At 64.7% G+C, this 89,539-nt stretch carries 76 protein-coding genes, 1 tRNA gene, 1 rRNA gene and 1 pseudogene (1 of these 79 running past the window's edge); 42 read left to right on the top strand and 37 right to left on the bottom strand.

Annotated features, from left to right (window positions below; genetic code table 11):
- Positions 1-170: 170 nt before the first annotated feature.
- The 7 genes from rrf to yfiB all read left to right on the top strand — a co-directional run bounded on the left by rrf (position 171) and on the right by yfiB (position 12,081).
- Positions 171-286, top strand: a 5S ribosomal RNA gene (rrf, locus tag BMY03_RS04555).
- 155 nt (positions 287-441) lie between these two features.
- Positions 442-3,924: an exodeoxyribonuclease V subunit gamma gene (gene recC / locus BMY03_RS04550; RefSeq protein WP_094010348.1), complete on the top strand. Its 3,483-nt coding sequence runs from the start codon at positions 442-444 to the stop codon at positions 3,922-3,924.
- Positions 3,921-7,592: an exodeoxyribonuclease V subunit beta gene (recB, locus tag BMY03_RS04545; RefSeq protein WP_094010347.1), complete on the top strand. Its 3,672-nt coding sequence runs from the start codon at positions 3,921-3,923 to the stop codon at positions 7,590-7,592. Before recC ends, recB begins: the two co-directional genes overlap by 4 nt.
- Entirely contained in the window at positions 7,589-9,664 is a 2,076-nt protein-coding gene (recD, locus tag BMY03_RS04540; protein WP_094010346.1) for an exodeoxyribonuclease V subunit alpha, read from the top strand. Before recB ends, recD begins: the two co-directional genes overlap by 4 nt.
- Positions 9,665-9,733: 69 nt before the next feature.
- Positions 9,734-10,309 (top strand): regulatory sequestration protein YfiR, encoded by a 576-nt coding sequence (yfiR, locus tag BMY03_RS04535; RefSeq protein WP_031316726.1) that lies wholly within the window; start codon positions 9,734-9,736, stop codon positions 10,307-10,309.
- Entirely contained in the window at positions 10,306-11,577 is a 1,272-nt protein-coding gene (gene dgcN, locus BMY03_RS04530; RefSeq protein ID WP_023632751.1) for a diguanylate cyclase DgcN/YfiN, read from the top strand. The genes yfiR and dgcN overlap by 4 nt, the downstream gene beginning before the upstream one ends.
- A 3-nt stretch (positions 11,578-11,580) precedes the next feature.
- Positions 11,581-12,081, top strand: coding sequence for an outer membrane lipoprotein YfiB (yfiB, locus tag BMY03_RS04525; RefSeq protein ID WP_231867455.1), 501 nt, complete (start codon positions 11,581-11,583; stop codon positions 12,079-12,081).
- A 40-nt stretch (positions 12,082-12,121) separates the two neighbouring features.
- Here yfiB and BMY03_RS04520 read toward each other — a convergent pair whose 3' ends face one another.
- Positions 12,122-13,072, bottom strand: coding sequence for a LysR family transcriptional regulator (locus BMY03_RS04520; RefSeq protein WP_031316500.1), 951 nt, complete (start codon positions 13,070-13,072; stop codon positions 12,122-12,124).
- 133 nt (positions 13,073-13,205) lie between these two features.
- Here BMY03_RS04520 and BMY03_RS04515 point away from each other — a divergent pair, with 133 nt between their 5' ends.
- Together BMY03_RS04515 and mmsB are read left to right on the top strand one after the other, a co-directional pair.
- Complete coding sequence (locus BMY03_RS04515) at positions 13,206-14,732, top strand: CoA-acylating methylmalonate-semialdehyde dehydrogenase (RefSeq protein ID WP_038707313.1); 1,527 nt, start codon at positions 13,206-13,208, stop codon at positions 14,730-14,732.
- A 10-nt stretch (positions 14,733-14,742) separates the two neighbouring features.
- Complete coding sequence (gene mmsB, locus BMY03_RS04510; protein WP_038707314.1) at positions 14,743-15,633, top strand: 3-hydroxyisobutyrate dehydrogenase; 891 nt, start codon at positions 14,743-14,745, stop codon at positions 15,631-15,633.
- Positions 15,634-15,733: 100 nt separating this feature from the next.
- On the opposite strand, the gene BMY03_RS04505 is transcribed toward mmsB, so the two are convergent.
- The 8 genes from BMY03_RS04505 to BMY03_RS04470 all read right to left on the bottom strand — a co-directional run bounded on the left by BMY03_RS04505 (position 15,734) and on the right by BMY03_RS04470 (position 23,383).
- The gene (locus tag BMY03_RS04505) at positions 15,734-16,078 is read right to left on the bottom strand and encodes a cupin domain-containing protein (protein WP_023631693.1); all 345 of its coding nucleotides are present in this window, start codon (positions 16,076-16,078) and stop codon (positions 15,734-15,736) included.
- Between the two features lie 130 nt (positions 16,079-16,208).
- Positions 16,209-17,141, bottom strand: coding sequence for a phosphatidate cytidylyltransferase (locus BMY03_RS04500; RefSeq protein ID WP_023631694.1), 933 nt, complete (start codon positions 17,139-17,141; stop codon positions 16,209-16,211).
- A gap of 1 nt (position 17,142) precedes the next feature.
- Complete coding sequence (locus tag BMY03_RS04495) at positions 17,143-17,763, bottom strand: lysophospholipid acyltransferase family protein (protein ID WP_094010345.1); 621 nt, start codon at positions 17,761-17,763, stop codon at positions 17,143-17,145.
- Positions 17,764-17,768: 5 nt separating this feature from the next.
- Positions 17,769-18,188, bottom strand: coding sequence for a hypothetical protein (locus tag BMY03_RS04490; protein WP_094010344.1), 420 nt, complete (start codon positions 18,186-18,188; stop codon positions 17,769-17,771).
- The gene (locus BMY03_RS04485; protein ID WP_094010343.1) at positions 18,185-19,531 is read right to left on the bottom strand and encodes a phosphatase PAP2/dual specificity phosphatase family protein; all 1,347 of its coding nucleotides are present in this window, start codon (positions 19,529-19,531) and stop codon (positions 18,185-18,187) included. Before BMY03_RS04485 ends, BMY03_RS04490 begins: the two co-directional genes overlap by 4 nt.
- Positions 19,531-21,285 (bottom strand): bifunctional alpha/beta hydrolase/class I SAM-dependent methyltransferase, encoded by a 1,755-nt coding sequence (locus BMY03_RS04480; RefSeq protein WP_094010342.1) that lies wholly within the window; start codon positions 21,283-21,285, stop codon positions 19,531-19,533. Before BMY03_RS04480 ends, BMY03_RS04485 begins: the two co-directional genes overlap by 1 nt.
- A gap of 30 nt (positions 21,286-21,315) precedes the next feature.
- Positions 21,316-21,921 carry a CDP-alcohol phosphatidyltransferase family protein gene (locus BMY03_RS04475; RefSeq protein WP_094010370.1) on the bottom strand — a complete coding sequence of 202 codons (606 nt, stop codon included), beginning with the start codon at positions 21,919-21,921 and terminating at the stop codon, positions 21,316-21,318.
- Between the two features lie 124 nt (positions 21,922-22,045).
- Positions 22,046-23,383: an MATE family efflux transporter gene (locus tag BMY03_RS04470; RefSeq protein ID WP_038707318.1), complete on the bottom strand. Its 1,338-nt coding sequence runs from the start codon at positions 23,381-23,383 to the stop codon at positions 22,046-22,048.
- Positions 23,384-23,538: 155 nt separating this feature from the next.
- Between BMY03_RS04470 and BMY03_RS04465 the strand changes: the two genes are divergently transcribed.
- On the top strand, positions 23,539-28,443 hold the full coding sequence (locus BMY03_RS04465) for an alpha-2-macroglobulin (protein WP_094010341.1): 4,905 nt from the start codon (positions 23,539-23,541) through the stop codon (positions 28,441-28,443).
- A 92-nt stretch (positions 28,444-28,535) separates the two neighbouring features.
- Here the strand turns inward: BMY03_RS04465 and BMY03_RS04460 are convergent, their stop codons facing one another.
- Complete coding sequence (locus BMY03_RS04460) at positions 28,536-28,829, bottom strand: hypothetical protein (protein WP_023631497.1); 294 nt, start codon at positions 28,827-28,829, stop codon at positions 28,536-28,538.
- A 68-nt stretch (positions 28,830-28,897) separates the two neighbouring features.
- Between BMY03_RS04460 and pbpC the strand changes: the two genes are divergently transcribed.
- Positions 28,898-31,246: a peptidoglycan glycosyltransferase PbpC gene (gene pbpC, locus BMY03_RS04455; RefSeq protein WP_038707652.1), complete on the top strand. Its 2,349-nt coding sequence runs from the start codon at positions 28,898-28,900 to the stop codon at positions 31,244-31,246.
- A 15-nt stretch (positions 31,247-31,261) separates the two neighbouring features.
- Here pbpC and BMY03_RS04450 read toward each other — a convergent pair whose 3' ends face one another.
- From BMY03_RS04450 to BMY03_RS04430, 5 genes are all read right to left on the bottom strand, one after another.
- A complete protein-coding gene (locus BMY03_RS04450) occupies positions 31,262-31,699 on the bottom strand; it encodes a cupin domain-containing protein (RefSeq protein WP_094010340.1) in 438 nt (145 codons plus the stop codon).
- A gap of 101 nt (positions 31,700-31,800) precedes the next feature.
- Positions 31,801-32,706 carry a LysR family transcriptional regulator gene (locus tag BMY03_RS04445; protein WP_038707320.1) on the bottom strand — a complete coding sequence of 302 codons (906 nt, stop codon included), beginning with the start codon at positions 32,704-32,706 and terminating at the stop codon, positions 31,801-31,803.
- 58 nt (positions 32,707-32,764) lie between these two features.
- On the bottom strand, positions 32,765-33,850 hold the full coding sequence (trmA, locus tag BMY03_RS04440) for a tRNA (uridine(54)-C5)-methyltransferase TrmA (RefSeq protein WP_094010339.1): 1,086 nt from the start codon (positions 33,848-33,850) through the stop codon (positions 32,765-32,767).
- Positions 33,847-35,142, bottom strand: coding sequence for an NCS2 family permease (locus BMY03_RS04435; protein WP_038707321.1), 1,296 nt, complete (start codon positions 35,140-35,142; stop codon positions 33,847-33,849). Before BMY03_RS04435 ends, trmA begins: the two co-directional genes overlap by 4 nt.
- Before the next feature lie 205 nt (positions 35,143-35,347).
- Positions 35,348-36,568, bottom strand: a complete 1,221-nt coding sequence (locus BMY03_RS04430) for an MFS transporter (protein WP_094010338.1) — start codon at positions 36,566-36,568, stop codon at positions 35,348-35,350.
- Between the two features lie 342 nt (positions 36,569-36,910).
- Between BMY03_RS04430 and BMY03_RS04425 the strand changes: the two genes are divergently transcribed.
- The 3 genes from BMY03_RS04425 to BMY03_RS04415 are packed head-to-tail and all read left to right on the top strand — an operon-like array spanning position 36,911 to position 39,509.
- Positions 36,911-38,347: a cytochrome ubiquinol oxidase subunit I gene (locus tag BMY03_RS04425; RefSeq protein ID WP_094010337.1), complete on the top strand. Its 1,437-nt coding sequence runs from the start codon at positions 36,911-36,913 to the stop codon at positions 38,345-38,347.
- Between the two features lies 1 nt (position 38,348).
- The gene (cydB, locus tag BMY03_RS04420; RefSeq protein ID WP_023630573.1) at positions 38,349-39,356 is read left to right on the top strand and encodes a cytochrome d ubiquinol oxidase subunit II; all 1,008 of its coding nucleotides are present in this window, start codon (positions 38,349-38,351) and stop codon (positions 39,354-39,356) included.
- 12 nt (positions 39,357-39,368) lie between these two features.
- On the top strand, positions 39,369-39,509 hold the full coding sequence (locus tag BMY03_RS04415) for a DUF2474 domain-containing protein (RefSeq protein ID WP_023630574.1): 141 nt from the start codon (positions 39,369-39,371) through the stop codon (positions 39,507-39,509).
- 55 nt (positions 39,510-39,564) lie between these two features.
- On the opposite strand, the gene BMY03_RS04410 is transcribed toward BMY03_RS04415, so the two are convergent.
- On the bottom strand, positions 39,565-40,689 hold the full coding sequence (locus BMY03_RS04410; protein WP_094010336.1) for a methyltransferase: 1,125 nt from the start codon (positions 40,687-40,689) through the stop codon (positions 39,565-39,567).
- 98 nt (positions 40,690-40,787) lie between these two features.
- A complete protein-coding gene (locus tag BMY03_RS04405) occupies positions 40,788-41,492 on the bottom strand; it encodes an autoinducer binding domain-containing protein (RefSeq protein WP_094010335.1) in 705 nt (234 codons plus the stop codon).
- 213 nt (positions 41,493-41,705) lie between these two features.
- Here BMY03_RS04405 and BMY03_RS04400 point away from each other — a divergent pair, with 213 nt between their 5' ends.
- On the top strand, positions 41,706-42,482 hold the full coding sequence (locus BMY03_RS04400) for a ferredoxin--NADP reductase (protein ID WP_094010334.1): 777 nt from the start codon (positions 41,706-41,708) through the stop codon (positions 42,480-42,482).
- A 68-nt stretch (positions 42,483-42,550) separates the two neighbouring features.
- On the opposite strand, the gene mscL is transcribed toward BMY03_RS04400, so the two are convergent.
- Positions 42,551-42,964 carry a large-conductance mechanosensitive channel protein MscL gene (gene mscL, locus BMY03_RS04395; RefSeq protein ID WP_023630299.1) on the bottom strand — a complete coding sequence of 138 codons (414 nt, stop codon included), beginning with the start codon at positions 42,962-42,964 and terminating at the stop codon, positions 42,551-42,553.
- A 178-nt stretch (positions 42,965-43,142) separates the two neighbouring features.
- Here mscL and radA point away from each other — a divergent pair, with 178 nt between their 5' ends.
- The 3 genes from radA (at position 43,143) to BMY03_RS26525 (ending at position 45,086) form a co-directional block, all read left to right on the top strand.
- Complete coding sequence (gene radA / locus BMY03_RS04390; protein ID WP_094010333.1) at positions 43,143-44,510, top strand: DNA repair protein RadA; 1,368 nt, start codon at positions 43,143-43,145, stop codon at positions 44,508-44,510.
- 67 nt (positions 44,511-44,577) lie between these two features.
- Positions 44,578-44,799 (top strand): RNA polymerase sigma factor, encoded by a 222-nt coding sequence (locus BMY03_RS26530; protein ID WP_232888033.1) that lies wholly within the window; start codon positions 44,578-44,580, stop codon positions 44,797-44,799.
- Positions 44,800-44,804: 5 nt separating this feature from the next.
- Complete coding sequence (locus tag BMY03_RS26525) at positions 44,805-45,086, top strand: sigma-70 family RNA polymerase sigma factor (RefSeq protein WP_232888034.1); 282 nt, start codon at positions 44,805-44,807, stop codon at positions 45,084-45,086.
- A gap of 189 nt (positions 45,087-45,275) precedes the next feature.
- On the opposite strand, the gene BMY03_RS04380 is transcribed toward BMY03_RS26525, so the two are convergent.
- The 3 genes from BMY03_RS04380 to BMY03_RS04370 all read right to left on the bottom strand — a co-directional run bounded on the left by BMY03_RS04380 (position 45,276) and on the right by BMY03_RS04370 (position 48,307).
- Positions 45,276-46,793 carry a nucleobase:cation symporter-2 family protein gene (locus tag BMY03_RS04380; protein WP_023630301.1) on the bottom strand — a complete coding sequence of 506 codons (1,518 nt, stop codon included), beginning with the start codon at positions 46,791-46,793 and terminating at the stop codon, positions 45,276-45,278.
- Between the two features lie 261 nt (positions 46,794-47,054).
- Complete coding sequence (locus tag BMY03_RS04375; RefSeq protein ID WP_094010332.1) at positions 47,055-47,426, bottom strand: PilZ domain-containing protein; 372 nt, start codon at positions 47,424-47,426, stop codon at positions 47,055-47,057.
- A gap of 71 nt (positions 47,427-47,497) precedes the next feature.
- The gene (locus tag BMY03_RS04370; RefSeq protein WP_177182874.1) at positions 47,498-48,307 is read right to left on the bottom strand and encodes a lytic polysaccharide monooxygenase; all 810 of its coding nucleotides are present in this window, start codon (positions 48,305-48,307) and stop codon (positions 47,498-47,500) included.
- Positions 48,308-48,519: 212 nt separating this feature from the next.
- On the opposite strand from BMY03_RS04370, the gene BMY03_RS04365 reads away from it, so the two are divergent.
- The 5 genes from BMY03_RS04365 to BMY03_RS04345 all read left to right on the top strand — a co-directional run bounded on the left by BMY03_RS04365 (position 48,520) and on the right by BMY03_RS04345 (position 52,619).
- A complete protein-coding gene (locus tag BMY03_RS04365) occupies positions 48,520-50,586 on the top strand; it encodes a carbon starvation CstA family protein (RefSeq protein ID WP_038707324.1) in 2,067 nt (688 codons plus the stop codon).
- A gap of 13 nt (positions 50,587-50,599) precedes the next feature.
- Positions 50,600-50,797: a YbdD/YjiX family protein gene (locus BMY03_RS04360; RefSeq protein WP_008094130.1), complete on the top strand. Its 198-nt coding sequence runs from the start codon at positions 50,600-50,602 to the stop codon at positions 50,795-50,797.
- Positions 50,798-50,875: 78 nt separating this feature from the next.
- The gene (yjiA, locus tag BMY03_RS04355) at positions 50,876-51,853 is read left to right on the top strand and encodes a GTPase (protein ID WP_094010330.1); all 978 of its coding nucleotides are present in this window, start codon (positions 50,876-50,878) and stop codon (positions 51,851-51,853) included.
- A 113-nt stretch (positions 51,854-51,966) separates the two neighbouring features.
- Positions 51,967-52,323 carry a type II toxin-antitoxin system RelE/ParE family toxin gene (locus BMY03_RS04350; protein WP_201754950.1) on the top strand — a complete coding sequence of 119 codons (357 nt, stop codon included), beginning with the start codon at positions 51,967-51,969 and terminating at the stop codon, positions 52,321-52,323.
- Positions 52,320-52,619 carry a helix-turn-helix domain-containing protein gene (locus BMY03_RS04345; protein WP_094010329.1) on the top strand — a complete coding sequence of 100 codons (300 nt, stop codon included), beginning with the start codon at positions 52,320-52,322 and terminating at the stop codon, positions 52,617-52,619. The genes BMY03_RS04350 and BMY03_RS04345 overlap by 4 nt, the downstream gene beginning before the upstream one ends.
- A 60-nt stretch (positions 52,620-52,679) precedes the next feature.
- On the opposite strand, the gene glyA is transcribed toward BMY03_RS04345, so the two are convergent.
- Positions 52,680-53,933 carry a serine hydroxymethyltransferase gene (glyA, locus tag BMY03_RS04340; RefSeq protein WP_094010328.1) on the bottom strand — a complete coding sequence of 418 codons (1,254 nt, stop codon included), beginning with the start codon at positions 53,931-53,933 and terminating at the stop codon, positions 52,680-52,682.
- 199 nt (positions 53,934-54,132) lie between these two features.
- A pseudogene (locus BMY03_RS04335) lies at positions 54,133-57,117 on the bottom strand (sensor domain-containing protein); the annotation flags it as partial.
- Between the two features lie 1,097 nt (positions 57,118-58,214).
- Here BMY03_RS04335 and BMY03_RS04330 point away from each other — a divergent pair.
- From BMY03_RS04330 to gdhA, 3 genes are all read left to right on the top strand, one after another.
- Positions 58,215-58,607, top strand: a complete 393-nt coding sequence (locus BMY03_RS04330) for a hypothetical protein (RefSeq protein WP_094010326.1) — start codon at positions 58,215-58,217, stop codon at positions 58,605-58,607.
- 203 nt (positions 58,608-58,810) lie between these two features.
- Entirely contained in the window at positions 58,811-60,478 is a 1,668-nt protein-coding gene (gene ettA / locus BMY03_RS04325; RefSeq protein ID WP_038707327.1) for an energy-dependent translational throttle protein EttA, read from the top strand.
- A gap of 289 nt (positions 60,479-60,767) precedes the next feature.
- The gene (gene gdhA, locus BMY03_RS04320; RefSeq protein WP_046857193.1) at positions 60,768-62,108 is read left to right on the top strand and encodes an NADP-specific glutamate dehydrogenase; all 1,341 of its coding nucleotides are present in this window, start codon (positions 60,768-60,770) and stop codon (positions 62,106-62,108) included.
- Positions 62,109-62,164: 56 nt separating this feature from the next.
- On the opposite strand, the gene BMY03_RS04315 is transcribed toward gdhA, so the two are convergent.
- The 4 genes from BMY03_RS04315 to BMY03_RS04300 form a co-directional block, all read right to left on the bottom strand.
- On the bottom strand, positions 62,165-62,659 hold the full coding sequence (locus tag BMY03_RS04315) for a GreA/GreB family elongation factor (RefSeq protein ID WP_094010325.1): 495 nt from the start codon (positions 62,657-62,659) through the stop codon (positions 62,165-62,167).
- Positions 62,660-62,727: 68 nt separating this feature from the next.
- On the bottom strand, positions 62,728-63,081 hold the full coding sequence (locus BMY03_RS04310) for a hypothetical protein (protein WP_023631415.1): 354 nt from the start codon (positions 63,079-63,081) through the stop codon (positions 62,728-62,730).
- 115 nt (positions 63,082-63,196) lie between these two features.
- The gene (locus BMY03_RS04305) at positions 63,197-65,050 is read right to left on the bottom strand and encodes an Lnb N-terminal periplasmic domain-containing protein (RefSeq protein WP_094010324.1); all 1,854 of its coding nucleotides are present in this window, start codon (positions 65,048-65,050) and stop codon (positions 63,197-63,199) included.
- 78 nt (positions 65,051-65,128) lie between these two features.
- Positions 65,129-65,617, bottom strand: a complete 489-nt coding sequence (locus tag BMY03_RS04300) for a DUF3015 domain-containing protein (protein WP_023630569.1) — start codon at positions 65,615-65,617, stop codon at positions 65,129-65,131.
- A 254-nt stretch (positions 65,618-65,871) separates the two neighbouring features.
- Here BMY03_RS04300 and BMY03_RS04295 point away from each other — a divergent pair, with 254 nt between their 5' ends.
- The 5 genes from BMY03_RS04295 (at position 65,872) to bamJ (ending at position 70,617) form a co-directional block, all read left to right on the top strand.
- Positions 65,872-68,310 carry a Lon protease family protein gene (locus BMY03_RS04295; protein WP_094010323.1) on the top strand — a complete coding sequence of 813 codons (2,439 nt, stop codon included), beginning with the start codon at positions 65,872-65,874 and terminating at the stop codon, positions 68,308-68,310.
- Between the two features lie 163 nt (positions 68,311-68,473).
- A complete protein-coding gene (locus BMY03_RS04290) occupies positions 68,474-68,812 on the top strand; it encodes a PA4575 family protein (RefSeq protein WP_023631147.1) in 339 nt (112 codons plus the stop codon).
- Positions 68,813-68,991: 179 nt separating this feature from the next.
- Positions 68,992-69,480, top strand: coding sequence for a TIGR00645 family protein (locus BMY03_RS04285; RefSeq protein WP_023631146.1), 489 nt, complete (start codon positions 68,992-68,994; stop codon positions 69,478-69,480).
- Positions 69,481-69,608: 128 nt separating this feature from the next.
- Positions 69,609-69,914 (top strand): DUF6482 family protein, encoded by a 306-nt coding sequence (locus tag BMY03_RS04280; RefSeq protein ID WP_023631145.1) that lies wholly within the window; start codon positions 69,609-69,611, stop codon positions 69,912-69,914.
- Positions 69,915-69,999: 85 nt separating this feature from the next.
- Positions 70,000-70,617: a BamJ family beta-barrel-assembly machinery protein gene (gene bamJ / locus BMY03_RS04275; RefSeq protein ID WP_023631144.1), complete on the top strand. Its 618-nt coding sequence runs from the start codon at positions 70,000-70,002 to the stop codon at positions 70,615-70,617.
- 127 nt (positions 70,618-70,744) lie between these two features.
- On the opposite strand, the gene BMY03_RS04270 is transcribed toward bamJ, so the two are convergent.
- From BMY03_RS04270 to BMY03_RS04260, 3 genes are all read right to left on the bottom strand, one after another.
- The gene (locus BMY03_RS04270) at positions 70,745-70,990 is read right to left on the bottom strand and encodes a PA4570 family protein (protein WP_038707330.1); all 246 of its coding nucleotides are present in this window, start codon (positions 70,988-70,990) and stop codon (positions 70,745-70,747) included.
- Positions 70,991-71,141: 151 nt separating this feature from the next.
- On the bottom strand, positions 71,142-71,483 hold the full coding sequence (locus BMY03_RS04265) for a zinc ribbon domain-containing protein YjdM (RefSeq protein ID WP_046857186.1): 342 nt from the start codon (positions 71,481-71,483) through the stop codon (positions 71,142-71,144).
- Between the two features lie 153 nt (positions 71,484-71,636).
- Positions 71,637-72,605 carry a polyprenyl synthetase family protein gene (locus BMY03_RS04260; protein ID WP_094010322.1) on the bottom strand — a complete coding sequence of 323 codons (969 nt, stop codon included), beginning with the start codon at positions 72,603-72,605 and terminating at the stop codon, positions 71,637-71,639.
- 244 nt (positions 72,606-72,849) lie between these two features.
- Here BMY03_RS04260 and rplU point away from each other — a divergent pair, with 244 nt between their 5' ends.
- From rplU to BMY03_RS04235, 5 genes are all read left to right on the top strand, one after another.
- On the top strand, positions 72,850-73,164 hold the full coding sequence (gene rplU / locus BMY03_RS04255; RefSeq protein ID WP_003247466.1) for a 50S ribosomal protein L21: 315 nt from the start codon (positions 72,850-72,852) through the stop codon (positions 73,162-73,164).
- Between the two features lie 37 nt (positions 73,165-73,201).
- Positions 73,202-73,459, top strand: a complete 258-nt coding sequence (gene rpmA, locus BMY03_RS04250; RefSeq protein ID WP_003247464.1) for a 50S ribosomal protein L27 — start codon at positions 73,202-73,204, stop codon at positions 73,457-73,459.
- A gap of 188 nt (positions 73,460-73,647) precedes the next feature.
- A complete protein-coding gene (cgtA, locus tag BMY03_RS04245; RefSeq protein WP_023631407.1) occupies positions 73,648-74,871 on the top strand; it encodes an Obg family GTPase CgtA in 1,224 nt (407 codons plus the stop codon).
- Between the two features lie 87 nt (positions 74,872-74,958).
- Positions 74,959-76,077: a glutamate 5-kinase gene (gene proB / locus BMY03_RS04240; RefSeq protein ID WP_094010321.1), complete on the top strand. Its 1,119-nt coding sequence runs from the start codon at positions 74,959-74,961 to the stop codon at positions 76,075-76,077.
- Positions 76,078-76,082: 5 nt separating this feature from the next.
- Positions 76,083-76,547 carry a CreA family protein gene (locus tag BMY03_RS04235; protein ID WP_094010320.1) on the top strand — a complete coding sequence of 155 codons (465 nt, stop codon included), beginning with the start codon at positions 76,083-76,085 and terminating at the stop codon, positions 76,545-76,547.
- Between the two features lie 101 nt (positions 76,548-76,648).
- Here BMY03_RS04235 and mksF read toward each other — a convergent pair whose 3' ends face one another.
- Genes mksF through mksB form a run of 3 tightly spaced genes read right to left on the bottom strand, consistent with a single transcriptional unit; the run spans position 76,649 to position 81,460 of the window.
- Positions 76,649-79,480, bottom strand: a complete 2,832-nt coding sequence (mksF, locus tag BMY03_RS04230; protein ID WP_094010319.1) for an Mks condensin complex protein MksF — start codon at positions 79,478-79,480, stop codon at positions 76,649-76,651.
- The gene (gene mksE / locus BMY03_RS04225; RefSeq protein ID WP_046857180.1) at positions 79,477-80,184 is read right to left on the bottom strand and encodes an Mks condensin complex protein MksE; all 708 of its coding nucleotides are present in this window, start codon (positions 80,182-80,184) and stop codon (positions 79,477-79,479) included. Before mksE ends, mksF begins: the two co-directional genes overlap by 4 nt.
- On the bottom strand, positions 80,174-81,460 hold the full coding sequence (gene mksB / locus BMY03_RS04220; protein ID WP_094010318.1) for an Mks condensin complex protein MksB: 1,287 nt from the start codon (positions 81,458-81,460) through the stop codon (positions 80,174-80,176). Before mksB ends, mksE begins: the two co-directional genes overlap by 11 nt.
- 222 nt (positions 81,461-81,682) lie before the next feature.
- Between mksB and BMY03_RS04215 the strand changes: the two genes are divergently transcribed.
- Together BMY03_RS04215 and rimI are read left to right on the top strand one after the other, a co-directional pair.
- The gene (locus tag BMY03_RS04215; protein ID WP_094010368.1) at positions 81,683-82,468 is read left to right on the top strand and encodes an energy transducer TonB; all 786 of its coding nucleotides are present in this window, start codon (positions 81,683-81,685) and stop codon (positions 82,466-82,468) included.
- Positions 82,465-82,920, top strand: coding sequence for a ribosomal protein S18-alanine N-acetyltransferase (gene rimI, locus BMY03_RS04210; RefSeq protein WP_094010317.1), 456 nt, complete (start codon positions 82,465-82,467; stop codon positions 82,918-82,920). Before BMY03_RS04215 ends, rimI begins: the two co-directional genes overlap by 4 nt.
- A 153-nt stretch (positions 82,921-83,073) precedes the next feature.
- Here the strand turns inward: rimI and BMY03_RS04205 are convergent, their stop codons facing one another.
- Complete coding sequence (locus BMY03_RS04205) at positions 83,074-84,237, bottom strand: hypothetical protein (protein ID WP_094010316.1); 1,164 nt, start codon at positions 84,235-84,237, stop codon at positions 83,074-83,076.
- A gap of 65 nt (positions 84,238-84,302) precedes the next feature.
- Here BMY03_RS04205 and BMY03_RS04200 point away from each other — a divergent pair, with 65 nt between their 5' ends.
- A complete protein-coding gene (locus BMY03_RS04200; protein WP_177182873.1) occupies positions 84,303-84,887 on the top strand; it encodes a D-Ala-D-Ala carboxypeptidase family metallohydrolase in 585 nt (194 codons plus the stop codon).
- Here BMY03_RS04200 and BMY03_RS04195 read toward each other — a convergent pair.
- Positions 84,827-85,732 carry a LysR substrate-binding domain-containing protein gene (locus BMY03_RS04195; RefSeq protein WP_038707336.1) on the bottom strand — a complete coding sequence of 302 codons (906 nt, stop codon included), beginning with the start codon at positions 85,730-85,732 and terminating at the stop codon, positions 84,827-84,829. The two genes, BMY03_RS04200 and BMY03_RS04195, sit on opposite strands and share 61 nt — an antisense overlap.
- A gap of 217 nt (positions 85,733-85,949) precedes the next feature.
- On the opposite strand from BMY03_RS04195, the gene BMY03_RS04190 reads away from it, so the two are divergent.
- Positions 85,950-86,564 carry a LysE family translocator gene (locus BMY03_RS04190; protein ID WP_094010315.1) on the top strand — a complete coding sequence of 205 codons (615 nt, stop codon included), beginning with the start codon at positions 85,950-85,952 and terminating at the stop codon, positions 86,562-86,564.
- A gap of 54 nt (positions 86,565-86,618) precedes the next feature.
- Here BMY03_RS04190 and BMY03_RS04185 read toward each other — a convergent pair.
- Positions 86,619-86,695: transfer RNA gene (locus BMY03_RS04185), tRNA-Met, on the bottom strand.
- 96 nt (positions 86,696-86,791) lie between these two features.
- Positions 86,792-87,715, bottom strand: coding sequence for a FecR family protein (locus tag BMY03_RS04180; protein WP_094010314.1), 924 nt, complete (start codon positions 87,713-87,715; stop codon positions 86,792-86,794).
- 201 nt (positions 87,716-87,916) lie between these two features.
- Here BMY03_RS04180 and BMY03_RS04175 point away from each other — a divergent pair, with 201 nt between their 5' ends.
- Together BMY03_RS04175 and BMY03_RS04170 are read left to right on the top strand one after the other, a co-directional pair.
- Entirely contained in the window at positions 87,917-89,131 is a 1,215-nt protein-coding gene (locus tag BMY03_RS04175; RefSeq protein ID WP_094010313.1) for an MFS transporter, read from the top strand.
- 390 nt (positions 89,132-89,521) lie between these two features.
- On the top strand, positions 89,522-89,539 hold the start of the coding sequence (locus BMY03_RS04170) for an MFS transporter (RefSeq protein WP_038707339.1). The gene runs 1,140 nt beyond the window's last position; only the first 18 of its 1,158 coding nucleotides appear in the window; it begins with the start codon at positions 89,522-89,524; its stop codon lies off the right edge, out of view.

Here is an 89,539-nt window from a genome sequence, read left to right as displayed (position 1 = left end):
GCTAACCAATACTAATTGCCCGTGAGGCTTGACCATATAACACCCAAGCAATTTGCTCACGCAGATTGCGGTGGTGAAGACGAAACGAACCGAAAGTTCGCGACGAACCACAAAGATCACATATCCGAATTGGCTGGCATGTCTGAAAGGACGTACTGGCAACCGAATTTCTTGACGACCATAGAGCATTGGAACCACCTGATCCCATCCCGAACTCAGCAGTGAAACGATGCATCGCCGATGGTAGTGTGGGGTTTCCCCATGTGAGAGTAGGTCATCGTCAAGATTCATTTCGCAAAACCCCTATCTGCGCGAGCAGGTAGGGGTTTTGTCTTTGTGCCCGGAAAACTCATGGCCTGACCGGGCAGCATCGCGAGCCCCCGCCTGCTGTCTCCGTGATAAGGTTTCCCGTCAGCATCAACCGCATTCCCGAGAGCTCCTATGCCGCAGACCACCTCACTCCACCCAGGTTTCATGATCGTCCAGGGCAATCGCCTGGACGAGCTGCGCAATCTGGTGGTGAGCGTGATGCGCCGCTACCCCCTGGCGCCGCTGGAGAACGAGATTGCGCTGGTACAGAGCAACGGTATCGCCCAATGGCTGAAACTGGCCCTGGCCGAAGACCCGCAAGACGACGATCAGGGCGGTTGCGGCATCGCCGCTGCCATTGATGTGCAGCTCCCGGGCAGCTTCATGTGGCAGCTGTACCGCCGAGTGTTGGGCCGTGATGAAATCCCCGAGGTTTCGCTGCTCGACAAGGCCCCCCTGACCTGGCGCCTGATGCGCCTGCTCCCGGAAGTGATCGAACGCCCGCACTTCGAACCACTGCGCCGCTTCCTCACCGACGACAGCGACCTGCGCAAGCGCTACCAGCTGGCCGAACGGCTCGCCGACCTGTTCGACCAGTACCAGGTCTACCGCGCCGACTGGTTGAAGGACTGGGCAGATGGTGCCCACGTACTCAATACCGCCCGTGGCGAGCGCAAGCCGTTGGCTGCTGGCAATCGCTGGCAGGCCGAGCTGTGGCGGCTCCTGCTCGAGGACGTGGGCGCGGAGGGCATGGCCCAGAGCCGAGCTGGTGTGCACCAGCGCTTCATCGAGCGGATCAACAGCCTGGAGCAGGCGCCCCCAGGGCTGCCCGCGCGGTTGATCGTGTTTGGCATTTCCTCGCTGCCGGCACAGATCCTGGAAGCCTTGGCAGGCCTTGCCCGTTTCAGCCAGGTGCTGCTGTGCGTGCACAACCCCTGTCGTCACCACTGGGGCGATATCGTCGCCGACAAAGACCTGCTGCGGCACCAGTACAAACGCCAGCAACGCAAGCAGGGCATGCCTTTGCAGCTGGACGACGAGCTGCTGCATCAGCATGCCCATCCGCTGTTGGCGGCCTGGGGCAAGCAGGGGCGCGACTATATCAACCTGCTCGACAGCTATGACGACCCTGGCAGCTACCAGAATGTCTTCAGCGAAGGCCGTATCGACCTGTTCAGTGACGCCCAACCCGAGACCCTGCTCAACCAGCTGCAGGACGATATCCTCGAGCTGCGGCCTTTGGCCGAGACGCGTACGCAATGGCCAGCAGTCGATCCGGCCAAGGACCGCTCCGTGCGCTTCCACCTGGCCCATAGCCCGCAGCGCGAAGTCGAGATCCTCCACGACCAGTTACTCGCCCGCTTCAGCGCCGACCCGACGCTGCGCCCCCGCGACGTCATCGTCATGCTGCCGGCCATCGACACCTACGCGCCGCACATCCGTGCAGTGTTCGGCCAGCTCGATCGCAACGACCCGCGCTTTATCCCCTTCACCCTGACCGACCAGGGCCAGCGTGGTCGCGACCCACTGCTCATTGCCCTGGAGCATCTGCTCAAGCTGCCTGACAGCCGCTTTGCCGTCAGTGAAGTGCTCGACCTGCTGGACGTACCGGCCGTGCGCGCCCGTTTCGCCATTCAGGAAGGCGACCTGCCGACGCTGCATCGCTGGATCGAAGGGGCGGGCATCCGCTGGGGGCTAAGTGCCGAACAGCGCGCCAGCCTGGGGCTGCCGGAAGGGCTGGAGCAGAACAGCTGGCGGTTCGGCCTGCGCCGGATGTTGCTGGGGTACGCGGTCGGGGTGGGCGAAGGCTGTGATGGCATCGAGCCTTATGATGAAATTGGCGGCCTCGATGCCGCTTTGATCGGGCCGCTGGTGGCCTTGCTCGATGCCCTGGAGGTCGCTTGCCAGGCCCTGACCCAGCCGGCCTCGGCGCCAGACTGGGGCGCACGGCTGCACGCCCTGCTGCAGATCTTCTTCCTGGCCGAGAACGAACACGACGAGCTGCTCCTGGTGCAACTGCAGGACCTGCGCGACGCCTGGCTGGAGACTTGCGAGGCGGTTGGCCTCCAGGACCTGCTGCCGCTAACGGTGGTGCGCGAGGCCTGGCTGTCGGGGTTGGACCAGGGCAAGTTGTCGCAACGCTTCCTTGCCGGTTCCGTGAACTTCTGCACCCTGATGCCCATGCGCGCCATCCCGTTCCGCGTTGTCTGCCTGCTGGGCATGAACGATGGTGACTATCCTCGCGCCCAGCCGCCCCTGGACTTCGACCTGATGGCCAGCGACTATCGCCCGGGCGACCGCTCCCGACGGGAGGATGACCGTTACCTGTTGCTCGAAGCCCTGCTGTCGGCACGTGACCAGCTCTATGTCAGCTGGGTCGGGCGCAGTATCCGCGACAACAGCGAGCGTCCGGCCTCGGTGCTGATCGGACAACTGCGCGATCACCTGGCTGCCGGCTGGCAGCTCGCCGGGGCCAAGGCCGGGTTGCGCGATGACGCTGGACAGCAGTTGCTGCATGCGTTGACCCAGGAGCATCCGCTGCAGCCGTTCAGCCAGCGCTATTTCCAGAAAGGCAGCCCGCTGTTCAGCTTTGCCCATGAGTGGCTGGCCTTGCATCAGGCCGAGGACGGCGCAGCGACCGCCGCTATCGGGCTGTCGCCCTACGTCAGCGATGAACCGCTGAACCTGGTGCAGCTTCAGGATTTCCTGCGCCACCCGGTACGGCATTTTTTCAGCCAGCGCCTGAAAGTGTTCTTCGAAACGTTGGAAGCGCCGACGCCGGACGAAGAACCCTTTGTCCTCGATGCCCTGCAGCGCTATGGCCTGAGTGAAAGCCTGCTTGGCGCCGCGCTGGCCGACCCCGACAACGCCGAGCGAGCCCTGCAAGCCCAGGCCCGGAGGCTGCAGGCCTGTGGGCTGCTACCGTTGGCCGGGTTCGGTGAGGCCTTGCAGGCGGAACTGATCCAGCCGCTGCCGGACTTGCTGCAACGCCATCGACAATTGCTGCAGCGCTGGCCGACGCTGGTCGAGGGTGCCCTGCCGATTCACTTCGAACAGGGCGCGCAGCGCCTGGAAGGCTGGCTCGGCCGTGTGTACCAGGGCGAAGACCAAAGCCTGCTGAGCATCGCCACTGTGCCCAATACCCTCAGTGCCGGGCGTAACAGCCTGAAATGGCATCGCCTGATTCCGGCCTGGGTCATGCACCTTGCCGCCTGCGCCTCGGGCTATCCGCTGCACAGCGCGTTGGTGGCCAGCGACCTGACCTTGCTGTTGGCACCGCTGCCGCAAGCCGATGCGACGCAGCGCCTGGGCGAGTTGCTGGTGGCACGCCAGGCGGGAATGAACGCGCCCTTGCCCGTCGCGGCCAAGACTGCCTTCGCCTGGCTGGCCCAGGAGGATCCGGACAAGGCGCTGGCTGCAGCAGCCCGGGCCTACGAAGGTGACGGCCAGAACAGCTTTGGCGAGCGCAGCGAGAGCCTGGCCCTGGCCCGTCAATACCGTGACTTCGCCGCACTGGCCCTCGAGGAAACCTTCGAGGGTTGGTGCGAAACCCTGTATCGCCCCTTGTTCGCGGCGCCCTGGCAAACCCTGGGCAACCCGGAGAGCGCCCAATGACCCAAGCCCGCCCCCTGGCGCTGAGCTTTCCTTTGCACGGCAGCCAACTGATCGAGGCCAGCGCCGGCACCGGCAAGACCTTCACTATCTCGGCCCTGTACCTGCGCCTGATCCTTGGGCATGGCGGCGAGCAGGGCTTTGCCCGCGAGCTGCTGCCGCCGCAGATCCTGGTGGTGACCTTCACCGATGCGGCAACCAAGGAACTGCGTGAGCGTATCCGTGCGCGCCTGGCTGAAGCGGCGCGCTTTTTCCGCGGCGAACTCGAGGATGCCGACCCCTTGCTGCACCTGTTGCGCGAGGATTATCCACAGGCGCACTGGCCACGCTGTGCCAACCGCCTGGAAATCGCCGTGCAATGGATGGACGAAGCGGCGGTATCGACCATCCACGGCTGGTGCCAGCGCATGTTGCGTGAGCATGCGTTCGACAGTGGCAGCCTGTTCACCCAGAGCCTGGAAACCGATCACAGCGAGTTGCTGGGCCAGGTCATGCGCGACTACTGGCGGCGCTTCTGCTACGGCATGCGTGGCGAGTCGCTGGCCTGGGTGCGCGGCAACTGGGGCAGCCCCGATGCTTTGTTGCCAAGGATCAGGCCATTGTTCGGCCGCGTCCGAGGCCAGACGGACGATCAGGAGCCGCAAGCCTTGATCGAGGCGACCCTGCGCCAGCGCACCGAGCAACTGGCCCAGCTCAAGGCCCCTTGGGCCGCCTGGGCCGACGAGCTGCAGCAGATCTGCCGCGATGCCGTGGCGGCCAAGCAGGCGGATGGGCGCAAGTTGCAGGCACGCTACTTCGAGCCCTGGTTCGACAAGCTGCGCGCCTGGGCCGGTGATGAGCAGGCCATGGAGCTGGACCTGGGGACCGGTTTTACCCGGCTGACCCCGGCGGGCATGGCCGAGGCGTGGAAGGCCGGCGAGCCACCGCAGCACCCGGCGCTGCACGCCATGGCGGCCCTGCGTGAACAGTTGCAGGGGCTGGCCAGCCCCGATGCGCGCCTGCTGGAGCATGCCGCCGCCTGGGTTTCGGCGCGCTTCGAGGTGGAGAAGCGTCGACGCGCCGAAATGGGCTTCGACGACATGCTGCTGCGCCTTGAGCATGCTCTGGGCAGCGATGCCGGCGAGCGCCTGGCCGCGTTGATCCGCGAGCAGTTCCCGGTCGCGTTGATCGACGAGTTCCAGGACACCGACCCCGTCCAGTACGGCATCTTTGAACGTATCTACCGTATCAGCGAGAACAATCCGGACACCGGCCTGTTCATGATCGGCGACCCCAAGCAGGCGATCTACGCCTTCCGCGGCGCCGACATCTTCACTTACCTGGCCGCGCGCCGCGCCACCGCCGGGCGCCTGCACAGCCTGGACACCAACTACCGCTCAAGCCAAGCCATGGTCGCGGCGGTGAACCGGGTATTCCTCCAGGCCGAGGAGCGTGCCGAGGGCCGTGGGGCATTCCTGTTCCGGGCCCATGGCGACAACCCGCTGCCCTTCGTCGAAGTACGCGCCAAGGGCCGTGGCGAGCAATTGCTGGTGGCCGGGCAGCCGAGCGCGGCCCTCTGTTGCTGGCAGCTGGATAGCGATGAGCCGGTATCCAGTACCTTGTATCGCCAGCAGCTGGCGGCCAGTTGCGCGAGCCATATCGTCGAGCTGCTCAATGGCGGGCAGCAAGGCATCAGTGGTTTCGCCGACGCCGCTGGCAAGCTGCGCCCCTGCCTGCCCTCCGATATCGCCATCCTGGTGCGCGACGGCCGCGAGGCCCAGCTGATCCGCGCCGAGCTGGCCGCCCGCGATGTGCGCAGCGTGTACCTGTCGGACAAGGACTCGGTGTTCGCCGCCCAGGAAGCCCACGACCTGCTGGCCTGGCTCAAGGCCTGCGCCGAACCGGACTCGGAGCGCCTGCTCAAGGCCGCCCTGGCCAGCCTGACCCTCGACCTGCCGCTGGTCGAACTGGAGCGCCTGAACCAGGACGAACGGGTCTGGGAGGGCTGGGTGATGCGTTTTCGCCGCTACCGCGACATCTGGCAACGCCAGGGCGTGCTGCCGATGCTGCGCCGCCTGCTGCATGACTTCCAGCTGCCCCGCGCGTTGATGGGCCGCAGTGACGGCGAACGCGTGCTGACCAACCTGCTGCACCTGGCCGAGCTGTTGCAGCAGGCGGCGGGCGAACTGGATGGCGAGCAAGCGCTGATCCGCCACCTCACCGAGCACCTGGCCAACGCCGGGCAAGCGGGCGAGGAGCAGATCCTGCGCCTGGAAAGCGACGAACAACTGGTCAAGGTGGTGACCATCCACAAGTCCAAGGGCCTGGAATACCCGCTGGTGTACCTGCCGTTCATCTGCACCAGCAAACCGGTGGATGGCCAGCGTCTGCCCCTGGGCTGGCACGATGAGCAAGGCGTGGCGCACCTGACTCTGACGCCGAATGCCGAGCAGATCGAGCGCGCCGACGACGAGCGCCTGGCCGAGGACCTGCGCCTGCTCTACGTCGCCCTGACCCGCGCCCAATACGCCTGCTGGCTGGGCGTCGCCGACCTCAAGCGCGGCACCCAGCGCAGCTCGCAACTGCACCGTTCGGCACTGGGTTACCTGCTCGGCGGCGGGCTGCCATTGCCTGCCTCCAGCCAGCTGGGCGAGTGGCTCCAGGCACTGGCAGCGAGCAACCCGGCCATCAGCCGGGGGGCGCTGCCCGAAGTACAGACACAGAGCTATCGCACGCCGGACAGCCAGCGCGAACTCCTGCCGCCGCGCAAGCCACGGCGCGCCGCCGCGGAACACTGGTGGATTGCCTCCTACAGTGCCCTGCGGGTGGGCGACCAGACGCTGATCGCCGACAGCTCCCAGGCCCAGCAACTGCTGGACGACGAGGTGCTGGACAGCCAGCTGCTGCGCGAGGTCCCGGCCGAGGCGGGCGATATCCACCGCTTCCCCCGTGGGCCGAACCCGGGGACCTTCCTCCATGGCCTGCTCGAATGGGCGGGTCGCGAAGGTTTCGCCGAGATCAGCAGCCAGGCCGAGGTGATCGAGCGCACCGTGGGGCGGCGCTGCAATCGACGCGACTGGACCGGCTGGATCCCCACGCTGACGCAGTGGCTGCAGCAATTGCTGCTGCAACCCATGCCGCTGCAGGGGGCCACCCTTACCCTGGCGCAACTGAACCACTACCAGATCGAAATGGAGTTCTGGTTCGCCAGCCACCAGGTCGACGCCCTGCGCCTCGACTACCAGGTGGCGCGCCATACCCATGCCGGCGCGGCGCGCCCGGCCGCGCAGCCGACCTTGCTCAATGGCATGTTCAAGGGCTTCATCGACCTGGCGTTCGAGCTCGATGGGCGCTACTACGTGGCCGACTACAAGTCCAACTGGCTTGGCCCCGATGCCGAAGCCTATGGCGCCCTGGCAATGGAGCAGGCGATCCTCGAACATCGCTACGACCTGCAGTACGTGCTCTACCTGCTGGCCCTGCATCGCCAGTTGCGCGCCCGCCTGCCTGACTACGACTACGATCGGCATGTCGGTGGCGCGGTGTTCATCTTCCTGCGCGGCGTCACGTCGGCAGGCCACGGGCTGTATCATGCGCGGCCACCCCGGGCGCTGATCGAGCAGCTCGACGCGATGTTCCGGGGTGAGCAAGAACCTGAACAACAGGACCTGTTTGCCGGAGCCGCGCCATGAGCCGCAACCTCGATGACCTGCTGCCCACGCCATTGCAGGCGGAGCATCTGAGCGCCCTGGCGCCGCTGAGCGCCAGCCACGACCTGCTGGCGTTGCTCGATCGCTGGGTCGAGCGCGGGTGGTTGCGTGCCCTGGATCGGGCCTTCGTGAGTTTTCTCGAGGAACGGGCGCCAGGCAGTGACCCGTTGGTGCTGCTGGCCGCGGCGCTGGCCAGCCACCAGCTGGGGCATGGGCATGTCTGTCTGGACCTGCGCCAGACTCTCGCGGAACCAGACTTCGCCCTGTCGCTGCCTCCGGAAGGCGATGCCCTGGCCGGGCCGCTGCTGCTGCCTTCGCAACTGCTGGCCAGCCTTGACCTGGGTACTTGGCTGCAACGGATCGCCGAGAGCTCGCTGGTCGCGGCGGGCGATAGCGTCGAACAGCGCGCCCGGCCACTGGTGCTCAGCGCCGAGCGTTTGTACCTGCGCCGCTACTGGGCTTACGAGCGGCGGATCGACGGCGCCCTGCATGAGCGCCTGGCACGCCGTCAGCCTCAGCCCGCCGATCTGGCCCAGCGCCTGGCGCAGCTGTTCGACGGCGGCTCGGCGGCCGGCGAGGTGGACTGGCAGAAGCTGGCATGCGCCCTGGCCACCCGAGCGGGTTTCAGTGTGATCACCGGCGGCCCCGGCACCGGCAAGACCACCACCGTGGTGCGCCTGCTGGCGTTGTTGCAGGGGCCGGCGGTCGAGCAAGGCCGACCGCTGCGTATCCGCCTGGCGGCACCGACCGGCAAGGCCGCGGCGCGCCTGACCGAGTCCATCGGCCAGCAGGTCGAGCGCCTGCAGGTGGACGTTGAGGTACGGGCGCAGATCCCCACCGAGGTCAGCACCGTGCACCGCCTGCTGGGCAGCCGCCCAGGCTCTCGGCATTTCCGCCATCATGCCGGCAACCCGTTGCCGCTGGACGTGCTGGTGATCGATGAAGCCTCGATGATCGACCTGGAGATGATGGCCAACCTGCTCGATGCCCTGCCGTCCACCGCCCGGCTGGTGCTGCTGGGCGACAAGGACCAACTGGCCTCGGTGGAAGCCGGGGCGGTGCTGGGCGACCTGTGTCGCGACGCCGAGGAAGGCTGCTACTGGCCCCAGACCCTGGCCTGGCTTGAGCAGGTGGGCGGGCAGTCGCTGGCGGGCATTGGCCTGAAACCGGGCGATGGGCAGCGCAATCCGCTGGCCCAGCAGATCGTGATGCTGCGTCATTCGCGGCGTTTCGGCGAAGGCAGCGGCATCGGCCAATTGGCGCGCCTGGTCAATCGCCAGCAGGCGCTGGAGGCGCGGGCGCTGCTGGCGACCCGACCTGCGGACGTTCATTGCCTGACCCTGGGCGGCGAACACGACAAGCGCTTCGATCGCCTGTTGCTCGACGGCCTTGGCCAGGGCGGCGAAGGGCCGCAGGGTTACCGTGGCTACCTGCGCACCATCGGCCGCTTGCGCCCGCCGCCTGGCACGCCGGGCGACGATCCGCGCTGGGAGCGTTGGGCCGCCGAGGTACTGCAGAGCTTCGAAGCCTTCCAGCTGCTTTGCGCCGTGCGCAGGGGCGCCTGGGGTGTCGAAGGCCTGAACGAACGCGTGGCCCGGGTGCTGCACAATGCCGGACTGATCGATAGCCAGCAACCCTGGTACGAGGGCCGCCCGGTACTGGTCACCCGCAATGACTACGGCCTCGGCCTGATGAACGGTGATATCGGCATTGCCCTGCGCCTGCCGGACGAGCAGGGCGAGGCGTTGCTGCGCGTGGCCTTCCCGCGCAACGATGGCAGCGGCGGGGTGCGCTTCGTCCTGCCCAGCCGGCTCAGCGAAGTGGAAACCGTGTTCGCCATGACCGTGCACAAGTCCCAGGGCTCGGAATTCAGCCATACCGCGCTGGTGCTGCCCGATGCCTTGAACCCGGTGCTGACCAAGGAGCTGGTGTACACCGGCATCACCCGCGCCAAGCATTGCTTCAGCCTGATCGAGCCGCGCGCCGGGGTGTTCGAGGAAGCGGTGGAGCGCAAGGTCAGGCGAGTCTCGGGGCTGATGCTGGAGCAAGTCTGACTCTGGAGTTCGCCGCCGATATGCTATCGTTGCGGCATTATCCGCAAACATTTTGTGAGATTTTCCCCCATGACTGTGGCTGTCTCGGTCTTGAGACGAGTGACGGGTTGTGCGCTCTCGCTGCTGATGGCCACGCTGTTGTCGACCGGCGCTCCCGCCTGGGCGGGCACTGCCGCGTCGGATGCGCAGGCGCAGCAACGGGCCAAGGCCGTGACCCAGGTGGTACTGGGGATCCTCAGCTACGCACGCTGGCCTGCCGACCCCAACCCCTTGCGCCTGTGCCTGGTCGGCCCTACCGAGTACGCCGACGACCTGATCAAGGGCAATGTGCAGAACTCCGGGCAACCCCTGCAGGTGCGCCGTCTGCTGGCCGACGACCCGAGCGTGGCCAATGCCTGTGATGCCATCTATATCGGCAAGCTCGACAAGCTGGAACGTGAGCGGTTGTTCCAGCGGGTCAATGGCCACCCATTGCTGAGCATCAGCGAGGCCGATGACCCGTGCACCGTGGGTAGCCTGTTCTGCCTGCGGGTCAGCGACCAGCAGGTGGCGTTCGACGTCAACCTCGACTCGGTGGCGCGCAGCGGTGTGCGCATCCACCCCAGCGTGCTGCAGCTGTCGCGACGGCGGGCAGGGCAGCCATGAAGCGTTCAGCCAAGCGCTTCAGCCGGCCGACCCTGCGTGCTGTGCTCGGCCGTCGTCACCTGAGCGTGGCGCTGCTCGCCGCGGGCCTGGCCGGTGTGCTGGTGACCCTGCTCGGCGTGGCGGCGTTGCGCGTCTATGCCAATCACAACCTGCACCTGATCGCCCGCTCCATCAACTACACCGTCGAGGCGGCCGTGGTGTTCGACGACAGTGCCGCGGCCAACGAAGCGCTGGCATTGATCGCCTCCACCGAGGAGGTCGCCGACGCCAAGGTCTATGACAACGACGGCGAACTGCTCGCCCATTGGCAGCGTGATACGCCCGGCGTGATGGCGCAGTTGCAGACCCAGGTGGCGCGCGGACTGCTGGAAGAGCCGATCAATATGCCGGTGCAACACATGGGCCAGCGCGTCGGGCATATCGAGTTGACCGGGCAGGGTGGCAGCCTGGTGCGCTTCCTGCTCAGCGGCCTGGCCGGGATCCTGGTGTGCACGGTGCTCAGCGCGGTGCTGGCGCTGTATCTTTCACGGCGCCTGTTCAGCGACATCATCCGGCCCCTGCGCAACCTGGCCAGCGTCGCCCATGCGGCGCGGCGCGAGCGCAGTTTCGACCGCCGCGTGCCGGAAACCCAGATCGCCGAGCTCAACGAGCTGGGCAACGACTTCAATGCCCTGCTCGATGAGCTGGAGGTGTGGCAGAGCCACCTGCAAAGCGAGAACGAAACCCTCGCCCACCAGGCCAGCCATGACAGCCTGACCGGCCTGCCCAACCGCGCCTTCTTCGAAGGGCGGCTGAGTCGCAGCCTGCGCAACGCAGCGCGCACGCAAGATCATCTGGCCCTGTTGTTCCTGGACAGCGACCATTTCAAGCAGATCAACGACAGCCTCGGCCATGCGGTGGGGGACGAAGTGCTGATCAGCGTGGCTAGTCGGGTGCGTGCGCAACTGCGCGAGCATGACCTGGTGGCGCGCCTGGGCGGTGACGAGTTCGCCGTGCTGCTGACGCCGCTGCACTCGCGAGAGGATGCCAAGCGCATCGCCGAGAAAATCGTCGACAGCATGAAGCTGCCGGTGCAACTGGAGGATGGTACCAGTCTGACCACCTCGCTGAGTGTCGGTATCGCCTATTACCCGGACGACGGCCGCGACCCGGCCAGTCTGCTCAATGCCGCCGATGCGGCGATGTACCAGGCCAAGCGCAATCGCCGCGGCCATTGGCAAGTGGCACAGACGGAACGCTGTGCCAACGATGCAAAGAACAGGAGCTGAACCGTGACCAAGCGTTTTTCCGTACTGCGTTTCCCGTTATTCACCCTGCTGCTGGCGCTGTTCGCCCTCACCGGCTGCCAGAGCGTGCCGCCCAAGGGGCTGACACCCGAGCAGGTCGCCGTGCTCAAGCGCGAGGGCTTCGCCCCGACCGATGACGGCTGGGCGTTCGACCTGTCCGGCAAGGTGCTGTTTGGCAGCGACCTGGATAGCCTCAACAGCCAGAGCGAATCGATCGTCGAGCGCATCGGCAAGGCGTTGCTGTCGGTGGATATCCAACGCGTGCGCATCGACGGTCACGCCGACGCCTCGGGCAAGGCCGCCTACAACCAGCAGTTGTCCGAGCGCCGCGCGCAGAGCGTGGCCAAGGCCTTGGCCGGCATCGGCATGCAGCCGCAGAACATCCAGACCCGCGGCATGGGCAGCAGCCAGCCGGTGGCGGACAACCGCACCGCCGCAGGGCGCATGGAGAACCGCCGGGTGTCGATCGTGGTGGGGTCGGAGTGATACCGACATCGCGGGGCTTGCCCCGCGATGATGCCTTCCCTCAATCCCGAGCGAACTTCATCTCCCGCGTCTCCCCCATCAACAACGGCGCATTGGCCTCGGTCACCTCACGGATGTAATCCCACAGCAGGGTGATCCGCTTCAACTTGCGCAGGTCCTCCCGGCAGTACATCCAGAACTGCCGCGTCACCTCGATCTGCTCCGGCAGCACCGTCACCAGCCGTGGGTCCTGCGCCGCCAGGAAGCACGGCAGGATCGCCAGCCCACGCCCCTGCAATGCCGCCGTGTACTGGGCGATCACGCTGGTGCTGCGCAGGTGCGCGTTGGCGTTGGGGATCAGGTTGGCCAGATACAGTAGCTCCGAGCTGAAGGCCAGGTCGTCCACGTAGCTGATGAACGGGTGGCGCCCCAGGTCGGCAATCTCGCGGATGGGTTCATGGCTGTCCAGGTAATCCTGGGTGGCATACAGGCGCAGGCGGTAGTCGCACAGCTTGCAGCACACGTAAGGGCCATGTTCCGGACGCTCCAGGGCGATGACGATATCGGCTTCGCGCTTGGACAGGCTGATGAAGTGCGGCAGCGGCAGGATGTCCACAGAGATCGCCGGCCAGGCATCGACGAAGTGGCTCAGCTGCGGGGTGACGAAGAAGCTGCCGAAGCCTTCGGTGCAGCCCATGCGCACATGCCCCGACAATGCCACGCCCGAGCCCGAGACTTGCTCGCAAGCCATGTGCAAGGTGCTCTCGATCGACTCGGCATAGCCCAGCAGACGCTGGCCCTCGGCGGTGAGGACGAAGCCGTTGGTCCGCGATTTTTCGAACAGCAAAGTGCCCAGCGCCCCTTCCAGTGAACCGATGCGCCGCGACACCGTGGTGTAGTCCACGGCCAGGCGCTTGGCCGCACTGCTGGCCTTGCGGGTGCGCGCTACCTCAAGAAAGAACTTGAGGTCGTCCCAGTTCAGCGCGCTCAGGGAGGTGAGGTCTTTTTGCATGATGATCCGGTTTTTTTGTGCATTCTTGTTGGATGTTTGCACATCTATACTCGATCTCAGCCCCTGTACGCCACCCCGTGTCCATGCCGGCGTAGGCGTCTTCGTTCCGACAATAATTCCAAGGAGAGCGCAGATGAACGCACCCCAGACGCCCGACCAGACCAAGGTCGAGCAGGTCAAGCTGCTGATCGACGGCCAATGGGTCGAGTCGAAAACCACCGAGTGGCGCGACATCGTCAACCCGGCCACCCAGCAGGTGCTGGCGCGTGTGCCGTTCGCCACCGTCGAGGAAGTGAACGCCGCGGTGGCCGCCGCCGAGCGCGCCTTCAAGACCTGGCGCGACACTCCCATCGGCGCGCGCATGCGCATCATGCTCAAGCTGCAGGCGCTGATCCGCGAACACAGCAAGCGCATCGCCGTGACCCTCAGCGCCGAGCAGGGCAAGACCATTGCCGATGCCGAGGGCGATATATTCCGTGGCCTGGAAGTGGTCGAGCACGCCGCCTCCATTGGCACCCTGCAGATGGGCGAGTTCGCCGAGAACGTCGCCGGCGGCGTCGACACCTACACCCTGCGCCAGCCGATCGGCGTGTGCGCCGGCATCACCCCGTTCAACTTCCCGGCGATGATCCCGCTGTGGATGTTCCCGATGGCCATCGTCTGCGGCAACACCTTCGTGCTCAAGCCGTCCGAGCAGGACCCGCTGTCGACCATGATGCTGGTCGAGCTGGCGCTGGAGGCTGGCGTGCCGGCCGGCGTGCTCAACGTGGTGCATGGCGGCAAGCAAGTGGTCGATGGCATCTGCACCCACCCGGACATCAAGGCGATCTCGTTCGTCGGCTCGACCGAAGTCGGCACCCACGTCTACAACCTGGGCAGCCAGCACGGCAAGCGCGTGCAGTCGATGATGGGTGCCAAGAACCACGCCGTGGTGCTGCCCGACGCCAACCGCACCCAGACCATCAACGCCCTGGTCGGCGCCGCCTTCGGCGCGGCCGGCCAGCGCTGCATGGCCACCTCGGTGGCGGTGCTGGTGGGCAAGGCCCGCGAATGGCTGCCGGATATCAAGGACGCGGCGAGCAAGCTCAAGGTCAATGCCGGCAACGAGCCGGGCACCGATGTCGGCCCGGTGGTCTCCAAGCGCGCCAAGGAGCGTGTGCTGGGCCTGATCGAAAGCGGTATCAAGGAGGGCGCCAAGCTCGAACTGGACGGCCGCGACGTGAAGGTGCCGGGCTACGAGCAAGGCAACTTCGTCGGTCCGACCCTGTTCTCCGGGGTGAAGACCGACATGCAGGTCTACACCCAGGAAATCTTCGGCCCGGTGCTGGTGACTTTGGAGGTGGATACCCTCGACGAGGCCATCGCCCTGGTCAACGCCAACCCGTTCGGCAACGGCACCGGCCTGTTCACCCAGAGCGGCGCGGCGGCGCGCAAGTTCCAGAGCGAGATCGACATCGGCCAGGTCGGCATCAACATCCCGATTCCGGTACCGGTGCCGTTCTTCAGCTTCACAGGTTCGCGCGGTTCCAAGCTTGGCGACCTCGGCCCGTACGGCAAGCAGGTGGTGCAGTTCTACACTCAGACCAAGACCGTCACCGCCCGCTGGTTCGACGATGACAGCGTCAATGACGGTGTGAACACCACCATCAGCCTGCGCTAAGGAGCTCGTCATGCGTATCGCATTCATCGGCCTGGGCAACATGGGCGCGCCCATGGCCCGCAACCTGATCAAGGCCGGGCACCAGCTCAACCTGTTCGACCTGAACAAGACCGTGCTGGCCGAACTCGCCGAGCTGGGCGGGCAGGTCAGCACCTCACCGAAGGACGCCGCCGTCAACAGCGAGCTGGTGATCACCATGCTGCCGGCCGCCGCTCATGTGCGTGGCGTGTACCTGGATGAAGAAACCGGCGTGCTGGCCGGCATTCGCCCCGGCACTCCGACCGTGGACTGCAGCACCATCGATCCGCAGACCGCCCGTGAGGTCTCCAAGGCCGCCGCGGCCAAGGGCATCGACATGGGTGATGCGCCGGTCTCTGGCGGCACCGGTGGCGCGGCGGCCGGCACCCTGACCTTCATGGTCGGCGCCAGCGCCGAGCTGTTCGCCACGCTCAAGCCGGTGCTGGAGCAGATGGGCCGCAATATCGTGCATTGCGGCGAAGTCGGCACCGGGCAGATCGCCAAGATCTGCAACAACCTGCTGCTGGGTATCTCGATGATCGGCGTGTCCGAGGCCATGGCCCTGGGCAATGCGTTGGGCATCGACACCAAGGTGCTGGCCGGGATCATCAACAGCTCGACCGGACGTTGCTGGAGTTCGGACACCTACAACCCGTGGCCAGGCATCATCGAGACTGCCCCAGCTTCACGGGGGTATACCGGCGGCTTCGGCGCCGAACTGATGCTCAAGGACCTGGGGCTGGCCACCGAGGCCGCGCGCCAGGCGCACCAGCCGGTGATCCTGGGTGCCGTGGCCCAGCAACTTTACCAGGCCATGAGCCTGCGCGGCGAAGGTGGCAAGGATTTCTCGGCGATCGTCGAGGGGTACCGCAAGAAGGATTGACCCGCGAGTGGACTTGATCGCGGATCGTATGGTCCTCCCCCTTGTAACTGCGCACCTTGGGGGAGGGGCATGTGCTCCGCGATTTTTTTGCTTCGAGCTTTCAGGCAAACACGAAGTATTTGCGCACCGTCTCGACCACTTCCCAGGTCCCTTTCATCCCCGGCTCGATCACGAACACATCCCCCGCCTTCAGATGCTTCGGCTCCTCGCCTTCCGGGGTGACGATGCAGTAGCCATCGAGGAAATGGCAGTACTCCCACTTCTCGTAGTTGACCTCGAACTTGCCCGGCGTGCAGATCCAGGTGCCCATGATCTTGCTGCCGTCGGCGGACAGGTAGGCGTTCAGGTTGACGGTGTGCGGGTCGCCGCCGATGCGCTTCCATTTGGTCGCGTCGACCACCGGGGTCGGACAGGTTTCGCGCAGGACGGTGATGAAGTCGGACATGGCATGGCTCCAGGTAACAGGTGAGATGACGCGTCACCATAGGGCCATCGAAGTACGGGCAGTTGCCTGGGCTCGACGTCCAGCTGTCAGAGCGCGCTATCTCAACCCAAGCCTGCCGATCGGCCAGGCTTCACGCCCACCAGTAACGCACGAAGTGGAAGAACACGGGCGCTGCGAAGCACACCGAGTCCATGCGGTCGAGCATGCCGCCGTGGCCTTCGATCATGTGGCCCCAGTCCTTCACTCCGCGGTCGCGCTTGATCGCCGACATCACCAGCCCTCCAAAGAAGCCCATGGCATTGACCGTCAGCGCCATCAGCGCCGCCTGCCAGAAGGTGAACGGGGTGATCCAGCACAGCAGGGCGCCGACCAGGGTCGCCAAGGCCACGCCGCCGGCCAGGCCTTCGACGGTCTTCGACGGCGACAGGTTGGGCGCCACCTTGCGCTTGCCGAACAGCTTGCCGCAGACGTACTGCAGCACGTCGCTGATCTGCACCACCAGGATCAGCCAGGCGATCAGCAGCAGGTTGCGGCCTTCGTAGCCGGGGATGTCCAGGGTCATCAGCGCCGGCACCGAAGACACGCAGTACACCGCGATCATCAGGCCCCACTGCACCTTCGAGGCGCGCTCGAGGAAGCGCGTGGTGTCGCCGCCGAAGCTGGCGAGGATCGGCAGCAGCAGGAACAGGTACACCGGGATGAAGATGCTGAACAGGCCGTACCAGTCCATGGCGATCAGCAGGTACTGCACCGGCAACGCCACGTAGAACGCCGCCACCAGGGCGGGGTAGTCGCTGCGTCGGGTCGGGGTGAGGGTCATGAACTCGCGCAGGGCGTAGAACGAGACGCCGTAGAACAGCACGATGACGCCGTACTTGCCGAACAGGAAGGCGATGCCGATCACCAGCACCATCACCCACCAGGCATTGATGCGCGCGTTGAGGTTGTCGATCACCGCATGTGGCGCGGGGCCGGCACGCCACTTGAGCAGGCGGCCGACGAGGCTGGCGAGCAGCAGCAGGGCGCCGATACCGGCGAATAGCGACAGGGTGTTGTGATCCATCTCAGGCTTCCTTCGGGGCCAGGTTCAGCAGGGCCTGGCGGGCCCGCTCGAGAAAGGCATGCTTGGCTTCGTCCTGCTGCAGGTGCAGCGGCTCGCCGAAACTCAGGGTGCACAACAGCGGCAGCGGCAGGGCGCGTCCTTTGGGCATGACCCGGTTGAGGTTGGCGATCCACACCGGCACCAGCTCTACCTGCGGGTTGGCCGAGGCCAGGTGGAACAGGCCGCTCTTGAACGGCAGCAGCGGGTCATCGGTGAGGTTGCGCGTGCCTTCCGGGAAGAAGATCAGCGAGTCACCCTGGGCAAAGGCGTCGAGCACCGGTTGCAGTGGGTTGCCCTCGCAGGCCAGCTGGCGATCGATCAGCACGCCGTTGAACACCTGGCGGATCAGGAAGTCGCGGATGCCCGGCTTGCACCAGTAGTCGGCGCCGGCCACTGGCCGGGTGCGGCGGCGCAGCGGCTCGGGCAGCGCGGCCCAGAGCAGCACGAAGTCACCGTGGCTGCTGTGGTTGGCGAAGTACAGGCGCTGCACCGGTTGCGGCGTGCAGCCCAGCCACAGGGCGCGGGCACCGGTGATCAGGCGGGCGGCGGAGGTGATGACGAAGGCAGTCAGGCTGGCGAGCATCGGGGTTATCCGGTGAAGGGAAGGGTGACGGCGAGCAGCACCTGCGCGGCCAGGCACAAGGCCTGACGGCGCAGCAGGGCCAGGGCAGCCTCGCTGCGTGCAGGCCAGCCGCGTGGATCGTCGGCGGTCGGTTTCAGGCGCAGTTCGAACAGGGCACGGTCCAGGGCCTGGGTATCAGCGGGCAGGCTGTCGCGGCTGGCGAGCCGGGCGAACAGCTCGGCATCCAGGGCAACGCGTATGGCCCAGTACTTGTGCGCCAGGCCAAGCGCCAGCAACGTTGCGCAGAACACCCGGGGCAGCGCTGGCAGCGGCACGCCCAGCATGGGCGCCAGGCTGCAGGCCAGGGCCAGCAAGGTGATGCCGTCCGACCAGCGCTCCAGTTGGCGGCCACGGGCGAGCAGGCTGGCGACGACGAGCAGGTTCATGGCTGTGTCTCCAGCGGCTGCAGGGCCTGGCGGTGGGCTGGATGCAATACCACGCCGGGGCGCGCCTGGCGGATCAGTGTTTCGGCATGCGCGATTGCCTTGCAGCGACCGCTGACAACCAGCCAGGCGGCGACTGCGCTGGCGCTGCGTGAGTAGCCCAGTGCGCAGCAGACCAGTACCGGGCCGTGCCGGCGCAGGTGTTCGATAGCCTCGGCAGCTTGCTGCAAGGTCTGCGTGTCAGGGGCGACCAGGTCCAGTGACGGCAGGTTCAGGTAGGACTGCGAAGCCTGTGGCGTCTGCTCGTGGCAGCGCGCTTGCCCCGCGATGCGGACCCGGCAGGCGAGCTCCGCGCTGAGGTCGATCACCGCCGGGAACTGCACCGTATCACCCGCGCCCGGCACACGCCCGAGGTACACCCCCTCGCACACCTCATCCGCCTGCGGATGGCGCCAGGTCCACAGCCTTGAATTGATCCAGGCAGCAATCAGGTAAGGCGCCAGCAATGCCGTCGCCGCGACCGACAGCCGGCCATCGCTGCTTTTCTGGAAACCTTGCGCTCCGAACAGTGCGTAGTTCAACGCTACCAGCAGCAGTGAAAACGCAGGCCAGAGCAGCCACAAGGCGGAGTGCCCCAGCTTGAACCCGAGCACGGCCAGCAGCAGCGCGCCCAGTCCATAACGCAACGCCAGCCGCCAGCGTTTGGGATCGCGTGCCAGGCGTGCCTGCTGCCAGGGCAACGGCCCTTGTTGCGGCCACAGCCACAGGCAGACGAACCCGGCCAACGCCCCGGTCGGCACATCGATGAAGTGATGCTGCCAGGTGCTCAGGACCGACAGCCCGATCAGCCCCATCCAGCCGTGCACCAGCCAGCGCCAGGCGGGATGCCGCGCATGGCGGGCGAACATCGTCCAGATGATCACCAACAGCGCGATATGCAGCGAAGGCGCCTGGTTGTAGGGCTTGTCGAAGCCCATCAGCACATCGAACAGCCAGCCGAACAGCCCTGACAGCTCGGGACGCTCGAAGGTGAAGCGCAGCGGCCAGAGCAGGAAGCAGGCCACGCAGATCATCTGTGCCGTGAGCAATGCCAAGGCATGTCGGTCCATCTCGCGACGTGTACGTGGCAGCAGGAACGACAACCCGTACAGCAGGTCGATCGACCAGTACGGGATGATAGTCCACGGCCACAGCGGCATGTGCCGTTCCCAGGCGAACACCAGGCTGCCGATATCGTCGCGTCCGGCCGTGTAGGAGTTGGCCAGGCCGTAGCTGAGGAAAAACAACGGTCCGAGCAGCAACAGCCAGAGCACGCCGCGGCGGATCAGCCCGGTTTCACGGGCCATCAGCGCACCCGCTGCGCTAGGCTGACGCTGAAGATGCCCCATTCATCGATGCGCTGGGTGATCTTGCGGAACCCTGCGGCCTCGACCAACTGATCCATCTCTGCCTGGCTGCGTCGGCGCATAACCCAGGCCTGGCCGCCGCGGTGGCTGGTCAGGGCGCGGGCGATCATCTCCAGCTGCGGATGCCAGGGCTGGCCGGTGTAGACCAGGTAGCCGCCGTCCTCGACGGCATCGGCCAAGCCCGCCAGTGAATTGCCGACCAGCTCGTTGCTGGCGAACAGCTCGTAGAGCCCCGAGACCACCGCGAGGGTGGGGCGTGGGGTGAGGCTGGCCAGGCTTTGCCGATCGAAGGCATCACCCTGGACGAAGCGGGCGATCTCGCCGAGGTCTTTTTCGCTGATCAGTGCGTTGCCCTGTTGCACGTTCAGCTCGCTGTAGTCGCGCAGCAGGATCGAGTCGGGCAGTTGCTGCAGGCCTTGCAAGGCCTCGAGGATATAGCGGCCATGGCCGGCGGCGATATCGACGATATGGACCGGGCGCTGCTGCTCGCGCAACTGGGCGATGGCCAGGCGCAACAGCTCCTCGACGTTCAGCTTGCGCTGGCGGATACCGCGCCAGCCGATGGCGTCCAGGTAGTTCCGGTCGACCAGCTCGCCCAACCGGCCTTTGCCGGTCGGCGTATTGCGGTAGACGTAGTCGAGGGTCGAGCCGGAGTCGAAGCCGGTGTCGAAGCCCAGTTTCACCCCCTCGGAAAGGCCCTTGCCCAACTGCAGGCCGGCGCGGGTGGCGCGCCAGTAGAGGTCGCGTGGCGAATGGCGTGGCAACGGCGCAGCCAGGCTCTCGGCCTCGGCGCAGCTGGCGCCGCTCCTGTCGGCGTCCAACAAGGAAGGGCGCGCTGGCGGCGCGTCGAAGCAGTGCTCGACGAAGCGTTCGATCCGCGCCAGGGCGTGGGCGCGGTCGCGCTCGCCAAGGGTGTCATGGAAGAAGCCTGGCAGGATGTGCTTTTCCTTGCGTGCGCTGCCCAGGCGATCGAAGAACTGCTCCTGCGGCTTGCGCTCGACCACCAGGTCCGCGCCGGAGATCAGCAGTTGCGTCGGCACCTGGATTGCCTGGGCGTCGGCCACCACGCGGTCGGCGGCGTCATACAGGCCCAGCAGCATGCTGACCGAAATGGGCCGGCTGATCAGCGGGTCGGCGACATAGGACATGACCCGCTCCGGGTCATGGGTCAACAGGCGCGGCTTGACGTAGCTGTTGACGAAGAAGTTGCCGCGCAGGGCCTTCATCAGCTTCAGCCCGGGGCGGGCGAAGGGCACATAGAGTTTGACCTTGAACGCCGGCGAAGCGAGCACCAGGCAGCGCACCCTGGGCGCATAGTCGTGGGCCCAGGTGGCGATCAGTACCGCGCCGACGCTTTGCGCCAGCACCACCATATCGGGTTCGGCGATGCCATGGCTGGCCTGGAGGTGCTCGATGAAGGTCTGCACGTCGCGCACGCTGGTGGCGAAGCCCGGGCTGTCGCCGCGTGCTCCTGGCGATTGGCCATGGCCACGGGCGTCCCAGGCGAAGAAATCATAACCGGGCATGTTCAGTTCGTCGGCCAGGTGGGCCATGCGCCCGCCGTGCTCGTGGCCGCGGTGGAACATCACCACGGCGCGGCGTGGTTGATGCTCGTTGCGCGTGGCGGGCCAGTGGCGATAGTGCAGCTCGACGCCGTCATGGGTGCAGAAATGCAGCGATTGCGCTTGGCGCATGGCGAATATCCTTGTCCGGCAGCGAGGGGCTCAGCGGGTTTCGGCCAGGCCGTGGCGAACCCGGTTGTACAGGGTATAGAGCGAGAGCAGCAGGATCACCAGCAGCAGGCCATTGATCCAGCTCGCGGCCAGCAGCCCGAACGCCACGCCAGTGCCCAGCACGCCGAAGGCGAAGGCCCGGTCGCTCTTGCCCATTGGCCCGTCGTAGCGGCGTGACGCGCCGGCCAGCGGGCCCATTACCCCGGCGTATTCGCTGATCACGGCGAACACCACCACCAGCACCACCAGTGCCGGCGAAACGCCGGGCAGCAGGGCGAACGGCAGGTACAGCGCGGTGTCGGCGATCACGTCGCACAGTTCATTGAGGTAGGCGCCGAGCCTGGACTGCTGGCCGAACTCGCGGGCGAGCATGCCGTCGACCGCGTTCAGCGCCATGCGCAGCAGCATCCACAGCGGTATCAGGATGAACAGCCAGGTGGCCTGGTGCTGCCAGGCGAGCAGCAGGCCAAGGACGATGGAGACCGCCGCGGCGGCGACGGTGACCTGGTTGGCGGTGACGCCACGCTCGTACAGGCGTTGCACCGAAGGGCGCAGCAGCGCCTGGAAGCGGGGTTTGAGCTGGTAGATGGATGGCACGGCGAATTCCCTGTCATGGTGCGGCATGGCCGCGATTGTGGGGAATCAGGCCGGGGGCAGGCAAGGGGGCAGGTGAGGGCTTTCGCCTGGTTTCGTGACGCAGCGCTGCAAAGCGGCGCCGCTCTCAGCGAATCCAGCGGTCGCGCTGCTGCAAACGCCACCCCAGCCACCCCAGCGTCACCGCCCGCAGCACCATGAAGCCGAGGAACGCCCACCACAGCCCATGGTTGCCGAACCCGCGCATGGCAAGCGCCAGGGGCAGCGCGACCGCCACCGACAGCAGCATCGCATTGCGCATCTCGCGTGCCCGCGTCGCGCCGATGAACAAGCCATCGAGCAGGTAGCTCCACACGGCTACCAATGGCAGCACCGCCAGATAGGGCAGATAGGGATACGCGGCTTCGCGCACACTGGCAATGTCGGTCTGCAGGTCGATGAACAGGTGCCCGCCCAGCAAGAACAGCACGGCGAACACCAGGCTGACGATCAGCGACCAGCCGCAGGCCACCACCAGTGCCTGCTTCAGGGCACTGCGGTCACGGGCGCCGATGGCATGGCCGCACAGGGCCTCGACCGCATGGGCCAGGCCATCGAGGGCATAGGCGGTGAGCATCAGCCCATTGAGCAGCAGGGCATTGGCTGCCACCGTAGCCTCGCCCAGGCGCGCACCCTGCACGGTGAGCAGCAGGAACACCAGTTGCAGGGCCAGGCTGCGCAGGAAGATGTCGCGGTTGACCGCCAGCAGCGGCCGCCAGCTCTGCCAGCGTTTCAACGCGGCCCAGGCGACCTGCCCGGGGTAGGCGCGCAAGGCCGGGCGGGTGAGGGCCAGGCCGAGCAGGGCGGCGCTCCATTCGGCGATCACCGAGGCCCGCGCCGAGCCGACCACCCCCCAGTCCAGGCCAAGTACGAACCACAGGTTCAGGGCGATGTTGAGCAGGTTGGTCGTCAGCAGGATCGCCAGCGGCGCCCTGGCGTTCTGGGTGCCGAGGAACCAGCCGACCAGGGCATAGCTGGCCAGTGCTGCCGGCAGGCCGAGCAGGCGGGTGTGGAAGAAGGCTTCGGTCGAGGCATGCAGCGCCTCGCTGGGCTGCATCGCCTGCAGTGCCAGTTGGCTGAAGGGTAGGGCCAGCAGGCCGATCAGCACGGCGAAAGCCAGCGCCAGCAGCAGCCCCTGCACAAGTACCTGGCGCAGCGCGGCGCCGTCGGCGCGGCCGGCGGCCTGGGCGGCGAAGCCGGTGGAGCCCATGCGCAGGAAGCCCAGCAGGCCGACCATGAAGGTGAACAGCGTGGCACCGACGGCCACCGCGCCCAACTGATGGGCATGGGGCAGGTGGCCGATCACCGTGCTGTCGACCAGCGCCACCAGCGGCACCGAGATGTTGGACAGGATCATCGGCGCGGCCAGGGCCCAGACCTTGTGGTGGGTGGGGCGGTTGCGCCAGGCGGTGGACAGTGAAGACATGCGGGCTCCTGCGTGATTGCGCAACGGATTGTACCGGCCCGGCAACCTATTGGCGCGAACACGGTCTCACTTACCGCGCATCGCCAGGAAAGCCTCGAGCCGTTGCGCTATAGTTGCCCCCCTCACGTACACGCTGCCGAAGAGTTCTCTCTCAAATGCTCAACAAAGGATTGTTGCTGGCCTGCGCGCTGGCCCTGCTCAGTGCCTGTGATTCTTCCACCCCGGACAAGCCATCGGCGCCTGCTGCTGACGCCGCTGCCGTCGCGCCTGTCGAAACCCGGACGGCCAAGCGCGAAGATCCGGCAGTGCTCGCCAAACGCTATGCCGGCCGTGAACTGACCGTGCTGGACGTCTCGGAAGTGCAGCTCGACGGCGCCAGCACCCTGTCGGTCAGCGTCTCCGCGCCGCTGGACGCCAATCAGGACTTCGCCGGCAAGTTGCACCTGGTCGACACCGTCAAGGGCAAGGTCGACGGCGCCTGGGAACTCTCCGACAACCAGATGGAACTGCGCCTGCGCCACCTGGAGCCCCAGCGCAAGATGGTCCTGACCATCGACAAGGGCCTGCTCTCGGTCAACGGCAACCAGCTGCAGGCCGAATCGGTCAGCCGCTTCGAGACCCGCGATATGCAGGCCACGGTGGGCTTCGCCAGCCGCGGTTCGCTGCTGCCCACGCGCCTGGCCGAAGGCCTGCCGGTGATTGCCCTGAACGTCGACAAGGTCGATGTCGAGTTCTTCCGCATCAAGCCGGACATGCTCTCGAGTTTCCTGGTCAACTGGGGGCGCAACAGCAGCCTGTACTACTACCAGTCCAAGGAAACCCTGGAGATGGCCGAGCTGGTCTACAGCGGCCGTTTCGACCTCAACCCGGCGCGCAATACCCGCGAAACCGTGCTGTTGCCGATCGCCGGGATCAAGCCGCTGCAGGAGCCAGGCGTATACCTGGCGGTGATGCGTGCCTCGGGCACCTATGACTACTCGCAGCCGGCGACCCTGTTCACCCTGAGTGACATCGGTGTCTCGGCGCACCGCTATCGCGATCGCCTGGACGTGTTCACCCAGGCTCTTGAGGGCGGCAAGGCGCTCAAGGACGTCACCCTCGAGTTGCACGACGACAAGGGCAAGTTGCTGGCCCAGGCCAAAACAGACGGCGACGGTCATGCGCAGCTGCCGATCACCGCCAAGGCCGATACGCTGATCGCCACTCAGGGCGTGCACACCACCCTGCTGCGTCTGAACACCGCGGCGCTGGACCTGGCCGAGTTCGACATCACCGGGCCCCAGGCCAACCCGCTGCAGTTCTTCATCTTTGGCCCCCGTGACCTCTATCGCCCAGGCGAGACCGTGCTGCTCAACGGCCTGCTGCGCGACCAGGATGGCAAGCCGGTCAAGGCCCAGCCGGTGAACGTGGAAGTACGCCGCCCCGATGAGCAGGTCAGCCGCAAGTTCGTCTGGGAGGCCGACCAGAACGGCCTGTTCCAGTACCAGCTGCAACTGGCCAGCGAAGCGCCGACCGGCCGTTGGCAGTTGCTGCTCGACATGGGCGGTGGCCGCAAGCAGGTTTACGAATTCCTAGTCGAGGACTTCCTCCCCGAGCGCCTGGCGCTGGAGCTCAAAGGCAGTGCCGCGCCGCTGGCGCCGGAGCAAACCGCCACGATCCAGGTCAATGGTCGTTACCTCTATGGAGCTCCCGCCGCCGGCAACCGCCTCAGTGGCCAGGCCTACGTGCGTCCGTTGCGTGAAGCGGTGAAGGCGCTGCCGGGCTATCAGTTCGGCGCGGTCACCGAGACCGAGCTGAACCAGGACCTGGAACTGGACGAAGTCACCCTCGACCAGAACGGCAAGGCCCGCATCGACATCGAAAGTCGCTGGGCTGAAGCCCGCTCGCCGCTGCAACTGACCGTGCAGGCCAGCCTGCAGGAGTCCGGTGGTCGGCCGATCACCCGGCGCCTGGAGCAGCCGATCTGGCCTGCCGAGCGTATGCCGGGCCTGCGCGGCCTGTTCGACGGCGAAGAAACCGATGGCGACGGCCCGGTGGAGTTCGAGTTCCTGGTGGCTGATCGCGACGGCAAGAAACTGGCCGCCGACAACCTGAAGGTACGGCTGATCCGCGAGCGCCGCGACTACTATTGGAACTACTCGCAGAGCGATGGCTGGAGCTACAACTACAACGAGAAGTTCCTTACCCAGGCTGAAGAAACCGTCAGCGTGAAGGCAGGTTCCACCGCCAAGCTGAACTTCCAGGTGGAGTGGGGTCCGTACCGTGTCGAGGTGGAAGACCCGCAGACCGGCCTGGTCTCCAGTGCCCGCTTCTGGGCCGGCTACCGCGCCCAGGACAACGCCGAGGGTGGCGCCGTGCGCCCTGACCAGGTGAAGATCGCCCTGGACAAGCCAGCCTACAAGGAAGGCGGCACCGCCAAGGTCACCGTCACCCCGCCGGCCGCCGGCAGCGGCTACCTGATGATCGAGTCCGCCGACGGCCCGCTGTGGTGGCAGGAAATCGAGGTGCCGGCCGAGGGCAAGACCTTCGATGTCGAACTGGACAAGAAGTGGGCGCGCCACGACCTGTACATCAGCGCCCTGGTGATCCGCCCGGGTGAGCGCAAGGCCAACGCCACGCCGAAACGCGCCGTGGGCGTGCTGCACCTGCCGCTGGACCGCGCCGAGCGCAAGCTGGCCGTGTCGCTGCAGGCGCCGGAAAAAATGCGGCCCAAGCAACCGCTGACCGTCAAGGTCAAGGCGGTCAACGCCGATGGCAGCGTGCCCAAGCAGGTGCATGTGCTGTTGTCGGCGGTGGACGTGGGCATCCTCAACATCACCGACTTCAAGACCCCCGATCCGTTCGCCAGCCTGTTCGGCCGCAAGGCCTATGGCGCCGACCAGCTGGACATCTATGGCCAGTTGATCGAAGCCGGCCAGGGCCGCCTGGCCAGCCTGGCCTTCGGCGGTGACGCCGCCATGGCCAAGGGCGGCAAGCGCCCGAACACCACGGTGACCATCGTCGCCCAGCAGAGCCTGCCGGTGACCCTCGATGAAAAAGGCGAGGGCCAGGCCAGCGTCGATATTCCCGATTTCAACGGTGAACTGCGCCTGATGGCCCAGGCCTGGACCGAAGAACACTTCGGCATGGCCGAGGGCAAGACCGTGGTCGCCGCGCCGCTGATCGCCGAGCTGTCCGCGCCGCGCTTCCTCGCCGGTGGCGATCAGACCCGCCTGGCGCTGGACCTGGCCAACCTGTCCGGCCGCGCCCAGCAACTGAGCGTGCAGGTGTCCAGCGAAGGTCAACTGAGCCTGGTCGGTGGCGCTCAGCAGAACTTCACCCTCGCCGAAGGCCAGCGCACCACCCTGATGATCCCGGTGCAGGCCCAGGGGGGCCTGGGCCAGGGCAAGGTTCGCGTGCAGGTCAACGGCCTGCAGCTGCCGGGTGAGCCGGCTAGTACCTTCGAGCGTGAATGGACCCTGGGTATTCGCCCGGCTTACCCGGCGATGCTCAAGCACTACCGCGTGGCCCTCAAGGACCAGCCCTGGAGCCTGCCCGACAGCGACCTGGCCGAGTTCGAGCCTGCGGGCCTGGAGGCCAGCCTGGCGTTATCGAGCCGCCCACCGCTGAACCTTGCCGAGCAGATCCGCGCCCTGGAAGCCTACCCCTACGGCTGCCTGGAGCAGACCACCAGTGGCCTGTACCCGTCGCTGTACGCCGATGCCGACAGCCTCAAGCGCCTGGGCATCAAGGGTGAGCCGGCCGATGTGCGCAAACGCAAGATCGAGATGGGCATCGAGCATCTGCTGGGCATGCAGCGCTACAACGGCAGCTTCGGCCTGTGGAGTTCGGACAGCGAGGAGGAATACTGGCTGACTGCCTACGTGACCGATTTCCTGCTGCGCGCCCGCGAGCAAGGCTACGGTGTACCGGCCGAGGCGCTGAAGAAGGCCAGCGAGCGCCTGCTGCGCTATGTGCAGGAGCGCAACCTGATCGAAGTCGACTACAGCCAGAACGCCGACCACACCCGCTTCGCCGTGCAGGCCTACGCCGGCCTGGTGCTGGCGCGCAGCCAACAGGCGCCGCTGGGCGCCTTGCGCAGCCTGTTCGAGCGTCGTGCTGACGCCCGCTCCGGTTTGCCGCTGGTGCAACTGGCGGTGGCGCTGGACAAGATGGGCGACAAGCAACGTTCGCAGCAGGCGCTGCAGGCGGGCCTGGCGGTCACCCGCGGCAAAGGCTGGCTGGCCGACTACGGCAGCGCCCTGCGTGACCAGGCGTTGATCCTGTCCCTGCTGCAGGAGAACAACCTGGCCGCCAATCAGGTCGACCAGCGCCTGTTCGGCCTGTCCGACGAGTTGGCCGCCAACCGTTGGCTGTCTACCCAGGAGCGCAACGCGCTGTTCCTTGCCGGCCGTGGCCTGCTGGGCAAGCCGGAGGGTACTTGGAAGGCTCGCCTGGACAGCGCCGGTGAAGTCCGTGAGTTCGACAACAATGATTCGGGCATGAAGCTCGAGGGCCCGCTGCTGGCCTCGCCATTGACCGTGCAGAACCAGGGTGGCGACACCCTGTACCAGCAGCTGACCTTGTCCGGCTACCCGCGCCAGGCTCCGGCCGCCAGCGGCAATGGCATGGAAATCCGCCGCGAGTACCTGGGCATGAATGGCCAGGCGCTGGATGTGCGCAACCTGCGCAGCGGTGACCTGGTGCTGGTGCACCTGGCGCTCAAGGCCCAGGACCAGGTGCCCGACGCCCTGGTAGTGGACCTGCTGCCGGCAGGCCTGGAGCTGGAGAACCAGAACCTGGCGCAGAGCGCTGCCAGCCTGGACAATGCCAGCAGCGCGGTGAAGCAGTGGCGCGAGTCGATGCAGAACGCCAGCGTGGTGCACCAGGAGTATCGCGACGACCGCTACGTGGCCGCGCTCAAGCTCGACAGCTACGGCACCACCCACCTGCTGTACCTGGCCCGTGCGGTGACGCCGGGCAGCTACCGCGTTCCGCCTCCGCAGGTGGAGTCGATGTACCGGCCCAACCTGCAGGCGATTGGTGATAGCCAGGGCGAGATGATTGTAAGAGCTCGCTGACCCTCAAGCTGTGAGCTGCAAGCTACAAGAGAAAGCAGTCGATGCAGGCTGCTTTCAACTTGCCGCTTGTAGCTCCAAGCTTGCAGCTGCTTTCAATGCACTACCCAGCTCAACACCCACAACCCCAGCAACGCCCAGATGATCCCGAGGATGATCGATGCGCGCATGAAAGCGCGGACCGCCGAGTACAGCAACATCAGGCCGACGATAAGCGCCAGGATGCTCACCAGCGAGGTGTCCATCCCCAGCGTGCGCGCCAGGCCATCGATGAAATTGCCACCGGCGTTGGCCAGCAGGTTGAACAACCCGCTCAAGCCATCGACGATGAACCGGATCACCGAACCCAGTGCCTGGCCCAGCCATTCGAAAAAACCTTCTACATGCATAGTCGCTTCCTGATCAACGAATCGGCGATTCCCAGCCTTTGGCCATCACCTGGCCCGGTCGGTTCCCGATGCCAAGCTTAGCGCGCCCGCGCCTGACCAGGCTGCTGCGGCGTGTCGCCGTCAGCGTGCTGCTGGGCATGGCCCTGCTGTGGCTGGCTGACCGTATCTGGCCATTGCCCATGCCGGGCGACGACCTGGCGCGGGTGGTGCTGGCCGAGGACGGCACACCGTTGTGGCGCTTCGCCGACGCCGACGGCGTGTGGCGCTATCCGGTCAGCCCGCAGGAAGTCTCGCCGTTGTACCTTGAAGCCCTGCTCGCCTACGAGGACCGCTGGTTCTATCGCCACCCCGGGGTGAACCCCATGGCCCTGGCCCGGGCTGCATGGCTCAACCTGCGTGGCGGGCGGGTGGTGTCTGGTGGCAGCACGCTGTCGATGCAGGTGGCGCGCCTGCTCGACCCGCACGACCGCACCTTGCCCGGCAAGCTGCGCCAGCTGTGGCGCACGGTGCAGCTGGAGTGGCACCTGTCCAAGGACGAAATCTTGCAGCTGTACCTCAACCGGGCGCCGTTCGGCGGCACCTTGCAGGGCGTAGCGGCAGCCAGTTGGGCGTACCTGGGCAAGTCGCCGAAACACCTGACTCCGGCCGAAGCCGCGTTGCTCGCGGTGCTGCCTCAGGCGCCGAGCCGGCTGCGTCCGGACCGCCACCCTGAACGCGCCCAGCGTGCCCGGGACAAGGTGCTGCAGCGCCTGGCCGAGTACCAGGTGTGGCCAGCCCAGCGCATCGACGAGGCGCGTGAGGAGCCGCTGTTGCTGGCGCCACGCCAGGAGCCGGCGCTGGCGCCGCTGCTGGCCCGGCGCCTGAATACGCCGAACAGCCCGCCACTGATCCGTACCACCCTGGACGCCGCCTTGCAGCGGCGCCTCGAAGACCTGCTGCTGGGCTGGCGCGCTCGCCTGCCCGAGCGCACTTCGGCGGCGTTGCTGGTGGTCGAGACGCAGAGCATGGCCGTGCGCGCGTATCTCGGCTCCATCGACTTGAGCGATGAGCGCCGCTTCGGTCACGTGGACATGATCCACGCCCTGCGTTCGCCCGGTTCGACCCTCAAGCCGTTCCTCTACGCCATGGCCATGGACGACGGCCTGATTCACTCCGAATCGCTGTTGCAGGATGTGCCACGACGCTACGGCGACTACCGCCCCGGCAACTTCTCCATGGGCTTCAGCGGCCCGGTGTCGGCCAGCTCGGCGCTGGCGCTGTCGCTCAACTTGCCGGCGGTGCAACTGCTCGAAGCCTACGGCCCGAAACGCTTCGCCGCGCAGATGCGCATGGGCGGGATGCCGCTGGTGCTGCCGCCGCTGGCCGAGCCGAACCTGTCGCTGATTCTTGGTGGCGCAGGCAGCCGCCTGGAGGACCTGGTCGGTGGCTATGCCGCGCTGGCTCGTGGTGGGCTGAGCGCGCAGGTGCGCCTGCAACCTCAGGACCCGCTGGTGGAACGCCGCTTGCTGTCGCCGGGTTCGGCCTGGATCACCCGGCGCATTCTCAGCGGCCTGGCGCGGCCGGACCGTGACCCCCACGCCGAGCTGGTGCAGCGTCCGCAATTGGCCTGGAAGACCGGCACCAGCTACGGCTTTCGCGATGCCTGGTCGGTGGGCGTCGGCCCGCGCTACCTGATCGGCGTATGGATCGGCCGCCCCGACGGCACCCCGGTGCCGGGCCAGTTCGGCCTGGCCTCGGCGGCGCCATTGATGCTGCAGGTGCATGACCTGCTGAGTAACCGCGACAGCCAACGCGGCATCGAAGTGCCGGTCGAACCGGTGCCCGATTCGGTCGGTGTGGCGGCGATCTGTTGGCCGCTGGGCCAGCCAATGAACCGTCAGGACCCGAACTGCCGTCGGCAACGTTTCGCCTGGACCCTCGACGCTACCACGCCACCGACCTTGCAGGCTGCCGACCAGCCGCTGGGGCTGGGTTTGCGCGAAACGGTGTGGCTCAACGAGCGCGGCTTGCGTGTCGATGCCTCTTGTCCCGGTGCCAGGGCGCATGATGTCGCGCTATGGCCGGCCCCGCTCGAGCCGTGGTTGCCCAGCGCCGAACGCCGGGCAGCGCGGCTGCCGACTGTCGACCCCGCCTGCCCACCGCGGATGGCGGCCAGTGCGCCACCGCTGTCGATCGTCGGGGTGCGGGCCGGCGACAGCCTGCGTCGCCCGGCCACCAGCCATGAGCCGCTGCAGGTGCGGGTGTCGGCATTGGGTGGGGCGGGGCGACGCTGGTGGTTCCTCAATGGCCTGCCCTTGGGCGAGACCCAAGGGCAGGACAGCCTGCAGGTAAGTTTCGAGCAGGCCGGGCGCATCGAGTTGAGTGCTTTGGATGAAAGCGGCGAGACGGCGCGGGTGGAGTTCCAGGTCAGCGAGTAAGCACGTTGCCCAGGCTCAGCCTTTGACCGGGTTCAGATCGAAGGCACCAGCCTGGTACTGGAACAGCAGGCAATCGGCCGCCGCGGTGCAGCCGCTTTCATGCACCAGGTTGGCGGGCAGTTTGTAGTAGGCGCCTGTCGGGTACTCCACCCGCTTGCCATCGATCACCGCGTAGAAGGTTCCGCTCAACACCATGGTCGGCAGGGTCTGGCTATGGGTGTGCAGGCCATTGTCGGTGCCTTTGCGGAATTTTACGTAGGCCGAGTACGGCCCCTTGCCGAACAGGTCGCCTTCGACATTGGCGTAGCTCACCGCGCCGTGGGTGCCGGGCACCTGCTGCCATTTCAGCGAAGCGCTGTCAGGGACCGAACTCAGGGTGTCGCCAGCGGCGCTGGCGGTGGCGGTAATAGTGGCCAGGGTGAGGCCGGCGAAAATCGTGTGCAGTGCTTTCATGGGAGGCTCCTTCGCCAAGTGACAATGGGCGAAGGTTAAACAATCAAGTTATGCACAAATACTTCTTCAGAGTGCCATAACCTGTGCGTTTTAAGCACAAATCAATGTTGCCATCGCTGCTCTGCGTAGTACGCCTGCACGTAGTCGAGGAGTGCCCGTACCTTGGGCGCCACATAGCGGCTCTGCGGGTAGACCGCGTACACAGTGCGTGAGGGCAGCGACCAGTCCGCCAGCACCGGCACCAGGCGCCCGTCGCGCAAGGCATCGTGGGCGATGAAGCGGTCGAAGCTGGCGATCCCCAACCCGCCGATCGCTGCCGCGCGCAGGGCCATCGGCGAATTGGCGCTCAGGCGCTGGGGCATCAGCAACTCGCGGCGCTCGCCGGCGGGGCCGGTCAGTTGCAGGCGCTGTGGATGCGGCAAGCGGCTGTAGCCGAGCAATGGGTGGGCAGCCAGGGCGTCGGGGGTGGTCGGCGTGCCGTGACGCTCCAGGTAGCCGGGAGCGGCCACCAGCAGCACCTCGCTGTCTGCCAGCCTACGGGCCACGAGGCTGGAGTCGGGCAGGTGGTCGGTGACCCTCAGGCAGACATCGATGTCTTCTTCCAGCAGGTCGATGAAGCGGTCGCTGCAATGCAGTTCGACCTGCAATCGCTCGTGACGTCCGACGAAGTCGGGTAGCCAGTGTCCGAGTTCCAGCTCGCCAAAGGCAGTGGCCACACCCAGGCGCAGCGTGCCGCTGGGCTGTTGTTGATGCTCGGACAGTTCAAGGTTCATGGCCTGCATCTGCTCGAGAATCCGGGTGCAGTGGCGATAGAACAGCGCCCCGGCTTCGGTCATTTGCAGGCGACGGGTGGTGCGGTTGAGCAGTTGTGTGCCGAGATGGCGTTCGAGGTGCTTCACCTGGCGCGACAGCACGGTGTGGGAAACGCCCGCCTGGTGGGCGGCGGCGCTGAAGCTGCCGAGGTCGACGACTCGGCGGAAGGTCTGCATGGCGCTCAACTGGTCCAATGGCACATCACTCCTTGCAGCGAACGGCGGGGCCCTGGCGGCCCCGCGTCGTCGCGGGTCAGCGCCGAACCAGCAGCACCCCGCTTTCCATATGGTGGGTGTAGGGGAACTGGTCGAACAGCGCGCAGCGTTCGATACGGTGGGTATCGTGCAGCTGGGCGATGTTCTGCGCCAGGGTTTCCGGGTTGCAGGAGATGTACAGGATGCGCTCGAAGCGACGGGTCAGCTCGCAGGTGTCCGGGTCCATGCCGGCGCGCGGCGGGTCGACGAACACCGTGCCGAAGTCGTAGCTCTTCAGGTCGATGCCTTCCAGGCGGCGGAACGGGCGGACCTCGTTCAGGGCCTGGGTCAGCTCTTCGGCCGACAGGCGCACCAGGCGCACGTTGTCCACGCCGTTCTCGTCGAGGTTGTGCAGGGCGGCGTTGACCGAGGTCTTGCTGATCTCGGTGGCCAGTACCTGGCGGGCGCGGGTGGCCAACGGCAAGGTGAAGTTGCCGTTGCCGCAATACAGCTCGAGCAGATCGTCCTGGCGCTCGCCCATGGCCTCGAAGGCCCAGCCGAGCATCTTCTGGTTCACCGCGCCGTTCGGCTGGGTGAAGGCGCCTTCGGGCTGGCGATAGCTGAAGGTGCGCCCGGCGATGTCGAGCTTCTCCACCGCGTAGTCGCGGCCGATCACCACACGCTTGCCTTTCGAGCGGCCGACCACGCTGACACCGAGGTCGGCGGCCAACTGCTGCGCGGCGGCCTCCCAGGCCTGGTCCAGCGGGCGGTGGTAGCACAGGGTGATCATTGCGTCACCGGCCAGGGTGGTGAGGAACTCCACCTGGAACAGCCGGTTGTCGAGGTCTTCATTGGTCTGCCAGGCGGCTTTCAGGCGCGGCATCAATGCATTGATGCGCTCGCTGGCGATCGGGAAGTCGTCGATCAGGATGGCCTTGTGCTTCTCGCCCGGGGCGAACATCGCATAGTGGCGCTGGCCGCCTTCGCGCCACAGGCGGAACTCGGCGCGCAGGCGGTAGTGCCCGCGCGGCGAGTCGAACACGGCCGGCTCCGGCGCGTCGAACGGGGCCAGCAGGTCGCGCAGGCGGGCGGCCTTGGCCGCCAGTTGCACGTCGTATTGCGCGGGATCGTAGGCAGCACTCATGCGGGGAACCAACCCAGCTTGATGACGAACAGGATGGACAGGATCACCAGCGCCGGGTTCAGGTCATGGCGACGGCCGGAGATCAGCTTGATGGCGGTCCAGGCGATGAAGCCGAAGGCGATGCCGTTGGCGATCGAGTAGGTCAGCGGCATGGCCAGGGCGGTCACCACCACTGGCGCGGCTTCGGTGACGTCGTCCCAGTTGATCTCGGCCAGGCCCGAAGCCATCAGCACGGCGACGAACAGCAGCGCCGGAGCGGTGGCGAAGGCCGGCACGCTGCCGGCCAGCGGGGCGAAGAACAGCGCCAGCAGGAACAGGATGGCGACCACGATGGCGGTCAGGCCGGTGCGCCCGCCGGCACTCACGCCCGCCGCCGACTCGATGTAGCTGGTGGTGGTCGAGGTGCCCAGCAGCGAACCGGCCATGGCGGCGGTGCTGTCGGCGATCAGGGCGCGGCCCATCTTCGGCATGTGGCCGTCCTTGCCCATCAGACCGGCGCGTTTGGCCACGCCGATCAGGGTGCCGGAGTTGTCGAACAGGTCGACGAACAGGAAGGCGAAGATCACGCTGATCAACCCGACATCCAGGGCGCCGGCGATGTCCAACTGCAGGAAGGTCGGGGCCAGCGACGGTGGCATCGAGACCACCCCGCCGAACGGCGTGACGCCCAGCGCGATCGCGGCCACGGTCACCGCCAGGATACCGATCAGCACGGCGCCGCGAACCTTCAGCGACTCGAGGGCGACGATCAGGAAGAAGCCCAGGGTGGCGAGGATCGGCGCGGGTTTGCTGAGGTCGCCCAGACCCACCAGGGTGGCTGGGTTATCGACGACGATGCCGGCGTTATGCAGGGCAATCAGCGCCAGGAACAGGCCGATGCCGGCAGCAATGGCCGAGCGCAGCGGCAGCGGGATGCTGTTCACGATCCATTCGCGGATGCGGAAGATCGACAGCAGGAAGAACAGCACCGCGGAGAGGAACACCGCGCCCAGCGCCACCTGCCAGGTGTGGCCCATGTGCAGGACCACGGTGTAGGTGAAGAAGGCGTTCAGGCCCATGCCCGGCGCCAGGGCGATCGGGTAGTTGGCGATGATGCCCATGGTCACCGAGCCGATGGCCGCGGCCAGGCAGGTGGCGACGAAGAGCGCGCCCTTGTCCATGCCGGTCTCGCCGAGGATGCTCGGGTTGACGAACAGGATGTAGGCCATGGCCAGGAAGGTGGTGACGCCCGCGAGAATCTCGGTGCGCACGTTGGTGTTGTGTGCTTTTAGTTGAAACAGCCTTTCCAGCATGCCTGCTCCCCGGGCGCGCTCGCGCCGTGAATGTATCGACCCCAACAGCAAAGCACAGACCGTACCGGGTGCCGTGGTTTTGTGTGGGGTGGAAAAAAGCCGCGCATCATACCAGCAAGGATGGCGGGGGCCTATGGCCATTGGGGAGAGAGGCCATTCGGGCCCTCTCGCGGTTTTTCGCCTCGCGAGGGGGCGAACACGGTTTTCAGCCGTTATGCATACGGTCGCGATGGGTCAACGTCGGGAACAGCTTCATCCATACCCCGGTCACCAGCAGCGTGCCCACGCCGCCGAGCACCACCGCCGGCACTGTGCCAAACCAGTGCGCGGTCAGCCCCGACTCGAACTCGCCGAGCTGGTTCGAGGCACCGATGAACAGCCCGTTCACCGCGCTTACCCGGCCGCGCATCTCGTCCGGCGTCTCCAGCTGCACGAAGGCGCCGCGGATGACCATGCTGATCATGTCCGCCGCGCCGAGCACCACCAGCACCGCCAGGGAGAACCAGAACGAGGTCGAGAGGCCGAAGGTGATGGTCGCCACCCCGAACACGCCGACCGAGGCGAACATGATCAGGCCTACCTTGCGCTCCACCGGGAAGCGCGCCAGCCACAGCGACATCAGCAGCGCGCCCACCGCCGGCGCCGAGCGCAGCAGGCCCAGGCCCCAGGCGCCGGTGAGCAGGATGTCCTTGGCGAACACTGGCAGCAGCGCGGTAGCGCCGCCCAGCAGCACGGCGAACAGGTCTAGGGAGATGGCACCGAAGATGTCCGGACGGCTGCGGATGAAGCGTACCCCGGCCAGCAGCGATTCCAGGTTGGCCCGACCGCGCTGGGGCAGTTGCTGGCGCGCGTCGAGGCTCAGGGTCAACAGGCAGGCGATGAGGTAGAGGGCCACGGTCGGGCCGTACACCCAGGTACTGCCGAAGGCGTAGAGAAAGCCGCCGACCGCCGGGGCGACGATGGTCGCCGACTGGGTGGCCGACGCCGACGCCGCCACGGCCCGTGGGAACAGCCCTGGCGGCACCACGTTGGGTAACAGCGCCTGGGTCGCCGGCATCTCGAACGAACGGGTGGCGCCGAGCAGGAAGGCGAGGATGAAGATCAGCTCGCGGCTGACGTTGTCGGTGACGCTGCCCAGTGCCAGCGCCAGGGCGATCAGCGCCTGCAGGGTCTGGCACAGGGCGGCCACCTTGCGTCGGTCGTAGCGGTCGGCGACATGGCCTGTGTGCAGCATGAACAGCATCCGGGGCGCGAACTCGACCAGCCCGACCAGGCCCAGGTCGAGGACATTCCCGGTCAGTTGGTAGAGGTGCCAGCCAATGGCCACCGTCAGCATCTGGAAGCCGCTGGCGGTGAACACGCGGGCCAGCCAGAAGGCCAGGAAAGGGCGGTGATGACGCAGCAATTGCGGGGCGGAATCGGACATCGGGGGGCTGCAGCCTCGGAGATAGAGGGGCCTGCAGAGTAACATCTGTTTGTAACAAATAGTTGCTGAAAGTCGTGTGGATCAACTGCCGCGAATTCGCAAAAGAGGGTGAGGCAACCGGTCACGCGGCAATCAACCACACATCCGGATGGAGCATTCAGGACTATGCTTCCATTCAGTCGTTGATCTGGATCAATCGTTCCAGATGCAACGATCTTGGCCTTCGGGCCGGAATCCCCGCGATCGAACAGAACAATTCTAACGCGCCGCACTCGATACCCGTGGGGGCAGTGGGCGACAGGCCATGAGCCCGGTCGCCGGATTACCTGAAGAGGAAGCACCATGTTCGGATTGGAAGCTCTAGAGCTCGCCCGAATCCAGTTTGCCTTTACCGTGTCCTTTCACATCCTGTTCCCGGCCATCACCATTGGCCTGGCGAGCTACCTGGCGGTCCTAGAAGGCCTTTTGCTGAAGACCGGCGACAACACGTACCGTGACCTCTACCACTTCTGGTCGAAGATCTTCGCCGTGAACTTCGGCATGGGCGTGGTCTCGGGCCTGGTCATGGCCTATCAGTTCGGCACCAACTGGAGCCAGTTCTCCGATTTTGCCGGATCCATCACTGGTCCCTTGCTCACTTACGAGGTCTTGACCGCCTTCTTCCTCGAGGCCGGTTTCCTTGGTGTCATGCTGTTCGGCTGGAACCGTGTAGGCCGTGGCCTGCACTTCTTCGCCACCTGCATGGTGGCGCTCGGCACGCTGGTGTCGACCTTCTGGATCCTCGCTTCCAACAGCTGGATGCAGACCCCCCAGGGCTACGAGATCGTCAATGGCCAGGTGATTCCGGTGGACTGGTTCGCGGTGATCTTCAACCCGTCCTTCCCCTATCGCCTGATGCACATGGCCACCGCGGCCTTCGTCGCCACCGCGTTCTTTGTCGGCGCCTCGGCGGCCTGGCACCTGTTGCGCGGGAGGGACAACCCGGCAGTGCGTAAGATGCTGTCGATGGCCATGTGGATGGCCCTGGTGGTGGCGCCTATCCAGGCCGTGATCGGCGACTTCCATGGCTTGAACACGCTCAAGCATCAACCGGTGAAGATCGCCGCCATCGAAGGCCACTGGGAGAACAAGCCCGGCGAGCCGACGCCGCTGATCCTGTTCGGCATTCCCGACATGCAGGCAGAAACCACGCGCTTCAAGATCGAGATTCCAGCCTTGGGCAGCCTGATCCTGACCCATAGCCTGGACAAGCAAGTGCCGGCGATGAAGGACTTCCCGCCCGAGGACCGACCCAACTCGACCATCGTGTTCTGGTCGTTCCGGGTCATGGTTGGCCTGGGCATGCTGATGATCTTCGTCGGCCTGTGGAGCCTGTGGCTGCGCAAGCGCGGCACCCTGTACAGCTCGCGGCCGTTCCTCTACCTGACCCTGTGGATGGGCCCGTCGGGGTTGATCGCGATCCTCGCCGGCTGGTTCACCACCGAGATCGGCCGCCAGCCGTGGGTGGTCTACGGGCTGATGCGCACCGCCGATGGGGTGTCCAACCATAGCTACGCGCAGTTGGGGTTCACCCTGGTGATGTTCGTGGTGGTCTACTTCGCGCTGTTCGGCACCGGCCTGGGCTACATGATGCGCCTGGTGCGCAAAGGGCCGAAGACCGGTGAAGGCGATGAGCACACCCCGGGTGGCCCTGGCCAGAAACGTACGCCGGCGCGGCCGCTGTCCGCCGCCGATGAAGGCCATGAGGCCGACTCCAGCAGCCTGAGCAAGGGGAACTGAGATGGGTATCGATCTTCCGCTGATCTGGGCCGTGATCATCATCTTCGGCGTCATGATGTACGTGGTGATGGATGGTTTCGACCTGGGCATCGGCATGCTCTTCCCCTTCGTCCAGGACGAGCGTGACCGCGATGTAATGATGAACACGGTTGCTCCGGTATGGGACGGCAACGAGACCTGGCTGGTACTGGGCGGGGCGGCGCTGTTCGGGGCTTTCCCACTGGCCTACTCGGTGGTGTTGGAGGCGCTGTACCTGCCACTGATCCTGATGCTGGTGGGCCTGATCTTCCGGGGCGTGGCCTTCGAATTCCGCTTCAAGGCCCGGGCCAACAGGCGCCATATCTGGGACAAGGCCTTCATCTGGGGCTCGCTGGTGGCGACCTTCTTCCAGGGCGTGGCCCTGGGCGCCTTCATCGAGGGCTTCAAGGTGGTCGACCGCAAGTTCGTCGGTGGCACCCTCGATTGGCTGACGCCGTTCACGGTGTTCTCGGGCCTAGGCCTGATCGTCGCCTACACGCTGCTGGGCTGCACCTGGTTGATCATGAAGACCGAAGGGCCGCTGCAGCAGAAGATGCATGACATGGCTCGGCCACTGGCGCTGGTGCTGCTGGTGGTGATCGGCATCGTCAGCCTGTGGACGCCGATCGCCTATCCGCAGATCGCCGAGCGTTGGTTCAGCATGCCCAACCTGATCTGGTTCATGCCGGTGCCGATCCTGGTGCTGGTGACCTTCTACGGGTTGCTGCGGGCGGTGGCGCGCAATGCCCACTACACCCCGTTCCTGCTGACCCTGGTGCTGATCTTCCTCGGTTACAGCGGGTTGGGCATCAGCCTGTGGCCGAACATCATCCCGCCGTCGATCAGCATCTGGGATGCTGCGGCGCCGCCGCAGAGCCAGGGCTTCATGCTGGTGGGCACGCTGTTCATCCTGCCGTTCATCCTTGGTTACACCTACTGGAGCTACTACGTGTTCCGCGGCAAGGTGACCCATGAAGACGGCTATCACTAGGAGCGCCGGGCGATGAATGTCGAAGAGAAGAAACCGCTGTGGCAACGCCTGGGTTGGCTGGTGCTGATCTGGGGGCTGAGCGTGGCAGCGCTTGGCGTGGTGGCTTATGGCATGCGCATGTTCATGAACGCGGCAGGCCTGAGTACTCACTAAGCCATTGAGTCATCGCGGGGCAAGTCGCACCGATGCGACTTGCCCCGCGATGCTTTTATTTCCGGGCCTTGAGCACCACGAACTTCGGCGTTGCCGCCACCTGCTCGACGCCCCGGAACAAGCGCGCCAGCTTGCTGTGATAGCCCAGGTGGCGGTTGCCGACGATGTACAGCGCGCCACCGACTTCCAGCGCCTCGCGGGCCTGCTGGAACATGCGCCAGGCGAGGAAGTCGCCGACCACCTGCTGCTGGTGGAACGGTGGATTGCACAGCACCACGTCCAGCGATTGTTTCTCCTGGCCGGCCAGGCCGTCCGCGGCCCTGATCGTCACTTCGCGTTCGCCCAGTGCCGCCTGCCAGTTCTCCCGCGCCGACTGCACCGCCATGTACGACTCGTCGACCAGGGTGAACTGCGCATCCGGGTTGGCCAGGGCGCAGGCAATCGCCAGCACGCCATTGCCACAGCCGAGATCGGCTACGCGGGCGCGGCCCAAATCACGTGGCAGATGCGGCAGGAAGGCGCGAGTGCCGATGTCCAGGCCTTCGCGGCAGAACACGTTGGCGTGGTTGACCAGCTCCAGGGCCGGCGTGTCCAGGCGGTAGCGGCTGGGGTAGGGGGAGCGCGCGACGGGCCGTTGCGCGACAGTGGCACTCAGCAGGCGCGCTTTCTTCTGCGCCAGCGAAGCCTGCACCGGGCCGATGTACTTCTCCATGAGGTCGCCGGCGGCTCGTGGCAGGTGCTTGATCATCGCCCCGGCGATCACCTGGGCTCCAGGCGCCAATTGGCCCTGCAGGCGGATCAGTTGCTCCTCGAGCAGGGCCAGGGTCTTGGGCACGCGCACCAGCACGCGGTCGAACGGGCCCTGGAAGGGCTCGTTGGCCGGGATGAAGGGCACGCTGTCGAACGGCTTGCCGTTCCCCGCGAGGTTCTTCTCCAGGGCCAGGTGCGCCAGGTGCGAGTCGCCGCTGCTGGTCACGTCCAGGTGTCCGGCCAGGCTGGCGGCCAGGGCGCCGAAGCTGTCGTTGAGCACCAGCACCTTGCACCCTGCGCCCGGTGCCTGGGCGGCCAGGTGTTCCAGCAGGTACTGGTCGGCGGCATCGAACGCCAGCAGCGGGTCGTTGGCTTGCTCCGGCTGGCGGATCAGGTCGAGGTCGGCGAAGGGGCTGTTGAACAGGGGCATGACGTGGGGCTCTGCTGCGTATCTGCCCGGCGCGCGGGTGCGGCGGGCTTGCGGCGGGGAATTCTACAGGGCTTTGCGCCTGGGTGGGGGACGCGCTGTCAGAGCAGGCCGCGCAGGGCGGCAATGGCGATGGCGCCAGCTTTGTTGGAGGCGTTGGTCTTGCTGATCACACTGCGAATATGGAAATTCACGGTGCTGGTCGACAGCGAGAGGATCATCGCCACGTCGGCGGCAGTCTTGCCGGCGGCGGACCACTTGAGCACTTCAAGCTCGCGTTCGCTCAATTGCGGCAGTGGGCTGTACTTCGCCAGGTGGTGCGTGCTGAGGGCGGCGTGCAAGGTGTTGCACAGCCACATGACCTGGGCACTCTTCTCGAACAGTTCGTCGCGGGAGACGGCGCCTTCGGCCCTGGAGACGCTCAACTGACTTTCGTTGTGCTGCTGGTCGTGCACCGACTGACTCCAGCCATGGATCATGCCGTAGGCGCTGGCGGCCTCACGCAGCTGTGGCACCTCATGAAACAGATCGTCGTTCCAGACCAGTGGCAACGTCGTGTGGTGGCATTTTGATACTGTCGGGTCTATGTTGATGAAGTCTTCAGCCTGATAGAGGGTGTTCCAGGCGCTTGGGTAATTGTTGTAGAGGACGATTTGGGGGCCACGGGCAGCGATATGCAGGTGCAAGGTCAGGCCGATGAACTCCATGTCCAGTGCTTGGGCCAGTTTCACAGCCTGGCCGAACACCTGCTGCGGCTCTTTCTCCTCCAGCAGTTGCTGGAGCTGCTCGCTCTTCCAATGTGGCATCTGAGGCTCCCTTTACGTCTTCGTGGATCCAAAGTGAGGACTACACGGACCGTAGTGTAGGAAAGCTCCTACTGGTGTGCTGGGTTTTTTTGCTATAGCTGTGTCGCTTTTTTAGGTAGTTCTGCTCGGTGTCGTGTCATGCCCTACAAATCGACGGTGTTTATCTGCGCTGCTTTGCGCGACACTGTGCGCTCTTGATTCGTGGAGCCCGTCATGACCGCCAGCGCCGACAAATTCACCCGCCAGACCCTGCTCGGCGTCCAGCCTCTGACTCCCAACCTGTTTTCCCTGCGTGTCACCCGCGATGCAGGCTTTCGCTTTCGTGCCGGTCAGTTCGCCCGGCTGGGCGTGAACAAGGCCGATGGCAGCGTTGTCTGGCGTGCCTATTCCATGGTCAGCGCGCCCCATGACGAGTTTCTCGACTTCTTCTCCATCGTGGTGCCCGGGGGCGAGTTCACCAGTGAGCTCAGCCGGCTTGGCGAAGGCGACACCCTGCTGATCGACCGCCAGGCCTTCGGCTACCTGACCCTTGACCGCTTCGTCGGCGGCCGTGACTTGTGGCTGCTGGCCACCGGCACCGGCATCGCACCGTTCATGTCGATCCTGCAGGACTTCGAGGCCTGGGAGCGCTTCGACAATATCAAGCTGGTGTACTCGGTGCGCGAGGCGAAGGAGCTGGCGTATGTCGATGAAATCGCCGCGTTGGAACAGCGCGACTACCTGGCGGAGTACGCGGGCAAGCTGCAGTTCATTCCGGTGGTTACCCGAGAGCAGCATCCGGGTGCGTTGAATGCGCGGATTACCACGTTGATCGAGAACGGTGAACTGGAAAAGGCGGCGGGGCTGGCGCTGTCGCCGGAGCATTCACGGATCATGCTGTGCGGCAACCCGGAGATGATCGACGAGACGCGCAAGGTGCTCAAGGCGCGGGACTTGCAACTGAGCCTGAGCAAGCGGCCGGGGCAGGTGGCGGTGGAGAATTACTGGTAAGGAACAATGGCGCTTTTTGGATCGCCGTCACTGGGGCCGCTGCAAAGCGGCCCCAGTCGTTTTGTGCTTCAGGGCTGGCGATTCTGCGCCTTGAGCAAGTCGCGAATCTCGGTCAGCAGGGCTTCCTCGGCGCTGGGCACCGGCGGCGCGGTCGGTGCCACGGCCTCTTCGCGCTTGAGGCGGTTGATCACCTTCACGCCCATGAAGATGGCAAAGGCGACGATGATGAAGTCGAGCACGGTCTGGATGAACTTGCCGTAGGCCAGCATCACGGCCGGCACATCGCCTTCGGCAGCCTTGAGCGTGATGGCCAGGTCGCTGAAGTCGACACCGCCGATCAGCAGGCCGATGGGGGGCATGATCACGTCACCGACAAAGGAAGAGACGATCTTGCCGAACGCCGCGCCGATGATGATACCCACCGCCATGTCGACGACATTTCCCTTGACCGCGAAGGCCTTGAATTCACTGAGCATGCCCATGCTGTATTCCTTTGTTACGAATGGAGAGGTAAACGCAGTGTAAGCCACTAAAACGCTTCATGCGTGACGTTCGCAGCTACAGACTGTTTATAGAGCGAATAGTTTTGTCGTCCGCCGAGGCCTCCGGGGCACGTCCGTGTTCGGCTATCATGGCGGTTTTTTCCAGGAGACCCAGCCCATGGCCAAGGCCAAGCGTTTGTATGGCTGCACCGAGTGCGGCGCGACCTTTCCCAAGTGGGCCGGGCAGTGTGGCGAGTGCGGGGCCTGGAACACCCTGGTCGAGAGCATGATCGAAAGCGGCGGCGCCGCGGCACCGAGCGGGCGCGCCGGCTGGACCGGGCAGCAGGCGCAGATCAAGACCCTGGCCGAAGTGAGCGTCGAGGAGATCCCGCGCTTCACCACCAGCAGCACCGAACTCGACCGTGTACTCGGCGGCGGCCTGGTGGATGGTTCGGTGGTACTGATCGGGGGCGATCCGGGTATCGGCAAATCGACCATCCTTCTGCAGACCCTGTGCAACATCGCCGTGCAGATGCCGGCGCTGTATGTCACCGGCGAGGAATCGCAGCAGCAGGTAGCCATGCGCTCCCGGCGCCTGGGCCTGCCCCAGGACCAGCTCAAGGTCATGACTGAAACCTGCATCGAGACCATCATTGCCACCGCGCGCCAGGAAAAGCCGCGGGTGATGGTGATCGACTCGATACAGACCATCTTCACCGAACAACTGCAGTCGGCGCCGGGCGGCGTCGCCCAGGTGCGCGAGAGCACGGCATTGCTGGTGCGCTATGCCAAGCAGAGCGGCACGGCGATCTTCCTGGTCGGTCACGTCACCAAGGAGGGCTCGTTGGCAGGTCCTCGGGTGCTCGAGCACATGGTCGACACGGTGTTGTATTTCGAGGGTGAGTCCGATGGCCGCCTGCGCCTGCTGCGCGCAGTGAAGAACCGCTTTGGCGCGGTCAACGAGCTGGGTGTGTTCGGCATGACCGACCGCGGCCTCAAGGAAGTCTCCAATCCGTCGGCGATCTTCCTCAATCGCACCCAGGAAGAGGTGCCCGGCAGCGTGGTCATGGCCACCTGGGAGGGCACCCGGCCGATGCTGGTGGAGGTCCAGGCGTTGGTTGACGACAGCCACCTGGCCAATCCGCGACGGGTGACGTTAGGCCTGGACCAGAACCGCCTGGCCATGCTGTTGGCGGTGTTGCATCGACACGGCGGCATCCCCACCCATGATCAGGACGTGTTCCTCAACGTCGTCGGTGGTGTGAAGGTGCTTGAGACTGCCTCCGACCTGGCGTTGCTGGCTGCGGTGATGTCGAGCCTGCGCAATCGTCCGCTGGCCCATGGCCTGCTGGTGTTCGGCGAAATCGGCCTGTCGGGCGAGGTACGCCCGGTACCCAGTGGCCAGGAGCGTTTGAAGGAAGCGGCAAAACATGGCTTCAAGCGTGCCATCGTGCCTAAGGGCAACGCGCCGAAAGAGGCGCCCGCCGGGTTGCAGGTGATTGCCGTGACCCGTCTGGAACAGGCACTGGACGCATTGTTCGAGTAGGTCAATTTTTTTATAAGTGATTCTCAATAGCGAGTAGCATGCCGCCACCCTGCGAGCACCTCATGGAGTGCGTCTGGCGGAGTCAGACCTCAAGCGGCTGTTTCTCAAGCACGCGAAAAACCTTCAAGGCCTGCTCTCGCGCAAGGTGCGCGACTCACTGCTGGCCGCTGACCTGGTGCAGGACAGTTTCCTGCGCATGGCCGAGCAGCAGTGTACCGAGACGATCGACAACGCCCAGGCGTACCTCTATCGCACCGTGCACAACCCGAAGATCGATCACGTGCGTTAGCAGCAATGGCGCAAGACCGACACGATGCCCCACGAGGCTTTCGAGGCGCTCGTCGAGGATGGCCCCGGGCTCGAGAGCGAGCCGTGCGCGAGCAGCACCTGCGTCGGTTGCAGGCGATCCTCGGCGAGTTGCCCGAGCGCACCCGGGAGATCTTCCGCCTCAACCGCCTGGAAGGCATGACCCACGCCGAGGTCGCCAGGGATCTGGGGATCTCCGACAGTTCGGTGCAAAAGCATCTGGCCAACGCCCTGGCCTATGTGATGCCGTGCCTGCAGGAAACCGAATGACCAACGGTTTACGGTCCTGGTTGCAGCTGCGCTATATGGCGGGGGGCTGGAGGCCGGTGATCTGAATGTGTTGAATCGGTACTTTGTGGCTCACGGCTAAAGCGATCATAGGATTCCACGCATCTTCCCATACAAAAAAAGAGCCGACGATGCGCGTCGGCTCCCCTCGGTGACCGTCCTGGTCAGCGATCAGTGTTCGGCAACCGCTTTGCGCCTGGGCGTCTCGTTGCCGTGCTCGTCCAGTTCCAGCACCGGTACCTCGTTGCCCTCGGCGTCGAACAGCTTGCCGTCCTTGAAGTAGTCGCCATCACGCAGGGCCGAAATATCGGAGTACTGGATGGTGCGCTCGTAGGCCGCGGCGAACACCGACTGGTTTTCCGAGTTGCCGGTGGTGAAGTGGTTGAACATCAGGTTCAGCAGAATTGCCATGATCGCCGCCGAGCTGATGCCGGAGTGGAAGATGGTTTCGAACCAGCTGGGGAAGCTGTGGTAGAAGTTCGGCGCCGCGATCGGGATCATGCCGAAGCCAAGCGAGGCGGCGACGATGATCAGGTTGACGTTGTTCTTGTAGCTGACTTTCGACAGGGTACGGATTCCGCTGGCGGCCACGGTGCCAAACAGCACGATACCGGCGCCACCGAGTACCGGGGTAGGCACTGCCGCAATCACCCGGCCCATGATCGGCAGCAGGCCGAGCACCACCAGGATCACGCCGCCGGTGGCCACCACATAGCGGCTCTTCACGCCGGTGACTGCCACCAGGCCCACGTTCTGGGCGAAGGCGCTCTGGGTGAACGAGCCGAAGATCGGCGCCAGGATGCTCGATGCCATGTCGGCGCGCAGGCCGTTGCCCAGGCGCTTGGAGTCGACCTTGGTGTCGATGATTTCACCGACCGCCAGGATGTCCGCCGAGGTTTCCACCAGGGTCACCATGATCACGATGCACATCGACAGGATCGCGGCGATGTGGAAGGTCGGCATGCCGAAGTGGAACGGGGTGGGGAAGGCGAAGATCGGGCCTTCGGTGACCTTGCTGAAATCGGCCATGCCCAGCGACCAGGCGATCAATGTGCCGGCGACCATCGCCAGCAAGATCGACAGGCGCGAAATGCTCGCGCTGCCGAGCTTGCTCAGCAGCAGGACGATGGCGAAGGTCAGCGCCGCCAGGCCGATGTTGGCCATGCTGCCGAACTCTGGCGAGGCGCTGTTGCCGCCCATCACCCAGCGGGCCGCGACGGGCATCAGGGTCAGGCCGATGGTGGTGATGACGATGCCGGTCACCAGGGGCGGGAAGAACTTGGTGATGCGCGAGAACACCGGGGTAATCAGGAAACCGATCAACGAAGCTGCCATTACCGCGCCCAGCACCGCCGGCAGGCCACCGCCGCCCTGGCTGCCAAGAATCGCGCCCATGGTCGCCACGCCCGCGAACGACACGCCCTGGACCAATGGCAGCTGGCAGCCGAAGAACGGCAGCCCAAGGGTCTGCAGCAATGTCGCCAGGCCACCGGCGAACAACGAGGCAGCAATTAGCAGCCCGATCTCCGCCGGCGCCAGGCCGGCGGCCTGGCCGAGGATCAGGGGTACGGCGACGATCCCTCCATACATGGTCAGGACATGCTGCAGCCCGTAGGCCAGGTTGGCGCCGAGGCCGAGGTTTTCGTCCTCGGGGCGCGGGGCGGGAGACGTGCTGGGGGACGTGGTCATTGGAGCAGGCTCTCTGTTTATTGTTGTGCCGCTACTGTAGACAACTAGCGCAAATAATTGCCACTAAAATTGTATACAAAGTTTTGATCGTAGCGTCGTAAAGGATGCATCCAGGGTGCCTGAAACCTGGATGCACGTTGCGTTCCAACCTGCGAGAGGCTGTTCCAGAGGGGTGTGTACAAAGGGGCTGGGAAAGGCAGGAAAGCTGTCTGGCTGGACAAGAAAGCGGTCACAGCCAGATTGTTAGCAGGCTAAGAGATATCATTCTTCGATGAGTTCGCGCAGCTCGCGCATCATTTCGGTGCTGTCCGCCAGGTTCAGTTCCACAAGACGGTGCAAATGGGTCATCGAGTCGATGTCGATGTGCAGGCAGATGAAGCCCAGGCGCGTGGACTCGTCGTGGCGCAGTTCGACCTGCATCCTGACCTGGGTTTTCTTGTCGTTGAGGTGGATGACTGCGTCGAAGTCCTGGGTGGGGTCCGCATCCCAGGGTTCCGGGCGCTCTACCAGCAAGCCCTTAAGCGACAGGTCGAGGAGCTTCACCGGCCAGCGACGTTCGCCCTGGCGCAGTTCGGTAGGGGCATCGAAGGCGATGCGCTGGAAACGGCGGCGTTCGTCGTGGGAGCTAGTCATGGCTGGATCCTCGTCAGATCTTCTGACTATAGCCCAGCCATGGCCGTCCCTTTCGGAGGATTAACCGGAGGCTATTTGCCGCCGACGATGTTCACATCGCTGCAGTTGTAGAAGCCTTCGCCGGCCGGGTCCTTGCGCTGCCAGCGGCTGTAGATGACACGCTTGCCGATGTGGTTCTTGAGATCGACCTCAAGCTCGTAGTACCCATTTACTGGTGGCACGTCGCCGATTTCCTGCACCAGTTCCAGATCGTCCCACTTCAGCGCGCGCTCTGCGGGGTTGTAGCCAGGCTTGGACACATAGATTTCCCAGTAACTGGGGTTATGCACGGCCTCGACCTTGTAGCGCATGTGCACTTTGTTGTCGGCCCCCTTGCGCAGTTCCTGGGTGGCCCACTCGGCAGGTTGGTCCAGGCCGCTCTTGTCGTTGACCAAGAGGTACAGCCAATTCGAATCCAATTTCAACTTGCGCAAAATTTCGAGGAGTGCGTTCCTGACCTTGCTTAGTGAATCCGCTGCCACGACATTGCCCGCCGAGCACAACTGGCCGTCGGGGATAGCCTTCTTGACTTCTTCGATTTTGTCGTACTCGGGGATGTTCTTCGACACTTCGTGCCATTGGATGAACTGATAGGTCGCCTGTTGGGCGTTGTTGTCGAACTTGCGGTAAACGTGTTGGTACGCCGCTTTGCAGCCTGGACTCTTGATACCTGAGCCATCTTCTGGCCAGTGGTAGTCTTGTGCGTTGAAGCAAGCCAGTTGGCGCGCCACGGGTACTTCCATGGCGCCATGCATTGGCTCGATGGGGGCGGCATGGGCAGGTATCGCCGCAGTGGCGAGCAGGCCGATGAAAGAGGTGTGAAGCAGGTACTTGGTCTTCATTGTGAACATCCTTGTGTATTCAAGACCTGTTCAAAATGCACTCTGGACTGTGGCCCGACAACTGGCAGAATTACCAGGTGAGTTGCGGGAACAACGCTCTAGGTCGGAGCCCCTGGGGTAGCAAGGACGCTCATCTGGATATGGTAATGGAGGCGAGCAGGCCCTAGACTCAGAGGGCTGTCTATTCCAACCACTTAAGCTGGAAGCATGCCATGAACAACAATAACAGCCTGCTACGCCATATCCCGTGGCTGGCGCTGGCAGTCATAGGGGCCTGCGCGCTGGGCGTCGTCGCCCTGCGTCGCGGTGAGGCGATCAATGCCTTGTGGATCGTCGTCGCGGCAGTGGCCATCTACCTGGTTGCCTACCGTTACTACAGCCTGTTCATCGCCACCAAGGTGATGCAGCTCGACCCACGCCGGGCCACGCCGGCGGTACTCAACAATGATGGCCTGGACTACGTCCCGACCAACAAGCACATCCTTTTCGGCCACCACTTCGCCGCCATCGCCGGCGCCGGCCCGCTCGTGGGCCCGGTGCTCGCGGCGCAGATGGGCTACCTGCCCGGCACGCTGTGGCTGATCGCTGGCGTGGTGCTGGCCGGCGCGGTACAGGACTTCATGGTCCTGTTCCTGTCCACACGGCGCAACGGCCGCTCGCTGGGCGACATGGTCCGGGAAGAGATGGGCCGCATACCGGGCACCATCGCCCTGTTCGGTTGCTTCCTGATCATGATCATCATCCTCGCGGTGCTCGCGCTGATCGTGGTCAAGGCCCTGGCCGAGAGCCCGTGGGGCATGTTCACGGTGATCGCGACCATCCCGATCGCGATGTTCATGGGCATCTACATGCGCTACATCCGCCCGGGCCGCATCGGTGAAATCTCCATTGTCGGCGTGGTCCTGCTGCTGCTGTCGATCTGGCTGGGGGGCCAGATCGCCGCGGATCCGGTGTGGGGCCCGGCGTTCACCTTCACCGGCGTGCAGATCACCTGGATGCTCGTGGGCTACGGTTTCGTCGCCGCTGTGCTGCCGGTGTGGCTGGTACTGGCGCCGCGCGACTACCTGTCGACCTTCCTCAAGATCGGCACCATCGTCGGCCTGGCCATCGGTATCCTGATCATCGCGCCCGAGCTGAAGATGCCGGCGCTGACCCAGTTCACCGACGGTACCGGCCCGGTGTGGAAGGGCACCCTGTTCCCGTTCCTGTTCATCACCATCGCCTGCGGCGCGGTGTCCGGCTTCCACGCGCTGATCTCCTCGGGGACCACGCCGAAGCTGCTGGACAACGAAACCAACGCCCGTTACATCGGCTACGGCGGCATGCTGATGGAGTCGTTCGTCGCCATCATGGCCATGGTTGCCGCCTCGGTGATCGAGCCGGGCGTGTACTTCGCCATGAACAGCCCGGCCGCAGTGGTCGGCGCCGACGTCGCTTCGGTGGCGCAGACCGTCAGCAGCTGGGGCTTCATGATTACCCCCGAGCAGTTGGAGGCCACTGCCCGCGACATCGGCGAGCACACCATCCTCGCCCGTGCCGGTGGCGCGCCGACCCTGGCGGTCGGTATCGCGCAGATCCTGCACCAGGTGCTGCCGGGCGAGAACACCATGGCGTTCTGGTACCACTTCGCCATTCTGTTCGAGGCACTGTTCATCCTCACCGCAGTGGACGCCGGTACTCGTGCCGGGCGCTTCATGCTGCAGGACCTGCTGGGCAGCTTCGTTCCGGCGCTCAAGCGCACCGAGTCGTGGGGGGCCAACCTGCTCGCGACCGCCGGTTGCGTGGCAATGTGGGGTTACCTGCTGTATCAAGGCGTGATCGATCCGCTGGGGGGTATCAACACCTTGTGGCCGCTGTTCGGTATCTCCAACCAGATGCTGGCCGGTATCGCCCTGATGCTCGGTACCGTGGTACTGATCAAGATGAAGCGTCAGCGCTATATCTGGGTCACCCTGGTACCTGCGGTATGGCTGCTGATCTGCACCACCGCCGCGGGCCTGATCAAGCTGTTCGACCCGAACCCAGCTGTGGGCTTCCTGGCCCTGGCCAAGAAGTACAGCACCGCGCTGGACGCCGGCCAGGTGCTGGCGCCTGCCAAGGATATCGGTCAGATGCAGCACGTGATCTTCAACGCCTACACCAACGCTGGCCTGACGATCCTGTTCCTGGTGGTGGTGTTCAGCATCCTGTTCTTCGCCCTCAAGGTCGGCTACGCCGCCTGGGGCCGCAAAGAGCGGACCGACAAGGAAACCCCGTTCCAGGCCCTGCCTGACGCTTGAGAGGAATGCCGCGATGTTCAACGACCTGGGTCGACTGGGCAAGTACCTGGGGCAGGCAGCACGCCTGATGGTCGGCATGCCCGATTACGACAACTATGTCGAGCACATGCAGACCAAGCACCCGGACAAGCCGGTGATGAGCTACGAGGCGTTCTTCCGCGAGCGCCAGGAAGCGCGTTATGGTGGCAAGTCCGGGCCCAAGTGCTGTTGAACCCGCGACACGCGTGAACCAGTGGGAGCCCGGGCAACCGGGCTCCCACTTTCATTTTCAGCTGCAGGAGACAACCGCGTGCAAACGCCGATTCCCGTTACCGTGCTGACCGGCTTTCTCGGTGCCGGCAAGACCACACTGCTCAAGCACATGCTCAAGGCCGAGCACGGCCTGAGGCTCGCCGTGATCGAGAACGAGTTCAGCGAGGCCGGCATCGACAGCCAACTGCTGGGCGATGAGCCAGTGCAGGTCATGACCCTGGCCAACGGCTGTGTGTGCTGCAGCATCCATGGCGACCTGACCCGTGCCCTGTACCTGCTGCTCGAACGCCTGGACGCCGGCGAGATCGCCTTTGATCGCCTGGTGATCGAGTGCACGGGCCTCGCCGACCCGGCACCCGTGGCACAGACCTTCTTCATCGACGAAGAGCTGCGCGAGCGCTATATCCTCGATGGCATCATCACCCTGGTCGACACCGCCCACGCCGAACTGCACCTGACCCAGGCCATCGCCCAGGCCCAGGTCGGCTTTGCCGACCGTCTGCTGCTGAGCAAGACCGATCTGGTCGAGCCGCAGGTGGTCGATGCCCTGCGCGAGCGCCTGGCGTGCATCAATGGCCGGGCGACGATTCGCGTGGTCGAGCACGGTCGCATCGACCTGGCCGAGCTGCTCGATGTGCGAGGGTTCAACCTCAACCCGGACCTTGGCATCAGCCCCGGGCCCAGCTTGCGCCCGGTCCTCAAGCCCGCCACCCCGGATCGCATTTCGACGCTGGTGCTGCGCACCGAAACACCGTTGGATATCGATCGGCTCAGCGACTTCATGAACGAGCTGCTGGAGGAGCACGGCAAACAGCTGTTGCGCTACAAGGGCGTGTTGAATATAGCGGGTGAAGATCGCCGTTTGGTGTTCCAGGGAGTGCTGAAGCTGTACGGCTTCGACTGGGACGCCGAGTGGAAGGAAGGCGAGCTTCGGGAAAGCGTGATGGTGTTCATCGCCGATGAGCTGCCGGAGGAAAGGATTCGGGCTGGTTTCGAAGCTTTGAGCCACGCCTGATTGGGATACAGCCGACTGTTCGATGCCGCCGTAAGGCGGCATTTTTTTGGCCTCGTTTCAGCGATCAGGCCAGTCGAGGTGGCCGCTTGCAGGAGGTACTTTTTTTGGTACACTTGGCCGCGTCGGATCTAAAAATAAATGTGCAGTTCTTCTGTAGTGCGTTGGGTAATGAGCCCGTGAGGGAGTGGCTAAAGGGCTTGGCACGTGAAGAACGCTATCTGATTGGCATGGAAATCAAGACCGTTCAGTTGGGATGGCCACTTGGCATGCCCTTGGTCAGAAAGCTGGAGCACGGGCTTTGGGAAATCCGTATCGACATGGGGCATGTCGTTGCCCGTGTACTGTTCACGATCATGGATGGCGTGATGTTCATGCTCCATGGATTCATCAAGAAAAGCCAGAAAACGCCTTCAGCAGATCTGGCCCTGGCCAGGCAACGCAAGGCCAGCTTACGGAGGTCAACTACATGAACCCGCATATCGGTTCGAACTTCGATGATTTTCTCGCCGAAGAGGGCATCCTCGAAGAGGTCACGGCGGCTGCGCTGAAACGGGTGATCGCCTGGCAACTGACGCAGGCGATGAAGCAGCAAAAGATCAGCAAGAAGGCTTTGGCCGAGCGTATGCACACCAGTCGGGCGGCGGTCGATCGAGCCTTGGATCAGACAGACGCTGGCATGACCTTGGCAACGTTGGCTAGCGCTGCCAGGGCCTTGGGGCAGCGCGTGGAAATACGTCTCGTACCGGATGTCGCGCCAGCCCGATGAAGTACAAACATGAAAAAGCCCGGCACAAGGCCGGGCTTCTTCATTTCAGGCGTCTGCCAATCAGTTGCCGTACACCGGCAGCTTCTTGCAGATGGCCTTGACCTTCTCACGTACGGCGTCGATCACCGCTTCGTTGTTCAGGTCGGCCAGGATGTCGCAGATCCAGCCGGCCAGTTCACGGCACTCGGCTTCCTTGAAGCCACGGGTGGTAACGGCTGGGGTGCCGAAACGCAGGCCCGAAGTGACGAACGGCGAACGTGGGTCGTTCGGTACCGAGTTCTTGTTGACGGTGATGAAGGCCTTGCCCAGAGCGGCGTCGGCGTCCTTACCGGAGATTTCCTGCTTGATCAGCGACAGCAGGAACAGGTGGTTCTCGGTGCCGCCGGAGACGACGTCGAAGCCACGCTCGATGAATACGCTGGCCATGGCCTGGGCGTTTTTCACGACCTGCTGCTGGTAGGCCTTGAACTCAGGCTGCAGGGCTTCCTTGAAGCAGATCGCCTTGGCAGCGATGACGTGCTCCAGCGGGCCGCCCTGGGCGCCCGGGAAGACGGCGGAGTTCAGCTTCTTCTCGATGTCGGCGTTGGCACGGGCCAGGATCAGGCCGCCACGTGGACCGCGCAGGGTCTTGTGGGTGGTGGTGGTGACCACATCGGCGAACGGCACAGGGTTCGGGTACACACCAGCGGCGACCAGGCCGGCGACGTGAGCCATGTCGACGAACAGGTAGGCACCGACCTTGTCGGCGATTTCGCGGAAGCGTGGGAAATCCAGCACTTGCGAGTAGGCGGAGAAGCCGGCAACGATCATCTTCGGCTTGTGCTCGACAGCCAGGCGCTCGACTTCGTCGTAGTCGATCAGGCCGTTGGCGTCGATGCCGTACTGGATGGCGTTGTACAGCTTGCCCGAGGAGGAAACGCTGGCACCGTGGGTCAGGTGGCCGCCGTGGGCCAGGCTCATGCCCAGGATGGTGTCACCGGCCGACAGCAGGGCCAAGTAGACAGCGGCGTTGGCCTGGGAACCGGCATGCGGCTGGACGTTGGCGTAGTCGGCGCCGAACAGCTCCTTGGCGCGGTCGATGGCCAGCTGCTCGACGACGTCGACGTACTCGCAACCACCGTAGTAGCGCTTGCCTGGGTAGCCTTCGGCGTACTTGTTGGTCAGAACCGAACCCTGGGCCTCCATGACCGCCGGGCTGGTGTAGTTTTCCGAAGCGATCAGCTCGATATGCTCTTCCTGGCGCAGGGCTTCTTGCTGCATGGCTTCGAAGAGCTCGGCGTCGTACTTGGCAATGGTCAAATCACGGCTGAACATGGCGGTCCTCAAGGATCGGGCAGAATTGGGGGAGCATTCTAACCGATTGATTCGCCGCTGGCATATGAAGTGGCATCAAGTCGCGGACCAATGGGCTTCATGTTGCAGGCCGCGTGGCGACTGGGCTGGAGTTGACTTTGAGGTCCGGTTTTTTCCAGGTTGCATGAGGTCTGGTGGGCGCGAAGACCCCGCGCAGCGCCTACTGGAACATGAACAACGTCTCGTTGCTGAACTGGGCCTCGAACTGGTTGGCGGGCATCGGTCGGCCGAACAGATAACCCTGCACCTCGTCACAGCCGTGTTCGCGCAGGAACTCAAGCTGCTCATGGGTCTCCACGCCTTCGGCGATCACCGCCAGATTGAGGCTGTGGGCCATGGCGATGATCGCCCGGGCGATCTGCGCATCCTGCTCGCCTTCGGGCAGGCCATCGACGAAGGTGCGGTCGATCTTCAGCACGTCGATGGGGAACTGCTTGAGGTAGTTGAGCGACGAGTAGCCGGTGCCGAAGTCGTCGACCGCGATGCTCAGGCCCAGGTTCTTCAGGCTGTCGAGGATCTGCATGGCCTCGTTGACCTCGCGCATCAGGATGCTTTCGGTCAGCTCCAGCTCCAGGCACGCCGGCGGCAGCCCCGTTTCGTCGAGGATAGTTGCGATGCGCGTGCCCAGCTGGCCGTCGGAGAACTGCCGGGCGGAGATGTTCACCGACACCTTGGGCACACGCACTTTCTGCTGGTGCCAGGCCTTGAGCTGACGGCAGGATTCGCGCAGTACCCAGTCGCCAACGTCGACCACCAGGCCCAGCTCCTCGATCACCGGGATGAAGTCGCCCGGCGGCACCAGGCCGCGTGTCGGGTGGCGCCAGCGCAACAGCGCCTCGGCGCCGGTCAGGCGCTTGCCGTCGCCGCTGAACTGTGGCTGGTAATAGAGGATGAACTCGTTCTGCTCTAGTGCATGGCGCAGGTCGCTTTCCAGTTCCAGACGCTCCAAGGCGCTGGCGTTCATGTCCGCTTGGTAGAACTGGAAGTTGTTCTTGCCGCGTTCCTTGGCGTGGTACATCGCCGTGTCGGCGTTCTTCATCAACTGGCTGAGCTCGCTGCCGTCCTGTGGGCTCAGGGCGATGCCGATACTGGCGGTGACGAAGAACTCGCGGTTTTCCAGCACGAACGGGGTGACCAGCCCGTCGAGGATGTGCTCGGCAACATGGATGGCGCGGTTGAGGGCCTGCTCGCGGCTGGCCTTGGGCTGCAGCAGCAGGGTGAACTCGTCGCCGCCCATGCGCGCCACGGTGTCGTCGTCGTCGACGCAGGCCAGCAGGCGCTCGGCCATGTCCTTGAGCATGCGATCGCCCGCCGCATGGCCAAGGGAGTCGTTGATCGGCTTGAAGCGGTCGAGGTCGAGGAACATCAGCACCACCCAGGCCTTCTGGCGCTCGGCCTGTTGCAGGGCGGTGTACAGGCGGTCCTGGAACAACGTGCGGTTGGGCAGGTGAGTGAGGGCATCGTAGTAGGCCAGGCGGTGGATGCGCTGCTCGCTGGCCTTGCGTTCGCTGATGTCGGTGAAGAAGCACACATAGCTGGCCAGGTCGCCTTCATCGTCGAGCACCGCGGTGATGCCTACCCACGCCGGGTAGTGCTCGCCGTTGCGCCGTTTCAGCCAGACCTCGCCTTCCCAGCTGCCGCGCTGGCTCAGTTGCTTGAGCACGTAGCCTTGCTGGGCGTTCTGTTGCTGCTCGACGGTGAGCATGCCGGGGAGCTGGTCGAGCACCTCGGCCACGGCATAGCCGCTGACGCGGGTGAATGCTTCGTTGGCCTGGACGATATAGCCGGCCGGGTCGGTAATGAGGATCGCCGAGGTGGAGTGCTCGAACACGGTCGCGGCCATGCGCAGGTCTTTTTCGGCCCGGCGTTGCTGGCTGATGTCGCGGCCCACGCCGAGCACCCCCTCGAAGCGCTCGTGTTCGTCCCACACCAGCACCAGGCGCAGCTCGATGGGGATCTTGCGGCCGTCGGCGCGCAGGCAGTCGAACAGGAACAACTGCGTAGGCAGGGTACTGCGCAACTGGGCCAGTTGCGTGCTGTCGTCCAGCACCTGGCTGACGCGCTCGAGCAGGTTGTAGACACCGCTGAGCTGGGCCGGGTTGGCAATGATCGACTGCCAGCCGTTGGCAAAGATCCAGTCGGCCTGGTAGCCCAGCACCGCCTGCACCGAGGGGCTGACATAGTTGAGCTGCAGCTGGCTGTCGGTGGAGAAGATCACGTCGCTGATGCTCTCGGCGAGCATGCGGTAGCGCTGTTCGCTGTCGCGCAGCGATTCGCTGGCTTCGATCTGCACGGTGACATCCTTGCCCACGCCGATGATACGTGTGACCAGGCCTTCGCTGTCGCGGGTCAGCACCTGCTCGCGGATGTCGTAGCACCGCCAGCCACCGTCGCGATGGCGGAAGCGCAACTGGCAGTGCAGCGACTGGCCATAGCCGGTGTCGCGCTGCTGCTGGCGCAGGGCGCGGTAGTGCTCGGCATCGCCGGGATGCAGGAGCATCTCCCAGAAGCGGTCACCCATCTGTGCCAGCTCCGCGCGGTCGTAACCGAGGGTCTGGCCGAGGTGGCGGTTGCTGAAGATCATCCGCTGGCTGTCAACGTCCTGCACGTAGAGCTGGTCGGGCACGGTACGCACCACGTCCGACCAGAAGCCCTCGCGTTCGAGCAGCGACAGCTCCACCTGCTTGCGGCTGGTGATGTCGCTGATGCTCAGGATTACCGCCTGGTAGTCACGGCGCTGCTGCGGCAGTCGGGCCATCAGCCACAGGTGCAGTTCACCACCGAGCGGGGCGGGTAGGCGGACCTCCAGTTCGAGTTGCTGGCGCTCTTCGATCAGCGCGTCGATCAACTGCATGCCGATACTGTCGCGGCTGTCCCCGCTGCCATCTATCAGGCGCTGCCAGGCGCCAGCGTGGGAGTCGACGTTGAGCAGTTGGCGGGCCACCTGGTTGATCTCGGTGATCTTCAGTTCCGCAAGCAAGGTGCGGCGCAGCTTGGTGTCCAGGGCCAGGCTTTGCTTGAGCGCGGCGCGGTTGCGCAGGTGGTAGCGGTCGAGCTGCCCCGGCAGGCTGGAGAGATCGAGCACGCACAGGGCCACGCCGGTGCCCTCGAAGATTTCCTGGTAGCGCCGACGGTCTTCCTGCAAGGCGCGTTGGCGACGGCGCATGTTGATCAGCGCCAGTACCGGCAGCAGCGCGCAGAACAGCACCAGCACGCATTTGCCGAGCAGCGCCGGCAGCAACCTGTCGCGGGCCAGGCCGGCATCGAACAGGCCACGCAGTTGCCAGGTGCTGTTGTCGATGAAGGCAAGCATCACGCTTTGCAGAGGATCTTCGCTGGTCTGCCGGTGCCCGTGGCGCTCGATGACCTCGCCGCTGCGGCTGTTTTCCAGCAGCCACAGGGGATGGGTGGGGCCGTCAAGGTGACGGGTCAGCTCCTGGTAGTAGTCGCGGCTCAGGCGCAGCAGCCAGTAGCCGCGGTCTTGCTCGGTCGGCTGGCGCAGCAGCAGGTAGAGCCGCTGATTGTCGGCATCGTTGCCATAGAAAAATGCCCTGCCCTGATTCAGTTGCAGCAGGTCGTCAATCAGCTGACGGTCGGGTGAGCCAGCGAGGGTGTCGCTGCGCACCTGCCCGGTGGCGTCAAGCCAGGCCAGGTCGCGCAGGGCCGGCAGGCGGGCCTGCAAGGTGGCGAGCAGGCTGGGCAGGGCGACAGGCGCCGGAGGTTTGACGTAGGGCTGGACCAGGTTCAGTGATTGCTGGGCCTTCAGCGCCATGTTCAGGCTCAGATGGTCGGCCAGTTCGGCACTGGTGGCCAGGCTCTGCTGGCGCAGGTCGGCCTGGGTATGGCGGAACTGGGCGAACAGTTGCCACAGCAGCAAACCCAGCAGAATCAGGGCGAGCAGGGCCAGCGCCCCCTTGAGCGAGCCACGCAGGTGCGCGCCGGCCGTGGAATCGGCAGGACGCAGGGATGACGGTTGCGTGAGATTGGTCAAGCGTTGGGTCCTGCGATTGGGCTGACGATGGCAGGGGTTGCGTTCTCGCGGCATGCACGGCCCGTGCCGTGGCTGCTGGGCGCACTATAAGGCGCACGCGGGAAGCCGACTAGCATGCCTTCAAATATGGCAAAGTGCCAGTCCGCATGTCCGATGCCGACCCGCAGTTGGTCATGCCGGTTCGGCAAGTCCCTGCAACCTGTGCGAGAATGCCGCCCGCTTCATAGTCAACGCATCGGAGATGTACGGTTTTGGTTACCCACTATTCCACCAATGGCCTCGATTCCGCCTGCGGGCGTAGCAGTCAGACGCTGGTCAGCACTGCCTTGGCCGAGGACGTATCCTGCAAGACCTGCCAGCGCTCGCTGGCCAAGCCGGACGCGGCTGCCGCCAGTGCCAACAAGACGCCGTCGCTGGCCGAGCTGCGCAAGTCGGCCAAGGCTGCCGCCGAGCCGGTCGCCCAGGTTGCCGCACAACCCACCGCCAAGCCCACTGCCGCGCCTGCCAAGACCGTGAGCAAGCCGGCTGGCAAACCTGCCCGCAGTGGCGGCTTCAGCGTCAAGTCCGCCTGGGCCGCGCGCCTGGCCGAGCAATCGGACCGTTGCCGCCTGCCGCGTGGCAAGGCCAGGCAGTCGCACGTCTGAGCCTGCGCCAAGCCCGCCCCACCCGTGCCGGCGTGGGCGCGGGCTTGCCCCGCGAAGGCCGCCGGGCGGCCCCGCCATCTACCCCATCTGTGCAACGCCGCGACTTGGCGTAGAATGGCCCACTTTATTCAATGACCCCGTAATCACATCCCCTGGCCAATGCCGGGGCGCGTGTATTTACCTATCTGATAGAGGGCTTGGTTTTGGCTCAATACGTCTACACCATGCATCGGCTGAGCAAGGTCGTGCCGCCGAAGCGGGAAATTCTCAAGAATATTTCCCTGTCGTTCTTCCCGGGAGCCAAGATCGGCGTGCTGGGCCTGAACGGCGCTGGTAAATCGACCCTGCTGCGGATCATGGCGGGCGTCGACAAGGAATTCGACGGCGAAGCCCGTCCGATGCCCGACATCAACGTCGGCTACCTGCCCCAGGAGCCGCAGTTGGACCCGAGCAAGACCGTGCGTGAAGTGGTCGAGGAAGCGGTCAGCGTGATCAAGGACGCCCAGGCCCGCCTGGACGAGGTCTACGCCGCTTACGCCGACCCGGATGCCGACTTCGACAAGCTGGCCGCCGAACAGGCCAAGCTCGAGGCCATCCTGCAGGCCGCCGACGGTCACAACCTCGAGCGCCAGCTGGACGTCGCCGCCGATGCCCTGCGCCTGCCGGCCTGGGAGGCGAAGATCGAGCACCTGTCCGGTGGCGAGAAGCGCCGCGTGGCCCTGTGCCGCCTGCTGCTGTCGGCCCCGGACATGCTGCTGCTCGACGAACCGACCAACCACCTGGACGCCGACTCGGTAGCCTGGCTGGAGCGCTTCCTGCACGACTTCCCCGGTACCGTGGTGGCAATCACCCACGACCGTTACTTCCTCGACAACGTCGCCGGCTGGATCCTCGAACTGGACCGCGGCGCCGGCATCCCGTACGAAGGCAACTATTCGGGCTGGCTGGAAGCCAAGTCGGACCGTCTGGCGCAGGAATCCAAGCAGCAGAGCGCCCACGAGAAGGCCATGAAAGAGGAACTGGAGTGGGTGCGCAAAGGCGCCAAGGCCCGCCAGTCCAAGTCCAAGGCCCGTCTGCAGCGCTTCGAAGAGATGCAGTCGCAGGAATTCCAGAAGCGCAGCGAGACCAACGAGATCTACATCCCGGCCGGTCCGCGCCTGGGCGACAAGGTCATCGAGTTCAAGAACGTCACCAAGGGCTATGGCGATCGCGTGCTGATCGACAACCTGTCGTTCGCCATGCCCAAGGGCGCCATCGTCGGCGTGATCGGTGGTAACGGTGCCGGTAAATCGACCCTGTTCCGCATGCTGATGGGCAAGGAGCAGCCGGACTCGGGCAGCATCGAGATCGGTGAAACCGTGCAGCTGGCCTGCGTCGACCAGAGCCGCGAAGACCTGGACGGCAGCAAGACCGTGTTCCAGCAGATCTCCGACGGCTCCGACCAGATCCGCATCGGCAGCTACGAGATCCCGTCGCGCACCTACGTCGGCCGCTTCAACTTCAAGGGCGGCGACCAGCAGAAGTTCGTCAAGGACCTCTCCGGTGGTGAGCGTGGCCGCCTGCACCTGGCCCTGACCCTGAAGGAGGGCGGCAACGTCCTGCTGCTCGACGAACCGTCCAACGACCTCGACGTCGAAACCCTGCGTTCGCTCGAGGAAGCTTTGCTGGACTTCCCGGGCGCCGCCATCGTGATTTCCCACGACCGTTGGTTCCTGGACCGTGTGGCCACTCACATCCTGGCGTACGAAGACGATTCCAGCGTGGTGTTCTTCGAAGGCAACTACACCGAGTACGAAGCCGATCGCAAGAAGCGCCTGGGCGACGCCGCTGCCCAGCCGCACCGCGTGCGTCACAAGAAACTGGCCCAGTAAGCCGGTTTTTGCTGCACAACGATGGGGCCCTCAGGGGCCCCATTTTTGTGCCTGGCTTTCAGGGATGAGAAGGGCTGCGTGGGAGCGGGCTTGCCCCGCGATTGCTGCGTTAAGGGAGAGCAGGGAGAAAGTGCACTCTCACGAGTACAGCGAGAAACTTGTATACAGTTATAGAAAACGCACCAATTAATTTCATAAAAACGACATTTCGCCCTGTTCCAGTGCGATTGGTTCTTGGTACATTCCCGAAAAAACCAAAAACAATCCCTCTCTTGGTGAGATGTCTACCATGATCGAATCTGTCGACGATTTCCTGGCCCGACTGCAACAACGCGATCCGGCCCAGCCCGAATTCCACCAGGCCGTGGAGGAGGTGCTGCGCAGCCTGTGGCCTTTCCTCGAAGCCAACCCTCACTACCTGCAGGCAGGCATTCTCGAACGCATGGTCGAACCCGAGCGTGCCGTGCTGTTCCGTGTGTCGTGGGTCGACGACCAGGGCAAGGTCCAGGTCAACCGCGGCTACCGCATCCAGATGAGCAGCGCCATCGGCCCGTACAAGGGCGGCCTGCGCTTCCACCCGTCGGTCAACCTGGGCGTACTCAAGTTCCTGGCCTTCGAGCAGGTGTTCAAGAACTCGCTGACCTCGCTGCCAATGGGCGGCGGCAAAGGCGGCTCGGACTTCGACCCGAAGGGCAAGAGCGACGCCGAAGTGATGCGCTTCTGCCAGGCGTTCATGAGCGAGCTGTACCGCCACATTGGCGCCGACCTCGACGTGCCTGCGGGTGACATCGGCGTCGGTGCCCGCGAGATCGGCTTCCTGTTCGGCCAGTACAAGCGCCTGGCCAACCAGTTCACTTCGGTGCTGACCGGCAAGGGCATGACCTATGGCGGCAGCCTGATCCGCCCGGAGGCCACCGGCTACGGCTGCGTGTACTTCGCCGAAGAGATGCTCAAGCGCCGCGACCAGCGCATCGACGGTCGCCGCGTGGCGATCTCCGGTTCCGGCAACGTTGCCCAGTACGCGGCGCGCAAGGTCATGGACCTGGGCGGCAAGGTGATCTCGCTGTCCGACTCCGAAGGCACCTTGTATGCCGAAGCCGGCCTTACCGATGCCCAGTGGGACGCGGTGATGGAGCTGAAGAACGTCAAGCGCGGTCGCATCAGCGAGCTGGCCGAGCAGTTCGGCCTGGAGTTCCGCAAAGGCCAGACGCCCTGGAGCCTGGCATGCGATATCGCGCTGCCGTGCGCGACGCAGAACGAACTGGGCGCCGAAGACGCCCGTACCCTGCTGCGCAATGGCTGTATCTGCGTTGCCGAAGGGGCCAACATGCCGACCACCCTGGAGGCTGTGGATATCTTCATCGAGGCCGGCATCCTCTACGCGCCTGGCAAGGCATCCAATGCCGGTGGCGTGGCCGTGTCGGGCCTGGAGATGTCGCAGAACGCCATGCGCCTGCTGTGGACGGCCGGGGAGGTGGACAGCAAGCTGCACCACATCATGCAGTCGATCCACCATGCCTGCGTGCACTACGGCGAGGAGGCCGATGGCAGCATCAACTACGTCAAGGGCGCCAATATCGCCGGCTTTGTGAAGGTGGCTGACGCGATGCTGGCCCAGGGCGTGGTCTGATTCGATAACTTGCGGCCGCTTCGCGCCGAAAGGGGCGCGAAGCGGCCGCGATGATTTCAGCACTCACCCAGAATGGCCAGTACCTCGATCATCTGGTCCCCCGCCGGCCGTCGCCACAACACTTCATCCCCAGGCCCGGCGCCCAGAAGCGCCTGCCCCAGCGGCGAGCCCCAGTTGACCAATCCTTGGGCGGCATCGGCCTGATCCTCGCCCACCAGTTGCACCTGATGCTCCTGGTCATGTTCATCGACGAACCGCACCAGGCTGCCGATCTGCACCTTCTCCGTGGACGTTACAGCAGGTACCACCTGCGCGCTCTGCACCCGAGCGGTGAAGTAGCGCAGGTCACGCTCGGTATCGGCCAGCCGCTGCTTGTCGGCATCGCCTTCGGCCTGCAGCGCGGCGCGCAATGCATTGAGCGCGGCCACTCGCTGCTGCAACTGTGCCAGGCCGTTGGCGGTGACGTAATTGGGCTGGTCGCTGACCAGGCGCTCGACCGGCTGGCTGGCCTGGGCGGCGGCCTGGTCTTCATTGACGAATGCTCGGCTCATGGTTGGCCTCCTTGTGCTGGAGACCATGGTGGCAGGCTGCGGGTTTCAACAGTTGTCCATTTACGACGTCAGTTGCGGCGGTATGCACGGGCCGCACCTTGGTCTTTCTCCTTCTGCCAGTCGCGGTCACGCTCGTCCCAATAGCGTTCGCGATACTCGCGCAGGTCTTCGTTGGACTGCATGGCGTGGCACTGGCGAAAGCCATCGTCCCAGCCGCTTTCGTACTGGCGGTTATTCAGGTAGCGCGGGACATCCTTGCGGAAGTCGCCGGCCATCAGCCCGGCGGCCTGGCGACCGCTGCTGCAGCCGTCCTGGAAGCCGTCGGCATAGGCGGGCGGGTAGCCCTGGTTGACCATTTGTTCATGGGTGGTTTCGCAACCCGCCAGCAGCAAGAGAAACAAGGCTAACCAGTACCGCGACATGACCACAGGACCCTCGGATTGATACCGCAAAGTCTAGGTCGGGAATTGTTGGCGCGATGTCAAAACGCTGTCGAAGGATTGCATCGGGACTGGGACCGCAAAGCGGCCCAGGTGCTCAGTACTGATACCACTTCAACTCCAGCATCACCTCGTTCTGCGCCGTGGCCAGGTGGCTGAATTGGCGTGAAGCACTCAATCGCAAGCCCAGGTCGCGGCTGATCTCCCATTGCTGGTTAAGGCTCACGCTACGCCGTACTTCGCCGTTGGTGAAAAAATCACCCTTTGCCTCAAGCGTCAGGTTGCCCAGCGGGTTGCGCCACAGCAGCCCGCCGTTGAACCCGGCGGCGGGCGAGATTAACTCAGCGAAATCGTTGTGATGCTCGACCCGCACCGTGCCCAGGGCAAAGCCCAGCAAGTCGTCACCCAGTTGCCAGGTACCGCCGGCGCCGCCGTTGACATGGCTGACCAGCACCTCGTCGTCATGCTTGCCCGGCACGCGCTCCAGGCCGCCCGCGACCTGCCACGACCATGGCTTGAGCAGTTCGTTGCGCGGTGTCAGCGAGCGGATGGTGGCCAGGTCCAGGCGTTGTACCTGCCAGTCGTTGCCCTCGTACTGACGCAGCTTGAGCTGCAGGATCTCGATCTGCGCGCCGAGGGGGAAACTGTCCATGTTGTCGTTGAGGTCGTGGTAAGCCATGCGCAGGCCATACTCGGCGTAGGCGCGGTCCTCACGGGTACCCACCCCCAGTTGCCAGGTTCGCGACTGGTGGCCGTCCTCCGGCAGGCCGGGCCGCTCGATCTGCAATGGCGGCGGCGGGTTGCGGTTGATCGCCCTGAGCAGTTCATAGCTGCGGCCGGCCTGGGCCGGGTCGCGTTCCTGGCCGTTGGCGCGGTAGCGCTCCAACCGGTAGGCGGCGTCCTGTACCAGCGCCTGGCGGTCGCGGGGCAGGGCGGTGAAGGAGGGGCTCTGCAGCTGCGCGGTGTCGGCGCTGATGGCCAGCACCTGCTGCTTTTCCACGTGGTCCAGCGGCTCGGCACGGGCCAGCAGTTCACGCTCGCGGGACGGGCGGTAGCGCACGTCCGCCACCAGCCCGGACTGTTTCACCGCCTTCACGGTGTCGGTCGGGATGGCGGTCAGCGGGAACTGCGAGGTCAGGTCCAGGCTGGGGCGTGCCACCTGCAACAGCTCCAGCAGGCGATAGGAGCAATTTTCGTCGAAGAAGAAATAGTCGAACTTGATCTGCTTGAGTTCCCACACGTGCTCGACCATGCGCCCGGTCTCTTCTGGGGTCAGGTCCAGTTGATACTCCCACAGGTCACGGTTTTCCAGGCTGCGGTACTCGGACAGCTTTTCCTGGTAGGGCATCATCGCGAACAACCCGGGATAGCCGCCCATCAGGCCTTTCCAGGCATAGAGGATGCTGTTGTCGCTGCCCTCGATGTAGGCGCCGAAATTGATCGCGTAGCTCAGCAGCGTGGTGTCGTCACGCCGGGTATTGGACTGGTCGATGCGCAGCAGCGTATGGCCGAACATCGACGACGGGCTGTTGAGGTAGGCAGCCGGGAAGATCAGCGCCGCGCTGTGCGGGTCGATCGACTTGTACCAGGTATCGAATTCCTGGCAGGCCGGGCTCGGCAGGTCGGTGAGGGCCAGCTGTTCGCGCAGCCAGCGGGTCCGTGCCGGGAACACGCACTGGGCATGCTTGTCACCCAGGCTGGCCGGGGCATAGAGCGCGGCGACCGTTGCCTGCAGCTCCTGGTCCGGGTGATGCGCGCCATCCTCGGCGAGAAAGAAGCGCGGGTCGTCCACATAGCTGCGCCAACCGCCAAGCTTGGCAGTCTCGTAATGGCCGAGGGCGATCCAGTAGGGCGTGGCCGCCAACTGCTGGACGCGGGCCAGGTCAAGCTGTGGGGCGGCATGAAGCGGTGCGCTGACGATCAGCGCCAGGGAAGCGAGGCGTTTGAGCATGTCGGGCAACTACATCCTGATGATGCCTAAAGGTAAAGCGCCAAACCCGCCCCGCTGCCGGGGCGGGAGGCGTGGTACTCAAGCCTCGGTGGCGTACTTGGCCAACTGCGGGTCGCTCTTGAGCACCGCCAGGGTGTTGGAATGGACAGTCTCGGCAGTCACGTCGGCGCTGCTGAAGATCTGCTGGAAGTGCTCGTGGGTGACAGCGGCGAAATGCGCGCGGTCTTCAGGGGCTACACCTAGGACCACGGCATAGGTGGTCAGGGCTTCGCCCTGGCCCTGGGCCATGTCTTCGGAGAGCTCGTTCATCATGCCGTTCATGGCGAACCAGGATTTGCCGCCATAGGTGAGTGCGGCCTTGGTCGAGCAGCCATTGGTGCCCGAGGTCATGCCGAATGTTGCGTTGCCGGAAGTGCCGTTGGTGGTGGAGGCCAGGAAGTGGGCCGGCGTGCCGCGCTGGCCCTCGAACAGCAGGTTGCCCCAGCCGCAGTTCGGGCCGCCTGGCGCTTCAGCCATGGCGTTGATCGAGACAGCGGCGAACAGAGTACCCAGAAGAATCCGTTTCATAGCGATGTTCTCTTTCTCAAGTGACGTACCAATGGTCAGGTTTCTGGCAACGCAGTTGCCAGTGCGAGAGGATTTCCATCCTCCTGCGCAGCTTGGAGTTTAGGCACGATCCAAAGGTTGCGTTGTTTATTGCGAAAAATTGCTTGCGTGATGGCCAGGCTTGGGCTGTGACATAAAGTCCCACGGAGCCTTGCCGCTACGCGCTGGCAGCGCCAGAATGCCTTTCATCCGCCCCGCCGAAGTAAGGAAACCCAATGCCCGATCCTGTCGCCTCGCGCCTGCGTCTCGCGCCAGAAGCCCTGACCCGGCGTTTCTCCGCTGAACAGTTTGCTTTTTCCAATACCGACGATCTGGAGCCATTTCGTGGTGTGCTGGGCCAGGAACGTGCTGTCGAGGCCCTGCAGTTCGGCGTGGCCATGCCGCGTCCCGGTTACAACGTGTATGTGATGGGCGAGCCCGGTACGGGCCGTTTCTCCTTCGTCAAGCGTTACCTCAAGGCCGAAGGCAAGCGCCAGCACACCCCGGCCGACTGGTTGTATGTCAACAACTTCGAGGACTCGCGCGAGCCACGCGCGCTGGAACTGCCGGCTGGCAGCGCCCATGAGTTCATCAGCGACATGAACGGCCTGATCGACAACCTGTTGGCTACGTTCCCGGCGGTGTTCGAGCACCCTTCCTACCAGCAGAAGAAAAGCGCCATCGACCGCGCCTTCAACCAGCGCTATGACCGGGCACTGGATGTGATCGAGCGCGCCTCGCTGGAGAAGGATGTGGCGCTATACCGCGACAGCAGCAATGTCGCCTTTACCCCCATGGCCGATGGCAAGGCGCTGGACGAAGCTGAATTCGCTCAACTGCCTGAGCAATTGCGCGAGCGCTTCCACGAGGACATCGCCGAGCTCGAGGAGCGTTTGAACGAGGAGCTCTCCAGCCTGCCGCAATGGAAGCGTGAATCGAACAACCAGTTGCGCCAGCTCAACGAGGAGACCATCACCCTTGCTCTACAGCCGCTGCTGGCGCCGTTATCGGAAAAGTACGCAGAAAACGCCGCAGTGTGCGCCTATCTGCAATCGGTGCAGTTGAACCTGCTGCGGACTGTCGTCGAACAATTGGTCGATGACAGCAAGACCGACGCGGTGGCGCGCAAGATGCTCGAGGAGCAATACGCCCCCAACCTGGTGGTCGGCCACCCGGGCAAAGGCGGGGCGCCGGTGGTGTTCGAGCCGCATCCGACCTACGACAATCTGTTCGGTCGCATCGAATACAGCACCGACCAGGGCGCTTTGTACACCTCCTATCGCCAGCTTCGCGCCGGTGCGTTGCACCGCGCCAATGGCGGCTTCTTGATTCTCGAAGCCGAGAAGATGCTCGGCGAGCCCTTTGTCTGGGACGCCCTGAAGCGTGCCTTGCAGTCGCGCAAGCTGAAGATGGAGTCGCCGCTGGGCGAACTGGGCCGTGTCGCCACGGTGAGCCTGACGCCACAGATGATCCCGCTCAGCGTCAAGCTGGTGATCATTGGCTCGCGCCAACTGTACTATGCGCTGCAGGACCATGACCCGGACTTCCAGGAGATGTTCCGGGTGCTCGTGGACTTCGATGAAGACATGCCCATGGTCGACGAGAACCTGGAGCAGTTCGCCCAGTTGCTGCGCACCCGCACCAACGAGGAAGGCATGGCGCCGCTGACCAGCGATGCAGTGGCGCGCCTGGCCACCTACAGCGCGCGCCTGGCCGAGAACCAGTCGCGGCTGTCGGCGCGCATCGGCGACTTGTTCCAGCTGGTCAGCGAGGCCGACTTCATCCGCCAGCTGGCCAGCGAGAGCATGACCGACGCCGGTCACATCGAGCGCGCCCTGAAGGCCAAGGCCCAGCGCACCGGGCGGGTGTCGCAGCGGGTGCTAGACGACATGCTCGCCGGGATCATCCTGATTGACACCGAAGGCGCGGCGATCGGCAAGTGCAACGGCTTGACCGTGCTCGAGGTCGGCGATTCGGCGTTCGGCATGCCGGCGCGGATTTCCGCCACCGTCTACCCGGGCGGCAGTGGCATCGTCGACATCGAGCGCGAGGTCAACCTGGGGCAGCCGATCCACTCCAAGGGGGTGATGATCCTCACCGGCTACCTGGGCAGCCGCTATGCCCAGGAGTTTCCCCTGGCGATCTCGGCGAGCATCGCGCTGGAGCAGTCCTATGGCTATGTCGACGGCGACAGCGCCTCGCTGGGCGAGGCATGCACGCTGATCTCGGCGTTGTCGCGTACGCCGCTGAAGCAGTGCTTTGCCATTACCGGCTCGATCAACCAGTTTGGCGAGGTGCAGGCGGTCGGTGGGGTCAACGAGAAGATCGAAGGCTTCTTCCGACTTTGTGAAGCCCGTGGCCTGACCGGTGAACAAGGGGTGATCATCCCGCGTGCCAACGTCGCCACGCTGATGCTCGACGAGCGGGTGGTGCAGGCGGTCGAGGCTGGTCGTTTCCATGTCTATGCCGTCAGCCAGGCCGACGAAGCCTTGAGCCTGCTGGTGGGCGAGGAGGCCGGCGAGATGGATGACAAGGGCGAATTCGCCGAGGGCAGTGTCAACGCCCGGGTGGTCGAGCGCCTGCGGGTGATCGCCGAGATGATCAGCGAGGAAGAAATCAAGGAAGCCGAGAAAGAGCGCCTGGAGGAGGTCATCACCCAGGCCAAGCCTGCGTAAGTCAATAAACTGGCGCTAGCGGCGAAGTGCTACCGTTCAGCGCCAGTTTTCCAACTTTTTCCTTAGGTCGGCTACAGTGGAACTTAAGGACGTTATCAGGGTTCAGGATGGAAACAGCCTGAAGGTTTCAGGCTGAACAGGGCTTTACAGAGGGGACGCCGCCATGCGCAACCTCAGCCTCACCCGCCAGTGCCTGGGCCTGGTGACCCGCATCGAATGCAGCATCCGTCCGCTGGCCGGCGACAATGGCATGTGGACCTTGCTGTTCGCCGCCGGCATGGCCGGTGAACAACCCTCGGCGATCAAGGCCCAGGGCCCGTTCCACGGGCCGATGGTCGCCGAATCGGTGATGAATGCCATCGTCGACAGCCTCACCCTCCATGGCTATCAGGTCGCTGAAGATCCGCAGATCTGGTGCCTGCACCTGCAGGCGCAGTTGCGTCGGATCAATGGTGAACGTTGCCGGAACCTTGGGGATTATCAGTTCCATCCCGAAACCTGACCCAATGATCTCGTCGCCAGCAAGCTGTTACACACCTGACCTGTGGGAGCCGGCTTGCCGGCGATAGGGTATCGAGGATTTATCGGGCCTGCGGCAACTGACCGCAGGCTTTTGCTGTAACAGGTGGCTGGATATACTCGCGCTCGCTTTTCCAGTCACTTCAGAGTCCCTTATTGTCCATGGAACGTATCCTCGAAAACGCGATGTATGCCTCGCGCTGGCTGCTCGCCCCGATCTACTTCGGCCTCTCGCTGGGCCTGTTGGCACTGGCCCTGAAGTTCTTCCAGGAAATCATCCATGTCCTGCCCAACGTCTTCACCCTCGCCGAAGCCGACCTGATCCTGGTGATCCTGTCGCTGATCGACATGTCGCTGGTTGGTGGCCTGCTGGTGATGGTGATGATCTCCGGCTACGAGAACTTCGTCTCGCAGCTGGACATCGACGAGAGCAAGGAAAAGCTCAACTGGCTGGGCAAGATGGATTCCTCGTCGTTGAAGATGAAGGTCGCCGCATCGATCGTCGCCATTTCCTCGATCCACCTGCTGCGGGTATTCATGGATGCGCAGAACATCTCCACCGACTACCTGATGTGGTACGTGATCATCCACATGACCTTCGTCATTTCGGCATTCGTCATGGGTTACCTGGATCGCATCACCAAGCACTGATCCGTCTGCGCTCATCGCGGGCTTGCCCCGCGATGCTTTTCAGCTCCTGACGGATGGTGGCTTGTACTTTCAGCAGGTCTGTACAAAAAATGAGCACTCATGCGCGGTTCCCGCAGCGAGGTGCGTCCATGAACCTGCATCAGCTCAATTCCGAGGCCAGGGCTGGCCATGTCGACGAACTCAACCTGATCGCCATCGAAGGCGGCGATTATCTGTTGGAGGCCCGGATCAAAGGCCGTGCCCACCCCCTTGCCGACGCCCGTGGTGAACGCCTGAGGGTGCATTCGGTGGAGGATGCAAGGCAGCTTCTGCAAGCCATTCCCCAAGTGTCGATGAATCTTACCCATTGGTCCGTGCAAGACGAGATGTGCGGCATGGGCACGCACCCGGAAGAAGACCTCAAATTACCGATCTCCCAGCGATCGGCCTGGTAGCTGCTTCGCGCGGCGCCAGTGTGCTAGGCTGCTCGCCCTTTTCATCAGGGCGCGGATGCAGTGCGCCCTCAAGCGGAGCACGCCAATGTCCGAACTCAATCTGTCCACCGACGAATCCCGCGTCAGCTACGGCATCGGCCGTCAGCTGGGTGGCCAGCTGCGCGACAACCCGCCACCGGGCGTCAACCTGACCGCCATCGTCGCCGGCCTGACCGATGCCTTCAACGGCGCCGACAGCCGCGTCAGCGAAGAAGACCTGTCGGCGGCCTTCAAGGTCATCCGCGAAGTGATGCAGGCAGAAGCTGCTGCCAAGGCCGAAGCCGCCGCTGCCGCCGGCAAGGAATTCCTGGCTGACAACGCCAAGCGTGAAGGCATCGTGACCCTGGCCTCGGGCCTGCAGTACGAAGTGCTGACCGCAGGCGAGGGCGCCAAGCCGTCCCGCGAAGACAACGTGCGTACTCATTACCACGGCACCCTGATCGACGGCACCGTGTTCGACAGCTCCTACGATCGTGGCCAGCCTGCCGAATTCCCGGTTGGCGGCGTGATCGCCGGCTGGACCGAGGCCCTGCAACTGATGAATGCTGGCAGCAAATGGCGCCTGTACGTGCCGAGCGAGCTGGCCTATGGCGCTCAAGGCGTCGGCAGCATCCCGCCGCACAGCACCCTGGTATTCGACGTCGAACTGCTCGACGTTCTGTAATACCGTCGGGGCCGCTTTGCGGCCCATTCGCGTGCAAGCCCGCTCTCACAGGAACAGCACAAGACCTTAGGTCGTTGCGATCAGTGTGGGAGCCGGCTTGCCGGCGATGAGGGCAGGCCTGCTAAATTCAGTTCCAATCCGTTCCGCCCGGGCGCAATGCCCGCGCATAGCAGAACAGGAACAGGTTCCTCACCAGCTCCTTGAGCACTCCCGGCTCACTCGAATTCAGCCCCATGAGGTCCAGGTCGCCCTGGTCGCGCAGTTCATCGAGCGCGTCTTCCTCGAGCACGGCGCAGACTTCGCCAGTCTCGCGATGCAGGATGCGCAGGTAAGGGTGGGGGCGGTCGAGCCAGGCGTCGATGAGATAGGTCATGGCTACTCTCCTTGGATAGCGGTTCCAATGAGAATAATTCTTATTATTAGAATAGCAAGAGACTATTGGAAGATTTCTTCCGAATGGTCCCGGCGATCCTGTTGCAGGATCTGTCAGGGCCGCCCGTTGGGCAGCCCCGAGGGGCAGGCGATCAGACCTTGCGCACGAACTCAGACTTGAGTTTCATCGCGCCGATGCCGTCGATCTTGCAGTCGATGTCGTGGTCGCCGTCGCACAGACGGATGTTCTTGACCTTGGTGCCGACCTTGACCACCAGGGACGAACCCTTGACCTTGAGATCCTTGATCACGGTGACGGTGTCGCCGTCCTGCAGGACGTTGCCGACCGAATCCTTTTTCACCACGTCGTCGCTGGCGGCTTCGGCTTCGCCGTTGGCCGACCACTCGTGGGCGCATTCGGGGCAGATCAGTTGGGTGCCATCCTCATAGGTGTATTCGGAGTTGCATTGGGGGCAGGGTGGCAGAGTGCTCACGGCGTTTCCTTTCAAGTACAGGCGGTTAAAGGCGCACATTGTATAGGGTTTAGTGATTTCCTGCACAAAAGCATCGCGGGGCAAGCCTGCTCCCACGCCATGATGTGCTGGCGTGGGAGCGGGCTTGCCCCGCGATAGGGGTGATGCGATGTGTCAGTGCGTACGCGCTACGGCAAACTCGCTCAGCTCTACCAGTGCATCCCGGTACTCGCTGGCCGGCAGCACTTCCAGGCAGGCAATGGCGCGAGCGACGTAGTCGCGGGCCATCTGCGCGGTGTAGTCCAGCGCGCCGGATGCCTCGACGGCGAGGCGGATCTGCTCCAGGTCCTCCAGGCCACCCTTCTGGATCGCCTGGCGTACCAGAGCGGCCTGCTCCGCGGTGCCTTCGCGCATGGTGTAGATCAGCGGCAGGGTCGGCTTGCCTTCGGCCAGGTCGTCGCCGACGTTCTTGCCCAGGGTCTCGGAGTCGCCCTTGTAGTCGAGCAGGTCGTCGACCAGCTGGAAGGCCACGCCCAGGTGGTCGCCGAAGGTACGCAGGGCCTCGCGCTGCGCGTCCGTGGCGCCGGCCAGGGCGGCGGCGCTGTGGGTCGAGGCTTCGAACAGCATCGCGGTCTTGCCGCGGATGACGTCCATGTAGATTTCCTCGGTGGTGCTGGCATCACGCACGCGCGACAGCTGCAGCACTTCACCTTCGGCGATCACCCGTGTGGCCTTGGAGAGGATCTGCATGACCGGCATCGAGCCCAGCTCGACCATCATCTCGAACGAGCGCGAATAGAGGAAGTCGCCCACCAGCACGCTCGGCGCGTTGCCCCACAGGGCGTTGGCGGTGGAGCGGCCACGGCGCATGCCGGACATGTCGACCACGTCGTCGTGCAGCAGGGTGGCGGTGTGCAGGAACTCGATGGTCGCCGCCAGCAGGCGCAGGTCGTCGCCCTCGCGGCCCAGGGCCTTGCCGCACAGCAGCACCAGCAGGGGGCGCAGGCGTTTGCCGCCGGCGGACGTGATATAGTCGCCGATCTTCGATACCAGCGGCACGCGCGAGGTCAGCTGCTTCTTGATGATCTCGTCGACGGCGCTGAAGTCATCAGCTACCGCGCGGTAGAAGGTTTGGGGTTGCATCGGCTGCTCCATTGAGGTTGCGCGGCATGCTAGGTCGCAGGTACCGGTGTGTCAAGGCGCGGTGGCCGTGGCCCCGGGCCGGTACTTGCAAGCATTTATGGGGTTGCGTACAATCGCGCACCCTAACTTCCTGGGCAGCACCTGCCTTACGCAATTGCACCGGGCCGTTCCAGCCCTGTGCAGCCATGCCAGCCAATACTCATCATATAAAGCGCTGGGTGAGCAGGATTATCGGAGAAATACCATGTCTTACGCAGTAATCGTTACCGGCGGCAAGCAGTACAAAGTCGCTGAAGGTGAATTCCTCAAGATCGAAAAACTGGAAGTCGCCACTGGCGAATCCGTGACCTTCGATCGCGTTCTGCTGGTCGCCAACGGTGAAGAAGTCACCATCGGCGCTCCAGTTGTTGCTGGTGCTAAAGTAGTGGCCGAAGTCGTTTCGCAAGGCCGTCACGACAAGGTTCGCATCATCAAGTTCCGTCGTCGTAAGCACCACATGAAGCGCATGGGCCACCGCCAGTGGTTCACCGAAATCAAAATCACCGGTATCCAGGCTTAATCGCCCCGATCCCCTGAATTTATTGGAGAATTGAACCATGGCTCACAAGAAGGCTGGTGGTAGTACTCGTAACGGTCGCGACTCAGAATCGAAACGCCTTGGCGTGAAGATGTATGGCGGTCAGGTCATCAAACCTGGCAACATCATCGTCCGTCAGCGCGGCACCGAATTCCACGCTGGCTACGGCGTTGGCATGGGCAAGGATCACACCCTGTTCGCCAAGATCGAAGGCGTGATCAAGTTCGAGAAGAAAGGCGAGTTCATGCGCCGTTACGTGAGCATCGTCGCCGCTTAATCGCGACGTCGCTCCAGAAGCCCCGTCATGCGACGGGGCTTTTTCGTTTGTGGTGAGCCTCTTGCAAAGCTGTTTGTCTGGGCTGCCGGCGTTGGTTTCTGATTCGTACGGGGCCGCCGCGCTCATTTTTGCAAGAGCCTCATGGTTTTCTGGTTTTCGACTCGTCGTCCGACGAGAGGCGGTTTTGAATGAAGTTTGTAGACGAAGTATCGATCCGGGTAAAAGCCGGTGACGGCGGCAACGGTTGCATGAGCTTCCGCCGCGAGAAATTCATCGAGAACGGTGGCCCCAACGGCGGCGACGGCGGTGACGGCGGCTCGGTGTACATGGTGGCCGACGAGAACCTCAACACCCTCGTCGACTATCGCTATACCCGCCACCACGAGGCCCAGCGCGGCCAGAACGGTGGCAGCACCGATTGCACCGGCAAGAAGGGCGAGGACCTGTTCCTGCGCGTGCCGGTCGGCACCACCGTGATCGACGCCTCCACCCAGGAAGTGATCGGTGACCTGGTCACCCCGGGCCAGAAGCTGATGGTCGCCCAAGGCGGCTGGCACGGCCTGGGCAACACCCGTTTCAAGTCGAGCACCAACCGTGCGCCGCGCCAGACCACCCCAGGCAAGCCGGGCGATCAGCGCGACCTGAAGATGGAAATGAAAGTCCTGGCCGACGTCGGTCTGCTGGGTCTGCCGAACGCCGGCAAGAGTACTTTCATCCGCTCGGTTTCGGCCGCCAAGCCGAAGGTCGCCGACTACCCGTTCACCACCCTGGTGCCGAACCTTGGCGTGGTCAGCGTCGACCGCTGGAAGAGCTTCGTCATCGCCGACATCCCTGGCCTGATCGAAGGCGCCTCCGAAGGTGCCGGCCTGGGTATCCGCTTCCTCAAGCACCTGGCCCGTACCCGCGTGCTGCTGCACCTGGTCGACCTGGCGCCGCTGGATGGCAGCAGCCCGGCCGACGCAGCCGAAGTGATCATCAACGAGCTGGCGCAGTTCAGCCCGGCGCTGGTCGACCGTGAGCGCTGGCTGGTGCTGAACAAGGCCGACATGATCATGGACGACGAGCGTGACGAGCGCGTCAAGGAAGTGGTCGAGCGCCTGAACTGGGATGGCCCGGTGTACGTGATCTCGGCTATCGCCAAGCAGGGTACCGAGAAGCTCAGCCATGACCTGATGCGTTACCTCGAGGACCGCGCCGACCGCCTGGCCAATGACCCGGCCTACGCTGCAGAGTTGGCCGAGCTCGACCAGCGCATCGAAGACGAGGCCCGCGCCCAGCTGCAGGCCCTCGACGACGCCCGCACCCTGCGTCGCACCGGCGTCAAGAGCGTGCACGACATCGGCGACGATGACGACTGGGATGATTTCGAGGACGATGAAGACGGCCCGGAAATCATTTACGTGCGCGACTGATCGGTTGCAGTACACTAAACGCCGCTCTCTGGAGCGGCGTTTTTGTATCCAAGGTATCTACAGATTCGACATAGGTTGGAAGAGAAGATGCGAAGCAAGGTGACTGGCGCCAAGCGCTGGGTCGTGAAGATCGGCAGCGCGCTGCTGACCGCCGACGGCAAGGGCCTCGACCGTGGCGCCATGGCGGTGTGGGTCGAGCAGATGGTGGCCCTGCGTGAAGCGGGCGTGGAACTGGTGCTGGTCTCCTCCGGGGCCGTGGCGGCGGGCATGAGCCAGCTGGGCTGGACCACGCGACCGAGCGCGATGAACGAGCTGCAGGCCGCCGCCTCGCTTGGCCAGATGCGCCTGGTGCAGGCCTGGGAGTCGAGCTTCGGCGAACACGGCAAGCACACCGCGCAGATCCTCCTGACCCACGACGACCTCTCCGACCGCAAGCGTTACCTCAACGCCCGCAGCACCCTGCGCACCCTGGTAGACCTGGGCGTGGTGCCGGTGATCAATGAGAACGACACCGTGGTCACCGACGAGATCCGCTTCGGTGACAACGACACCCTGGCGGCGTTGGTGGCCAACCTGGTGGAAGCCGACCTGCTGGTGATCCTCACCGACCGCGACGGCATGTTCGACGCCGACCCGCGCAACAACCCCGAGGCCCAGCTGATCTACGAAGCCCGCGCCGATGATCCGGCGCTGGATGCCGTGGCCGGCGGCACCGGCGGCGCCTTGGGCCGTGGCGGCATGCAAACCAAACTGCGCGCCGCGCGCCTGGCCGCCCGTTCTGGTGCGCATACCATCATCATCGGTGGCCGTATCGAGCGCGTGCTCGACCGCCTGAAGGCCGGTGAGCGCCTGGGCACCCTGCTGTCGCCTGAGCGCGGCATGCTCGCCGCGCGCAAGCAGTGGCTGGCCGGCCATCTGCAGACCCGTGGCACCCTGGTGATCGACAACGGTGCCGTGAAGGCGCTGCGCGAATCGAACAAGAGCCTGCTGCCGGTCGGCGTGAAGACCGTGCAGGGCAGTTTCCGCCGTGGCGAGATGGTGGTCTGCGTCGGTCCCGACGGCCTGGAAGTGGCCCGTGGCCTGGCCAACTACAGCGCCCTGGAGGCGCAGAAGATCATTGGCCAGCCGTCCGATGCCATTGAGGGCCTGCTGGGCTACAGCGCCGAGCCTGAGCTGGTGCACCGCGACAACCTGGTGTTGGTCTGAAGGAGATGCAAGTGCTTAAAGGATTGATTGCCGCCGCCGCGCTGGCACTGCCGATGCTGGCCGGGGCCGAGGAAATCGGCCAGGTGTCCACCGTGTTCAAGTTCGTCGGGCCGAATGACCGCATCGTCGTCGAGGCGTTCGACGACCCGAAGGTCGATGGTGTGACTTGTTACCTGTCGCGGGCCAAGACCGGCGGCCTGAAAGGTGGGTTGGGTCTGGCCGAGGACCGCGCCGAGGCGTCGATTGCCTGCCGTCAGGTCGGGCCGATCCAGTTCAAGGGTGAGCTCAAGGATGGCGAGGAGGTGTTCAAGGAACGCACCTCGCTGGTGTTCAAGACCATGCAGGTGGTACGTTTTCTCGACAAGAAGCGCAACACGCTGGTGTACCTGGTGTACAGCGACCGCGTGATCGAAGGCAGCCCGCAGAATGCGGTGACGGCGATTCCGATCGTGCCTTGGGCTCAACAGTAACAGCCGGTTGAAATGATCGCGGGGCAATCCCGCTCCCACAGAGCCTTGTGGGAGCGGCGGTGCGCCGATGCGAATTGCCCCGCGATGCTTTTCGGTTTGAATCAGGCCAGTTCCTCGGCCTCATCCTCACGCACTATCGCCTTCACCTCGTCGCGACGGCTGATGTACTTCCAGTCCGACTCGTCGATGTAGATGCCATTCGGCCCGCTGCCACCTTCCAGGTCGATCGCCACCCGCGCCGACACCTGCGGCTTCACGCTCGCCAGGATCGGCACGAAGCCCAGCTGCTGGCTGGTTTCCAGCAACGCCGCCTGGTTGCGTTCGTCGATGTCCGCCGCCTCGTCGAGGTAGTACGGCAGGCGAATGTGCCCGGCCAGGTCGCGGTCCATCAGGTGCAGCAACAAATACATGTTGGTCAGCGCCTTGATGGTCATGGTGGTGCCGTTGGACGCGGCGCCATCGATGTCGGCGTGGATCACCGGCTGGCTGTTGATCTTGGTGATCTCGAAGGCCAGTTCGAACAGGTCCTTCAGGCCCAGCTGGTTGTGGTTGGCCGCCACCAGCCGCGCCAGGTACTCCTTGGCCTCTTCGTTCTTGTGATCCTGCTCGGCGCTCTGGGTCAGGTCGAATACCGACAGGGTCTCGCCTTCCTCGTACTGGCCGGCGCTGTGGATGATCTGGTCGATGTGCTTGAGCGCTTCCTTGTTCGGTGCCAGCACCACGCGGAAGCTCTCCAGGTTCGATACCTGGCGCTTGTTGATCTCTCGGTTGAACAGCGCCAGCTGGTGCTCGAGACTGTCATAGTCGCTACGGATGTTGCGCAGGGTCCGGGCGATGTCGGTGACCGCGGCGCGGCGGGCCTTGGCCAGGGTCAGCGCTTCCTCGGTGCGGTGCGAGTAGGCGTTTATCAGCAGCTGCAGGCGGCGCTCCATGTCGTCTTCGCTGTCGAACTTGGCCACGCCCTTCAGGCGCACCTGGGCGTACAGCGCCTCGATCTGGTTGTCCACGCGTTGCAGGGCCTGCCAGCTGTCCTGGTAGTCGTTGAGCAGCGGCAGCAGGTTGTCCATGGAGTCGTCGATGGCTTCCATGAACGGCGTGCCGAACGGCAGGTCGGCCGGCAGCAGTTGGCGACGGCGCAGGGCGTCTTCCAGGGTGCGCTGCTTGGCTTCCAGGTCGGCGATCTGCCGGCCCACCAGTTGCAGCTTGGCCGACAGCTGCTGGACGCGCTCGGTGAAGGCGTCGCTGGAGCGCTTGAGCTCGTCCTGGGCGGCTTCCAGCTGGCCCAGTTGCTCCATTTTTTCCGGCTCTTCGGCAGCCAGGGTCTCGGTGCGGCGGAAGTCTTCCAGGGCCTTCTGCGCATCCAGCACCTGCTGGTACAGCGCCTCGGTCTGCGCCTTGCTCGCGGCGCGGTCGAGGGCCACGGCCTGCTGGGTCTTGAGCTGCTTGAGCTCCTTCTCCAGGCGTTCCTTTTGGTCGCGCAGGGCGGCGCGGTCGGCCAGGGCCTGCAGCGCGGGCGGGTCGATGTGCGAGATGTCGATGGACAGGCCGGGCACTTCGAAGCGCTCTCCCTTGAAGCGGTCGAGCACGCTTTCCAGGGTCTTCACCCAGACGTCGCTGTCGTCCAGCTCGATGCCGCGGTCACCCATCGGCAGGCTGAACAGCGCGCCGTTGAACAGGCGCATCAGGCGGTCCACGTCCTGCTGCGAGAACTCTTCGCGCAGGCGGGCGTAGCTGTTGTTGTCGGCGTGGTCGAGCTGCTGCTTGACCGCCTTGACGCGTTTTTCAAGGTCGCGCACGCGCTCGTCGAGGTCTTCGGCGGAAAACTGCCGCGACTGGGCCAGGGCGCCGGCCAGTTCATCGTGGGCGTCCTTGGCGGCCAGCAGCTGCTGCTCCAGCACCTTGACGTCGGTGACCAGGGCGAAGCGGTGCTTGAGCACCGACAGCTCCCCCAGCCAGCGCTGGATGCCGGTGATCTCGCGCTCCAGGCGCATCAACTCCTGAGTGCCGCCGCGCTGGTCGTTCTGCAGGCGGTCCTGCTCGCCACGGTAGTGCTCGGCTTGGATGGTCAGCTCTTCCTTGCGTGCCATGGCGTATTCCTGCCATGTGCCCAGCAGGTTGTCGAGCAGGGGCGAGATACGGTGCAGCTTGCCGCGCAGGATGTCGCGCTGGGCCACGCCGCCGGCCAGGGCCTCGACCAACGGGCCGGCAGCCACCAGGGCGTTGTAGTCGCCCTCCATGCGGCGCACATCGCGGAAGGCCTCTTCGCAGGCAGCGATGTAGTCGACGCTGCCCGAACGCAGGCTGTGCTCGAAGGCATCGAGGAACAGTTGCTTGAGCTTGGCGGCGGTGATTTCGCGCATGTGCAGCAGGTTGATGAATAGCGCCCGGAATGTCTTCAGACTCTGTTCGCTGGTCGAGCGCAGCGGGATCAGGGTCAGGTCCAGCGGCACCGAGGTGTGGCCGCCGACCAGCAGCCGGCGTAGTTCGTCAGGCTTGAGCTCGTAGGCCTTCAGGCCATGGCGCTCGAGGTTGGTGAACAGCTCTTTCTGGCGCAGGCAGGTGTCGTCTTTCTGGTAGTGGGCCAGGTCCAGCTCGCCTTGGTAGGCGAAGAACTGGTGGCCGAAGCCGCCGCCCGGGCCGCGGCCGACCACGCCGATCACGTGAGGGCCGTGGGGCAGGTTCAGCTCGCAGAGGATGTAGCTGGTGTCGGTGGCGAAGTAGAAGCGGCGTGACTGCTCCAGGCTGTACTTGCCAAAGCTCATGTCGGACATGCGCGCCAGGATCGGGAACTGCAGGGCGTTGATCGACGCCGATTTACCCAGGTTGTTGGCGCCATAGACCGACAGCGGGTGTTCCAGGGGGAACAGGCCGAGGCTGTAGCCGGCGGTGTTGAGCAGTGCGAAGCGGCGGATGCCGTAGCGTTCCTGGCTCATGCGTCAATCTCCTGTTGCTCTTCGCGGATCGCCCGAGCCAGGGCATCCTCTTCGCTTTCCTCGCCATCGAACGGGGTGAGGTCGAGCGGATCGTCGGTGCGGTTGAGTTCTTCGGGCGTCTCTTCCACAACCAGCACGGGTACCGGCAGCGGCAGGTCGCTGTGCAGGGTGGCGGCCAAGTCGCGGTCCTGCTGGACCGACAGGCAGACGTCGAGGAAGCGGTGCATCGGCGGCAGGAAGCGGTAGATGCCGCCTTCCTCATGGGCAAAGCCGAGCTGGCTCATGCGGCGCATGATTTTTTCTTCGAGCTCGTCGACGGTCTGCACTTCGGCCTGCAGGAACAGGTCGCGGTACTTGTCCAGCAGCGACGGCAGTTCGTCACGGCCGATGCTGCCACCGTCGAGCACGGCCATCGGGTCGCGCCCCTGGTCGGCGAGGTGCTCGACCAGGATGAAGGTAAACAGCGACAGGCGCTGGGCGGTCTTGTTGACCTGCGCGGCGGCCTGCTCGGGGACGAAGTAGTAGAAGCCGCGGGTATCGCACACCAGCTCGAAGCCCAGGGCCTTGAACAGGGTGCGGTACTGGTCCTGGAAGTTCGACAGCTGGGCGTACAGCTCCGGGTCGCGGCGGCTGACGTGGAAGCCCTTGAACAGCTCGCGGAAGATCGGCGCGAGCTGGGACAGTTCGGAAAGATCAAGATGCATGGGTGGGGCTCGCGGTGGATTCGGTCGTGGTCGCCGGCTTGTCGCGGCTGGAGGTCAGGGCGAAGGAGCGCAGGCTGACCAGGTGTTCGCGGGTGAGGTATTGCTGGCGGTCGAGGCGCTCGCGGCTGAAGCGCTTCTCGCGCGACAGGCGCGAGAACCAGTACAGCAGTTCGTCGGTGGCGCCTTCAGGCTCCTGCTCCAGCAGCCAGACCATCAGGTCCGGCAGCGGCAGGGCGTCTTCGCAGCGCTCGAGCATTTCCTTGACCGTGCGCGGGGCGCGGGGCAGCGGGCCCTTTTGCGTCTTGTGCGCCTTGGGGAAGCGCGCGGGCTTGGGCTCGAAGCGGGCCAGTGCATAGACGTAGGCCTCGACCTGGCTGGCGCTGCCGAGGAAGGTGCTCTGCGGGCGGGTGAACAGCGGCATGGCGGCCTGGGGTACGGCGTCGATGCCTTTCTTGCGGATCACCGACAGCGCCAGCGCGGCGCCGCGGGTCACGGCGTTGTGCCGGCGCGCCTCTTCACGCAGCGGCAGCAGCAGCTCGCGGGCGTGGCGCAAGGTCAGCTGGGCGCTGGTCTGCATCTCGAGGATGCGCGCGTGGGTGCGCAGCAGCATGTCGTCGTCGACCAGGTGGCCCAAGCGCGCCTGCTCACCCAGCAGGCGCAGCAGTACGGTCTCGACCTTGCGCACGCCCTGCTCGAAGGCGCCGTCGGCGTTGACCAGCTGGATCATCGGCTCGACGTACTCGTCCCAGGTCGCCAGTACTTCGGCGTAGCGCTGGCGCAGGGGGATCTGGCGGTTGCTGGTCTTGGCCCGCTCGGCCACGGCCACCAGTGCCTGCTCGTCGTTGTCGAGCTTCTTCAGTACATCGCGCACGCGCATGTCGAGCAGGCGCAACTGGCGCGCCAGGTCGTCGCTGTCGCGGTTGTCGAAGGCGTCCTGGATATGCCCGGCCAGGCGCTCCAGGTGGCGCAGGTAGGCCTCGATCTCCAGGCACAGGCCCAGCCGGTGCTCACGGCGCAGATAGGCGAGGAAGTCGTGGATCTGCGCGTTGAGCTCGAAACGGTTCGGGCTCTTGGCCACCGGGACCAGGATGTCCAGGCGGATCCACACGTCGAGCAGCTGGGTGATGTCCTGCGGGGTGCTTTCCACCTGCTGGCGGGCCAGTTGCTGGCGCAGCTCGACCAGGCTCAGGGTGCCCTGGTCGAAGCGCTCGCACAGCGGCTCGATCAAGGCCCAGTGTTCGGCTAGGGCGCGCAGGACGCGCTTGGGTTCGATCATTGGCGGGTCGACTCGTTGCCAAATAAAAGCGGCGATTGTACTGCATCCGGGGGGGAGGATTTCACCCCTTGGTCTGTTATGGGGATAACCCTGATCCTTTTGGGGGATTCACCGGCCTCATCGCGGGGCAGGCCCGCGATGACCGACAATCTGTTGCGGCGCATCCAGGTCAACAGCGTTAGAATGCCCGACTGTTTCGACTATCCACCGGATACCCGCGCCTTGCTGATCGAGTCCCGCCGCCGCGCCTACCTGTCCGCCATGCAAGTGGTGCACTGGCTGCCGCGCGCCGAACTGCCGTTCGCCGCGCCGTCGCGGCCAGAGCTGCTGTTGCCGGTGGCGCCGGTCGATGAGGTCGACTTCGAGGTGCGTCCGGCCGCGCCTGCGCCGAGCGCCACTCCGGCAGCCCCTCAGGCGCGTGCCGAGCGGCCGAAGATCGAGATCCCGCGCCCGGGCAGCGCGCCGAAAGTCGCCGCCAAGCCGGTCGAGGCAGAGGCAGAGCCTCCCGCGCCGCGCCCGGCGCCTGTGCCACCACCGCGCTTCGCCCTGCAGTTGCTGCGTGCCGGCGACTGTCTGCTGCTGGTGGAGCTGGCCACCGGCCAGCCGTTCCAGAGCCGCGACCCGTCCTACCTGCTGCTCAAGGACATGCTGCGCGCCGCCGGTCTGCCGGACGCCCCGCAGATCATTGGCGAGCCGGTGCGTTGGCCGCTACTGATGCGCGGCAACATGGACCAGGGGCCGGATGCCGCCCGGGACTTTGTCCAGGGCTTTATCGCCGCTCGCCTGGAAGAGGCGCCGTGCGCCTGCCTGTGGCTGATCGGCCTGCCGGCCATTCGCTTCGCCGGCCAGGCAGACGGCGAAGCTTATTACCAAGAACTCAAGGTCGACCTGCTCGGCGATGCCTGGGCCTTGCCCGGCCTTGAACTGTTGATGGACGAGCCGCAGCGCAAGGCGGACGTCTGGAAAGCCATGCGCCAGCTGATGGCGCGCTGGAAACGCGTTGAATGAGTGACTCGATCAGTTTCCGCCCGGCAACCGAGGCGGATCTGGATACCCTGCTGAAGATCGAATATGCCGCCTTCAGCCATCCCTGGACCCGCGGCATCTTCCAGGATGCGCTGAAGTCCTACGAAGTGTGGCTGATGTTCGACGGCCAGCAGCAGGTCGGCCATGGCGTGATCAACGTGATCATCGACGAGGCGCACCTGCTCAACATCACAGTAAAGCCGGAGAACCAGGGCTGTGGCCTCGGCCTGCGCCTGCTCGAGCACCTGATGTCCCGGGCCTACCAGCTCAATGGCCGGGAGTGTTTCCTGGAGGTGCGTGCCAGCAACCAGTCGGCATATCGCTTGTACGAGCGCTATGGCTTCAATGAAGTCGGTCGGCGCCGTGACTACTATCCGATGGCGGGCGGGCGGGAAGATGCGCTGGTGATGGCCTGTACGTTGCTCGAAGACTGATTTCGCACGCTGTCTTGTATTGGGGCCGCTATGCGCCCCATCGCTGGCAAGCCAGCTCCCACGGCGATGGCACTTGGCTTGAAGGCGGCGCGGTCGGGGTGGGAGCCGGCTTGTCGGCGAGAGGGCCGCATCGCGGCCCCTTGTGCAAGTAACTCAGATCTCTGGGTGCTGCACTTCGACCGGTTTACGCAGGTCGCGCAAGCTGCGCGTCACCGTTCCGGTATTGCACTTGGCTGCCGCCTGCTCCGGGGTCATCTCGCGGATGGTGCGGTAGAACAATTCGCAGGTCTGCTTCTTCTGGGTTACCTGCCACTTGCTGGTGCAGGCATCCAGGGTGAGCTTGGCATCGGCCTGCGGGTTGCGCCCCATGCCGGCCTGCCAGCAGGCGGCGGAGAGGTCCTGGCCCATCATCTTCAGGCCTGCGGCGTCGGCCTTGTCCTGGTCGCCGTCGTAGCTTTTCGGGTCGGCGGCGTACCAGATCGCGCTCGGGTGGTTAGCGCCGAGCACGGGCACCTTGGCGCTGTTGGCCTCGGGGCTGATGCTTACCAAGCCGAGCACATTCACCTTCGGCCCATACTGCTGCTGGATCCAGGCCCGTACCGGCGCGCCGAACGCGACCATCGGCAAGGCGCCTTTGCCGTCGTGGGTCAGGGCCACTTCCTTGACCATGCGCACCTGGTAGTCGTTGAAGTAGCTGTAGACCCCTTCCAGGTCCTTGCCGGCGCTGGCCGGCGCGGCGATCGGGGCGATGTCGACGATGGTCTGGTAGGCCGGGGTCTGGGTAGCCTCGATACCGTTGAAGGTCAGAAGTTGCGCCCAGCGGTCGGTGGTGTTGGACTTCAGGTAGTCCTGGTAGCGGGTCAGCGAGTAGTCCGGCGGGAAGTGCAGCAGTTCGATGCTGCGGCGGTTCTCCAAGGCCATGCCCAGGGGCAGGAACAGGTACCAGCTATAGTCCCAGCCGCCTTTCTGGTTGAGGCGGGTGGCGCCCTGGTAGGCCAGCTCGCCGCTGTCGAGCAGCTTGCGCAAGGGTTCGGTGTAGCTCGCCGGTACGTCGGTGATGCTGGCGCGCAGCTTGTCGTTGTCGCGGTTCACCGTGACCTTGGCATTGGCATAGCCGTCGCGCTGCACGCTCTGGGTGAGGTAGTGCTCGACGGTCTGTTCGAGTGTCCAGTCGCGGTAGCAGATCACGTTGCAGTTGTTGGGATAGGCGAACAGCCGGGTGACCCGCTGGGCATCGCCCAGGTCGATCTGCGCGTCGGCCATGGCCAGGCCGCTGAAGGCGAGGGCGGCCAGGCCCGATACAGCAATCTTGTGCATGCTTAACTCCTTGTCAGTGGCCGCCAGGACGGCGGACCGCCCATGGTGGATGAAGAGGTGGGGGAATGAAAAGCGCCAGGATATGGCTATTGGCTAGCGCGCTGATCGGGCTGGGTACGGCCCAGGCCGATGAACGCGATGTGTGGATGTTCGCCCAGTGGGCCGGGGATCACGAGAACCGCAGGTTTCGTGAAATGCTGGTGGACGCCCGGCTGTATGGCGTGGTGCCGATCCATCAGTTGCTGCGTTCGGCCTCGGACTGGCGCCTGTGCAAGGCTTCACCCTTCGCGGTGCCGCCGGCGAGCCACTGGCCGGCGGTGCGTTCAACCCTGGCATTGATCAAGACCCTGGACCAGCAGGGCATCCTGCGTCAGTTCGAAGTGGTGTCGGCCTACCGCGATCCCCGGCTCAATGCCTGCGCCGGCGGCGCGCCGAGCAGTGCGCACATGCGCGCCTTCGCCGTCGACCTGCTGCTGCCACCCTGGGCCGACCCGAACCCGCTGTGCCGCTTCTGGCAGCAGCACGGCCAGGCCTGGAACATGGGGCTTGGCCGTTACCCCTCGGGGCGTATCCATATCGACACGGCCGGCTATCGCACCTGGGGCGGTGACGGCGGGGCCGGGTCGTCGTTCTGCAGCAAGCCCAGGTGAGCCAGACAGGCTCGGCACTCGTCGCCGACCCACTGCGCGAAGCGCTGGCGCTTGCTGCCGTCGTCCAGCGGCTGCGGGCTGAGCAGGTGGTAGCCGGAGCCGTCGCGCAGGAAGCTGTACGGCGCCTGTAGCTGGCCATTGTCCAGTTCGTCGCGAACCATCAGCGCCGAGGCGATGGCCAGCCCCATGCCCGCGCTGGCGGCCTGGATCGACAAGTAGAAGTGCTCGAAGTCGCTGCGCGCCGTGTGCCGGATGCCTTGGCCGCTCAGGCGTAGCCAGGTGGCCCAGGCATCGGGGCGGGTGGTGCTGTGCAGCAGGCGTTGGCCCTTGAAGTCTGGCCTTGCGACCGGGCCGATCCACTCATCGCAGATCTTCAGGCTGTGCAGCTGGCGGTCCCAATGGAAGTCATCGCGGCGCAGTGCCAGGTCGATGCCGCCACGGGCGAAGTCCACCGGCCCGCCGGCCGCCACCAGGTGCAGTTGCAGGTCGGGGTGTGCGGCGTGAAAGCGCGGCAGGCGCGGGATCAGCCAGCGCATGGCGATGGTCGGCTCGCAGGAGACCACCAGTACGTTGTCTTCTGGCTGCTGTTGCAGGCGCTGCACGGCGCCCTCCAATTGCTCGAAGATCGACTGGGTGGTGCTGTGCAACTCGCGACCGGCGGGGGTGAGAAAGATTGCCCGGTTGCGCCGTTCGAACAGTGCCACGCCGAGGCTTTCCTCGAGCAGGCGCACCTGGCGGCTGACGGCGCCGTGGGTGACATGCAGGTGCTCGGCGGCGCGCACGAAGCTTTCAGTGCGGGCGGCGATGTCGAAGTAGCGAAAGGCGGTAAGGGGAGGCAGTTTCATGTGCTGGCCTGTTCCGGCTTTATCGCGGGGCAAGCCCGCTCCCACGCATGCTGAGGCTGCGCTCGTGGGAGCGGGCCTGCCCCGCGATAGGCCAGTCGATTCAATGCGAATAGGTGAGTAAAACTAGCAGATTAGCCAGACTATAAATCGATTTTTACTCGTTCAAGGCAACAGGATAATCCCATCTTCCGTGAATTTTCATCGAGGATCCCTGTTCGTGAACGAACTCATCGCCGTAGCCCTGTTCACCATTCTGGCTGTCATCAGTCCTGGCGCCGACTTCGCCATGGTCACCCGCAGCAGTTACGCACAAGGCCGCAAAGCTGGCCTCGCTGCCGCGGCAGGCATCGCCCTGGGCGTGCAAGTGCATGTGCTGTACACCGTGCTCGGCATCGCCGTGATCATCAGCCAGACCCCGACCCTGTTCCTGGCCATGAAGGTAGTGGGGGCGGGCTACCTGGTGTACCTGGGCTATAAATCGCTGACCAACACCACGCGCATCAGCCTCGACGGCCTGGCGCAAGGCGCTTCCAGCGTGGCGAGCGCGTTGCGCACGGGCTTTCTGACCAATGCGCTGAATCCCAAGACCATGCTGTTCGTGGTCAGCGCCTATACCCAGGTAGTGCGGCCGGGCAGCCCGCTGGCGCTGGACTTCGCCTATGGCGCGTTCATGTCGTTTGCCCATTGGGTGTGGTTCAGCCTGGTGGCGGTGTTCTTTTCCAGTGCGCGACTGCGGGCGGCGATGATCGAGCGCCAGCGCACGGTTGACCGGGTAATCGGGGTGGCCTTGATCGGCCTGGGGCTGGCCGTGGTGGTGGCGGGAGTGAAGTAACGTTTTCGCGGGCAAAGAAAAAGGGCTTATCTTTCGATAAGCCCTTTTAGAAGGTGGTGGCTACACAGGGACTTGAACCCCGGACCCCAGCATTATGAATGCTATGCTCTAACCAACTGAGCTATGTAGCCAACTTGGCGCGCATTATTAGCTCGAATCGCGATCCTGTCAACAACGTTTTCAAAAAAAATTTCCAACCTTTCAAACGCTTAGCCCGGAAGGGCGCCTCAACGCACGATCAGCCAGTGGCCGAGCAGGTTGTGCAGGCGCAATTGCTGATCGGCGGCCAGGCGCTCGAGGCTCTGCGCCGGGTGGTCGAGGTCGAAGTCACCGCTGATCCGCTGATAGGCTGCTTGCTCGTTCATCATCCAGACACGCTGGCCACGGTAATCGGCCAGGCGCTCCAGCACTTCGCTCAACGGCAGGTTCCTGGCCTTCAATTGGCCGTTGCGCCAGGCATCGGCCAATCTGGCATCGATCTTTTCGACCGAATTGATACGGCTCTCGCTGAACGTCACCCGTTCACCGGCATTCACCAGGCGCTGGTCGCCCCCCTGCAGGACCGCGGCCTTGCCGCTGAGCACCACCAGTTCGTCGTGGTCGGCATGGCGGGCGATCTGCAGGCGGGTGCCGAACACCTGGATCCGGGTGTCATCGACCTGCACCTCCATGGCCCGGCCATCGAGCATCACCTCTAGATAGACCTGGCCCTGCACCAGATGCAGTTGGCGGGTGCGGCCACGCAGGTCGACATTCATCGCGCTGGCGCTGTCCAGGTGCAGGGTCGAGCCATCGGCCAGGCGCACGCTGCGGCGTTCGCCGCTGTCGGTGTGCAATTCGCTGCCCAGGCGCTGCATCAGTGGCCAGTAGAGCCAGGCCAGTGCCGCCACCAGCATCAGGAACAGCAGCGCCAGGCACAGCCCGGCACGGTTGCGGCGTACCTTGGCGACCCGTGGTCGGGGCCGGGCCGCCGGCACCTGCAACTGCTGCCAGTAAGCTTCGAGCTGGGCATAGGCCCTGGCGTTGAGCGGGTCTTGGCACCAGCTGGCGAATGCCTGGCGCAGGGCCTCGTCGCAGCCGGGTTGGCGCAGGCGCGAGAACCAGTCCAGGGCTTCTTGCTCGGGGTCGGGCGTGGGCTGCAAGGCGGGCATCGGGCTCATGGGATCGGTCTGCTCGCAGGGGGCGGGCGGTTTCGCCCAGCGTTCACAGGGAAGAGGAGAAAGGATGCTAAATATATTGAGAATTATTTACAAGTACGTGTCGGATGGAAGGCTCGCGCAAATAAAAAGGTAGCTTCGTATCTATTTGTTTCACGATAATCGGATCCCAACCCGCAGACGGACATCCAGCCCATGGCCATCAGCAGCACCCCGACTTCCAGCGCGAGCAGCCCGGCAAACCCGGCCACGCCGCTGGTGATGAGCATCATTGGTTTCTGTGCCCTGGCGCACCTGATCAACGACCTGATCCAGGCCGTGCTGCCGGCGATCTACCCGATGCTCAAGGCCAACTACAACCTGAGCTTCGCCCAGATCGGCCTGATCACCCTGACCTTCCAGATCACTGCCTCGTTATTGCAGCCGTGGGTGGGCTTCTTCACCGACAAGCGGCCCACGCCGAACCTGTTGCCGCTGGGCACCCTGTGCACCCTGGTGGGGATCGTGATGCTGGCCTTCGTTGGCAGCTTCCCGATGATCCTGCTGGCCTCGGCGTTGGTGGGCATTGGCTCCTCAACCTTCCACCCGGAGACCTCGCGCATCGCCCGGCTGGCCTCGGGCGGGCGCTTCGGCCTGGCCCAGTCGAGCTTCCAGGTCGGCGGCAACGCAGGCTCCGCCCTTGGCCCGTTGTTGGCGGCGGCAATCGTCATTCCCTTCGGCCAGACCCACGTGGCCTGGTTCGGCGTGGCCGGGCTGTTCTTCTTTGCCGTGACCTTGATGCTGCGCCGCTGGTACAAGGAGCACCTGAACCAGGCCAAGGCGCGCAAGGCGGTGCAGGCCACCCACGGCATCTCGCGCCAGCGGGTGATCATGGCCTTGGTGGTGCTGGGCCTGCTGGTGTTTTCCAAGTACTTCTACATGGCCAGCTTCACCAGCTACTTCACCTTCTACTTGATCGAGAAGTTCCAGCTGTCGGTGGCCAGTTCGCAGCTGCATCTGTTCCTGTTCCTTGGCGCGGTGGCGGCGGGCACCTTCTTTGGCGGGCCCATAGGTGACCGCATCGGGCGCAAGGCGGTGATCTGGTTCTCGATCCTCGGCGTGGCGCCGTTCACCCTGGCGCTGCCCTATGCCGACCTGTTCTGGACCACCGTGCTCAGCGTGGTGATCGGTTTTGTCCTGGCTTCGGCGTTCTCGGCCATCGTGGTGTATGCCCAGGAACTGGTGCCGGGCAATGTGGGGATGATCGCCGGGATCTTCTTCGGGCTGATGTTCGGGTTTGGCGGGATCGGCGCGGCGCTGCTGGGGTATGTGGCCGACCTGCGTGGGATCGAGTATGTGTACGGGGTTTGCTCGTTCCTGCCATTGTTCGGGTTGCTGGCGGTGTTCTTGCCTTCCACCGGCAAGCACTGAGAGGAGCGGGCGTTGTAGCGCGGCGGCGTCCACAGAGAGGGCGAAGCCACTGTGGCGATTGACGGTCCGGATCACCTTGGCCTAGAGTGCCGCCTCCTCAATATCCTGCGTAGCCGATGCAATGCGCCGTACCCGTAGTCTTCGCCCACACCGCCAGCCTGTCGCCCCGACAGCGCGCCGCGCGTGGCCGAGCGACACGGTGCTCAAGCGTCGACGCAGCGTGCTGTTCGCCTTCACCTTCTCGCCACACCTTGCCCTGAACTGATCCGCGCCCCTGCGTAGCGCGCCTTCCCGGCGTGACGGCGGGCGTCTGCGTTCGAACATCTTTCAGCGGATTTTCCAGTCGGCCAGGGCCAGAGCCCCTGTGCGCCGGCTTGCAAGGAGTGGTACATGAACATGCGTTTGCTG

Origin of the sequence: Pseudomonas soli (assembly GCF_900110655.1) — a bacterium.
Taxonomy (GTDB): domain Bacteria; phylum Pseudomonadota; class Gammaproteobacteria; order Pseudomonadales; family Pseudomonadaceae; genus Aquipseudomonas; species Aquipseudomonas soli.
The sequence above is the reverse complement of the archived record's forward strand: the minus strand, read 5'-3'. Positions and strand labels throughout refer to the sequence as shown.

Excerpts from the sequence above, each read along its gene's own strand:
- recC (WP_094010348.1), top strand. The coding sequence starts at position 442 with ATGCCGCAGACCACCTCACTCCACCCAGGTTTCATGATCGTCCAGGGC.
- recB (WP_094010347.1), top strand. The coding sequence starts at position 3,921 with ATGACCCAAGCCCGCCCCCTGGCGCTGAGCTTTCCTTTGCACGGCAGC.
- recD (WP_094010346.1), top strand. The coding sequence starts at position 7,589 with ATGAGCCGCAACCTCGATGACCTGCTGCCCACGCCATTGCAGGCGGAG.
- yfiR (WP_031316726.1), top strand. The coding sequence starts at position 9,734 with ATGACTGTGGCTGTCTCGGTCTTGAGACGAGTGACGGGTTGTGCGCTC.
- dgcN (WP_023632751.1), top strand. The coding sequence starts at position 10,306 with ATGAAGCGTTCAGCCAAGCGCTTCAGCCGGCCGACCCTGCGTGCTGTG.
- BMY03_RS04520 (WP_031316500.1), bottom strand. The coding sequence starts at position 13,072 with ATGCAAAAAGACCTCACCTCCCTGAGCGCGCTGAACTGGGACGACCTC.
- BMY03_RS04515 (WP_038707313.1), top strand. The coding sequence starts at position 13,206 with ATGAACGCACCCCAGACGCCCGACCAGACCAAGGTCGAGCAGGTCAAG.
- mmsB (WP_038707314.1), top strand. The coding sequence starts at position 14,743 with ATGCGTATCGCATTCATCGGCCTGGGCAACATGGGCGCGCCCATGGCC.
- BMY03_RS04505 (WP_023631693.1), bottom strand. The coding sequence starts at position 16,078 with ATGTCCGACTTCATCACCGTCCTGCGCGAAACCTGTCCGACCCCGGTG.
- BMY03_RS04500 (WP_023631694.1), bottom strand. The coding sequence starts at position 17,141 with ATGGATCACAACACCCTGTCGCTATTCGCCGGTATCGGCGCCCTGCTG.
- BMY03_RS04495 (WP_094010345.1), bottom strand. The coding sequence starts at position 17,763 with ATGCTCGCCAGCCTGACTGCCTTCGTCATCACCTCCGCCGCCCGCCTG.
- BMY03_RS04490 (WP_094010344.1), bottom strand. The coding sequence starts at position 18,188 with ATGAACCTGCTCGTCGTCGCCAGCCTGCTCGCCCGTGGCCGCCAACTG.
- BMY03_RS04485 (WP_094010343.1), bottom strand. The coding sequence starts at position 19,531 with ATGGCCCGTGAAACCGGGCTGATCCGCCGCGGCGTGCTCTGGCTGTTG.
- BMY03_RS04480 (WP_094010342.1), bottom strand. The coding sequence starts at position 21,285 with ATGCGCCAAGCGCAATCGCTGCATTTCTGCACCCATGACGGCGTCGAG.
- BMY03_RS04470 (WP_038707318.1), bottom strand. The coding sequence starts at position 23,383 with ATGTCTTCACTGTCCACCGCCTGGCGCAACCGCCCCACCCACCACAAG.
- BMY03_RS04465 (WP_094010341.1), top strand. The coding sequence starts at position 23,539 with ATGCTCAACAAAGGATTGTTGCTGGCCTGCGCGCTGGCCCTGCTCAGT.
- BMY03_RS04460 (WP_023631497.1), bottom strand. The coding sequence starts at position 28,829 with ATGCATGTAGAAGGTTTTTTCGAATGGCTGGGCCAGGCACTGGGTTCG.
- pbpC (WP_038707652.1), top strand. The coding sequence starts at position 28,898 with ATGCCAAGCTTAGCGCGCCCGCGCCTGACCAGGCTGCTGCGGCGTGTC.
- BMY03_RS04450 (WP_094010340.1), bottom strand. The coding sequence starts at position 31,699 with ATGAAAGCACTGCACACGATTTTCGCCGGCCTCACCCTGGCCACTATT.
- trmA (WP_094010339.1), bottom strand. The coding sequence starts at position 33,850 with ATGAGTGCTGCCTACGATCCCGCGCAATACGACGTGCAACTGGCGGCC.
- BMY03_RS04435 (WP_038707321.1), bottom strand. The coding sequence starts at position 35,142 with ATGCTGGAAAGGCTGTTTCAACTAAAAGCACACAACACCAACGTGCGC.
- BMY03_RS04430 (WP_094010338.1), bottom strand. The coding sequence starts at position 36,568 with ATGTCCGATTCCGCCCCGCAATTGCTGCGTCATCACCGCCCTTTCCTG.
- BMY03_RS04425 (WP_094010337.1), top strand. The coding sequence starts at position 36,911 with ATGTTCGGATTGGAAGCTCTAGAGCTCGCCCGAATCCAGTTTGCCTTT.
- cydB (WP_023630573.1), top strand. The coding sequence starts at position 38,349 with ATGGGTATCGATCTTCCGCTGATCTGGGCCGTGATCATCATCTTCGGC.
- BMY03_RS04415 (WP_023630574.1), top strand. The coding sequence starts at position 39,369 with ATGAATGTCGAAGAGAAGAAACCGCTGTGGCAACGCCTGGGTTGGCTG.
- BMY03_RS04410 (WP_094010336.1), bottom strand. The coding sequence starts at position 40,689 with ATGCCCCTGTTCAACAGCCCCTTCGCCGACCTCGACCTGATCCGCCAG.
- BMY03_RS04405 (WP_094010335.1), bottom strand. The coding sequence starts at position 41,492 with ATGCCACATTGGAAGAGCGAGCAGCTCCAGCAACTGCTGGAGGAGAAA.
- BMY03_RS04400 (WP_094010334.1), top strand. The coding sequence starts at position 41,706 with ATGACCGCCAGCGCCGACAAATTCACCCGCCAGACCCTGCTCGGCGTC.
- mscL (WP_023630299.1), bottom strand. The coding sequence starts at position 42,964 with ATGGGCATGCTCAGTGAATTCAAGGCCTTCGCGGTCAAGGGAAATGTC.
- radA (WP_094010333.1), top strand. The coding sequence starts at position 43,143 with ATGGCCAAGGCCAAGCGTTTGTATGGCTGCACCGAGTGCGGCGCGACC.
- BMY03_RS26525 (WP_232888034.1), top strand. The coding sequence starts at position 44,805 with ATGGCGCAAGACCGACACGATGCCCCACGAGGCTTTCGAGGCGCTCGT.
- BMY03_RS04380 (WP_023630301.1), bottom strand. The coding sequence starts at position 46,793 with ATGACCACGTCCCCCAGCACGTCTCCCGCCCCGCGCCCCGAGGACGAA.
- BMY03_RS04375 (WP_094010332.1), bottom strand. The coding sequence starts at position 47,426 with ATGACTAGCTCCCACGACGAACGCCGCCGTTTCCAGCGCATCGCCTTC.
- BMY03_RS04370 (WP_177182874.1), bottom strand. The coding sequence starts at position 48,307 with ATGAAGACCAAGTACCTGCTTCACACCTCTTTCATCGGCCTGCTCGCC.
- BMY03_RS04365 (WP_038707324.1), top strand. The coding sequence starts at position 48,520 with ATGAACAACAATAACAGCCTGCTACGCCATATCCCGTGGCTGGCGCTG.
- BMY03_RS04360 (WP_008094130.1), top strand. The coding sequence starts at position 50,600 with ATGTTCAACGACCTGGGTCGACTGGGCAAGTACCTGGGGCAGGCAGCA.
- BMY03_RS04345 (WP_094010329.1), top strand. The coding sequence starts at position 52,320 with ATGAACCCGCATATCGGTTCGAACTTCGATGATTTTCTCGCCGAAGAG.
- glyA (WP_094010328.1), bottom strand. The coding sequence starts at position 53,933 with ATGTTCAGCCGTGATTTGACCATTGCCAAGTACGACGCCGAGCTCTTC.
- gdhA (WP_046857193.1), top strand. The coding sequence starts at position 60,768 with ATGATCGAATCTGTCGACGATTTCCTGGCCCGACTGCAACAACGCGAT.
- BMY03_RS04315 (WP_094010325.1), bottom strand. The coding sequence starts at position 62,659 with ATGAGCCGAGCATTCGTCAATGAAGACCAGGCCGCCGCCCAGGCCAGC.
- BMY03_RS04310 (WP_023631415.1), bottom strand. The coding sequence starts at position 63,081 with ATGTCGCGGTACTGGTTAGCCTTGTTTCTCTTGCTGCTGGCGGGTTGC.
- BMY03_RS04305 (WP_094010324.1), bottom strand. The coding sequence starts at position 65,050 with ATGCTCAAACGCCTCGCTTCCCTGGCGCTGATCGTCAGCGCACCGCTT.
- BMY03_RS04300 (WP_023630569.1), bottom strand. The coding sequence starts at position 65,617 with ATGAAACGGATTCTTCTGGGTACTCTGTTCGCCGCTGTCTCGATCAAC.
- BMY03_RS04295 (WP_094010323.1), top strand. The coding sequence starts at position 65,872 with ATGCCCGATCCTGTCGCCTCGCGCCTGCGTCTCGCGCCAGAAGCCCTG.
- BMY03_RS04290 (WP_023631147.1), top strand. The coding sequence starts at position 68,474 with ATGCGCAACCTCAGCCTCACCCGCCAGTGCCTGGGCCTGGTGACCCGC.
- BMY03_RS04285 (WP_023631146.1), top strand. The coding sequence starts at position 68,992 with ATGGAACGTATCCTCGAAAACGCGATGTATGCCTCGCGCTGGCTGCTC.
- BMY03_RS04280 (WP_023631145.1), top strand. The coding sequence starts at position 69,609 with ATGAACCTGCATCAGCTCAATTCCGAGGCCAGGGCTGGCCATGTCGAC.
- bamJ (WP_023631144.1), top strand. The coding sequence starts at position 70,000 with ATGTCCGAACTCAATCTGTCCACCGACGAATCCCGCGTCAGCTACGGC.
- BMY03_RS04270 (WP_038707330.1), bottom strand. The coding sequence starts at position 70,990 with ATGACCTATCTCATCGACGCCTGGCTCGACCGCCCCCACCCTTACCTG.
- BMY03_RS04260 (WP_094010322.1), bottom strand. The coding sequence starts at position 72,605 with ATGCAACCCCAAACCTTCTACCGCGCGGTAGCTGATGACTTCAGCGCC.
- rplU (WP_003247466.1), top strand. The coding sequence starts at position 72,850 with ATGTCTTACGCAGTAATCGTTACCGGCGGCAAGCAGTACAAAGTCGCT.
- rpmA (WP_003247464.1), top strand. The coding sequence starts at position 73,202 with ATGGCTCACAAGAAGGCTGGTGGTAGTACTCGTAACGGTCGCGACTCA.
- cgtA (WP_023631407.1), top strand. The coding sequence starts at position 73,648 with ATGAAGTTTGTAGACGAAGTATCGATCCGGGTAAAAGCCGGTGACGGC.
- proB (WP_094010321.1), top strand. The coding sequence starts at position 74,959 with ATGCGAAGCAAGGTGACTGGCGCCAAGCGCTGGGTCGTGAAGATCGGC.
- BMY03_RS04235 (WP_094010320.1), top strand. The coding sequence starts at position 76,083 with ATGCAAGTGCTTAAAGGATTGATTGCCGCCGCCGCGCTGGCACTGCCG.
- mksF (WP_094010319.1), bottom strand. The coding sequence starts at position 79,480 with ATGAGCCAGGAACGCTACGGCATCCGCCGCTTCGCACTGCTCAACACC.
- mksE (WP_046857180.1), bottom strand. The coding sequence starts at position 80,184 with ATGCATCTTGATCTTTCCGAACTGTCCCAGCTCGCGCCGATCTTCCGC.
- mksB (WP_094010318.1), bottom strand. The coding sequence starts at position 81,460 with ATGATCGAACCCAAGCGCGTCCTGCGCGCCCTAGCCGAACACTGGGCC.
- rimI (WP_094010317.1), top strand. The coding sequence starts at position 82,465 with ATGAGTGACTCGATCAGTTTCCGCCCGGCAACCGAGGCGGATCTGGAT.
- BMY03_RS04205 (WP_094010316.1), bottom strand. The coding sequence starts at position 84,237 with ATGCACAAGATTGCTGTATCGGGCCTGGCCGCCCTCGCCTTCAGCGGC.
- BMY03_RS04200 (WP_177182873.1), top strand. The coding sequence starts at position 84,303 with ATGAAAAGCGCCAGGATATGGCTATTGGCTAGCGCGCTGATCGGGCTG.
- BMY03_RS04195 (WP_038707336.1), bottom strand. The coding sequence starts at position 85,732 with ATGAAACTGCCTCCCCTTACCGCCTTTCGCTACTTCGACATCGCCGCC.
- BMY03_RS04180 (WP_094010314.1), bottom strand. The coding sequence starts at position 87,715 with ATGCCCGCCTTGCAGCCCACGCCCGACCCCGAGCAAGAAGCCCTGGAC.
- BMY03_RS04175 (WP_094010313.1), top strand. The coding sequence starts at position 87,917 with ATGGCCATCAGCAGCACCCCGACTTCCAGCGCGAGCAGCCCGGCAAAC.